This window comes from Candidatus Methylomirabilota bacterium (assembly GCA_003104975.1).
Taxonomy (GTDB): Bacteria; Methylomirabilota; Methylomirabilia; order Methylomirabilales; family Methylomirabilaceae; genus Methylomirabilis.
Genome location: PQAM01000010.1, coordinates 346,030 through 461,372, shown reverse-complemented (window position 1 = coordinate 461,372; position 115,343 = coordinate 346,030). Strand labels below are relative to the sequence as shown.

Annotated in this window: 101 protein-coding genes, 2 tRNA genes and 5 pseudogenes (2 of these 108 only partly in view); 19 read left to right on the top strand and 89 right to left on the bottom strand. The window is 57.6% G+C overall.

Annotated features, from left to right (window positions below):
• The 4 genes from C3F12_09065 to C3F12_09050 form a co-directional block, all read right to left on the bottom strand.
• Positions 1 to 3,075, bottom strand: partial view of a CusA/CzcA family heavy metal efflux RND transporter gene (locus C3F12_09065; protein ID PWB46187.1) — the 5' portion only. Its footprint begins 72 nt before the window's first position; 3,075 of the gene's 3,147 nt are visible here — the first part of the coding sequence; it begins with the start codon at positions 3,073 to 3,075; the stop codon falls past the left edge of the window.
• Between the two features lie 303 nt (positions 3,076 to 3,378).
• Positions 3,379 to 4,662, bottom strand: coding sequence for an efflux RND transporter periplasmic adaptor subunit (locus C3F12_09060; protein PWB46416.1), 1,284 nt, complete (start codon positions 4,660 to 4,662; stop codon positions 3,379 to 3,381).
• A gap of 353 nt (positions 4,663 to 5,015) precedes the next feature.
• Positions 5,016 to 6,323, bottom strand: coding sequence for a TolC family protein (locus C3F12_09055; GenBank protein ID PWB46186.1), 1,308 nt, complete (start codon positions 6,321 to 6,323; stop codon positions 5,016 to 5,018).
• Positions 6,324 to 6,656: 333 nt separating this feature from the next.
• Positions 6,657 to 6,923, bottom strand: coding sequence for a hypothetical protein (locus C3F12_09050; protein PWB46185.1), 267 nt, complete (start codon positions 6,921 to 6,923; stop codon positions 6,657 to 6,659).
• Between the two features lie 308 nt (positions 6,924 to 7,231).
• Here C3F12_09050 and C3F12_09045 point away from each other — a divergent pair, with 308 nt between their 5' ends.
• Positions 7,232 to 7,849 (top strand): hypothetical protein, encoded by a 618-nt coding sequence (locus C3F12_09045; GenBank protein ID PWB46184.1) that lies wholly within the window; start codon positions 7,232 to 7,234, stop codon positions 7,847 to 7,849.
• Between the two features lie 58 nt (positions 7,850 to 7,907).
• Here C3F12_09045 and C3F12_09040 read toward each other — a convergent pair whose 3' ends face one another.
• Positions 7,908 to 8,375: a CBS domain-containing protein gene (locus tag C3F12_09040; GenBank protein PWB46183.1), complete on the bottom strand. Its 468-nt coding sequence runs from the start codon at positions 8,373 to 8,375 to the stop codon at positions 7,908 to 7,910.
• 544 nt (positions 8,376 to 8,919) lie between these two features.
• Here C3F12_09040 and C3F12_09035 point away from each other — a divergent pair.
• Positions 8,920 to 10,173, top strand: a complete 1,254-nt coding sequence (locus C3F12_09035; GenBank protein ID PWB46182.1) for a hypothetical protein — start codon at positions 8,920 to 8,922, stop codon at positions 10,171 to 10,173.
• Positions 10,174 to 10,258: 85 nt separating this feature from the next.
• Here C3F12_09035 and C3F12_09030 read toward each other — a convergent pair whose 3' ends face one another.
• Positions 10,259 to 10,987 carry a 2-phosphosulfolactate phosphatase gene (locus C3F12_09030; protein PWB46181.1) on the bottom strand — a complete coding sequence of 243 codons (729 nt, stop codon included), beginning with the start codon at positions 10,985 to 10,987 and terminating at the stop codon, positions 10,259 to 10,261.
• A 113-nt stretch (positions 10,988 to 11,100) separates the two neighbouring features.
• Between C3F12_09030 and C3F12_09025 the strand changes: the two genes are divergently transcribed.
• Positions 11,101 to 12,285, top strand: a complete 1,185-nt coding sequence (locus C3F12_09025) for an MFS transporter (GenBank protein PWB46180.1) — start codon at positions 11,101 to 11,103, stop codon at positions 12,283 to 12,285.
• Between the two features lie 99 nt (positions 12,286 to 12,384).
• A pseudogene (locus C3F12_09020) lies at positions 12,385 to 12,612 on the top strand (DNA-binding protein).
• 92 nt (positions 12,613 to 12,704) lie between these two features.
• On the opposite strand, the gene gmd (C3F12_09015) reads toward C3F12_09020, so the two are convergent.
• The 20 genes and pseudogenes from gmd (C3F12_09015) to C3F12_08920 all read right to left on the bottom strand — a co-directional run bounded on the left by gmd (C3F12_09015) (position 12,705) and on the right by C3F12_08920 (position 30,575).
• Complete coding sequence (gmd, locus tag C3F12_09015) at positions 12,705 to 13,745, bottom strand: GDP-mannose 4,6-dehydratase (GenBank protein ID PWB46179.1); 1,041 nt, start codon at positions 13,743 to 13,745, stop codon at positions 12,705 to 12,707.
• 66 nt (positions 13,746 to 13,811) lie between these two features.
• Positions 13,812 to 14,264, bottom strand: coding sequence for a PIN domain nuclease (locus tag C3F12_09010; protein PWB46178.1), 453 nt, complete (start codon positions 14,262 to 14,264; stop codon positions 13,812 to 13,814).
• Entirely contained in the window at positions 14,254 to 14,517 is a 264-nt protein-coding gene (locus C3F12_09005; protein PWB46177.1) for an AbrB family transcriptional regulator, read from the bottom strand. Before C3F12_09005 ends, C3F12_09010 begins: the two co-directional genes overlap by 11 nt.
• A 138-nt stretch (positions 14,518 to 14,655) precedes the next feature.
• Positions 14,656 to 14,934 carry a hypothetical protein gene (locus C3F12_09000; protein ID PWB46176.1) on the bottom strand — a complete coding sequence of 93 codons (279 nt, stop codon included), beginning with the start codon at positions 14,932 to 14,934 and terminating at the stop codon, positions 14,656 to 14,658.
• Positions 14,935 to 14,943: 9 nt separating this feature from the next.
• The gene (locus tag C3F12_08995) at positions 14,944 to 15,147 is read right to left on the bottom strand and encodes a hypothetical protein (GenBank protein PWB46175.1); all 204 of its coding nucleotides are present in this window, start codon (positions 15,145 to 15,147) and stop codon (positions 14,944 to 14,946) included.
• Between the two features lie 336 nt (positions 15,148 to 15,483).
• Positions 15,484 to 15,633, bottom strand: a pseudogene (locus C3F12_08990) (GDP-mannose 4,6-dehydratase).
• A gap of 45 nt (positions 15,634 to 15,678) precedes the next feature.
• Positions 15,679 to 16,422 (bottom strand): NAD(P)-dependent oxidoreductase, encoded by a 744-nt coding sequence (locus C3F12_08985; protein ID PWB46174.1) that lies wholly within the window; start codon positions 16,420 to 16,422, stop codon positions 15,679 to 15,681.
• Positions 16,419 to 17,357 carry a dihydrofolate reductase gene (locus C3F12_08980; protein PWB46173.1) on the bottom strand — a complete coding sequence of 313 codons (939 nt, stop codon included), beginning with the start codon at positions 17,355 to 17,357 and terminating at the stop codon, positions 16,419 to 16,421. Before C3F12_08980 ends, C3F12_08985 begins: the two co-directional genes overlap by 4 nt.
• Entirely contained in the window at positions 17,354 to 18,037 is a 684-nt protein-coding gene (locus C3F12_08975; GenBank protein ID PWB46415.1) for an acylneuraminate cytidylyltransferase, read from the bottom strand. Before C3F12_08975 ends, C3F12_08980 begins: the two co-directional genes overlap by 4 nt.
• Positions 18,034 to 18,675: a cyclase gene (locus tag C3F12_08970; GenBank protein ID PWB46172.1), complete on the bottom strand. Its 642-nt coding sequence runs from the start codon at positions 18,673 to 18,675 to the stop codon at positions 18,034 to 18,036. Before C3F12_08970 ends, C3F12_08975 begins: the two co-directional genes overlap by 4 nt.
• Positions 18,656 to 19,633, bottom strand: a complete 978-nt coding sequence (locus C3F12_08965; GenBank protein ID PWB46171.1) for a family 2 glycosyl transferase — start codon at positions 19,631 to 19,633, stop codon at positions 18,656 to 18,658. The genes C3F12_08970 and C3F12_08965 overlap by 20 nt, the downstream gene beginning before the upstream one ends.
• A gap of 14 nt (positions 19,634 to 19,647) precedes the next feature.
• Positions 19,648 to 24,696 carry a hypothetical protein gene (locus C3F12_08960; GenBank protein ID PWB46170.1) on the bottom strand — a complete coding sequence of 1,683 codons (5,049 nt, stop codon included), beginning with the start codon at positions 24,694 to 24,696 and terminating at the stop codon, positions 19,648 to 19,650.
• Positions 24,690 to 25,478, bottom strand: a complete 789-nt coding sequence (locus C3F12_08955) for a hypothetical protein (protein PWB46169.1) — start codon at positions 25,476 to 25,478, stop codon at positions 24,690 to 24,692. The genes C3F12_08960 and C3F12_08955 overlap by 7 nt, the downstream gene beginning before the upstream one ends.
• A 4-nt stretch (positions 25,479 to 25,482) precedes the next feature.
• Positions 25,483 to 26,349, bottom strand: coding sequence for a glycosyltransferase (locus C3F12_08950; protein ID PWB46168.1), 867 nt, complete (start codon positions 26,347 to 26,349; stop codon positions 25,483 to 25,485).
• Entirely contained in the window at positions 26,349 to 27,296 is a 948-nt protein-coding gene (locus tag C3F12_08945; GenBank protein PWB46167.1) for a GDP-fucose synthetase, read from the bottom strand. The genes C3F12_08950 and C3F12_08945 overlap by 1 nt, the downstream gene beginning before the upstream one ends.
• Positions 27,297 to 27,731: 435 nt before the next feature.
• Positions 27,732 to 27,866 (bottom strand): annotated as a pseudogene (locus C3F12_08940) (GDP-mannose 4,6-dehydratase).
• 25 nt (positions 27,867 to 27,891) lie between these two features.
• Entirely contained in the window at positions 27,892 to 28,290 is a 399-nt protein-coding gene (locus C3F12_08935; protein ID PWB46166.1) for a hypothetical protein, read from the bottom strand.
• Positions 28,291 to 28,329: 39 nt separating this feature from the next.
• On the bottom strand, positions 28,330 to 29,790 hold the full coding sequence (locus C3F12_08930) for a hypothetical protein (protein ID PWB46165.1): 1,461 nt from the start codon (positions 29,788 to 29,790) through the stop codon (positions 28,330 to 28,332).
• Positions 29,790 to 30,092 carry a hypothetical protein gene (locus tag C3F12_08925; protein PWB46164.1) on the bottom strand — a complete coding sequence of 101 codons (303 nt, stop codon included), beginning with the start codon at positions 30,090 to 30,092 and terminating at the stop codon, positions 29,790 to 29,792. The genes C3F12_08930 and C3F12_08925 overlap by 1 nt, the downstream gene beginning before the upstream one ends.
• Positions 30,093 to 30,449: 357 nt before the next feature.
• A pseudogene (locus C3F12_08920) lies at positions 30,450 to 30,575 on the bottom strand (GDP-mannose 4,6-dehydratase).
• Positions 30,576 to 31,099: 524 nt separating this feature from the next.
• Here C3F12_08920 and C3F12_08915 point away from each other — a divergent pair.
• Positions 31,100 to 31,645: a hypothetical protein gene (locus C3F12_08915; GenBank protein PWB46163.1), complete on the top strand. Its 546-nt coding sequence runs from the start codon at positions 31,100 to 31,102 to the stop codon at positions 31,643 to 31,645.
• Positions 31,646 to 31,671: 26 nt separating this feature from the next.
• Positions 31,672 to 34,542 carry a hypothetical protein gene (locus C3F12_08910; protein PWB46162.1) on the top strand — a complete coding sequence of 957 codons (2,871 nt, stop codon included), beginning with the start codon at positions 31,672 to 31,674 and terminating at the stop codon, positions 34,540 to 34,542.
• Between the two features lie 717 nt (positions 34,543 to 35,259).
• Here C3F12_08910 and C3F12_08905 read toward each other — a convergent pair.
• The 7 genes from C3F12_08905 to gmd (C3F12_08875) all read right to left on the bottom strand — a co-directional run bounded on the left by C3F12_08905 (position 35,260) and on the right by gmd (C3F12_08875) (position 44,085).
• Complete coding sequence (locus C3F12_08905; GenBank protein ID PWB46161.1) at positions 35,260 to 37,440, bottom strand: hypothetical protein; 2,181 nt, start codon at positions 37,438 to 37,440, stop codon at positions 35,260 to 35,262.
• A gap of 33 nt (positions 37,441 to 37,473) precedes the next feature.
• Positions 37,474 to 38,469 carry a GDP-fucose synthetase gene (locus C3F12_08900; GenBank protein ID PWB46414.1) on the bottom strand — a complete coding sequence of 332 codons (996 nt, stop codon included), beginning with the start codon at positions 38,467 to 38,469 and terminating at the stop codon, positions 37,474 to 37,476.
• A 175-nt stretch (positions 38,470 to 38,644) separates the two neighbouring features.
• Positions 38,645 to 40,429 carry a kinase gene (locus tag C3F12_08895; GenBank protein ID PWB46160.1) on the bottom strand — a complete coding sequence of 595 codons (1,785 nt, stop codon included), beginning with the start codon at positions 40,427 to 40,429 and terminating at the stop codon, positions 38,645 to 38,647.
• Positions 40,407 to 41,711, bottom strand: coding sequence for an ABC transporter ATP-binding protein (locus tag C3F12_08890; GenBank protein ID PWB46159.1), 1,305 nt, complete (start codon positions 41,709 to 41,711; stop codon positions 40,407 to 40,409). The genes C3F12_08895 and C3F12_08890 overlap by 23 nt, the downstream gene beginning before the upstream one ends.
• The gene (locus C3F12_08885; protein PWB46158.1) at positions 41,708 to 42,505 is read right to left on the bottom strand and encodes an ABC transporter; all 798 of its coding nucleotides are present in this window, start codon (positions 42,503 to 42,505) and stop codon (positions 41,708 to 41,710) included. Before C3F12_08885 ends, C3F12_08890 begins: the two co-directional genes overlap by 4 nt.
• On the bottom strand, positions 42,502 to 43,059 hold the full coding sequence (gene cysC / locus C3F12_08880; GenBank protein ID PWB46413.1) for an adenylyl-sulfate kinase: 558 nt from the start codon (positions 43,057 to 43,059) through the stop codon (positions 42,502 to 42,504). The genes C3F12_08885 and cysC overlap by 4 nt, the downstream gene beginning before the upstream one ends.
• 45 nt (positions 43,060 to 43,104) lie before the next feature.
• The gene (gmd, locus tag C3F12_08875) at positions 43,105 to 44,085 is read right to left on the bottom strand and encodes a GDP-mannose 4,6-dehydratase (GenBank protein PWB46157.1); all 981 of its coding nucleotides are present in this window, start codon (positions 44,083 to 44,085) and stop codon (positions 43,105 to 43,107) included.
• Positions 44,086 to 44,252: 167 nt separating this feature from the next.
• On the opposite strand from gmd (C3F12_08875), the gene C3F12_08870 reads away from it, so the two are divergent.
• A complete protein-coding gene (locus C3F12_08870) occupies positions 44,253 to 44,498 on the top strand; it encodes a CopG family transcriptional regulator (protein ID PWB46156.1) in 246 nt (81 codons plus the stop codon).
• Between the two features lie 2 nt (positions 44,499 to 44,500).
• Entirely contained in the window at positions 44,501 to 44,902 is a 402-nt protein-coding gene (locus C3F12_08865; GenBank protein PWB46155.1) for a putative toxin-antitoxin system toxin component, PIN family, read from the top strand.
• Positions 44,903 to 44,916: 14 nt separating this feature from the next.
• On the opposite strand, the gene C3F12_08860 is transcribed toward C3F12_08865, so the two are convergent.
• From C3F12_08860 to C3F12_08825, 8 genes are all read right to left on the bottom strand, one after another.
• Complete coding sequence (locus C3F12_08860; GenBank protein ID PWB46154.1) at positions 44,917 to 45,162, bottom strand: hypothetical protein; 246 nt, start codon at positions 45,160 to 45,162, stop codon at positions 44,917 to 44,919.
• 135 nt (positions 45,163 to 45,297) lie between these two features.
• A complete protein-coding gene (locus C3F12_08855) occupies positions 45,298 to 45,660 on the bottom strand; it encodes a hypothetical protein (protein ID PWB46153.1) in 363 nt (120 codons plus the stop codon).
• Between the two features lie 146 nt (positions 45,661 to 45,806).
• Entirely contained in the window at positions 45,807 to 46,289 is a 483-nt protein-coding gene (locus C3F12_08850; protein ID PWB46152.1) for a DUF3368 domain-containing protein, read from the bottom strand.
• Positions 46,286 to 46,567 carry a hypothetical protein gene (locus C3F12_08845; protein PWB46151.1) on the bottom strand — a complete coding sequence of 94 codons (282 nt, stop codon included), beginning with the start codon at positions 46,565 to 46,567 and terminating at the stop codon, positions 46,286 to 46,288. The genes C3F12_08850 and C3F12_08845 overlap by 4 nt, the downstream gene beginning before the upstream one ends.
• A 58-nt stretch (positions 46,568 to 46,625) precedes the next feature.
• Positions 46,626 to 46,823: a hypothetical protein gene (locus C3F12_08840; protein PWB46412.1), complete on the bottom strand. Its 198-nt coding sequence runs from the start codon at positions 46,821 to 46,823 to the stop codon at positions 46,626 to 46,628.
• Complete coding sequence (locus C3F12_08835; GenBank protein ID PWB46150.1) at positions 46,816 to 47,247, bottom strand: DNA-binding protein; 432 nt, start codon at positions 47,245 to 47,247, stop codon at positions 46,816 to 46,818. The genes C3F12_08840 and C3F12_08835 overlap by 8 nt, the downstream gene beginning before the upstream one ends.
• Entirely contained in the window at positions 47,244 to 47,753 is a 510-nt protein-coding gene (locus tag C3F12_08830; GenBank protein ID PWB46149.1) for a hypothetical protein, read from the bottom strand. Before C3F12_08830 ends, C3F12_08835 begins: the two co-directional genes overlap by 4 nt.
• Before the next feature lie 16 nt (positions 47,754 to 47,769).
• The gene (locus C3F12_08825) at positions 47,770 to 48,360 is read right to left on the bottom strand and encodes a hypothetical protein (protein PWB46148.1); all 591 of its coding nucleotides are present in this window, start codon (positions 48,358 to 48,360) and stop codon (positions 47,770 to 47,772) included.
• A gap of 238 nt (positions 48,361 to 48,598) precedes the next feature.
• Between C3F12_08825 and C3F12_08820 the strand changes: the two genes are divergently transcribed.
• Positions 48,599 to 49,426 (top strand): O-antigen export system permease, encoded by an 828-nt coding sequence (locus C3F12_08820; GenBank protein PWB46147.1) that lies wholly within the window; start codon positions 48,599 to 48,601, stop codon positions 49,424 to 49,426.
• 19 nt (positions 49,427 to 49,445) lie between these two features.
• Positions 49,446 to 50,273: a teichoic acid ABC transporter ATP-binding protein gene (locus C3F12_08815; protein PWB46146.1), complete on the top strand. Its 828-nt coding sequence runs from the start codon at positions 49,446 to 49,448 to the stop codon at positions 50,271 to 50,273.
• Here the strand turns inward: C3F12_08815 and C3F12_08810 are convergent.
• Both C3F12_08810 and C3F12_08805 read right to left on the bottom strand, forming a co-directional pair.
• Complete coding sequence (locus tag C3F12_08810) at positions 50,237 to 51,172, bottom strand: glycosyltransferase (protein PWB46145.1); 936 nt, start codon at positions 51,170 to 51,172, stop codon at positions 50,237 to 50,239. The genes C3F12_08815 and C3F12_08810 overlap by 37 nt on opposite strands.
• Positions 51,173 to 51,228: 56 nt before the next feature.
• Complete coding sequence (locus C3F12_08805; protein ID PWB46144.1) at positions 51,229 to 51,426, bottom strand: hypothetical protein; 198 nt, start codon at positions 51,424 to 51,426, stop codon at positions 51,229 to 51,231.
• Positions 51,427 to 51,503: 77 nt separating this feature from the next.
• Between C3F12_08805 and C3F12_08800 the strand changes: the two genes are divergently transcribed.
• A tRNA-Ala gene (locus C3F12_08800) sits at positions 51,504 to 51,579 on the top strand.
• A 291-nt stretch (positions 51,580 to 51,870) separates the two neighbouring features.
• Here C3F12_08800 and C3F12_08795 read toward each other — a convergent pair.
• The 38 genes and pseudogenes from C3F12_08795 to C3F12_08610 all read right to left on the bottom strand — a co-directional run bounded on the left by C3F12_08795 (position 51,871) and on the right by C3F12_08610 (position 97,829).
• Entirely contained in the window at positions 51,871 to 52,743 is an 873-nt protein-coding gene (locus tag C3F12_08795; GenBank protein ID PWB46143.1) for a 4-hydroxybenzoate octaprenyltransferase, read from the bottom strand.
• Positions 52,740 to 53,462 carry a bifunctional demethylmenaquinone methyltransferase/2-methoxy-6-polyprenyl-1,4-benzoquinol methylase UbiE gene (locus C3F12_08790; protein ID PWB46411.1) on the bottom strand — a complete coding sequence of 241 codons (723 nt, stop codon included), beginning with the start codon at positions 53,460 to 53,462 and terminating at the stop codon, positions 52,740 to 52,742. The genes C3F12_08795 and C3F12_08790 overlap by 4 nt, the downstream gene beginning before the upstream one ends.
• Positions 53,463 to 53,609: 147 nt before the next feature.
• Positions 53,610 to 54,668 (bottom strand): hypothetical protein, encoded by a 1,059-nt coding sequence (locus C3F12_08785; protein ID PWB46142.1) that lies wholly within the window; start codon positions 54,666 to 54,668, stop codon positions 53,610 to 53,612.
• 25 nt (positions 54,669 to 54,693) lie between these two features.
• Positions 54,694 to 55,155 carry a hypothetical protein gene (locus C3F12_08780; GenBank protein ID PWB46141.1) on the bottom strand — a complete coding sequence of 154 codons (462 nt, stop codon included), beginning with the start codon at positions 55,153 to 55,155 and terminating at the stop codon, positions 54,694 to 54,696.
• Between the two features lie 106 nt (positions 55,156 to 55,261).
• Positions 55,262 to 57,043: a hypothetical protein gene (locus C3F12_08775; GenBank protein ID PWB46140.1), complete on the bottom strand. Its 1,782-nt coding sequence runs from the start codon at positions 57,041 to 57,043 to the stop codon at positions 55,262 to 55,264.
• A 90-nt stretch (positions 57,044 to 57,133) separates the two neighbouring features.
• Positions 57,134 to 61,303 (bottom strand): hypothetical protein, encoded by a 4,170-nt coding sequence (locus C3F12_08770; protein ID PWB46139.1) that lies wholly within the window; start codon positions 61,301 to 61,303, stop codon positions 57,134 to 57,136.
• A gap of 40 nt (positions 61,304 to 61,343) precedes the next feature.
• Positions 61,344 to 62,228: a hypothetical protein gene (locus C3F12_08765; protein PWB46138.1), complete on the bottom strand. Its 885-nt coding sequence runs from the start codon at positions 62,226 to 62,228 to the stop codon at positions 61,344 to 61,346.
• A 30-nt stretch (positions 62,229 to 62,258) separates the two neighbouring features.
• Positions 62,259 to 66,611, bottom strand: a complete 4,353-nt coding sequence (locus tag C3F12_08760; protein ID PWB46137.1) for a hypothetical protein — start codon at positions 66,609 to 66,611, stop codon at positions 62,259 to 62,261.
• A 6-nt stretch (positions 66,612 to 66,617) separates the two neighbouring features.
• The gene (locus tag C3F12_08755) at positions 66,618 to 68,189 is read right to left on the bottom strand and encodes a hypothetical protein (GenBank protein ID PWB46136.1); all 1,572 of its coding nucleotides are present in this window, start codon (positions 68,187 to 68,189) and stop codon (positions 66,618 to 66,620) included.
• A complete protein-coding gene (locus C3F12_08750) occupies positions 68,186 to 68,659 on the bottom strand; it encodes a hypothetical protein (protein ID PWB46135.1) in 474 nt (157 codons plus the stop codon). Before C3F12_08750 ends, C3F12_08755 begins: the two co-directional genes overlap by 4 nt.
• Positions 68,660 to 68,675: 16 nt before the next feature.
• The gene (locus C3F12_08745) at positions 68,676 to 69,008 is read right to left on the bottom strand and encodes a hypothetical protein (GenBank protein PWB46134.1); all 333 of its coding nucleotides are present in this window, start codon (positions 69,006 to 69,008) and stop codon (positions 68,676 to 68,678) included.
• 11 nt (positions 69,009 to 69,019) lie between these two features.
• Positions 69,020 to 69,823, bottom strand: coding sequence for a hypothetical protein (locus C3F12_08740; protein ID PWB46133.1), 804 nt, complete (start codon positions 69,821 to 69,823; stop codon positions 69,020 to 69,022).
• 12 nt (positions 69,824 to 69,835) lie between these two features.
• On the bottom strand, positions 69,836 to 70,834 hold the full coding sequence (locus C3F12_08735) for a hypothetical protein (protein ID PWB46132.1): 999 nt from the start codon (positions 70,832 to 70,834) through the stop codon (positions 69,836 to 69,838).
• Positions 70,835 to 70,838: 4 nt separating this feature from the next.
• Positions 70,839 to 71,321: a hypothetical protein gene (locus C3F12_08730; protein ID PWB46131.1), complete on the bottom strand. Its 483-nt coding sequence runs from the start codon at positions 71,319 to 71,321 to the stop codon at positions 70,839 to 70,841.
• 5 nt (positions 71,322 to 71,326) lie between these two features.
• Entirely contained in the window at positions 71,327 to 75,673 is a 4,347-nt protein-coding gene (locus C3F12_08725; GenBank protein ID PWB46130.1) for a hypothetical protein, read from the bottom strand.
• A 33-nt stretch (positions 75,674 to 75,706) separates the two neighbouring features.
• Positions 75,707 to 76,120 carry a hypothetical protein gene (locus C3F12_08720; GenBank protein PWB46129.1) on the bottom strand — a complete coding sequence of 138 codons (414 nt, stop codon included), beginning with the start codon at positions 76,118 to 76,120 and terminating at the stop codon, positions 75,707 to 75,709.
• A gap of 29 nt (positions 76,121 to 76,149) precedes the next feature.
• Positions 76,150 to 76,689, bottom strand: a complete 540-nt coding sequence (locus C3F12_08715) for a hypothetical protein (protein ID PWB46128.1) — start codon at positions 76,687 to 76,689, stop codon at positions 76,150 to 76,152.
• Between the two features lie 15 nt (positions 76,690 to 76,704).
• Positions 76,705 to 78,009, bottom strand: coding sequence for a hypothetical protein (locus tag C3F12_08710; protein PWB46127.1), 1,305 nt, complete (start codon positions 78,007 to 78,009; stop codon positions 76,705 to 76,707).
• Positions 78,006 to 78,473 (bottom strand): hypothetical protein, encoded by a 468-nt coding sequence (locus tag C3F12_08705; GenBank protein ID PWB46126.1) that lies wholly within the window; start codon positions 78,471 to 78,473, stop codon positions 78,006 to 78,008. Before C3F12_08705 ends, C3F12_08710 begins: the two co-directional genes overlap by 4 nt.
• Positions 78,474 to 78,478: 5 nt before the next feature.
• Positions 78,479 to 78,988, bottom strand: a complete 510-nt coding sequence (locus tag C3F12_08700) for a hypothetical protein (GenBank protein ID PWB46125.1) — start codon at positions 78,986 to 78,988, stop codon at positions 78,479 to 78,481.
• A gap of 11 nt (positions 78,989 to 78,999) precedes the next feature.
• The gene (locus C3F12_08695) at positions 79,000 to 80,667 is read right to left on the bottom strand and encodes a phage tail sheath protein (GenBank protein ID PWB46124.1); all 1,668 of its coding nucleotides are present in this window, start codon (positions 80,665 to 80,667) and stop codon (positions 79,000 to 79,002) included.
• A gap of 79 nt (positions 80,668 to 80,746) precedes the next feature.
• A complete protein-coding gene (locus C3F12_08690) occupies positions 80,747 to 81,733 on the bottom strand; it encodes a hypothetical protein (GenBank protein ID PWB46123.1) in 987 nt (328 codons plus the stop codon).
• Entirely contained in the window at positions 81,730 to 82,014 is a 285-nt protein-coding gene (locus tag C3F12_08685) for a DUF3467 domain-containing protein (GenBank protein PWB46122.1), read from the bottom strand. Before C3F12_08685 ends, C3F12_08690 begins: the two co-directional genes overlap by 4 nt.
• Positions 82,015 to 82,035: 21 nt before the next feature.
• Positions 82,036 to 82,401, bottom strand: a complete 366-nt coding sequence (locus C3F12_08680) for a hypothetical protein (GenBank protein ID PWB46121.1) — start codon at positions 82,399 to 82,401, stop codon at positions 82,036 to 82,038.
• Positions 82,402 to 82,416: 15 nt separating this feature from the next.
• Entirely contained in the window at positions 82,417 to 83,544 is a 1,128-nt protein-coding gene (locus C3F12_08675) for a peptidase M4 family protein (protein ID PWB46410.1), read from the bottom strand.
• A gap of 207 nt (positions 83,545 to 83,751) precedes the next feature.
• Positions 83,752 to 84,747, bottom strand: a complete 996-nt coding sequence (locus C3F12_08670; protein PWB46120.1) for a hypothetical protein — start codon at positions 84,745 to 84,747, stop codon at positions 83,752 to 83,754.
• A gap of 13 nt (positions 84,748 to 84,760) precedes the next feature.
• Positions 84,761 to 85,648, bottom strand: a complete 888-nt coding sequence (locus C3F12_08665; GenBank protein PWB46119.1) for a hypothetical protein — start codon at positions 85,646 to 85,648, stop codon at positions 84,761 to 84,763.
• Between the two features lie 473 nt (positions 85,649 to 86,121).
• Positions 86,122 to 86,394: pseudogene (locus C3F12_08660) on the bottom strand (hypothetical protein).
• A gap of 16 nt (positions 86,395 to 86,410) precedes the next feature.
• Complete coding sequence (locus C3F12_08655; GenBank protein PWB46118.1) at positions 86,411 to 88,783, bottom strand: hypothetical protein; 2,373 nt, start codon at positions 88,781 to 88,783, stop codon at positions 86,411 to 86,413.
• 480 nt (positions 88,784 to 89,263) lie between these two features.
• The gene (locus C3F12_08650; protein PWB46117.1) at positions 89,264 to 90,646 is read right to left on the bottom strand and encodes a hypothetical protein; all 1,383 of its coding nucleotides are present in this window, start codon (positions 90,644 to 90,646) and stop codon (positions 89,264 to 89,266) included.
• Positions 90,647 to 91,423: 777 nt separating this feature from the next.
• Positions 91,424 to 91,499: transfer RNA gene (locus tag C3F12_08645), tRNA-Thr, on the bottom strand.
• A 39-nt stretch (positions 91,500 to 91,538) separates the two neighbouring features.
• On the bottom strand, positions 91,539 to 92,129 hold the full coding sequence (locus tag C3F12_08640) for a cysteine methyltransferase (GenBank protein PWB46116.1): 591 nt from the start codon (positions 92,127 to 92,129) through the stop codon (positions 91,539 to 91,541).
• 4 nt (positions 92,130 to 92,133) lie between these two features.
• Entirely contained in the window at positions 92,134 to 93,288 is a 1,155-nt protein-coding gene (locus C3F12_08635; GenBank protein ID PWB46115.1) for a hypothetical protein, read from the bottom strand.
• The gene (locus C3F12_08630; protein PWB46114.1) at positions 93,281 to 93,958 is read right to left on the bottom strand and encodes an MBL fold metallo-hydrolase; all 678 of its coding nucleotides are present in this window, start codon (positions 93,956 to 93,958) and stop codon (positions 93,281 to 93,283) included. The genes C3F12_08635 and C3F12_08630 overlap by 8 nt, the downstream gene beginning before the upstream one ends.
• A gap of 18 nt (positions 93,959 to 93,976) precedes the next feature.
• The gene (locus tag C3F12_08625) at positions 93,977 to 94,711 is read right to left on the bottom strand and encodes a hypothetical protein (GenBank protein ID PWB46113.1); all 735 of its coding nucleotides are present in this window, start codon (positions 94,709 to 94,711) and stop codon (positions 93,977 to 93,979) included.
• 736 nt (positions 94,712 to 95,447) lie between these two features.
• A complete protein-coding gene (locus tag C3F12_08620) occupies positions 95,448 to 95,876 on the bottom strand; it encodes a hypothetical protein (protein ID PWB46112.1) in 429 nt (142 codons plus the stop codon).
• A 79-nt stretch (positions 95,877 to 95,955) separates the two neighbouring features.
• The gene (gene cyoE / locus C3F12_08615) at positions 95,956 to 96,861 is read right to left on the bottom strand and encodes a protoheme IX farnesyltransferase (protein ID PWB46111.1); all 906 of its coding nucleotides are present in this window, start codon (positions 96,859 to 96,861) and stop codon (positions 95,956 to 95,958) included.
• Positions 96,858 to 97,829 (bottom strand): hypothetical protein, encoded by a 972-nt coding sequence (locus C3F12_08610; protein PWB46110.1) that lies wholly within the window; start codon positions 97,827 to 97,829, stop codon positions 96,858 to 96,860. Before C3F12_08610 ends, cyoE begins: the two co-directional genes overlap by 4 nt.
• A gap of 245 nt (positions 97,830 to 98,074) precedes the next feature.
• Here C3F12_08610 and C3F12_08605 point away from each other — a divergent pair, with 245 nt between their 5' ends.
• The 6 genes from C3F12_08605 (at position 98,075) to C3F12_08580 (ending at position 103,833) form a co-directional block, all read left to right on the top strand.
• Complete coding sequence (locus tag C3F12_08605) at positions 98,075 to 99,109, top strand: cytochrome-c peroxidase (GenBank protein PWB46409.1); 1,035 nt, start codon at positions 98,075 to 98,077, stop codon at positions 99,107 to 99,109.
• Between the two features lie 212 nt (positions 99,110 to 99,321).
• Entirely contained in the window at positions 99,322 to 100,047 is a 726-nt protein-coding gene (locus C3F12_08600) for a hypothetical protein (GenBank protein ID PWB46109.1), read from the top strand.
• A gap of 159 nt (positions 100,048 to 100,206) precedes the next feature.
• Entirely contained in the window at positions 100,207 to 101,325 is a 1,119-nt protein-coding gene (locus C3F12_08595; GenBank protein ID PWB46408.1) for a metallophosphoesterase, read from the top strand.
• Between the two features lie 36 nt (positions 101,326 to 101,361).
• Complete coding sequence (locus C3F12_08590) at positions 101,362 to 101,823, top strand: hypothetical protein (GenBank protein PWB46108.1); 462 nt, start codon at positions 101,362 to 101,364, stop codon at positions 101,821 to 101,823.
• Between the two features lie 14 nt (positions 101,824 to 101,837).
• Complete coding sequence (locus C3F12_08585; protein PWB46107.1) at positions 101,838 to 102,731, top strand: hypothetical protein; 894 nt, start codon at positions 101,838 to 101,840, stop codon at positions 102,729 to 102,731.
• 25 nt (positions 102,732 to 102,756) lie between these two features.
• Positions 102,757 to 103,833, top strand: coding sequence for a cytochrome-c peroxidase (locus C3F12_08580; GenBank protein ID PWB46106.1), 1,077 nt, complete (start codon positions 102,757 to 102,759; stop codon positions 103,831 to 103,833).
• 112 nt (positions 103,834 to 103,945) lie between these two features.
• On the opposite strand, the gene C3F12_08575 is transcribed toward C3F12_08580, so the two are convergent.
• The 6 genes from C3F12_08575 to C3F12_08550 all read right to left on the bottom strand — a co-directional run bounded on the left by C3F12_08575 (position 103,946) and on the right by C3F12_08550 (position 112,595).
• A complete protein-coding gene (locus C3F12_08575; GenBank protein PWB46407.1) occupies positions 103,946 to 106,603 on the bottom strand; it encodes a pyruvate, phosphate dikinase in 2,658 nt (885 codons plus the stop codon).
• Between the two features lie 146 nt (positions 106,604 to 106,749).
• Complete coding sequence (locus C3F12_08570) at positions 106,750 to 107,472, bottom strand: hypothetical protein (GenBank protein PWB46105.1); 723 nt, start codon at positions 107,470 to 107,472, stop codon at positions 106,750 to 106,752.
• A 73-nt stretch (positions 107,473 to 107,545) separates the two neighbouring features.
• The gene (locus C3F12_08565) at positions 107,546 to 110,251 is read right to left on the bottom strand and encodes a hypothetical protein (GenBank protein ID PWB46104.1); all 2,706 of its coding nucleotides are present in this window, start codon (positions 110,249 to 110,251) and stop codon (positions 107,546 to 107,548) included.
• Positions 110,252 to 110,272: 21 nt separating this feature from the next.
• Positions 110,273 to 111,094, bottom strand: coding sequence for a cytochrome C (locus C3F12_08560; GenBank protein PWB46103.1), 822 nt, complete (start codon positions 111,092 to 111,094; stop codon positions 110,273 to 110,275).
• Between the two features lie 83 nt (positions 111,095 to 111,177).
• Positions 111,178 to 111,948, bottom strand: coding sequence for a cytochrome B6 (locus C3F12_08555; protein PWB46102.1), 771 nt, complete (start codon positions 111,946 to 111,948; stop codon positions 111,178 to 111,180).
• Positions 111,949 to 112,034: 86 nt separating this feature from the next.
• Positions 112,035 to 112,595, bottom strand: a complete 561-nt coding sequence (locus tag C3F12_08550) for a Rieske (2Fe-2S) protein (protein PWB46101.1) — start codon at positions 112,593 to 112,595, stop codon at positions 112,035 to 112,037.
• Between the two features lie 208 nt (positions 112,596 to 112,803).
• Between C3F12_08550 and C3F12_08545 the strand changes: the two genes are divergently transcribed.
• The gene (locus C3F12_08545; protein ID PWB46100.1) at positions 112,804 to 113,211 is read left to right on the top strand and encodes a hypothetical protein; all 408 of its coding nucleotides are present in this window, start codon (positions 112,804 to 112,806) and stop codon (positions 113,209 to 113,211) included.
• 317 nt (positions 113,212 to 113,528) lie between these two features.
• Here C3F12_08545 and C3F12_08540 read toward each other — a convergent pair whose 3' ends face one another.
• Together C3F12_08540 and C3F12_08535 are read right to left on the bottom strand one after the other, a co-directional pair.
• Positions 113,529 to 113,963: a VapC toxin family PIN domain ribonuclease gene (locus C3F12_08540; protein ID PWB46099.1), complete on the bottom strand. Its 435-nt coding sequence runs from the start codon at positions 113,961 to 113,963 to the stop codon at positions 113,529 to 113,531.
• Complete coding sequence (locus tag C3F12_08535; protein ID PWB46098.1) at positions 113,960 to 114,205, bottom strand: DUF2191 domain-containing protein; 246 nt, start codon at positions 114,203 to 114,205, stop codon at positions 113,960 to 113,962. The genes C3F12_08540 and C3F12_08535 overlap by 4 nt, the downstream gene beginning before the upstream one ends.
• Positions 114,206 to 114,548: 343 nt before the next feature.
• Here C3F12_08535 and C3F12_08530 point away from each other — a divergent pair, with 343 nt between their 5' ends.
• Positions 114,549 to 115,343, top strand: partial view of an ammonia channel protein gene (locus C3F12_08530; protein ID PWB46097.1) — the 5' portion only. The gene runs 579 nt beyond the window's last position; only the first 795 of its 1,374 coding nucleotides appear in the window; it begins with the start codon at positions 114,549 to 114,551; its stop codon lies off the right edge, out of view.

Here is a 115,343-nt window from a genome sequence, read left to right as displayed (position 1 = left end):
GTAGATCACAGGGATGATGACCAGGGTCAGGATGGTCGAGGTGACCATGCCGCCGATCATCGGGGCGGCGATCCGTTTCATGACATCCGCCCCTGCCCCATGACTCCACATGATCGGCAGCAGGCCGGCCATGATGGCCATCACCGTCATCATCTTCGGGCGCACCCGCATGACCGCCCCCTCGATGATCGCCTCGTACAGATCCCGGGCGCCGGTCATCTTCCCTTCTCGCGCCCGCCGCTCATACACCTCGTCCAGATAGACGATCATCACGACGCCGGTCTCGGCCGCCACCCCGCCCAGCGCGATGATCCCCACCCAGACCGCCACGCTTAAATTATAGCCCAGCAGATACAGCAGCCAAATCCCGCCTACCAGCGCAAACGGGACCGACAACAGCACGATCAGACACTTGGCCAGCGAACCGAAATTGAAATAGAGCAGGACAAAAATGATGAGCAACGTCAACGGGATGACGTATTTGAGTCGCTCCTTCGCCCGCTCCATATACTCGAACTGGCCGCTCCAGATGAGGTGGTATCCTGAAGGAAGTTCTACCTTCTCCGCCACGACTCGCTGGGCCTCGGCAACATAGCCGCCGATATCCCGCCCGACGACATCGACATAGACGTAGCCGACCAGTTCGGCGTCCTCGCTCCGGATCAGGGTGGTGCCGCTCGAGAGCTTCAGATCGACAAGTTGCGTGATCGGGATTTGAGGACCCATCGGGGTCGACACCAGGACACGCCTCAGATCATCCAGGCTGTCGCGGAGCCCCCTGAAATACCGGACATTCACCGGGAACCGCTCACGCCCCTCGATTGTGGTCGTGACGGTGCTGCCGCCGATGGCGGTCTCGATGACGTCTTCTACATCCGTCACGGTGAGGCCGTATCGGGCGATCTCGTCCCGCTTGATCTTGAAGTCGAGATAGTAACCGCCCGCCGTACGCTCGGCAAAGACGCTTCGCGTCCCCCGGACAGGCTTGAGCGCCGTCTCGATCTCCTGTCCTATTCGCTGGATCATCTCCAGCTTTGTACCAAGTACCTTGATCCCGACGGGGGTCCGGATCCCCGTGCTGAGCATGTCGGTCCTCGCCTTGATCGGCATCGTCCAGGCGTTGGTCACGCCGGGGATCTGAAGGGCGTTGTCCAACTCGTCGATCAGCCTCTCCACGGTCAGCCCCTTCCGCCACTCCTCCTCCGGCTTCAGGTTGATGACGGTCTCGATCATTTCTAAGGGCGCCGGGTCCGTGGCGCTGGTCGCGCGACCCCCCTTGGCGAACACTGACTCGACCTCCGGGAAGTGCTTGATGATCCGATCCTGGATCTGGAGGAGTTGGGAAACCTGAGTGATCGACGCACCAGGGAGGGTAACCGGCATGTACAGGAGCGTCCCCTCGTAGAGCGGCGGCATGAACTCGCTGCCCAGCCTCATGAAGACAGGGATGGTGAGGAGCAGCGAGAGCACCGCAACGGCGATCGTGGTCTTCCGCCATTTGAGAACAGCATGGACGATCGGGTTATAGACCCAGATCAGGAACCGGCTGATCGGATTCTTGTGTTCCGGATGGATCTTGCCGCGGATCAGCAGGATCATCAGGAGCGGTACGAGTGTCACCGAGAGGAGGGAGGAGAAGAACATGGCGAAGGTCTTGGTGAAGGCCAACGGCCTGAAGAGCCGCCCCTCCTGGGCCTGCAGAGTGAACACCGGGATGAAGGAGACGGTAATGATCAGGAGCGAATAGAACAGCGGCTTACCCACCTCCTTGGCCGCCTCAATGATGATCCGGTTTCGGTCATCTCCTGGAGCGGCATGCTCCAGGCGCTTGTGGGCATTCTCGATCATCACGATGGCCGCATCGATCATAGCTCCGATGGCGATGGCGATCCCGCCTAACGACATGATATTCGAACCGAGTCCGATGTAGTTCATGGCGACGAACGACATGAGGATGGCGATCGGCAGGGTGAGAATCGCCACCAGGGCGCTGCGGAAGTGAAAGAGGAAGAGAATGCTGACGACGCTGACAATCAGACTCTCTTCCAACAGCTTTTCCTTAAGGGTGGCGATGGAGCGGTGAATCAAGTCGGATCGGTCGTAGGTAGTGACGATCCTGACGCCCTCCGGCAGCGAGGGCGTGATCTGCCGAATCTTGTCCTTGATCCGCTGAATCACGTCCAGCGCGTTCTCGCCGTACCGGATCACGACGATCCCGCCGGCCACGTCACCCTGGCCGTTCAGATCGGCGACGCCGCGGCGGATGTCGGGCCCAAGACCGACCCGCCCGATGTCCCGGACCAGGATCGGGATGCCCCGTTCGTCGGTCCCGACAACAATCGCCTCGACGTCTTTGATCGACTTGATATAGCCGAGACCCCGGACCATATACTCTCGTCCGGTAAACTCCACCACCCGGCCGCCGGTATCGTTGTTCCCCTTCCGGATCGCCTCGATCACCCGCTCCAGATGGAGCTTGAACCCGAGCAGGGTGGCGGGATCGATCGTGACCTGGTACTGCTTGACGAAGCCGCCAACCCGCGCTACTTCGGCCACGCCGGGGACCGACAGGAGCCAGTGGTGCACGTACCAGTCGTTCAGCGTCCGAAGTTGGGCCAAATCGTGCCGGCCTGTCTCGTCTACCAGGGCATATTCAAACCCCCAGCCCACGCCGGTCGCATCCGGTCCCAGAATCGGGGTCGCACCATCGGGCAATCGGTCCTGCACCCCCTGCATATACTCGAGCACCCGAGTCCGGGCCCAGTACAGATCCGTGCCATCCTGGAAGATGACATAGACAAACGAGATGCCAAAGAAGGAAAACCCGCGGACCACCTTCACCTTGGGGGCTGACAGGAGCGCCACCACAATCGGATAGGTGATCTGGTCTTCTACGAGGGTCGGGCTTCGCTCTGCCCACTCCGTTTGGACGATGACCTGGACGTCGGACAGGTCGGGGATGGCATCCAGGGGCGTATTCCCAATGGCCCAGAGGCCCCAGGCGATGGCAAAAAGGGTAAAGAGGCCGATGATGAATCGGTTAGTGGCGCTCCACTCGATCAACCGCGAGATCATCGAATAACCCCCGTACTGGGCGCAGCAAGCAGCGCCCCTACAATGCATTGCGCCTGAAACGCCTGGGGTGGGCGACAGGTGACGACGCGTCGTCGATGGCAGGCGAAGCACGGACAGCGCAGCCTGTCGGCGCCGATTCGAGCCGCACAAGGACGTGCGGCAAGATTAAGCGAAGTCACCTGTCGCCCGCCTTACGCATCGTATGCCTCGCATTGGGCGCGGTAAACCGCGCCCCTACAACTACCGCACCTGACACGCCTGGGCTGGGCACGACATCAACAGCCGCCTGTGTAGGGGCGCAATTCATTGCGCCCGCTTTCCCATCTCCATGCCGGGCATGCCACCCATCCCGCCGACTGCCGTCTTAAGCTGGCTCTCGGAGTCGATCAGGAAATTCGCTGAGGTCACCACCCGCTCGCCGGCCGATAGGCCGGCCAGAATCTCTGCGTAACCCTCCACCCTGGCGCCCACCTTTACATCCCGCGGCTCGAAGGTCCCCTGCCCCTTATCGATAAAGACGAGCTGTCTCGTCCCGCTGTCGAGCAGTGCCTCATCGGGAACGACGAGGCGCTTACCCAAAGGAATCTTCAGCTCGACGTTGGCGTACATCTGAGGCTTCAGCTTCCAATCCTTCGTATTGGGAAACTCGAACCGGACCTTGACGGTCCGCGTTTTCTCTGTCAGAACCGGGTAGATGTAGCTCACCTTGCCATGAAAGACCTCGGCGGGGTACGAGGCCAGTGTCACGCTGGCCGCCTGGCCACGCTTGACCAGAGGAACTTCGTATTCGTAGATCTCCCCGTGGACCCAGACGGTGGACAGATCGGCAACCTTATAGAGAGTTTCGCCGGGCATCACCTTTTTGCCGCGTAACGCCATCTTTTCGATGACGACCCCATCGATCGGCGAGTAAATCGTCAAGCTCTTGCGGGGCGTCCCGCTTCGTTCAAGAGCGGCAATCTCCTCGTCGCTGATATCCCAGAACTGCAGACGCCGCCTCGCCGCCTTGACCAATGTCTCCCCTCCGGACGCGATGTCTGTGAAGCGGCTCTTGGCCAGCGTCTCCCTCGCCCGCAGCGCCTGCAAGTACTCCTCCTGGGTCGAAACCAGATCCGGACTGTAAATGGTGAGGAGCGGCTGGCCCTTCCTGACAGGTTCCCCGGTGAAGTTGACCAGCAGATTCTCGATCCACCCCTCGATCTTGACATTGACGTCGGCCAGGCGTCGCTCATCGAACTCGACGACGCCGACCGTCCGGATCGTCCGCTCAATCGACCGGTGCTCGACTACACCCGTCTTCAGCCCGATCAACTGCTGGCGCTCCGGACTGACCATCACGGCCCCCGGCGCCATTCCCATCTCGCCGGCAGCCTTCTGCGGTTCCTGCGAGGCCAGCATCGACATACCCTCGTGTCCGGCGCGCTCGCCTTTTTCTTGGGACTGGGCGAGCGGCTCCCGAGGGGGCGGCGTCCTGTCGCTAAGCCGCTCCTGGAGACGCATCCCGCCATCGTACCAGACGACGAAGATGGCGCCGGCCGCGGCGATCAGGACAGTCGAAGCGATAACCCACTGTGTCCTCTGTTGCATCATTCCTCCCTCAATTTCTCTCCTCGTATCCTACACTGGGCGCGATAAATCGGCCCCCACAACTCCCGCACCTGACACGCCTGGGCTGGGCACGACATCAACAGCCGCCGGCGTAGGGGCGGCAATTCATTGCGCCCACATCGAGCCTCGTACTGTGTCTCCTCGTATCCTGCACTGGGCGCGATCAATCGCGCCCCCACAACTCCCGCACCTGACACGCCTGGGCTGGGCACGACATCAACAGCCGCCGGCGTAGGGGCGGCAATTCATTGCGCCCACATCGAGCCTCGTACTGTGTCTCCTCGTATCCTGCACTGGGCGCGATCAATCGCGCCCCTACGACATACTCCACTTTACTGAACGGGGGCGCCGACGACCCACTCTAACCGCGCCAGACTTGTCTGGTACTCTGCCAGCGTCCGATAGTACTCCTTCTCAAAATTAAACAGCGTCACCTGGTTATCCAGCATCGTAAGAAAATCGACCTTGCCCACCTGGTAGCCGGCAACCGCCGAATCCAGGGAGAGACGTGCCTGAGGGATCAGGCCGGTCTCCAGCAGGTCAATGAGCTTGCTCCCTTTTTCGATATCGGCCGCCAGTTCTTTAACCAGCGAGAACACCTCGTTCCTGGCAGCCTGATACTGCTCCTTGGCCGAGTTGATTAACGCTGAGGTCTCTGCGACCTGCCGGTCCTGCTTGGTCCTGAAGTAGATCGGGATGTTGATCGAAAATCCCGCTGAGAAGAAATCGGATCGCTTGGCTATAGCGGAGTCTTCGCGAAAGGCGTAGCCCAGGCTCATCGTGAGATCCGGGAAGTATCGCTTCCTGGCCAGCGCGTTGGCCGCCTTGCTCCGCTCGATCTCCTCAGCAAGTCCTTTGAGCAGAGGCCGGTTCTCCAGGGCCCTGGCCTGGAGCTCCTTTAGGTCGATCGACGCCTCGGCCTTCGACACCTCCTCCGTCCGACCGAGGGGCGTCTGCGGGGGGCGGTTCAAGATCGCATTCAACCGAGCGCCCGCAGCCTGGCGACTCTGTTCCAGCCGGATCTGCTCATCCAGCAATTTCGACAGCTCCACCTGGGCCTTCAGGACGTCCTGTTGAATGCCCTTGCCGACGCTGTATTTGGTCTCAGCAATTTTGACGAATTCTCGCAGCAGCTCACGATTTTTCCCCACGATCTCCAGCGAGCGGTCGATAGCGTACAGGTCATAGAAAATCTCCTTGATCCGCCGCACAATCTCGTTTCGCTTATCGCGATACCCTTGGCCGATCGCATTGGCCTCCCGTTGGGCGATCTCGCTTCGCAGACCCAGCTTCCCGAAGTAGGGGAACGTCTGAGAGATGCCGAGCTTCTTCATCGTCATATCTTCCTGGGTAAAGGCGAACGAATTGGTGGGTAGGTTTTCAAGCTCAAAGCTCAGCATCGGATCATCAAGCGACCCTTCATGAGGAGGCCGTTCCTTAGCCGCATCCCATTTTTTTCCCTCGGTCCTGATCTCCGGATTCGCGGCCAGGGCCTCCTGGATGAGCGGATCAAGTCGAAGCAACTCTTCCGCCGTAGCCGCCGCTGCTCCCACCCCAACGTCCGCAATACCGGCAACAAGGATGAGCACACCGATTTTCAAGGTCATCGTCATTTCGACCTCCCCATTTTCACGCGCCATGCCACCGGCCACCCGACATCCGAATGCATCCGGACTTGCTTAGAAAATAGCCCGCATTTTCATGGTGCGCGGGTGGCCGATAGGCCATGATGATTCTATACATGACGACATAAGTCTCAGACAGTTCGTCATTCCGGGCTTGACCCGGAATCCAGTGCCTTTCTGGATTCCCGCTTTCGCGGGAATGACGGCTATTGTTACGTCTAATGACGTTACACATAGTCACGCTTCGAGCATCCGGCTGCAGCCGGGAAGCATCTACAGCGGTCCCTCAAGAGCACGCCAAGTCAGGCGTCGCCCTGATAGATAGAACTAAAGTGTACGGGCCTTCAGTTAGAGTATTGCGAAGCGCGGACGAGGAGGTTTCAGGAGAGAAAAAGCAGGAGCTTGTGGAACGATAATCAACGTTAGGGCGGCGAAGAGAACCAGGTTCCACGCGATCACGAGTTGAAAGACCTGGGGAAGATCAACGATGCATAGAACAGAGGGGGCGCCCATTGATGCGTGGTGTTGCCCGGCTACCCCGCACGGCATCATACACAATGCCACGGCGAGGCAAGCGATCAGAACAAACTTCATGGCGGTCTTTTGATGACCCATCACTCTCACGGGCTCGCTTCCCTTCACTTCGCTATAATATAGAGCCTCACCGCCTGAAAGAGCAAGGGTTATGCCAACACACAATAAACACCATATACCGATATCCTCTCGTTGTCAATGAAATCTATCGACGATGCGTTGTATGCATCAGCGGTATCATTCCACGTTCCCTGGTGATATACTATCCCATTATTGCTTAATTGCATTAATACCCCTAACGTCATGCCCGCAGTCCTTAAGCGGGAATCCATTGATGTTACTGGATACCCGCTCCCCGCTTAAAGCATGCCGGGACAAGCTTCGCGGGTATGACGGCTTATGTGCGTGAATTTTCGCAATTGAGTGCCATGGATGCAAATACTGTCACGACGGTACTCGGCAAGCTGAATTTTGAAATCTTCGTCCTGACGGCGGCTCATCAGAACCGACGCAGCGGCCAGATTGTATGCTGGGTCGTACCGGCGACCATCATCCCGCAGCTCCCCCGCATTCTGGTTGGGATCGGCCGGATGAGCTTTACCCGCGAACTGATCGAGATGAGCCAAGGCTTTGCGCTGAACCTGCTCGGAAAGGATCAATGGCCGTGGGTCGCGCACTTCGGCTTTCGGTCCGGTCGGGAAATCGACAAGTTCGCCGCACTCCCCCATGAACGCGGGGTCACGGGCAGTCCGATCTTGTCGGGAACGGTCGGCTACCTGGAGTGCCGGGTCAGGAGCGTATTTGACGCTGGGGCTGGCGCGCACCTCTTTTACCTGGCAGATGTCATTGAAGGAAGGATCGTCTCTGACCAAAGCCCGCTCTGCCTTCACGATCTACCTGAACTGTTGCCCCCTCAGGATCTTGCCACCATGCAGCGGCTCTTGGAGTACGATGCCCAGTGCAATCTCGCGCTCTTTTCAAAACACAGCCGCCGGCAACCCGCCTAGCCGGCGGCCTGTTGCCGGCGGCTGCCTCTTCGATATCCTTGGAGCCCGATCTGATCTCCTAGTGTGAATGGGAGCAGGTACCCTCCCACCCTGAGTGCTGGCCCTTCGGCTCATGACGCCATTCGACAAGTTCATGGAAGATTCCGTCAAAGTACGTCTTGAAGTCCGGGGCCACGTCCGCAACGGACAGGATACCGAGCAGTTTCTGCCCATCCTCGACGACGGGGAAGCGCCTGACCTTGCGCTGACCGAAGAGCCGCGCGGCCTCAGCCATTTCGAAGTCGGGGGCGATCGTGTAGGGATTCCTGGCCATAATCTCCTCGATTCGCGTGGTCTGAGGGTTCCACCCTTCAGCGATACACTTGATGGCCATCTCTCGGTCGGTAATGAGGCCAACAAGCTTCCCCTCATTGGCGATGAGAATGCACCCCACCTTATAGTCGCGCATCTTGCGGGCAACCTCGGCGGCGGTCTCCCACGGCGAGGCCGTCACCAGATCGGTGACCATACCATCTCGCACTTTCATCTTCTATCCCTCCTTGATAAACGCTCAATAACACAAAAGGGGTAGCCTCTCACCTCCGACTACCCCGCCTCAAAAACAGTACAGCCCTTCAGAGATAAAACACCCCCTGGAGGGCTGTGCGCTCCACTTTCCCTCTTGCGGATTTAGACGTTCAGACGTTCTGATTCGACACTTTTCCCCCATGGGTTGCCTCTCCCGATGGGGTACGGAACCTACCTGCTACCTCATATGTTTAATGTAATGCCCTGCCAGGTTTCCGTCAAGGAAGCGAGTCGTCTAGCCGACACGTTCCGCAACATGCTACAGTACGAATGAACGCGCATCTCACCACTGTGAGAGATCAATAAAGGGCGGGTGACCAATACCGCATGCGCCTTCGGTGCATCCATGGGCACGAAAGTGTGTTGCGAGACCATGTCACTCACCGGCTCGTCATTGCGAGCGACCAGCGGGAGCGCGGCAATCTCACCGCAGTTGCCCCGAACGACTGTGAGATTGCTTCGGCTTCGCCTCGCAATGACCGATACGGGGGACTGTCGGAACAATGAACAATGATGTCGCTGAGCTTCGGAACCACGTTAGACCGCTCATGGAACAGCATGGCGTATCGTTCGAGACCGGGTTTCTCGCGGAACAACCGTTGCGATGGCTGCCGAAGGGTGCCGGTCAAGCTTCGCAGTCGAAAGAGTTCGAGCGCCTTGACGCGATGGCCTACGCGCTCGAACAGACGATTGGCGAACGGCGAGTCGCCGACGCGGTCGCGCGCCTGGATGTCCCCCGCTGGTCGTTCGAGGATCTGCCATGGCCGGTGGTTCACCGCCTGATGTTGATCTACGCCATGGTCACGCACGCCTACTTTCGGGAGGTCTGCCCCTACCGCACTGTCTCCGAGCTGATGCAGGATCAGAGCCCGAAGATCCTACCCGCGCAACTGGCGGTACCGCTCTGGCGTGCTGCGAGGCGGATCGGCATAGAACCCACCATGTCCTATAGCCTGTACGCCCTCTGGAACTACTACCGCAACAATCCCGGACAATCGGTAAGCGTGGAGAATATCGAGCTGATCCATTCCTTTACCGGCACGCTGGATGAGCGGTGGTTTGTGCGGATCCACCAGGCGGTTGAAGTGGCCTATGCGCCGGCGATATCGGAACTGCTTACGGCCTGCCTCCTTTCCAGCGTCTACAACCACGACAGTTCGATCCCCTCCGTACGACAACGTGAGGACAACGTGATCGTTCAAGAGATGATTCGATGTCTGGAGAACGCTACAAGGGCTGCGCGAGATGCCGTTGCGATCCTCAAGCGGATGCGGGAGCACTGCGACTATGGGACATACTTCAATCGGGTGCGCCTCTTCTTCACCTTCCCCAACAGCGTCGTGTTCGACGGCGTAGAGGAACTGGGGGGCGAGCCTCAACAGAAGTTGGGTGAAACGGGAGGACAAACCCCGTTCATGCATTTCCAGCTTGCGGCGGCCGGCATTGACCACGATGACGACCCGTATTTTCCGCGCATGCGAGGCTACATGGCGAAGCCGTTTCGGGATCTCATCGAACGCGTCAAGCGGACGTCGAAGATTCGTTCGTTCGTTTTGGAGCGCACGCACAACCGCCCACTCGTGCAGGCGTATAATGCCCTCATCCAGGCGATCCCACTTGATTGGCGCGTCGTACACCTGCGTCTCGTCGAGGACTTCATCGGCCGGTTCGGCGAGGGGCACGGCACTGGAAAACCGCCGCTTCAGTGGCTGAGCGCGCTGCACAACAAGGCCACATCGTACCTTGTTGAATTGTAGTACCCGACGCCGCGGCGGATCGATTCGCTCCGATCCCGACCCGGCAAACGCACGCTGGTCCGTATCGGCCGTTATCAACCGCCGCTCAGGTGCGCCCCGCGACGAGGCGGCCGTTTCGCATGACGGGGACGATATCGGTCAGATCGACCTGTGCACAGATCTCCAGGTCTGCGCCGAAGCCTTGTCGGATTATCTCCCGACCCCATGCGCAACTTCGGAGCATCCCAAGCAGATCGCCGCGATCGGTCGTAAACAGTCGGTGAGCGGCTCCAGCGGCATCGCTGCACTCCGCCGATCCACGAGAGATGCTGAGTACCCGATCGATCAACATCCCGCTGCCTACCGCGTCCTCCACACAAAAACGGCCGCGTCGACCCGCGCACACAATAAGGACGTCACGCCCGGTACCGATCAGCCAGCGTGCGGCCGCGGACACATTCAGGAATGAGCAGGCGATGATCGCCTGGGCGCCTGAGACCGCCTGAAATGTCCGAGTCCCGTTTGTTGTCGTAAGCACAACCGTCTTGCCTGTGATACGCTCGCGTCCGTATTCAGCCGGAGAATTTCCCAACTCAAAGCCTGCCACCTTTTCAGCTCCCCGTTCGCCCGCAAGCAGAGCGCTTCTGCCCAATTCGCGCGCGAGGGTTCGCGCCTCGCTGATGGTCCGGACGGGAATGACACCGGCGCAACCATGGTGTAGCGCCACCGTGATGGTCGTCGTGGCCCGTATCACGTCGATGACGGCTACAGCTCGATCGGGGGCGGATCGACAAACCGGATCCAGCCGACTGAATGCCACCTCTATGACCACGATGACCTCGCCCGCTCAGCAACCCCATGAGTGTTCCGGGCCGATTACATTGACACGACTCTGTGGACCTGCTATGTACAGATCATCAGATCCCGTCAACGGAAGGTCTCCACACCATGCGAGCGACATTTTCGCCGGACCAAAAGCGCGCTATTGCCACGCTGAGCGTGACCATCGCGATTCGGATGCTCGGCATCTTCCTCGTACTGCCCGTCTTTACACTCTACGGAGAGCAATTGACCGACTCAAAACCGCTGATCGGCCTGGCCTTCGGCAGCTACGGGCTGACCAACGCGCTGCTGCAGATCCCGTTCGGATGGCTGTCGGACCGATTCGGACGGAAACCCCTTTTGCTGATCGGCCTTGCGCTTCACAGTGTCGGCTCCATCCTGGCCGCCGTTCCCCCCAATATCTTCGCCCTCATCGCCGCTCGGCTGATCCAAGGCACCGGCGCCGTCAGTTCCGTCGCATTCGCGCTGGTCGCCGATTCGGTCGGCGAGAAGAATCGCGCAACCGCCATGGCCTTTCTTGGGGTATCCATCGGTTTGTCCTTTGTGGGCGGCATTTTGATCGGACCGATCATCGCCGGCCTCAGCGGCTATGCGTCGCTCTTCTGGCTCTCCGGCCTGTTGAGTCTGATCGCCGCCGGCTGCCTGGCGCTTGTCGTGAAGGAGCCGCCGCGCGAGCGACCGCCGACCGAGATCACCCGCAACCGGCCGTCGATCGTGTCGGTCCTCAAGATCCCCGATATTGTCAGACTGGATCTCTGCGGATTCCTGATGTCGTTTTTCATGAGCAGCTTCTTCTTCTACTTTCCCCTATTGGCTCGCCCCCATCTGCCCCCACACAGCTATCACCTTCTGCTCGGCCCGATGCTCCTCGTCGGCATTACGGTGATGTTTGGCGCCTCTCGAGCAGCCGACAGGGGCTGGGCGAAATCGACAGCCGTCACGGCCTTCATCGTCCTTGCCATCAGCGCGTGGCTGCTGTTTCCCGGCAAGGATCTCTGGCCGGCTCATCCACTTCTGCTCCTTAGCATTGCCGGCATCTGCTTCTTTGCCGGATTCTCCACACTTGAACCGATCCTGCCCAGCCTGATTACCAAGGTGTCGCCGAAGACGGTGTATGGAACCGCACTGGGAACGTACAACTCCATGCAATTCCTGGGCAGCTTCGCGGGTGGAGCGACGGCCGGCGTTCTCAGCACGCTGGAGACGGGGTATACGTTGGTCGCGCTGCTGGCGGTCGCAGTCTCAGGAATGGCTTTGACGGCTACCATAAAGACGGCGCACCCTGCGTGACAGACGCCTGCAAGATCATCGGCAGTCTACTGACCGCCTGCACAGAAGTCAAGCTCCCGCGTCCTTGTTCTTTCTTGACAGCGTTGTTCCAGTAATCCCATGCCGAACCGAGCACACGATTGGTTACAGCAAGCCGACAGAGATCTGGAGCAGGCAGAAGATTCCCGCCGGGCGAGTCGTCACGAATGGGCGTACTTCGCGGCTCAGCAGGCGGCCCAAAAGGCGGTCAAGGCCCTGCATTGGCACCTTAGGCAAGAGGCATGGGGCCATGTGATCGCGAAACCTCTGCGCGAACTCCCGAACACCGTACAGGTACCCGACAATCTGGGTGTGGGAAGGGAATTAGACAAGCATTGCCTTAGGTTGCCGCCACTGCGGACCGCACAGGCGTCCGCCTGGCCTGAATCACAGACGCTCCCTCACGGCCGTTGCAGCCACGCCAGCCGTCCATCGGTCCGGCACTGGCTCCCCTTTCCCGGTGCCGCGACACCTGCCGCCTCCAGGTCGGCGTCCATCATGATCCGGACCAGGTCCCGGAAGGTCACCGTGGGCGCCCATCCCAGTCGTCGCTTGGCCTCGGACGGATCGGCCAGCAGGAGGGGCACCTCGGTCGGGCGGCGGTAGCGCGGATCCTCAGTCACGTAGTCCCGCCAGTCAAGGTCGACATAGCCGAAGGCCTCCTGCACGAACTCCTGTACCGAATGGGTCTCACCGGTCCCGAAGACCAGGTCGCCCGGCGTCGGCTGTTGCAGCATCACCCACATCCCTTCGACATACTCCGGGGCATAGCCCCAGTCGCGCCGGGCGTCGAGGTTACCGAGGAAGAGCTTCTGTTGGCGCTTGGCCAGGATGGCGGCGACGCCACGCGTGATTTTCCGCGTGACGAAGGTCTCGCCCCGCCGGGGCGATTCATGGTTGAACATAATGCCGTTACAGGCAAAGAGGCCGTAGCCTTCCCGGTAATTGCGGACCATCCAGTAGGCATAGAGTTTCGCAGCCGCATAGGGGCTGCGCGGCTGGAAAGGGCTCTGCTCGTTCTGGGGGGCCGGCGCGTCGCCGAACATCTCGCTGCTGGAGGCCTGGTACAGGCGGCATCCCACCCCGCTCTTGCGGATCGCCTCCAATAGGCGGACGGTCCCCAGGCCGGTGATGTCGCCGGTGTAGTCCGGCATGTCGAAGCTCACCCGCACATGGCTCTGCGCGCCCAGGTGATAGACCTCGGTGGGTTGCACCTCATAGAAGAGATTGGTGAGTTGGCTGGAATCGGAGAGATCGCCGTGGTGCAGGATGAGGCGGCTCTCCGAGTCGTGCGGGTCCTGGTAGAGATGGTCGAGCCGCTGGGTATGGAAGGTACTGGCCCGGCGGATCAGGCCGTGGACGGTGTAGCCCTTCGCGAGCAGCAGCTCGGCCAGGTACGAGCCGTCTTGCCCGGTGATCCCGGTGATGAGCGCGGTCTTCATATAGGGTCTCCTTTTGAGTGCGGCTGAGGCCGGCCAGCCCGTTTATGGTGGAGCCTGGAGAGACTCTTACGCATTGGCGGATAATAGCCGTCGAAATTCCTCCAGGAACTCACCAGGCGTGACGATGCGAAAACGAACAACCCGCATGACCGACGGCGCATGGAAGTGTCTCGTATTCCATGTGATCAAATAATCCGCTTCTCCGCTGATCGCAGCAGCGAGAATCGGCGCATCTTTGCGATGAATGATCTGCGCAGCTCGCGCTACCTCTGCACGCGTAGGATCTTCCAGCAGTGTCGGTGACATCTGGCGCATCAGGTGACGGTAGCCTGAGACCAAAGCGGGCAGTTTTGCTGAAAGATTCCGGTCTGCCTCAGTCAGGACCTGTCTCGACACGAGAGGTTCCACTACCCCAGCCTCACACAGTCGTAGCGCCTCGCGCGCCGCGCCGGTTGCAGACACGATCCCCGCGATCAGCGCGCTGGTGTCGAGGAACACTTTCCATCGTTCATCCTCCATAGCGCTCCCGGTTGTAGCGCTCGCGCTGTTTCTGCAGATCTTCCAAGAGGTCTTCCAAGCTCAAGTCGGCTTTTTTCATTCCCTTCTGAGCCGTTGTGGCCAGCGCATCTCCGACTAGTCGTTTTTGCGTCAGCAGGAGCGCATCTCCTACCTTCACAATGTTCAGCACAGTCTCCTCGTCGAGGTGTAGTTCCTTTCGCACAGAGGCAGGTATCGTCAGTTGCCCACGCCCCCACATCTTGACGGCAGCCATAATAGGTCCCCCTTTCACTTACTGATTTTCAGTATAATGCAGTAAATCAATCATGTATCAGACAGTCAGACATGTCAAGAGATGGTCAAGCTGCTGCATATGGAAGGTGCTGGCCAGCCGGATCAGACCGTAGACCGATTATTTGAACAGATCAAAATCATAAATCGTATGGTGGTGCCCAATATAACGGAATTCCGCCTGATTGGGTCCGATAAATCTGAAGATGATCCGGTGTGCTTGGTCGATCCGGAAGCTCCAGACCTCATGATGCTTGGGGTGCAATTTCTCGGTATGAAGCGACGGGTGGAAGGGATTGCTTTTGAACAGGTCCGTTTTGGTAGCAGCTTTCCGCTGGATGGTGGACGGCAGTTTCTTAAAGAGCCGATCGAATGTGGCGGTAGTTGAGATTTCGATCAACGGAAACCGCTATTCGACCAAGTCGCGTAAAGACTGCCTTTTGGTCACCCTTCCTGCGCGGTGGTCCCGTTCAGACGCGTCTAAGGCATCCAGAAACTCCTTTCGATAAAGACCAATCGCATCGCAAAATGCCTCGAAGTTCGCTCGAGAGATCTCGATCTGAATACTTTTTTTTGTCTTTTTGGTAACTTTGGCTTCGAGGGTCGGGGACATATGCCATCTCCTGCTTGTTGTTGGGTGACCGCACCAATTACCCTGTATCATAAATTCATGGGGTATCACAAGGAGAAATCACCATGCGCTTGGATATCGTCATACCATGATAGGTGCCCTCCCCTTTTTTTCACGGCCATTGCAGCCACGCCAGCCGACCATCGGCGAGACACCGTGTCCCCTTTCCCGGTGCCGCCACACCCGCCGCCTCCAGGTCGGCGTCCATCATGATCCGGACCAGTCCCGGAAGGTCACCGTGGGCGCCCACCCGAGGCGTCGCTTAGCCTCGGACGGATCGGCCAGCAGGAGCGGGACCTCGGTCGGGCGGCGGTAGTGCGGGTCCTGATAGAGATGGTCGAGCGGCTGCGTATGGAAGGTGCTGGCCCGGCGGATCAAGCCGTGGACGGTGTAGCCCTTCGCGAGCAGCAGCTCGGCCAGGTAGGAGCCGTCTTGCCCGGTGATCCCGGTGATGAGGGCGGTTTTCATTGCGTGACCCCCAATTGGACCACCGGTACTGTCTGTACGTTGCCGTCATTCTGTGCTGAGCTTGGCCAACGCTCCTCCGTCGACGACAAGCCCCGTACCTGTTATGAAGGAAGCCCTCTCATTGTCGGCAAGGAATAACACCGCCTGGGCGATTTCTTCCGGCCGTCCGACACGGCCTATCGGTATCCGCGCACCAAGGGATTTGAGCCTTTCATCTAAAGAGTCCCCCGTGAGATGCCCCCTGTCGAGTCCATCCCTCAACATCTGAGTGTCGATAGCTCCGGGGAGTATGGCGTTCACCCTTATACCCTCCTTACCGAGTTCTACAGCCAGGGCCCTTGTGAAGGCGAGCACGCCCCCTTTGCTGGCAGCGTAGGCCGATATGTTGGACGAGCTGGCACATGCATGCACCGAGCTGATGTTGACGATGGAACTGCCCCTTCCCAGGACAGGTTTCAAGATTCGGATCGCCAGGTATATGGCGCGGAGGTTGACCGCCATCACTCTATCCCAGTCGCTGATCTCCACATCCGCGATGGGACCGCAGTCTTGGTGCGCCGCATTGTTCACCAAGGCATCGAGCCGTCCAACCTCAGAGACTACCGGCCTCAAGATGTTGTCGAGTTCTTCGGCCTGAGCCAGGTCCGCTTTCAGGAACCTCAGCCCCCTTACAGGCTCCGTCTGCTCGATTTTATCTACACCGAAAACCTTCCATCCCGCCTTCACAAAGGCTTGAGCCACGGCTCTCCCGGTCCCGCCTGAGACGCCTGTCACAAGCGCCGTGGTCACGGCTTTCTCAGCTCCTCCAAAAGGTTCTTAACCGTCGCTTCGTGAATCCGCTCCCAGACGCTGGGGCTCGCATTTGAATTATGCGGCGCCATCAACACGTTGTCCATCCGCCTCAACAGACTGTTATGCGGCAATGGTTCTACCTCAAAGACGTCGAGTCCGGCGCCGGCTATCTTCTTGTCCTCAAGGGCTTTGACCAGTTTCGGCTCGTCCACAACAGAGCCTCGTGCTGTATTGATGAGATACGCCTCACGCTTCATCAGCCCGAATTCCTGACCGCTCATGAGATGGTAGCTCGTAGGGTTCAAATCGCAATTGAGGCTTACGAAATCCGACTGCTTCAGCAGTTCCTCCTTCGATACCATTTCGACCGTTGTCCGTTCCAAGAAGTCTCGAGGGATTTCGATGATGTCATTGCCGAGGACACGCATACCGAACGCCGCTGCACGCCTTATCACCGCTTTACCGATATTACCTACACCGATGACGCCGAGGGTTTGTTCGTGAAGGGACGTGCCGGAAAGTCTCTTCCACGTACCGTTTTTCATATCTCGGTCCATCCATGGCAGTCGCCTGGCAAAGCAGAGTATGTAGCCGAGAACGGTGTCTGCAACCGGTTCCGTGAAGGCGTTCGGCGTGTTCCTGATGATGACCCCGTACTTGGAGGCTATCTCCTTTTTGAGTGAGTCGATACCGGTTCCCCATTTGGAGACTACTTTTAGCCTTTTCGCCGCTTGATAAACCTTTTCACTGAACCTATCGTCGCCTGAAATGACGCCGTCAATGTCCTCGATTAAACCAAGGAGTTCCTCCTCGGAAAGTCGCTCCTGAACCGGTGGAACGACGAGCTGACACCCGCTTTTCTCTAAGATTGTTCGATATTTTTCCGGGATTGGCTGCATGTATGGCGCCGAGACGAGTATTCTCCAATTCATCCCTCCAACTCCTTTCTGAACAAGCTATACAGGATCTCCGCCATGGCGAAATCCGTCTCATTGTCGATATCGATCGCCTCGATCCGATTCATCTCAAACATGAGAGGTCGTTGCCCGATCCTGGTCCTTCTGCTCTTGAGGGTGTCTCCTCTGAAGATATAGATATTGGAGTTTTCCTCAAACATGGGAGAAAGATCCTGCGTGCGAATGAGCGTGTTTGGATCATGGTTGATGGGATTGCCGTTTCCGTCCCAGAACCTGGTCTGTACCCTCGTGACGGAAAAAAGCGAATCATGCTCGGGCAGTCCATCCCGCAGCACCTGAATGGCCCTCGCTATCGTCTCCGTTTTCAATAACGGATTCGTGCTGTGGGTCTGCAGATACCACTCATGATTGAGCTGCGTGACGTCGTAGAGCAACACATCATTCATCGGCACCTCGCCGCCCCTCAGATGTTGCGGTCTTTCGACAAGCTGTACCTCGGGGAAATACTTCGCAGCATCCTCAAGTATAAACGGCGAATCCGTATCGATCAGTACGGTCGTAACGTAAGGACAGTCGAGGAGGGTTCGGAGAATATGATGATACAAGGGCTTGCCGTGAAACGGCCGATAATTTTTACTGGGCACCCTTTCGCTGGTGTGCCTCATGGGAACAAGGGCGGCGATGCCGTTGATCATCGAATCGGCCATCTCAAGACCGCCCTTGCGGGGGCTCCCTCGGCATCCTTGATCTTCAACGGCAGGCAAACCAGTTCATATTCACCCGGCTCAACATGTCCAAGCGTGATCCCCTCAAGGACACCGATCCCCGCCCCGAGCAATAGATGATGTACACCAGGCCCATCACCGTATCTTTGAACCGAAAGATAGTCGTTGCCGACCATCCTGATGCCGTGTTTGATCAGCCACTCCGCGCCGTCGCCCGTCAGACCCACAAAGCCGGCGTCAAATCCCTCTTTGCTCCAAAGCCGGTACGAGTTGGCTGTCTTGAATAGGACGCGCACGGTGCCTTCAGGCAACCCGAGACCCGCGAGCTCACATTCGCCTATTGCGCCTACGTGGGTCAGGTCCGCCACATATGCCGGTCCGCAGAACAGTGCCAAATCAAGTTGGTCGACGCTGGTCCCATCCCGAAGAAAATGCAACGGGGCGTCCACATGGGTTCCCATATGCATGTCGATATGCATCTGCGAACGGTTGCACAGATCTCCGTTCGATAAGGACCTGTCCTGCCGGCGGGTGTATTCGATACTTCCAGGCCATACCGGCATACCCTTTTCCAACGTCACTGAAATATCAATGATGCCTGCATTCATATTCGATGGCTCCTTCCGCTTCGCGAACGGACCCGTCTGCGCCGGCTTTTGCCAACCCGTTGGGGTAATAGAGGCGGTTTCGCACTTGTTGTGAGATCAACGCCCTTCGGCTGAAGCCGCGATGCGCCCCCCAGAACTGCATGAATCTGAACGAGACGATCTGGGACACGTTCTTGACCAGCATCCTATCGTGGGCGGCGTAATAACAATCGGAGAGGATATTGCCCGCAACCAGGCGTACGAAATCCAGGAAACGGAACCGCTCGTGCGGATAGATGTGCTTGAACGCGATAGCCTCACGCATATAGCGATGATAGACTCGTGTCAAAGTTTCGTTGTGCACATGGACGATCTCAGCCTCAGCACTGTAGGCAACCTTCTCTCCGCGCTCGATCGCCCTCTTCGCCCAATCCAAGTCCTCGAGGCCCGTCAGTGCCTCATTGAACGGGTGTGCCTCCAAAAGACTGCGCCGTATCGCCGCATTCGCGTTGTTGCAAAAGGGATGTCGTTGATCGGTCGTGGACTCGTCGGGGTACCATTTCTTATAGATCATATGCTCGGCGTACTTGGCGGCACCATCGGCCCGCTGTTTGCCGTACACGATGGCTACACCCGAGTCTGCGAACGGCTTGAGCAGGTGTTCAAGCCAGTCCGTATAGACCGGGTAGACGTGCGCGCTCGCGATAGCAATAAAATCGGAAGTGGCGGCGGCGCACCCGATGTTCAGCGATCTCCCGAAGGAGAATTGCTCCGGCGTAATGGTCAGGATCTTGACAGGATATTGTGAAGCGATCGACAGGGTGGCGTCGGTAGAGCCCGAATCGACAACGATGATCTCGACGTCTTTGAGGGTTTGCGCCATGATGCCGGTAAGTAGACGTCCTATATGCGCCTCCTCGTTAAAGCACCGTATGACGAGCGAACAGGCTGGCGTATTGTGGTTCCCTTTGCCGGTCATTGAACGCCTTCAGGTTAATCTACGCGGACGTATGCCTCATCATAACGGCGCCGCAGTATCGCCGTGTTCCATTCGGCGCCGATCCAGATCCATCGACCGTCGGTTTTCACATGCTCGTCGACGAACGGCTTGATACTTGGCCAACTCGCAGAGTCATAATCATCAAAGATGACGAGCCCACCCGGCTTTACCATCGACCCGTAGATCTCGTAATCGCGGGTGACTCCCGCAACGCTGTGATCGCCGTCGATCAAAATCAGATCGTACTGCCAATCGGCAGCCTCCTGCGCGGCGACGGGGTCAGTGCTCAGACGTTGAATCAGCCGCCAGTCCTTGCTGGGAATCTTCAGGACCTCAAAATTCGATTCGAGGGTTCGCCGATCGACGGGAACACCGGTGATGGGATCGAGTACATTGTTGCCGTAATAGCCTTCCAACGGATCGATCAACGTGAGACGAATTCCGGATTGGTCCGGTACCGCAAACTTATACAGAAACGCCGCTCCGAGCCCGAATAGCGTGCCGATTTCAAGGACCTCAATACGATCGCCTTTCAGGCTCCTCAATGCGTACTGTCGCAGTATAGCGGTCTCGATCGAACAGGCAATACGGCCCTCACATTGATCCTCGGCTGTACACATCCGATGCGCAAGATAACTTATAGCCGAGGGAGACATCGTGACTCCAAACACCTTCGACCAGTGTTGTTGGAGACGTCTGATGTGGTCCGTGCTCAGAAACCGATTGAAGGGTCTCGCCAGCGAAGCATTCGAAGCATTCAGCTTACGAAAGGCGGCATCTTGGCTCCGTACCGCGTCGACGGCCTCCGCCGCCAGTGTCTTGATCGCCGCAGCCTGCGCGCGGACGTCATCCAATACGCCGTCCGCCGAAGCCGTCAGGCTCCGCGTGATCTCCTCCACCTGGGCCGCCATCATGGTATCCAGTGTTGCTTGCGAGTTCCGTACCATTTCCAGCGCGTCCGCGGCCTGCGTGCGGACGTCATCCAACACACGGTCGGCGGATTCTGATGCCGCCTGCACCGACGCGAGACCGCGCTCAAGTTCGTCTACACGCGCAGCTATAGTGTTATCGAGCGCGTCTTGTCGGACCCGCACCGTTTCCAGCGCGTCCGCGGCTTGCGCGCGGACGTCATCCAACACACGGTCGGCGGATTCTGATGCCGCCTGCACCGACGCGAGACCGCGCTCAAGTTCGTCTACACGCGCAGCTATAGTGTTATCGAGCGCGTCTTGTCGGACCCGCACGGCATCGACATGTGCTGAGATTTGCGCCTCAAGGGTCTTGCACCGTTCCTGTAATTCCTTCAATTGTGGATCCTTGTCCACACTCGCGCAGACATTGCGGAGAGTGGATACGACCGACCCAATCTCGCTGCGCAACCGAGCGATATCCCCTTGAAGCCGCGCCACCCCCACGGTCTGTTGTCCGAGCTCGGCGGCCTGCTTTTCCGCATAGCGGGAGAAGAAATGCTGTCCGTAACCGACACACAGAAACAGCACCCCGCTTGAAATGAAAAGACCCAATACGATCAGCCAATACGGCCACAACGCAGGCGCAACCCAAAACGCCGCGCCGAGCAGGATGCCGGCCATGACCACCGCTCCCGACACACCGAGCCAGTGTCGCGCGATCGCCCCCACGCTCCAGTCACAAAACCTGAAGAACGGCCGCAACATCGTATGCTTATCAGTCAGCTTGTCTGCGGGGCGGCGGTACGAATCGAGGTTAGGCGTTATCTTTGCAGTCATCTCCTTGCTCGCCGGTTCCTGATGCTGCGGTGTCGCACCAACTTTCACGTGAGCCACCGGCGTCTCTTTGGGGGCGTTTCGGACATACACTGCACCTTCGTGTGTCTGAGCTGCTTGACTCGTCACACGGACTGCCTCACCATTCTTCGCCGGCACCCCAGACGGTTGCGGTGGCTGCGATGGTTCCATCTCAGAAGCTATCTGCGGCTGTTTGACCTTGACACACGCGCGCAGCGCGTCCGCGATGGCCTCCGTCCCCGGATCTTCACGAAAAGCCAACAGATTTCCCCAAGCCTGAGGATCCCGCAACGCCCCAGGATATCGAAACAATCGGCACCAGTCATGCTGGATACCATATCGGATGATCGGGTGCCATTCGCTCACGTAAACCACATAGCCCTTAGCGACCAGAAACTCGGCGATATCCTTCCAGGTGTGACCGAGCGGTACGGTCTTCGCATCCTCAAACTCACACTCAATCACGGCAGGCTTTATAAGATCCCACGGGACACCACGCAAGACGGCGAAATCATGGCCCTCCACATCGATCTTCAGAAAATCGATGCGGTCAAGCTTATGTTCCTTCACGATCTCTGCAACGGTGGTGACGTCGACCAGCCCGACCTGTTGATGCGTGTCGCGAAATGCGTGAAGAGCACTGATTCCTGTGCTCTCAGGTGAGGAGAACAATGGCTTGCCTCTTTCCGTCTGCGCCCCAACGGCGCGGGCATCAATCACGACATTCGGGACGCGTCCGAACTGAGCGATTAAGCGTTGACGATTGCCCGGATCAGGCTCAAAGCAGTAGACTCGCCACGTTTCCTCCACAAAATGCCGTGCGCTACTTCCGAAGTGCGCACCGACATCGATCATAACAAGCTCGATGTCGGTTGACGGGGAGAACAGGGTCGAGATCGCCTGCGTTTCGTCTATGTGTGCGTGTGTGGTACGTCCGTATTCCGGAAATTGTGCCTGACCATCCGACGTCCTCCTCCGAGCTGCCACTGTAAGAAACTCTGCATGCAGAGCGCGGCGAATGCGGTGGACATTGTGGACATCGAAAGCAACGGCGCGTGCCTTTTCAGACAGATTGTGTCGACGATCTGGGTCTTCCACCAGTCCCTTGATAGCAGTTGCAAGCGCCTCTTCGTCTGCCTCTGTAGCGACAACAGCGCAATCCAGCGACCTTATATAATCGATCGTAGCCACATCGGAAGGACCATGCGCAATCACTACCGCACCTGATGCCAAACACTCGGGTAGTTTGTTCGCCAGCGAGTATCGTACATAGTTTTTTGATGCCTCATCGAAGTTATAGGCGATCAACAAGGCGTCCGCTTGCGATAACCACTCGCGATACGCAGTATGTGGCCTGAGGGTGCTAATACTCGTCCTGTGGAATATTGTGAATTCTCGCTCTGCAGTTTTCTGCCAACAAGGGTGAGTGGTGATCTCGAAACGGATATCAACGCCGCGGCTGGACAGCCGCTCGATGGCTTGTGCGGTACGTCGCACGCTGTCAAGTACCATGTTTTTCGCAAGCGCGCCCGCATACCGCAGCACAAATGTATTCGCCTTCGTGTCACCACGCCGACGAGGAGGCCAATCCTGCGGATCAATTGCGTTGGCGAACGCCTTGAATGGCACATTGTATCGCTGGGCGAATGCGATTGACATCGCATCACATATGCTTAATCTCAAATCCGCGCGAGCCAACAACTCGCGCAAATCTGAATCGAGCCGGGCGAATAATTGTGGATCTTCTGCCGCAAGTTGGCTGGGCCAATCATCCATGATCCAGATAGCAAGCGGCACGTCAGCCGACCGGATAACACCCATCGCCGCCTCGTGAAGCGCCAAGTTATTTGGAACAGGCCTGTAAAGGATGACCTCCGGAGCAAACGAACGCACCAGACGCGAAATATCTTCGGCGGTCAGCGCGTCCCGCTTATCCATGAACTCAGGCACAGCACCGTCTACGCCTATCCGATCGCATCCAAGGCTGTAAAACTGCATGAAATGCGCTTCCGGCCACCCTTTGAAAAGTGTAGCCTTAACGTTACCCGTTGCGGTGCCGTCTCCGCATCGCGTAAGGTCGAAAACAATGAGCCGCGGAAGTTTCAATGATTGGTATTCGCCGTTATCTAATCTAAAGCTTGGCTTGGGTGCATATTCCGCCTTATACGAGTCGGCTCGTTGATTTGTCGTCGATATCGATAAGTGAGTGTACATTTCACCTGTAGTTGCGCGGCGGAGCGGAGGCGTGAAATTACCGTTTGTACCTGGCTTGACCGTCGCAAGCTTAATGCGGGCTAACGCTTGCGCAAACTCGTCGTAGTTCCACTCTAGCTGTTCGAATGGTACTGGCAACAAATGTTCCGTATGAAAGTTCTCTTTTGTAAAGGGTGGCCACCGCTTCTCATGCGAAAGAGCTTGATCATCCAGAATTGGTACCTTCTTTCGCCATACGTCAACCTGATCTTTCCATCCCACCCGATTGTCAATCATCAAAACAGGTGCGCCAAGCCAGTGCGCCGCGAATCCTATACCTGAATTTGGAGTTATAACAATCGCGGCGCGATTCTTGATCAGATACAATAGCCCGCCTAGGCTCAAGTTAGGCGCGTATCCGTCTACGACCGACGGTGGTAAATCTTTGGGATCCCACTTCGTCCCTGTTGCTATCACAGGTAGATTCCATTTCGCCACCTGCTCATAAATGAAACGCATGTCGAAATTGGATTGGTTATCATTCCCACACGATTGATCCGCGATATATGGGGAAAAGATAACAACCGGTCCGCCTCCGTACAGCTTCTCAAATGTCTCGCCATCGACGATCGATTGTTCCGTAGGGTACCATTCTGGTGGCATCCATGACTCGACTGCGTCGGCGTTAGAGCAAAAATGCGCGGCATTCTTAAAGAGTTGGAGATAAAATGGATCGCGATGAAGTCGAAACCTATTATCATCAATTCGATAAAGCATATAATTATAGTATGCATCGATATGAATACCATAATGATCTTCAATCCAACGCTTGGAATGGCAAACATACCATCGATGTTTACTCATATGTCCCGCGACGTCAGACAAGCTGCTACATGAATACGTAGGAATCGTTTCTATTTTATCGATGTACGGATAATTCCCAATAGAATCGCGATATAAATCAAGAACTACCCAAATAATTTTTGACGTCGGATAATACGTCTTCAGTAATTTTGCCATGGGAAGGCCAAGAAACACTTCACCAGCTTTTCCTGGATGATGAATATAAAAGTCCATCAGCATAACTCATTAAAATCGATACGAGGGAACACCTCCAATTTGCCGCCAACCGTCGCGTTGTATATGTGCCTGCCTGCAATGGACAACGCTTCGTGTGCCATTTGATAATGCCAAATCATATTGGCGACCTGTGGATTATGCCATTTTCGTCCTTTTCCAAAATAGTCTGGCGAAAAATGATTAGAATCATCGTCTGCGGTCGATGTAAAAAACATCTTACCGTGCTCAGTTTCTTCTCCTTCTTTGAAAACAGTGTTGGGAACAACATAATTCGTGTCACAACCAATGAGATAAATCGGTTCAAAACCAAGAAAATAGGCAAGCTGCAATGCAGTAACCGTCACCGTATAAGGCTGGATGACATAGTTATGCGCTTCGAGAGAGAACGCTGAAAACGGGAGATTGTCTCGCAACGGAACCTGTTGGTTGAAATAGAGACGGTTGAGCGCCGGCGGAATAATCTCCTCCGTCGGCGTCACCCTTTTTGTCGCGTGGTCAATGACCTGTTTCGGGAAAAAACAGACCATTTCAGGATGGGCTTTGTGCATTGCAATGATGTCTTGTGCCCGATCCGGGAGTACGCGGGTATCGACGCAGGTGTAGTATTGAGGACGCCATCTGATCCGGGGAAACATCAGGAAAAACGCGTTGGTACAGAAAACAAAATCATCCTTTAGCTTATCCAAATCCATTCTATTGAGAGACGGACCGTTACCCACCACGAAACACCTTTGGAATTTGTGAGAATCTTTCATTCTGGATAAGTTCCGGTCTAATGTCGCCATCAGATCATCCGTATCTTTTGCTTTTTCTTCCAACCGATTTGACCGCTGCAAAGCCAAAATACGCGGCTCTATGGTTCTTCGCAGGGTACCGGCGTGTCCGCAACAATTTCACCGCGCATCGGCGTAAGATCAGGCGCGTCTGACATAGGCCCGACTTCACGGCAAAGGCAAAAGGGTTTTCGCCTCTAGCGGAGCGAGTCCGATCCTGAATCGCCTGCATTTCCATGCGATACAGCTCCATATGCGTGGTCTTCTGTGAGGGATGTCGACGAAATGCTGCGAGGTAGCGAGAAACGTGGAGGGGGTGGCTAATCTCAGCCATTCTTACCCATAGATCATAGTCCATCGCGTACGATAAATTTCGGTTCAGACCTCCCGCCCTGTCATAGAGTCCCCTTGTCCAAAAGGTCGCCTCCTGATTGATGATGTGGCCACCATAGTAGAGTTCATGAAATCCCACCTGAAACTGCCGAGCTTCTTTTACCACATGACCATACTCGTCGATAATCAGGATATTCCCATACATCATCTGCGTCGTTGGAAGTCCGATAAAGGTGCGGGCCACCGCGGTGAGACAATCAGATAACAACAGGTCGTCGGAGTTGAGCCAACCCATGATCTCGCCGGAAGAGTGTTGAAAGCCCTTGATGATGGCCTCGGCCTGCCCCCCGTCGGGCTCGCTCACCCAGTACGCAAGGCGGTCGGCATACCGTTTGATAATGTCAACACTGCCATCCGTGGATCCGCCGTCGATTACAATATATTCGAGATTTTCATATTCTTGGGAGAGCACACTCTTGATGGTAGTCTCTAAAAAGTGGCCCTGGTTGAAGCAGGGTGTGACAATCGAGATCCGAGGCAATCTTCCCATCAGATATCCACCGCGCGGTGGGTACGATACCACTCAATCGTCTTACGAAGCCCTACCTCGAACGGAGTTTTGGCTTTGAACCCAAACCCTTGCTCAGCCTTGGAAGTGTCCAAGCAGCGGCGCGGCTGGCCGTCGGGCTTGTCGGTATCCCACGTAATCACCCCGGTAAAGCCGGTCAATTTGGCGATCAGGTAGACCAGGTCATAGATCGAAATCTCAAAGCCGGCCCCCAGATTGATCGGATCAGGTTTATCGTACCGCTCGGTAGCCAGGACGATCCCCTCGGCCGCATCCTCGACGTACAGGAACTCGCGCGTCGCCTTGCCGGTTCCCCAGACCACAATCTCAGCATCGCCATTGTTTATGGCATCGCAGCACTTCTTGATGAGCGCCGGGATGACGTGCGATGAGGCCGGATCAAAGTTGTCCCCTGGACCGTACAGATTGACCGGCAGCAGGTAGATGGCATTGAAGCCGTACTGCTCACGGTAGGCCTGCGCCTGAACCAGCAGCATCTTTTTGGCCAGGCCGTAGGGTGCGTTGGTTTCTTCGGGATAGCCGTCCCAAAGATCTTCTTCCCGAAAAGGGATTGCCGTAAACTTCGGGTAGGCACAGATCGTTCCGAGTGCCACAAATTTTTCCACACCCTGAAGGCGGGCCTGCTCCATAAGCTGGACCCCCATCATCAGGTTTTTGTAAAAGAACTCTCCGGGCCGCTCTCGGTTCGCCCCGATCCCCCCCACTATGGCCGCCAGATGGATGATGATGTCAGGTTCGAAACTTCTCAATACCTCGATAATCTTTTGCTCGTTCGTCAGATCATATTGGGCGCTTCTGGGGATGCACAGCTCCCCACATCCGCGCGCCTTCAGTTTCTGCACAACCTGAGAGCCGAGGAATCCGGCGCCGCCGGTCACCAGGATGCGTTTCCCCTGTAGATTATCCATATAGAGATATCCCCGCCACTTTCTGCCGATGGAATATAGGTTAGCCGGGCTGCTAGTCGGTCACTGCCGGGTTTGACGCGATGGCATTCCAATAACCTTGGATTTTCCTAGAAACAGGGGGGTAAGTCAAGCCTGATGTCGTTCTTACCGGCTTTCATTGAGGAGCTTCGGCTTCCGTCATTCACACATCGTCTTACGAGAGCATTGCTATCTGTATCATTTTCACACTGTGGATATGTACATAATATAGATTTGGCCACCATAACGCACTATCTTGAAGCTGCTTTGTCCCCTCCGATCGTCGGGACAAAGCAGCACGCCGCCCGGTCTGATCGTCATCGGTTTGCCGGAGGAGTAGACGAATATTGCCGTTGTTGACTATTCATGTGGTGATACTGAAACGAGGCGCTGCAACGTCGGCACAGGAAGTCGGAACTCATGGTTGAACAGGATGCCCGAGCAGGCGAACAGTCCGTAGCTCTCTCGGCAATTGACCGTGATCCAGTGGCCGTAGAGTTTGACCACGCCGTACGGGCTTCTCGGATAGAACGGCGTCCGCTCATGCTGCGGAGCATCGGGTATCCATCGCCCTCGCCTAGGGCAGGCGTTTGAACTCCGCTATCGCCTTGGCGTTGTCGGCCTGGAGCTTCGCCTGGTGCTGCTGCTCGAGTTGCAAGCGGCGCTGGTCGAACGCCGCGTTGGCTTGGCTCAGGGCGGCCTGGGCTTTCGCTTGGTGCTGCTGGCCTTTTTGAGCTGCCAGCGCCCGGATCTCGGCCATGGTCATCCGCTGACCCTTTGACTCGATCACCGCATTGTCAGGAAGCCTCTTCAACTGCTGACTGAGCTGCCGTTTAGTCAGTTGGTCCGCCTTTAGGACCTGCGCCGCCGCCACACCTCCTTCGGCCACAGCCCAAGGAGGATTCGCGGCATTGGCCCCTAGGCCGAGAACGAAGGCAACAGTTGTCAAACCCGCAATCTTGATCTTGGCAATCATGAGAGTCAATCCCAAAGTTAGTTGACGCGCACAAGCAGCTTAACTCTTTCCGTATATTCGACGACGCAAAACGGCAGGCGAAGATTCTAGGGGGGCAGTATTCTCGGTAGGTCGCGCATCTGCAAAAAAGTGATCATTGAGAACATTCATATTGACAGCAATAGATTTCGCCAGCACGACGAGATCCGAGTCGGTCGGCCTGGAATTGGTGTTGATTGCGGCGAGAGCGCTGATCAATCTCGTATAACTGCTCTGTTTATCGTCTACCGTGTCAACCTTCTCGGTAGTTGATTGTGCGCCCAGGGCTGTCAGCGCATGCAGCGCTTTTTGCGCCGTCGCGCTCCAGGAGAATTTCGCGGCTTGAATTGAACCGTTCGCGATAAGGCGAGCGCGAAACTGGTCATCAGTGAGGCCCCTGTTCAAGAGGGTTGCCAGTGCGGCAACATCATCGGGGTCAAAAAGCGCCTCCGTAGACCCCACGACTTCAATAAGGCTGGTTCTTGCCGCGGCGATCACGGCTGCGCCATAATGCATAGCTTCCAACGGAGGCAGTCCAAACCCTTCATGACTTGATGGAAAAACGAATAAGCGACACGATCTGTAGAGAGCGACCAATGATTCATCGGACACAAAGCCTGTACAGTGTAGGTCGTCAGCGGCCAGACCGGATTTTTTCGCTACCCGCATGAGACGGTGTCTATTCACGTCTCCGATCTTCCCGACAAGGACGAGCGGGTAGGACCTTCTCATGGCGAGAGGGAGGCGAGAATATGCGGCAACCAGCTTATCGACATTCTTTCGTACATCAAAGCCCCCGACGTACAGGACAGAATTTTTTGGAATCACTCCTGGAGATCGGTGATTATCAAGAGAACTTGATGTGAGTCTTTCAGGAGTGAACAGATCAGCCGCCGCCGAGATATTGACGCACCGATCCGGGTCCAGCCCCAACCTTGCAACGGCATCTCGCTTGGAATAGTCTGAAATCGTCAACACCAGATCTGCGTGACGGAGCGATTCGAGTTTCCTGCCATACCATTGCCGCACGACCGGATTCGGCAGATACACCTTGGGTTCTGCCAGCGGGATCAGGTCATAAAGAATCACGACGGATTTATAATGACGGTTGGACGGTGGTTCGACGGAGACAACAGATTCGGGTTCGAAAAGGCTTGCGGTCAGCACAATGTCCGGTGACATTTCGGCGAGGAAGTGAGACCGTAGCAATTCGGCCGCTCTGGCTCGCCATTCATTGTCGCTGAAGGCTTCGTTAACGGCGTGCGGCGCTGCGAAGGACACGACTTTCTCCGGAGGGATCAGTCCCGCAAATAACTCCCTTATCCGAACGAGGTCACGATCATCCTGATCGTTCAGTACAATCCAGTAATCGAAATCCCTGGCTTGCTGCAACAGCACCTTGACCAAAGAGGCCGCATAACGCCCGATGCCCCGAAAGCGGCTCCATGTTTGCATCGACTGGAGGTCAATGACGAGGCGCATCAGTTCTTTTTCGTATCAATGGCTTTTTTGAGGTCGGCATAAATACGAGCAGCAAGGGGTGACAGAGCCTGAATCTCTTCTGCTGATATATTCGGCGCAGATGCCGCCGCAATGGTATTTTCCGATAATCCCGACCTTGCAGCGAACTCACGCAGGTATTGGTACAGTCGAGGGTATTCGGCCAGTATGTTCAGCGCGCGCGCCCTCAGGTCAGGATTGGCGAGAGTCCGGCGCAGCACCCATACCGCCATCGGCTTGGGTAGGCCAAGTATCCAGCGCACCACGCGTTTGAGGGATGTCACGATCCACCTCGCGGAGGTCAATCCCCAAGTGAGTTGAATGAGGCGAAGCCGCTCCCGGTCATGAGATCACGCAACCGACTGGTCGGTCAGTCGCGCCTGCGCGCCGCATTCGAGCTGCAGGGCAAGGCGGCGGGCCGTCTTTGCCTCCACCGCGTCACGCGCGGGTGCGGCGTTCAGGCGTGCGGGATGTACGTCTTGCACCGTGCCCCGTTGCGGCATGCGGACGCCGCTCTTCATGACGCGGCTCCTTGCTGTGTGGGGTGCTCGGTTCGGCCCTCACCGTCCTATCATACGGGAGTCGCTTCGCCGGTTCAACTCAGAATGGCCTGCCTTCGTTAGCGGCCATCATGGAGTGGATCTGAACGTGTGGAAAGCGCCGGCGCGGCGGATCAGGCCGTGGACGGTGTAGCCCTTCGCGAGCAGCAGCTCGGCCAGGTAGGAGCCGTCTTGCCCGGTAATCCCGGTGATGAGGGCGGTGTTCATATGGGTGCTCCCTCCTCGATCTCCTTTTTCTCAATTTGAGATTGTCAGGCTCAGCCATCCCGCTAAACACCTTCCTGGCCATCCGGATTTCCCGAATGAGTTCGCGTTCCTGGTACCGATCGCAGCTTGTGGATTCACGACAGGCTTACCGGCTCACGGATTTTACTCGACTTCCTCCAGAGTGACGAGAAGACATTCTTTCGCGGTATTGAATTATTTCGCTCGTCTGACTTGCTATCGGATTGATAACACTATTATCTATTTGACGCAGTCAAACATAACAAATTACAATTACATTACGGCATATATCGGCAGGAACGATAGTCAGCTCTTATGTTGCGTCACCACGCGCTGTACAGCACAGGTCACGACGACCGGGAACGCGCCGTTAAGAAGGTCTCGAGGCAGCCAAGGATTGCGAGACGAAACCCGGAGGTTTTAGCGCTAGAAGCGTCTCGTTTGACAGCCGATCACAGACGCACCATTCACTGACCTTGGAACGCGGCACGGGACCGGAAGGACCCATGAAGAGCAACGCAACCTTTTTTCAAAGGCGCGTAACGCCGTCCCGACTCGGCCGGATTTTCGCCGCAGGACTTCTCGCCCTTATAGGCTTTACCGGCCATCTTCTGTACACTTCAGTCTCTGTATGGGCCCAAGATGAAAAGTCGGACGGCCGCGCGACGCGGGCGTCCGGTGCCGACTCTCTTGTCCCCTTCGTCTCTATCGGCCGAGGGACTGCGAGTAGAATCGTCGATCCGCTGGAGATCGTGATTCAATCGGAACAAGAATTACGGGATTTCTGGACGCAACATGTCCAGTCCGATTCTCTTCCCCCTCTTGTTGATTTCGCAACGGACCTGGTCGCAGGGATCTTCGCCGGCCAACGCCCTACGGCAGGGTACCAAGTGGAGATCGTGAGGATTGACCGTAATAGAGCTGGGATACACGTCATCTATCAGATAAAGAACCCGCCGAAGGATGCCGTGGTCGCTCAGGTATTTACGCAGCCATTCCACCTCATACGATTGCCCCGGCTGAATCTTCCGATTCAGTTTAAGAGGCTCTGATCGCGTAAAGGGGAAAAAGGAGAGAGATGCGTAAGCCAGGTCGGCCAAGTCTCATATTCGTCGTTATCTTTTTCCTGCTGAGTCTCAGCGCCGTCGCCCAAGCAGAACACCCCTCGAACCGTATCACCGGAAAAGAGAGGGGCCCTGGATCACGAGTGGTCCACACCCCTCCTCATGCGCCTGATGAACTCCTCGTGAGATTTAAGGAGGGGGTCTCGCTACGCGATATGGCATCGGGTCACGCGCTGGTGGGAGCACAGGAGGTGAAGAGATTTGATATCGTGAAGAACCTCGTGCACGTCAGATTGCCCCACGGGAGGAATGTGAAGGAGGCTATTGAATTGTACAAGCAGCACCCTAATGTCCTCTACGCAGAACCCAACTACCTTCTGGAGGCGCTTACCGTCCCCAACGACCCCCGCCTTGGCGAGCTTTGGGGGCTCCACAATACGGGGCAATCGGGGGGAACCTCTGATGCAGACATCGATGCCCCAGAGGCATGGGATCTTGCCACCGGAAGCGGCAGTGTGGTCGCAGCAGTCATTGACTCGGGGATCGATTACAATCATCAGGACTTATCAGCCAACATGTTTCGGAATACCGCCGATTGTAACACCAACGGCGTCGATGACGACAGCAACGGATTTATCGACGACTGCTACGGTATCGACACCGCGAACAACGACACCGACCCGATGGATGATAATAGCCATGGCACCCATGTGGCCGGCACGATTGGCGCGGTTGGAAATAATAGCATCGGAGTCGTCGGTGTCAACTGGACGACCCGCCTGATGGCGTGTAAATTCCTCGATGCGGCCGGTTCTGGTTACACCTCCGGTGCGATCACCTGCTTGGACTATGTGAAAACCATGAAAGATCGGGGTGTCAACATCGTGGCCACCAGCAATAGTTGGGGCGGAGGAGAGTTTTCCCAATCTTTACTCGACGCCATCGAGGCCCATCGGCAACGAGGGATCCTCTTTATCGCCGCGGCGGGGAATGACGCGCATGACAACGACACAGCCCTGTCTTACCCCGCCAGTTATTACCTGCCGAACATCATCTCCGTCGCGTCCACCACTCGAACAGACGCCTTGTCTTCTTTCTCGAATTCTGGGAGGCGGACCGTCCATCTCGGCGCCCCCGGCAGCGCAATCCTCAGTACGACCCCGGGGAACACGTACAGCACCTTCAGCGGTACATCGATGGCTACCCCTCATGTAACGGGGCTGGCAACACTGCTAAAAGCGCAGGACTCCGGACGTGACTGGCGAACGATCAAGAACCTGATCCTGGCCGGCGGCGATACCATTTCTTCATTGACCGGTACCACCATTACACAGAAGAGACTCAATGCCCGCGGGGCGCTCGCGTGCTCAAATCCTACCGTCCTTTCCCGCCTCAGGCCCATCGCCACCGCAACCAGCGGTCTCATCGGCACACCCATCGATCTTGCCGTCCTCCATATCAACTGCGGCAGCCCCAACGGCAATGTCACCGTTACGGTCGATCCCGGTAACCAGACCATCACTCTTCTGGATGACGGGCTCGGGGCGGACCAGGCGGCGGGGGACGGAACCTATTCCGGGCAGTGGACCCCCTCGGCCGGAGGAACCTTCACGCTTACCTTCCCGAAAGGGGATGTCGTGACCGTGTATGTTCTCGCTGATTACACAGTGTCATCGACGTCTTTTGTCTATAGGACGATTGGTGGAACGAGCCTCAATCTGGGCGACGACTCCTCGGCACGGATCACCTCTCCGTTTCCGATTCGATTTGGTGGCGGAGGCTTTGCCGATCTCTTCGTCGGCAGTAACGGGACCCTGAACTTCACCGGATCGTTTACGGCCTACTCCAATACCCCCGTTCCCACTTCACAGATCGCCACGTTAGTGGCGCCGTTCTGGGACGATCTCTTTGCAGTAGTCGGTACAAGTCAAAATGTCTTTTGGGAGGTGACAGGCACCGCACCGAACCGGGAGCTGGTGATTGAGTGGCGGGATGTGCGGCAGTACACCTGCCAGACCGACAGTGCCGCTACCGTGAAGTTCCAGGTAGTCTTCTTTGAGGAAAGCAGCAACATGCTCTTCAACTACGCGGATGCCGCCTTCGGGGCAGGGTGCGCCTTCGCAGACCGAGGGGGATCCGCCACAGTTGGGGTCCAGGTCGGTTCAACATCGGGAACCCAGTTCAGCCTGAACACCCAGAGCCTGAACAACAATACGGCCCTGCTCTGGACCATTCTGCAGCCGGAGATCACCGTGACCCCCACCTCCCAGGATTTCGGTAGCGTCACAGTAGGAAGTTCAGCCGACCGGACCTTCACGGTGCAGAATACCGGGGTGGGCACCCTGACCGGAAGCGCCTCCGCGACGACCCCTTTTAGCATCCTCTCCGGAAGCCCCTTCAGTCTCGGGGCCGGGCTAAGTCGGGGTGTGGTGGTGCGCTTCAGCCCGCCGTCGGCTGCGACCTTTGCAAGCAATGTCAACTTCACGTCCAACGGAGGCAACGTCTCACGAGCCGTGACAGGTAGCGGCGCGCCCTCCTACGGCGCGACCTACAGCCCCGGGACGATTGCATCCCTGACGGCCGGCCAAACCATCACGGTGCCGGTGACCGTCACCAACACCGGGAGCCTGACGTGGGGCGCCAACAGCGCCTTCCGCCTCGCCTACCACTGGTACCAAGGCAGCACGCTCGTCGTATGGGACGGCCAACGGACCCTCTTGCCCCAGAGCGTGGGCCCCGGTCAGCGTCTTCCCCTCACCGCCACCCTCCGGGCCCCAGCGGCCGCGGGCACCTACACCCTGAAGTGGGACATGGTCCAGGAGGGCGTGACCTGGTTCTCCGGGCAGGGGGTCGCGACGGGGAGCCAGAGCGTTGTGGTGCAGTGATGGCAGTATATCTGAAGAGCAGGTTGCCGGGTCTTGTGCAACGAAGCGGATTCTTGGAAATACGCTGGCCCTGATGACCACGGCACATGACGTGATAGACCTGAGTCTGCTGTTCACAGTAGAGCGCACCAAGAAACTCGATCCACAAGGGACGCGACATGGGAGCCTCGTCTCACATCAAATGTGTGATTGCAAGACCTGACCCCAACTTCACAACTTCATGTACTTAGCGGAGAACCTCCGGGCACCTCGATGAGGAGGTGTAGATCAAGGGCTTCCGTGCGCTGCCCGTGCTGCGCTAGGCGCTGCGGGTAGATCTCAGTGGCACGATGCCCATGACTGAAATGCACATGGCGTAACCTCATGACTGGGAGCCGGCTTCGCGATGTTCAACTAACTTTTGGATTGACTCATATGTACCCGTAGTACCTGCTTAACGATTCGCATCGTATCTCGAAGTGGCTTGGTAACTTTCCAACTCGGCGAATTCTTGATTCTTTCAAGTTCGGCAACAGCGTCGCGATATTTTTGGTATATATTATTATTATCAGTAGATTCAGTTATAAATTCGCAGAGAGTCAGACAATGTTTCTTCAAATATTCTAACTTCCGCTCGTAATAGTCGTTTCCGTGTTGGCGTGAGTTCATATTCTTCGCTGCTCCTGGCTATATCTTGTTCACAAGCGCCTTTAAATGACTCAATAAATGCTGTGCGGATCATTCGCAATAAATCATTTTCATGGTCGGATTCATATATGCTGCAGCAGTGGCTATATTGCTAGTTACGTGTACTAAGACGTTTGAGTGCGCAAGCAGCATTGTGTCGATGATAATTTCCTCCCCCATATGCGTATTCCATTTGTGAGGATCTGCTGCAGTGAGATGTTGGATTTGAAAACCCTCCCGATTCTTATACTGTCTATCCAGACGATCATAATGCGTGTCCTGTGCCGTTGAGGTGCGTGTGACGTCATTACGATAGATGAGCATATCGCCGTATCGTTCAAGAAAAAGCTGCACTACACTTTCCTGGTCGGTAGCTAAAAAGACAAATGGTTGCTCTCTCGCGTTCCTAGCGCATTTGATTTCATTATCAATGATTTCAAAATACAGTTTCACGGTAGGGATCCGACCGCCTGGCTGTTCTATCGAATGGCTTGGATGACGAACGTGAGCGCCGATTACGAAGCGGCCACTCATGTTTTTTTTATTAAATTTCTCGACATAGTTACTGATATGGGGATTCGGGATAATATACTTGCTATAATATTTGTGATACCAAGTTCGCCACTTCTGGAAATCTGGCCGCTTATATAGTTTATAAGCATGTATGTAAGTGAGAAGTGGCTCATCCTTTTCATTAAAGTCATCTTTTAGAATAGCGCCCATATAAAGCTTTCTTTCATCATCATATGTTGATTCATCGACATTATCATATGGCAGTGGCTGGAAGAATTTCAGGAAAATATTTCCATCATTCTCACGACCATAACAGAAACTGGTAAAAGTGTCGGTCTTCCAATGCTCTTTCATTTTTGTCAGACGCCAATCCGGCAGCACAATCGCTCCAGGATTGCGAGTTAGGGTCCAGGTCAGATAGGAAATCAATCGATTGAAAACAGAGTAAAATCCACCATCATTAGCAATTACCACAATCTTTTCTTCCTTATGATTTTGTACATGAATTGTGCTAGATGCTTCATTGGACTTTACTAAGCCAAGTTCATAATACTTTTTTATTAACCTCTCGTCGGATAAGTACAAGCCGTCTTCTGTCACCATATCGCTGCTATGCAGATAGACAACTGGTGGGTTCACGATATTCCTGTACACCGTTTTAATCTGATCATAATCGAATTGAGATACCCACTTTCGCCTCGCCTCGGCAGTACTCTGAAACTCCACTCGCCGATCATGAAAGTCCCGCCAGACAAGCTCGGCATCCTCAGGGTAAGGAGAAAATTGTACGCCAAAATAACGTCCATCAAGCTGCGGATAGAAGGCGGGCTCGGGAATATCCGCATGAATCCTCACCACTCCAGGAGCCTCGCATATCGTGTTATGTGCGAGGGCATCATTGAGTATCACGGGTTTGCCCATCGCCATGAATTCCCGCGGAACAATGGAGTACCCTTCGCCTCGAGAAAAAGAAACAAAGCAGTCGATCTCATCCAAAATAGCTCGATAATCCCCGACGCTTACATGACCATACGTTATCGCAACGTTTGTTCCCACAAAGCGATTTATCAGCGACATCAGCTTATAATTGTCCTCAAAGCTATAGGATAAGTGAATCCGTAGTCGGACCGCCGAATTACGTAAGCCGAAAACATTCGTGAACGTGTTTAAGAGTAAATCAACGTTCTTGCGAGGCTCATAAGAACCGATGAAACCATACGTATACGGTTTGCCTTCCAATGGTTCTTGGATCTTTGATGTCAGAAAAGGCCCGAGGTCCAATCCGATCGGCAAATAAATAACAGGCTTCTGTATTTTTGACTTACGGCATACATCCACCAATTCAGGAGTCGTAGCAAACACGCCGTCAAAATGATTATTTACGATGTCACTCCATTCCATTGGCAATCTATCAGAATCGAACACCACGGAGGCGTACTTGATTGGCGTATCGGGTACCTTTGTCCAGTTCATATCTCCTTGGCCATTCCATAAGACATCGGTATAGATTGAAAGGGCCGCCTCTTTTTCCTTTGCCCCGAACGGTGTAGTTTTCTGCAAGTCAGATGGTAGATGACTAGTATTACCCCAGCCTTCTCGAGTGTTAATTAAGGTAAGATCAAAAACAGAATGATATGCCGCGACGAACGCATTCGTTTGCTGACCAATACCAGAAAACATATCAACTCTGCCAACAACATTGACTCTAATTGTCTGCATTATTAGTACTCCACACCGGCGCTAGAATTGACGTCAGAGTCTCCCACCAGATTCTGGTACATTGAATCGCGTCAGAAAGTCGTTGTAGGTCTTTTGTAGTCCGGTCCTTTCATCAATCTTTGGACACCAGCCGAGTGCCCGGATACGCGAATTGTCGAGCAGCTTTTTCATCGTTCCATTCGGTTTTGACTTATCGTAGACGATGCGTCCTTCAAAACCAATCACGTCGACAACAAGGTTGGCTAATTCAGTAATGGATAGATCACGACCGCATCCCACGTTGAACAGATCGTCCACCACAGGGGTAGCCATCAGGCACTTCATGGCATCGGCTAAGTCGTCCACATACAGTACCTCGCGTCGCGGCGTTCCGTCGCCCCACACAACAAATTCCTGATCCCCCGAGAGCTTCGCTTCGTGTGCGCGACGAATGATACCGGCAACCACATGGCTATGTAGAGGATGATAGTTATCACCCGGTCCGTACAAATTCGGGGGTATAACAGAAATAAAGTTGCAGCCGTACTGTCGGCGGTACGCCCGGCACATCTCTATTCCCGCAATCTTCGCGATTGCATACGCACGGATATTGTCTTCTAGTGGGCCCGTCATTAGCGCGTCCTCAGAGATCGGCTGAGCTGCTCTTGCCGGATACACACAGTTCGATGCTACGAATATTAGCTTCTCCACGCCGAAATGATGAGCAGCGTCAATCACATTCGCTTGGATCATCGAATTGCCATGTAAAAAATTGGCAGGGAAGGTCGCGTTTGCATAAATACCACCGACCTTCGCTCCGATATGAAAAACGAACTCGGGCCGATTCTTGTCTACCCAATTATGAACGGCGCGCTGATCGCTCAAGTCAAGTTGCTGACGAGGAGCAAGTAGTAAATTAGCCCCCTCTCCGCTGAAGCTACGGACCAAAGCAGATCCAAGCATTCCCTGATGACCAGTTATCCATATTCTCTTGCCTATAAACTTAGCTAAATTACCCACTGAAGAGATAGATTTAGATTTTCTAGACATCAAATCGTCCACAGACTTCTTCCTTTTAAAATTAAAAGAATTTAATGGATTGACTCCCTAGTGAGTTAGGGGGTTAGTCGTCGTGTACCTCTTTTATAGCCGCTTCCTACGCGACCAGCAATTGCCTGATATTATCGCTCCCAGCATCCAGCATACAAGCTCGTTAGAACGGTACTTATAAAGGGCTTCCAATTATTAGATCGTGCATTTTACGGATCATGCGTCGAAATTGTTTGATGAGCCGGTCAACAACTCGCCGTGGCAGTGTCGTACGCCATGATCGACTGCTATACACTTCCACAGATTCTGCCTCACGCATACTTAGGCTTTTTTTCAATTGTGCCAATATGGTGTTTAATTGAGTAAATTCACTTTTTAACGCCTGAAGTCGTTCATCAATCCGAGCAAGCGCTTTATCAGCGTGTGCTTGCATATGAAATAATTTTGACAGCTTTTCTTCACTGCATTTTTCGATTTGTTGTTGTTGTCTCTGAACATGTCCGACTAGTGACATCTGCATTTCCATGGCATCTTCTATCGCTTGCATCCAATGTTGGAGCGGGGTGTTTTCCACGAACTCGTCGTCTTCTTCAAGACTATCCATCTGCTCAAACAACTGGTGCATGGTCTTGAAACTCCATCGTGACGTTGGGTACGACCAGAACGCCGTCATCCATTTGCGATAAGGCTGATCAAGACGATAGGGGCTGATCGCTACCGTACGGAGAGGACGAGAATCTCCCACGCGTCCTGTCGACACTTCGTATACGAAGATCAAAAACGCCAAGAAGATATTGTACGGCCAGACACAGTCTTTTGCGGCGATAGCTATAGAACCGTAGTCAATCAGTTGTGCGTGGCCCTCGGAGTTAACGAGCACATTCCAGGCTCTCAGGTCGCTATGATAAAGGCCGACCGATTCTAGCGCTACAAGCTGAGTTAGGACGTCTTGCAGAGCTAATCTTACATCGTACGACTTGCCATCACGTATTATGTCGACCAGCAATTCTCCTGGCAGCAGCTCACGCACCAGCCAGACCTCATGCTCGTGCCGACCTTCCATCAGCAATTGCGGGACCTTGATACCGGGCGGTGGAGCGCGCAAGAAGGTAACCTCGCTTCGATGCTCGTCCAGATTTGCCATAGAAACCTCGGCATGATCAAGGCGGAAGAACTTTGCGATGAGCCCTTCACCGAAGTAGTATCGACGCGTACCCTGGTGAACGTCTTGCGCTAACACGTGCGGATAGGCTTGCCACGAATCAAACGCAACAACTTGATCGTTCAGGTACCAGTACCGGTTGCTTGCGAAGTACAAAGGCCGGGGAATACCTGAGAGATGCGTTTTGTGTTGTGCCAATTCATGTACAAATGCAAAACCACTCAGCAGTTGTCTGGGTTCTTGTGGTTGTGCCGCTGCCCAGTACGGAGGTTCGGAAGCCAAGGCCAGTTCGAAGATACCGCCCACGACTTTGTGAGCCAAGTCATCCAGCATTTGACGCACAGCATGCGCGCCTTTTTCGTATACGATGTGGTGGAATACGCTCAAGCCTAGCACCAGATCATATTGATCTGGGCCGACTTGGTCCAGCATTACTTCTTCAATCCTCGCTACCTGAAAGCTAATCTCCAGTTCGCGATACTCTTCAGCCAGCGCGTTGCATACAGCAACGTTACCATCAAAATAATCCACACCATGCACGGTGGCGCCTAACTCCGCTAAACTCAGGCTAAAGAACCCTTGCGCGCAACCTAGATCGAGTACGCGTAATGGGCGCTGCAACTTGGCCTCCAGCACTTTGTACACTCTTATAATCGGTTCAAGTCGATCATGGCACTCGCGCGCTACAGCAGCGGAATGCTCAGGGTGACCAAAGATGGGCTGGTAGTGCTCTGGGAGCGCCGCAACGAGGCCATCAAGTGCACTGCTGGCCCTTTCATCCGACATACATAACTCCATCACTCATATCGAACTGGGCTCTAAGGTCCACAAGACCCCAAAACTCCATGGGCCGCCCAACGGTCACTAGCACCGAGTCATAGCGCCGGTCCAGCGGCTCGAGCATGGCCTGGGGGCCGGTGGCGATGCCAAATGACACCATGTAATGGCCGGCGTTCAGAGCCATTGGCAATGCAAACCTGAACACGATGACTTGCCCCTTCTTTGCCGAAATAGTTTGCTTACCCTCAGCAGCGAGGAATGAGTTGGTACCGTACAGAAATACGCCGTCGTGGGTTTTGATGAGAAAGCCGGCAGTGAGATCGTCGTAGTCGGCGTCAAGCAGCACTTTAAAGCAAAACTCTACGTGGGCGTTGCTCTCGATCACCGGCGGAAAATCCTGGTCGTTAGATCGCACAAAGTAGTCAAGTATGCGGGCACCACCGTTGCCCCAGCGATGCTCCTCTTTTCGGTAGCCGGGGCGGATGTGGAATTTCTCTTCCGTGCCACACATAAATTCACTGGCCGCGGTTCCAGTTGTTGTGGCGCTGCTGGCAACCTTCTTGCTCCCTTTGCCAAACAGTTCTTCAAGATAAAGGTTGCTTACGTCTCGTGGGCTGCCGTCCATGACAAGGCGACCGGCGCGGATAAACAATGCATGGTTGCAATGCTTGACGATATCGCCCACTGCATGGGTGACTAGAAGTAGCGCGGTACCTTGCTCTTTGTAGAAGGCAATGCGCTCGTAGCACTTAGCCTGGAAGTACGCGTCACCCACCGCTAATGCTTCATCCACAATCAGAATCTCCGGCCTGAAAGCCGTAGCGACAGAAAATGCGACGCGCATCTGCATGCCGCTGGAATATGTCCGCATGGGTTGGTCAAAGTATTCACCGATTTCGGCAAAGGCTTCTATTGCTGGCATGGCGCGGTCAATCGCTTCTCGGCTGAATCCCATGAGCCCGGCGGAATGATACGCATTCTGTCGGCCGGTGAATTCCGGATTGAACCCCATGCCAAGTTCCAGGATCGCGGCGATCCGTCCATTGATCTCAATGGAGCCTTCAGTGGGACGTTGTGTTCCGGTTATTAACTTGAGTAGCGTGCTTTTGCCTGCGCCGTTTTGGCCCATAATACCGACAGCCTCACCGGGTGCTACGGAAAATGACACATTACGCAATACCCAGTGCTCGGCCGACGGGCTTACCGAGGCACTACACCATGAGGCTATTCTTTGCCATTCAGACCGGTACGTGCGAAATGCCTTGCCAAGTCCGGAGACTTTCAGAGCATATGCGCTCATAACACATCCACCATCTCCGCGCTGGCACGCCGAAACATGATGAATGCCCCACTCAATAATGCAAGGGTCACTATCGCGAGGCGACCAAGACCCATCAAATCAGGAGGCGTATTAAAGAGCATCGCATTCTGAAAGCTCTGGACGACGGTAGCCATGGGATTCAGATGCAGGAACCGGCGAAAGCCTTCCGGTATGACGTTCGGCGTGTAGACAATCGGGGTAAACCAGAAGCCAAGTTGCAAGACGACTGGAACGACCTGTCCCACATCCCGGATAAACACATTCAACACCCCGAGGATGAGGCCGATGCCAAGCGCCAGGGCAAGAGTCATCACCATCAGCAATGGCACCCAGACCGTCTGAATACCTGGGACATGGCCAAGTAATCCGAATAGCACGATGATGGCCAGAAACAGCAGTACGTTGTTGAACAGGGCGGAGCCGGTCACAATCAGCGGAAGGCTGATGTGAGGGAAGGCTATTTTCTTTAGGAGATTCCCGTTGTCGATGAATAAGGTCAGGCAACGGCTGATGACTTCAGAGAACAACGACCATGCGAGCATACCGGATAAGAGATAGAGTGGGTACGCGAATCTGCTCTCGGTCATACCTTGGAGCTTGGCATGCATGATTCCCGCTAGCACTAATGCAAAGATCGCCGCCTGGGCAAGCGGGTGAATGATCATCCACAAACCGCCGAGGCGACTGCGAGTAAAGCGCGCGCGAAACTCCGACCGGATTGAGGAGAGGATAAAAAATCGATACTGCACCACACTGCGCAACATGCCCTTCATCCTTTCGCATTCAACCTGATTTTCTGGCGGATGTAGCCTCTTTCTTCCAGCCAGGTCAGAATCTTTGTCACGCTTTCCTCCTCCGTCTCCCGGCTGGTGTGGAGGACGATTTCCGGGCTCTCGGGCGGTTCATAAGGATCGGAAACCCCGGTAAAGTTCTCAACCTCTCCGGTGAGGGCTTTCTGATACAGTGCCTTCACGTCTCGCCTGATGCATACCTCTACTGGGCAGTCCAGGAACACCTCAACAAAACGACCGGTGTCCTGCAAAGCACGAACCTCGTCACGAACCGAGCGATATGGAGAGATAGCCGCAGCGATAGCGATCACGCCATTGCGACTCAGCAGGTTGCACACGAAGCCGATCCGTCGGATATTGGTATCCCGGTCTTCTTTACTGAATCCCAGCCCCTTCGAGAGATTCTGACGAACCACATCGCCGTCCAGCACTTCAACCGTGAGCGTCCGGGTGCGCAGCTCGCGCTCCACCCGCCTGGCCAAGGTTGTTTTGCCTGACCCTGAGAGCCCGGTAAACCACAGCGTAAAGCCATGCATGGTGCCGGTCACGATAGGACCTCGGGAAGCACTGAGGCCACTCCGCTACCTTCGCCGTTCTGATGACACATATCGTTCCAAGTCCGCATCGACCATCATCTCGATCAGTTCGCGAAAGCCAACCGTGGGCTGCCAGCCTAATACCTGCTTCGCCTTCGACGCATCCCCTTGTAACAGGTGAGCCTCTGCAGGTCGTACCAGCGCCGGGTCTTCCACCACATAGGCCTGCCAATCGAGTCCCGCTCGTGCAAATGCGATCTGAACCAGTTCGCGGACCGAGTGGGTCTCACCCGTGGCGATCACGTAGTCATCCGGCGTCTCCTGCTGCAGCATCAACCACATTGCCTTCACATAGTCGCCGGCGTAGCCCCAGTCGCGACGGGCATCGAGGTTACCGAGGCGCAGTTCGGTCGCTAACCCATACCAAATCTGCGCAACGCCATCGGTCACCTTTCGAGTGACAAACTCCTTACCCCGACGGGGCGACTCGTGGTTGAACAGGATGCCCGAACAGGCAAACAACCCAAAGCGTTCGCGGTAGTTGACCGTCATCCAGTGGCCGTACAGCTTGGCGACACCGTATGGGCTGCGCGGCGAGAACGGCGTCTGCTCATGCTGCGGCACGTCTTGAGCCCTGCCGAACATTTCGCTACTACTCGCCTGGTAGAACCGGATCCCAGGATCTGCCAGATGGATCGCCTCCAGCAGGCGAGTCACACCCAAGGCGGTATACTCAGCCGTGAGGACCGGTTGCTCCCACGAGGTCTGGACGAACGACTGAGAGGCAAGGTTGTAGATCTCGTGCGGTCGGACATCCCGGATGAGACGGATCAGAGAGTCTTGGTTCAGCAGGTCAGCCGACTGCAGGGTGATCCGATCGCGTATGTGCGCAATCCGTTCGAACGGTCCAGTGCTTGACGGCCGCACAATCCCGACTACAGTGTATCCTTTCTCCAAAAGGAACTCAGCCAGGTAGGAGCCGTCCTGACCGGCAATACCGCTAATTAATGCGCGTCTACTTGTCATAGCTCGATCACGTCGCCCCACCGGTAGTCCGGTTTCAGGTCCCAATACCACGTACCGTCGATCGCGATACGTCGTGCGCCAAGCCGCCTCGCTTCCCACGATGCAATGTGTTGACATTCGCTCTTGTGCAGTGTATAATTTTGTCATACACAATGGAGGATGCTCATATGCATCGAAGACGCGTGCCCCTTACCGTATCTCTTCCGGCGGAGCTGGCCCGGAAATTTGAAGGCCTTGCGAAAGTCGAGGCGAAAAACAAGAGCCAGCTCTTTCGAGACATGTTCAGAGTCTATCAGCAGCAGCGGTTGGAGCAGGAGTACTTTGAGCTTCAACGCTACGGTACTCGACAAGCTCGAAAGAAAGGCATTCTGACTGAGGCCGATGTCGAAGCCCTGGTGTTTCAGGACCGCTGAGCGTGCGGGTCGTTTTCGATACGAATGTGTTCATTTCGGCCTTTGTCATCCCCGGCGGTCGTGCAGAAGATGCCTACCTCCATGCCGTACGTGAAACATTTGAGTTATACACCTCGGTTGCGATCCTCACCGAAACCGCCAATACACTCCGAACGAAATTCGAATGGTCCGCGGAAAACGTGCGGAGACTACTCCAGTCTATCAGCCAAACGGCTACAGTTCTGAAAACTCAACCCCACCTCCATATCCTCAAAGATGAGCCGGACAATCGGATCCTCGAATGTGCGTTGCTGGCTGAAGCCGAGATCATCGTCTCAGGCGACCGCCACCTCCTCTCGCTTGTACGCCACCGGGGCATCACTATTGTGAAGCTTGCTGATTTTCTGAAGCTCCTGAACCATTGATTGATCGGTGGAACTCAAACCGGTTGTGCGATCTGACTCAGATCAATGCCTGCTACAACAGGAATCGGGAGACCCAGTCGCAGGCGCAGCGCAATCCAGTCACTCACCGCCTCACGGAGTTCACGTCGGCAACCCTCCAAGGTGGCATGACGTGCCCATACACCCTGAAGAGCAGGGACCTCTCCCCAATAGGTCCGCTCATCCTCGATGATCTCGTACACGGCTTGTTCCATGGCCTTGTCAATATACTCAGCAAGTATTACCGTCCCTCCTTTACCCCTCTATGCTCTGTCCCGGCGAGACGCCCGGTGATATACGTCACCACTTCATCTGCCAGGCGCACTGCGGTCCACCGAAGATCCTCGGCAGCCTGTTCCAGCCATTTGGCACCCTCTTCATGGGGTGTGCGTCTCGTAGAGAACCACCTCCTTCCCGCGCAGATGCTTCATGAACGGTCGGTCGTGCATCCGCTCAAACTCGTCAGGAGTATAGCACAACAGGTCCAGGTCCACGGGCAGGGCCAGGAGCGGGTACAGCATCCGAAGGCGATCGATGAAGCTCAGGTCTGTCTCCATGACCACCAGGATGTCGAGTTCGGTGAAGAGATCAGCCCGACCGCGAGCAAAGGACCCGACCAGACTGATCCGCCCGACCCCTTCTACGCGGGATAGGACCGTTACAGCTTGCTTGAGCGAGGACTCGAGCAGTGTCGCGTAGGTCGTCCTGGCGCTGCGTGCTCCCTGATCCACACTGTCCATTGCTAAAAAGTCCCCCCACTCGTCCCCTCCCCCTCCGAGGGGGGAGGGTGAGGGAGGGGGTGCAAGGTACGGATTTTCATGCCCATGGGCGCGCCGCCGACGCATAGGGTGTAGGGCACCAACTTTCATCCCAATGGGCGCGCCGATTACTCACCAAGCTGCTGTAATATTCTGTGATAAAACACCTCGTCCATCCACATCCCCGCCTCGATCAGACGATCCAGTTCGCGACGCACTGAAGGAATCAAGCCTCGCCCACGCGCCTCGATAAGGACTCCAACCGTGCCGGTGATCGATAGGCCCCGTTCTCGGGCAACGCACCGCCCCTGCTGGTCATCGAGGACCACAAGGGCCGTCTTCGCTTCTAAAGCAAGGGTAACCACTTCCCGCTCACCTGCACCTAAATCTGATGGGGTCCCAGCCATAGCTCGTTTTGCAGCCTTCCGGATGAGGCACTTTCGGTTTTGTAGCAATGCCTGAACCTGTCCAGCTTCTTTGCCGGGTTTCGCTTTGACCTCATCCAGGACCGATGCTGGAATGACTACCTCCTCGTAAAGCTGGACGAGAAGGTCAAGTCGATGGATTTTGGCCAGCAAGATCAGCGGGCTGGTATTGCAAATAGCTCTCAAGAGGCCTTCCGCGCTCTTTCACGGGCCTGCTTGATCTCACGGTCCAGCTCTTCCAGGGGGTAATTCAACACAGGGATACGGTATCGGCCGAGACGGCTCAGGAATTCGACGCGACCCATTCCAGCCAGTTCCGCCGCTCGACCTGAGGAGATGCGGCCCATCTCATAGAGCTTAGCGGCAACGAGGAATTGAAGTTCTCGCTCAAACTCCTCAGGTGTTTCGCCCATCGCTTCCGGTAAATCCTCTGGGTACCGTATTTTTAAGGTCTTAGTGCTCATGGACAGTCCCCCTCAATCTCCGGTTTCCTGCTCAACACGAAGAGTCTCTCCGTCATTGTTAACTTATATTAGCATTCCTTTTATACCACTCGATCGTCTTGCGCAGACCGTCTTCGAACGACGTCGTGGCCCTGAAGCCGAATTCCCGCAGGGCTCTGGAGGTATCCAGACAGCGGCGCGGCTGGTCGTCGGGCTTGTCGGTATCCCACGTAATCACCCCGGTAAAGCCGGTCAATTTGGCGATCAGGTCAATCAGCACGTTCATCGAAAGTCATGTGCCCGCGACATAGATTGAAGATCTCTTCGGCCCAACGACGCGCCTGCTCGGCGTCTGGACGTCCGTAGAGGTCGTCGGGACCTTGTCCCAGCAGTTCATCGCCGTACATGCTTCTTTCGCGATTCTCGCGGAGCCTTGCGGAGATGCGCGCCAGTTCATCCGCACGCAGAGCGATATCTGCCGGGAGGCGACGACTGTATTTGACCATAAGCGTCCCGACATCGTGCCATTTCGGTGGCTCGACACCGACGAAATTGAGGATCGCCTTCAACGAGAGCTCGACTATTTCCTGTGAAAGCCGGACGACGTACGCCCAGTTCTCTTCTCCCATGGCAACCTGGAGGGTCGCTTTTCGACTTTCCGCCTGACGCATCAGGCTGCCGGCAAGGTCGCGACTTGTCATAGCTCGATCACGTCGCCCCACCGGTAGTCCGGTTTCAGGTCCCAGTACCACGCACCGTCGATCGCGATACGTCGTGCGCCAAGCCGCGTCAGCTTTTCCCGCAGCTCGTTCAATTGCCGCTGGAAGAACCCTGCCCTGTCGTAGAGCAGTTTGGCGTCCTCGACCATGTCCAGAAATAGCCGCGACCCGCGCTCAGCTTCCTGCGGCGTCTTCAGGATGACCGAGATATACGGATACCAGCCCAGCCGTTCGAACAGGGTCTCGCACAGCGGGCCGATCGCTTCGCGAGCCTGGTGGATCGGTTCAGCACGAAGGAAGGCGCCTTTGGGCAACTGCTCGGCGATGACCAGGAGATCGATGTCGGAGGTCAATCTGAGTTCCCCTCTAGCCGCCGAGCCATAGAGAACAACGGAGATGAGACAGTGGCCCAGGTGCTGATGAAGCTGCGCCAGGAATGCTTGGACCACCTGTTCGGCTGCGTCATTAAGCTGTTGAACGTCGCTCATGGAAGCCCTAAGAACATCACCCACTTCCCATCTCGAGGCGGCCTAATGCGATCAGGCTCTCCAGGTCGTCCAGTGCGTCGGGCAGAGAGCGACCGAAAAGTTCGCGGGTCTCCTGACAGCGGTCCTCCGATGCTGCCCCGAGCATGCGCGCCGCATCCGCCAGGTCCTGCGCGCGTCCCGCCTCAACCTTCATCAGGACGAGGTATGGCAGGTCAAACACCGGAAGTCCCTGCCGGTCCTGTTTCAGCGACTGAAGCGCCTCGGGTACCCACGCCGCCCGGGACTCAATAACATCCACCAAAGCGCCCGAAGGGGACCGCCACGTCATGCCCCCGATAGCAAGCGCTTGCACCTGGAGAAAGCCGGCTCGCTGTAGACGTACTCTTACCTCCTCTTGATCCGACGCGTGTACGAGAATGTCCAGGTCCTGAGTCGTACGCTCAGGCATGTAGGCTCGAGTGGCGACCGCCCCCACGACGGCCCATGGGATGCCCGTAAGTATCGGCGTCAGATCAGGCCAGCGTGTCATCGCGGTTCGAGCCTCCAAAAAGATCCGGGCGCTACCGGTCCCCGGTTGTGCGCGCCTGCCGGCCATCTCTAAGAACATCCGGCGTCTGGCCGCCACAGAAGTTGTCTTCATTGATTTTCATATCTCCCGACTAAGAGACGATGCCCGAAGCGACACACGTCATCGTCAGCGCAAAAACGGTACCACATTGAATCGGGGGCGGGCAAATATTTTCGGGGCGTCGATGCGCTTGACAGTGTTGCCATGGCTAGTCTACCATTTGTCACATCTATCAGACAGCCGCCTGTCGGTGTCGGAGGACACAATCGAAGGTTCAATGAATCCTGAAACGGGCGTCCTTCAGCCTGGACTCTATATTGCGGATCACCGGTCCTCGGGTCCCCTTGTGACCCTCTTCCGGTATCGGGCGCTGTTGCGGCAGCTCGTCATCCGGGAGGTCAAGCTCCGCTATAAGCGGTCAGTGCTTGGATTCGCCTGGACGGTGTTGAATCCTCTGCTGGCTATGATCATCTTTACGATGGTCTTCTCCAGGATTTTCAGCACCCGCCCCAACTACCCGCTGTATGTGTTTACAGCCCTACTGGGGTGGAATCTGTTCTCGGCAGGCACCTCAAGAGGCCTGGACAGCGTTGTAGTCAACGGCCCTATCATCCGAAAGGTCTTCGTGCCCAAGGCGATCTTCCCACTCGCCACTGTCGTGTCGCAAGTCGTGAACTTCGTCTTCACATTGATCCCGCTTTTTCTCTTGATGGCCGCGGTCGGTGCGGGTTTCAGCCTGCATCTGCTCTGGCTCCCGATCCCGCTCATCAGCCTGACCTGTTTCGCGCTGGGCATCGCCTTACTCATGGGAACCTTCAATGTCTTCTTCCGGGACGTCAAGTATTTCTATGAAGCGGGGCTGTTGGCCTGGTTCTACGCGACCCCGATCTTCTTCCCACCAGAGATCATCCCGGACAAATTCAAGCTTCTGCTGTATATGAATCCTATGTTCGCACTTCTGGAATCGCTTCGAGCCCCTGTCTACCTGGGTACGGCGCCTCCCATCGGGGCCTTGATCTCCGGACTCGCCCTCTCCATGGCTACTCTCGCTATCGGGTGGGTCGTCTTTCACCGATTCGAGTCCCGGTTCATCCATTATGTCTGATGGCGTGGTAGCAGGCCGAATGTCGCAACCGGTCGGGGCGCTGAACAGCGTCAACCGGACTGAGAGTTTACCCCTATCAACTCGATCGGGACATGCGCCGGTTCTTGCAGTAGAGAAGCTCTCGATTCGCCTGCTCCTCCACCGGGAACGCACGAGATCCTTACGGGACTCGGCCATTCGGCTGGTAAAGGGTCGGACAAAAGAACGGGACCAGTTCTGGCCGCTGCGTGATGTCTCGTTCTCGGTGGATCAGGGTGAGATCCTTGGGATTATCGGGGCCAACGGAGCGGGCAAGAGTACGCTCTTAAAGGTGATCGCCGGTATTATTCCGCCATCGGTCGGACGGGTCGTTGTGCGAGGACGAATCGCGCCTCTCATTGAGCTTGGCGCCGGGTTTGACACGTTCCTGACCGGACGAGAAAACATCTTTCTCTATGGATCCCTTTTGGGATTCTCACAGAAACAGCTCGAACAACGACTTGATCGTATTGTGAGGTTCGCCGAGCTGGAGGAGTTCATTGACGTACCGTTGATGAACTATTCAGTCGGGATGTCCGCCCGCCTCGGATTCGCCATCGCGACGGACGTCGAGCCGGACCTGCTCCTGATTGACGAACTCTTTTCTGTCGGAGATGCCGCCTTCCAGAAGAAGTGCGAGGAGCGGATGGAATCGTTCAAGGCAAAGGGGGTCACGATCGTCCTGGTATCGCATGATCTCAAGCTGATCCAGACAACCTGCCGGACAGCCATCTGGCTCCACCACGGGCGGGTCGCCGGCGGCGGCGCGGCCGACCAGGTGGTCGCGGAGTATCAGAGGTTCAGTGCGTCGTCATCCGTCGGAGGATGATGCGGAGTCACTTCAGGTTCATTTTTCCAGGTACGCATATCCCAGAAGATCACTCGATTGATCCAAAGCGGCAGCCGCTTCCTCATTTCAAAAAAAACACGTTCCGGAAGCAGTGTCCTGGCCGGATACAACACCGTCCGAGCAAGCGGCCACGAGAACCCTTTCAGGCGAGCATAGGCGTGCCAGATCCGCCAGTGGCGCGATGTATAACCGAACGAGCGTTGCGTCACTCCGGACAGCTCCTCGAACAGCCGATCCCGTTGAGCCCACGTCTTGGTTTGAGGGTACTGGCGAGTGTTGGCCAGGGTATGCGGAATCCGATCGATCCGAAACTGACGCCCCAACCGAATCCACAGCTCGTAGTCCATGCAGTACTGTAGGCCAGGATCGAGCCCACCTACGGTCTCAACGGCCGACCGCCGGAAAAAAGCGGCAGGCTGGCATATGAAGCAGGCCTTGGCCAGTCGATGCCGGTCGAAATCCTCGGTGGGATAGACTCCGATCACGCGGTTCCGTTCATCGATGTAGTGGGCATCCCCATATACCATCGCCGTATCCGGATAGGCCGTCAGGTAGCTCACGGCCGCCCTCACCGCGCCGGGCAGGTAGGTGTCGTCAGAATTCAGCCATCCGAGAATCTGACCCTGAGCCAGGCGGATCCCCGTATTGACGGCCTCCGCCTGTCCCCCGTCCGGCCCCGATCTCCAGGTCAACCGCGCATCATAGCTGCGCAGAATCTCAAGGGTCTCGTCCGTAGAACCCCCATCCATGACGAGGTATTCCAGCTTCGGGTAATCCTGGGATAGGACGCTCTCGATGGTCTCTCGAATGAACCGTCCCTGGTTAAACGACGGTGTGATAATCGAGACCAGCGGTAGGTCGCCGGCTATCGTCGTCATGGTTTGAGCGTATGTACAAGTTGGAGCGGCGTCGACATCTTTCGTCCGGGTTTCGGCTAACGGATGAATCCTTCGTCGCGTTCTTGCGCGACCGCTTGACGAATCTCGAGACTTTTTCGAAGGTAGCAGTGGCGGCAGACACTCCGAACGATATCCGAGGTCGGCTTTTCCGCCAGAAGATATGTATCCCGAACTGTCATGGTCCGCCCGCAGAAAAAACAGATATGGGCCCCGACGTACGACTCTGATCGCACAGGGCCTGAGGAAGATTTCCCTTGACAGGCTTTCTCCTGTTCGCTTAAATCATCCCTGTTCATACGCCGACCGATGTGGGGCTGTGGCGCAGTTGGGAGCGCGCGTGACTGGCAGTCACGAGGCCACGGGTTCGAATCCCGTCAGCTCCACCATTTATTCCGCTGATGACCAGTACTGCGTTTCCGCTGAGATTGCCCGTAAATCTCATGTCCTTCGCCTTACCGTCCAACCGATAGTCCGTGCATCGGTTGCACGCCTACGAGCATGAAAAGTTGCAGCAACGCCGGGTTTCTTGCAGGCTTGTCATTGCGAGCGACCAACGGGAGTGCGGCAATCTCACCGTAGTTGCCCCGAACGACTGTGAAAATGCTTCGGCTTCACCTCGCAATGGCACGGGAGACTTTCGGAGCAATGAAGCATACCCCGTTTGCACTCCGATCTTACTACAACAGCAGCACATCGAGAAGGGTGAAACCAAATAGACAGATGCTCAGCAGACCGTTGGCCGTAAAAAAGGCGGCATCAAGCCGCTTCAGACCGTAACGAAAAAGCAATAGGTGCTCATACAGCAGCAGGCCGGCGGCCGATAGAACACCGATCAAATAGAGCGCGCGCAGATCCCAGAGGAACATCAGTATAATGAGGAGCAGCAGGGTCACCAGGTGGAAGACACGGGAAATGCCCATCCCGACCGGTATGCCGAACCTGGCCGGAATCGAATGGAGGCCGGCGCCTCGATCGAAGTCGATATCCGCCATGGCGTACAGGATGTCGAATCCGGCAACCCAGAACAGGACGGCAATACCGAGGACGATCGGCACGACCGCCATCTCCCCGGTGATGGCGATCCATGCGCCGAGGGGCGCCAAGGCCAGCGCCAGTCCCAACACGAGGTGGGACAGAAAGGTAACGCGCTTGGTGTAGGAGTACAGAACCAGCACCACCATCGCAAAGGGGGCCAGCTTCAGGCAGAGCGGGTTCAGTCGGGAGGCGGCGAACAGGAACAGCGCGAAGGATCCGAGCATAAAAAGGATCACCTCGCCGCGCCGCACGAGACCTTGCGGCAGGGCCCGTTCCCGCGTGCGGGGATTGCTCGCGTCAAACTGCTGATCGGCCAGGCGATTCATCGCCATGGCTCCACTCCTCGCCCCGACCATCGCCAGCATAATCCAGAACAGGGTCGACGACGCAGGAACCCCTCGAGCCGCCAGGATCGCACCCATCAAGGCAAACGGCAGCGCGAAGACGGTGTGCGAAAACTTCACCATTTCAAGATAGACGCCGGTTCGACGAAGGGCCGGTTGCAGCAGGTTCACGTCGATTTCTTCCCCACATGAAGGGTGACAATCCCGCCGGTGAGGGTCCGGAACTGTACCTCGAGGAAGCCGACCTCTTCCATCATCCTGGAGAATTCCTGCGGGGTGGGAAACGCGGCAACGGAGGCCGGCAGATACTGATACGCCTGTGCGTCCCCTGAAATCAGGCCGCCTACCCATGGGAGACCGGATTGGAAATAGAGACGATACAGCCACCCGAAGAGCGGTCCCTGCGGTGTGGTAAACTCTAGCACGACAGCGACGCCTCCCGGACGCAGCACCCTCCAGAGCTCCGCCAGCCCGCATTGGCGGTCCTCCACGTTCCGAATGCCGAAGGCGATGGTAACGGCATCGAATGTATCGGCGCGGAACGGCAGCGCCTCAGCGGAGGCGCCCTGAAGCCGAATACGACCGGCCAGACCTTTGCGCGCAACCTTTTCGGTCCCGATACGAATCATCGGCAGGCAGAAATCGACCCCGAGGATCGCCTTGGCGGATGGATACTGCCTTGCCAATTCGAGGGCCATATCGGCGGTCCCGGTGCAGACATCAAGCGCCATCCCGCCCGGGGAAAGACTGGCTTGCGCGACAGCCTCTCGACGCCACACGCGATCGCGCGCGAGACTGAGCAGGCGATTGAGCAGATCATACCGAGGGGCGATCCCGCCGAACATCCGGCGAATAGCGTCGCCCTCTCTTGCCCCCCCACCTGTTCGCATATGATCAATCGTTCCGTTCGGCATTATCGTTGCACGGCCTCTTTCGACCCACTCGGGGAGTTGTATCGAGTTGGTCGACGCCTCTACAAAATAAAAATCCCCCGGCTCGTGATGAGAGGGGGCGGAGGGATGTTCCAACCCGGGTACTCAGTTTGGCGACAGCTTCAAATGCCGTCCCCCGATCGATCCCTCGGACACCGGCGACAGCAGTTTCACCTGATCCCCCTCATGGAAGGTCACGGCCTCCTTGACCCCGTTCAGGTTCGCCACCTCCCACGCAAGTTGCTGATCGCCCAGGATCTCCCTGGCAACAGTCGCAGGCGTATCGCCCTCTTTGGCGACATAGATCCGCACGCGCCGATAGTCCCGCTTTGCGCCGTACACGAGACCGTCAAGGTGCGCCTTGTACTCGTTCACCTTCACTTCGAGACCGCCGCTACCCTGCCCAATGAGAATCGACGCCATCGTTTCGGCCTTGACGACGCGGTCGATCGTCTCCGGATGGGTCCCCTTAAAGCCGTGATAACCCAACGCCTCCAGTCGTTCTTTCATCTTCATGGCATTCAGGAACGCTACCATCTCACCCGGATTATACCCGGCGCGGTAGGCCGTACGGAGTCCAAGCTCATCGGCCTCCAGCTCCGCCTCTCGACCGTACCCCAAGAGGACATGGTCGGAGAGGGCGGCCGACACCTTCGCCCACTCCCCCGTATTCTCGCGACCGCCCGGACTGACGACCATGAGACCCAGCGACAGGATCTGGGCGCCGAACGCCTTGGTGAGCTGTTTCGCCGCATGGCGGGAGGTGACGTGACCAATCTCGTGACCGAGGACCCCTGCGAGTTGGGCCTCGCTGTTCAACATCGCCAGCATCCCTCGGGTGATATAGATATAGCCGCCAGGCAGGGCCATGGCGTTAACCTCCGGGACATCGACGATCTTGAAGCTGTACCGGAAACTGGTGGGTCCGATCCCGACGAGCAGTCGCTGGCCGATCGATTCGACATACGCCTGCAGTTGCTGATCGCGGTACCGTCCGAACCGGCCGAGAATCTCCTGATCTGCCCGCTTGCCGATCTCGTTCTCATCAGCCTCAGAGATGATGCTGATGAAACTATAGGCGTCGCGAGGCCACATATATCCAAGCAAGGACCCCGCAACCAGCAACAAGAAATCGCGTCTGCCCACCCCGTTACAGCACTGCATCACCGATTACCCTCGCCTTGAACGCCTATCGAAGCCTCTGTTCTATTGCCTTTATATTCTGCCTGGCCTTTTGGGCCAACGGACCCTTCGGCTGGTATTTCAGGTAGGACTTATACGCCGTGATGGCCTTACGATACAGGGTCTTGTCGTCAACGCCCAACTTGGCCTTGGTATGGTATGAGAGCCCCAGATGGTAATGCGCCTCGGCGAAGTTGCTCTGGAGCTTGATCGCCTGTTCGTACTCGGCAATCGCCTGATCGAGATCGGCAAACATGCGCTCGTGATACGACACCCCGAGCTCATAATGCGCCTCCGCGGTCGCCGCCGAATTCGCCGCCGGCTTCCGCTCGGCTTCCGACGACCTGCCCTCCACCGCAAGACTTGATCCCTGGAGGACAGAGACGACCAGCAGCAGGCCGGTCGCAAGGCTGTATACGTACCGCTGTTTTCCGCGGCGTTTCGAACTACGCAGGATCAGTAGGGTCATTATACCGCGTGGCGTCGGACCAATGGGGCAAGACGATCAACAGGCAGCGTTTTAGAACACAGACAATTACGCATACAAAATACCATAGCGCACCATCGGAAACTGTTCAAGTCTTTTCCACCCCAGCCATCCTCTCTTCCTCATTCCGGGTCGACGGCTTGCTGCTCAGGATGGCCATCGCATGCGGACCCAGTGGGACCTGTACGGCGGCTCTATTGTTGCGCTGTTCCACCGTTACCCGTTCCTCAGGATCAAGCAGATTGACCAACTGGTGCCCGATAGGACTCAAATGGGCATCGACCGTCACAACGTCGCGCCTCGCCTCGCTGTCGAGGTTCATCGCAATGACAATCTCAGTCTCATCGAGAATGCGCGAGTAAGCGAGCGTACAGCGACCGTCGATCGGGTGTCCGAAATCCGTACCATTGCCGGAGATCTCCCGAAAATACTGCCGGCCGTACCGGAGCGCCGGCTCCCGACCCCTGATCTCTGCGATGCGGGCAATGGCCCGATAGATCGGATGTTCAACGTTAAAGCAGTGATGGCCGACCGTCTCGAAGGCCCCCCACTGGCCGCCGAACATACACTCTCGAACATACCGGTCATGGTCTCCGCCGCCGTCAAACCCCTGTTCCGTTCCGTAGTAGATACACGGAACCCCTTGGCTGGTCAGCAGATAGCCAATGGCCAGAATCGCCTGATTGGGGTAAGGGTTCTGATACATGAAGCGTCGGTAGGGCCTTACCATCTGGTCGTGGTTATCTACGAAGGTCACAAAGTGTTCGCCCGCCGCTCCGTGATCGGCATAGAGTGTTCTGAACCGCTCGTAACGCTCGCGCAGCAGGGCAGGACCACTGAACCCTTTAATCGCCTCCTCCAGCACGAAATAGAGCGGGAAGTCGAGCGCCGCATCAAGGGATGGAAACCGCTCCGTCGTCCCTTCGATGCGACTGTTCCGACCGAGATACCGCTGGATGGTGAGATCGTCTCCCACGATCTCCCCGAAGATGAAGAAGTGATGCTTGCCGATCCGCTTGGCATATTCACGGATCGCATTGCAGAAGATCGCGGCGGCGCTGCTCTCCATATGCTTGACCGTGTCGACCCGGAACCCATCCACATCAGTGACAGCAATCCAGTATTTATACGCATTGATCAGGCTGTTCAATACCGCGGTTTGGTTGATGTCCAGCTCTTTAAGACTCAGGAAGTCGCCGTCAATCGCTTCATCAGCATCATTCCAATTCCTGATCTGTCCCCTTCGCTTGTAACAATCCAGATCCTGAAATTCCCGCGGCCAGACGGCATCGTCTTTCTGCAACCCTGCCGTCGGATCGACCTGCCGCCAAAAACCGAACTCGAACGGTCCCCGCGCCTCCCTCCAGAAGTAATAAGGCTGGTCGCCCGGATACGCCCAGTTGTCTCCGGTATGATTGAGGATGATATCCAAGATGACGTACATCCCCCGTGCGTGGGCCTGCCTGACCAGTTCTTGCAGGTCCTCCGTAGTGCCGAACCGTGGGTCCACCTCCAGGAAATCCTGAATGCCATATCCGTGATAGGTGTCGTTTTTCTCCTGGCGGTTCTTCAACACAGGACTCAGCCAGATCGCGTTCGCGCCGAGCCCCTGAAGGTAATCCAGACGGCGGACGATGCCTTTGAGATTGCCTCCCTGAAACACCCCTCCCTGCTCCGGATCCCGACCCCTGGGAGTGGAAGCAGGATCATAAGCTGGGAGGTTGTGCTGATTGTTGTCGAACCGATCCACCAGGAGAAAATAGATGAACACATCCCGCCAGTCCCGAGGTGATGGAAAGACTTCACCCTGGGGTGTGAAATCCAGCTCATTAACGGATTTCAATCTGTTTACCATGTCTTGATTCTCCATTCCGGGGGCCTATCTTCACGAGCCAGCCAGACGGGTCCAACATGTAGATAGGATCTCCCCACCGCAGAGTGACGATGCATCGGTTGGCGCTTATGGTTTTTCCCCTGACACCAAGAGCCGCTTCGCCTCGTCGATGAGTCGGGCGGCATTTTGCGCTGACACTCCGACCCGCCTCAGTGCCCGCGCCACGTCCTCTGGCGCCGCAGTTGCCAGCTTTTCGACCGAGTCAATGCCAATCTCCGCCAGTTGCCGGGCGCGTCCCTCGCCGATGCCGACAATAGCCGTCAAAGGTGTTGGGGCAGGTGCCTCGATTTTCGATCTTTCTTTTACTTTTATAGGCGTGACGACTCTTGATAAAATCGGGTGAAAGACAATAGCCCGAGACACTCCACGCCCTCCCGGATGGAAAAGCTGTGCTCCGGGGACACGCTTCCCACCGAAACGCACCAAATCAGTTCCACAGGTTGAGCAGCGTCCTACCGAGACTGGTCGTTCAGCTCCGGTCTCCATTGACGTAATCTCTGCCATGGTCCGCTCGCTCTCACAGCACGGACAGAAGCAGCAGTCGTGAGGAGTTTCGCTTGGTTGTCGTCCCGGTGGCGTGGGAGCACACAACCCTTTTTCAGGTATTCGAGGCGGTGCGGCTTCAATTTGTTCAAAACGCACTCGCCAGTTCGACACGGTTAATTCGCCAGGCGCCTGGGCTATGAAGGTCACGGGTACGGGCGTGGCGGTCGAGAATCTCAAGGAGACTTGCTTGATCTCTAGTGTTGTTCCAGACGGTACAGCCAGACGTATTTCGGCTTCAGCCGCCCCAGCAGGCGAAGTGCCGCTCGCAAGCATGGAATCCACGCCGGTCCGCAGGACTTGCAAAACGGTGGGCGAACCGACGAGCGACTGGTCCGCCTTCAACCAACGGAGTTCAATGCTGGGCTTGTCCTTGACCGATGGCCGGATGAGAGCGCGACCTCGGAATTCAAGGCGAAATGGCTGGTCGCCTTTTGCCGGAATGGTCTGCACCAATTCGGCGGTTTCGGCGCCGGCGTTTCTCAATTGAATCCCACCCTCCACAGCAACCACCGTAACGCCGGAAACCGCAGTGGACAGCAGATTCCATCCGGCGAGTTGTCCCTCCTGCCGAAGAGTCAGATCGGCATTGGCCATACTCTCGGTCGTGGCGCTCAGAGAGACCCGGTCAATTCCCGCCACCACCCCTTCGGGCACATTGAAGCGGATCTCGGCTTGCTGAGCGCCTGCCTGGGCCATTAATCGCACGCGATGGAGAACCAGTTGTGGGCGGTGGGCAGCGACACCAACAGCACGAGTGAACGCCTCTGGCTTGATCTTCGCCGCTTGTCGCTCCAATACTTGTATCGGCACTCGATCAGTCTGGATAAGTCCGCAGTCTTTGCTTATCCACATCACCTCCGCCACTGCATCAGACTCCGTCGCGATACCCCAGAAGCTGAAGTCGTAGGGGCACGATTCCGCCACTGGTACGGTTTGGGACAGCACCGACGGCGATGGATTCGCGCCCTTCTGGCGGAGATCAGACAGCTCCCCAAGAACTGCGATGAGATGAAACGGATCGGGCAGACAAAATGGCGTCACCCGGCCGGCGGTCAGATTCCATTCGGCGGGCAAGCGCGCTCCGATCTGGATGAACGCCAAAGAATTGTTATCACCGTCAGTCGTGATGACGTAGATTCGATCGCCTTGCAGCGTTAGGGCTATCGCGGTCTGCGACGCGTTAACGTCGATCGTCCCGGCGGAGCGCTTAGAAACAAGATCAATGATACTAATGTTATCGCTTATGCTATCGCTGCCGCTATTCGCTACATACGCCTTAGCTCCATCTGGGGAGACCACTACCGCGACCGGCTCGGTACCAACCGGAATGGCCGAGCCAACGGCAGTCCCGCGCACCGTATCAATTATGCTGACATTGTTGCTCCCTTTGTTGGCAACCACCGCCCACTTACCATCGGGAGTGAGAGCAATTGCCCTCGGTTCTTGACCCGCTGGGATGGCTGCACCCAGTTGCTGAAGGGTGGCAGTCTCAAAGATACGAACCTCCCCGCTCTCGCCTGCACCATGCTTGACGATCGTCACGTATAAACGGTCCCCATCGGGCGCAACGGCTAGGGCTGTTGGTTCCTGCTGCTGTCCAAGAGGAATCGGGTTACCTATAGCCACTGTGGTCACGTCTTCCAATTTTGGAGCACCTTTGATAACAGCCTGTTCCAATTTTAAGGTATCTATTGCCCGAATGAACCCTTCATTGTATCCAGTGATGTAGTAATACTCCGTCACATATAACCGACCACCGTCAGGGCTTACCGCCAAGGAATTGGCACCGCTTTTCAGGCTGAGAGTGCCGCCTAAAGTTGTGTGCGTGTCCGTGTCGATTACTTGCAGCCGATTAAAGCCGAGTAAATAAGCGCGACCGCCCGCCGGATGAAACACAAGGGCGTTCGGAACACCAGAAATACCGAACGGTTCATCCAACACGGTATTACAGGCACCGTCGACAAGCTGCATGAGGTCGTCAGAGCCAACATAGGCCAATCGACCATCCACACTGATCGCGACTACCGTCGGGCTCACTCCCTGGAGCAACGGAATTACGGTCGGCATCCTGAGCTTCTCACCAACGCGCAGCCATTGTTCAAAGTCTCCGTTGGCCAGGTGTTCGGTCTCTGGACAGGTGGCCGGAGCCACCTTGGTCAGGTATTGATTGAAGGCCTTCGCTATCTCGTCGAAATCCAGCGCGAAATCCACCCGCCCCAAGGGTTGGAAGCGGTCCAGGTTGACACGGATCGCCTGTTCGCCCGCGCCTACCTGGAGTTCGATGGGTATCTCAAACCGCTCCGGCTTCTGGCGCAGGCGGAAGATGGCGCTGGCGGCGCCAGAGATTCCGGTGACTATCGTGTCCCGCCAGGAAAGGCCGCCATCCTTCTTGTGTTGCATCTCCACGATCCCGGCCAAGGCTGGTGTTGCGTTCCAGGCGGTTTGACCTTCGAGAGATTGCAGCACCAGCCAATAGCGCTGGCCTTTTCGAAACTGAAATTCGGTGGGCAAGGCGACACTGACCCAATGTGGTTGACTAGCGGTTTTACCGTCCTGCGCTGTTCCAACAGGGGCGAGCAACTCAAACTTCACCACCCCCGGCAAGAGCGAGACATCGCCCGGTTTGCCGTCCAGGTCTTCGCGCAGGTCCAATTGCAGCTTTACGGTTTGGGTAACCATCATGAAGAGATCGAAGGCCATAGCCTTGAGCGTTTCGGGAGGCAATATGATCTGTGCCTGGGAGATGGCAGGCGAGATTTCGGCGGTACCGGCTGGCGTGACCGCCCCGGTCGGTCCATACACGACGCGGCTGTCCTCGAAGGCCCCTCGAACCTGTGCCGTGACGCCGTTTGGCGCAACGCGCATGTTGGCCGGCACGGCAAGCTGCAACACGTTCTCCTGCGCCTTGGGGAGACTGCTGAAGTCGTAAGGCAAGAGCACTTCGTTCAGTCCTTGTGGCATGACGCTCGCCTCGATTTCATATTCGATCTCCAGGGTGATTTGCAGGCGGGTGATGGTGTCGGAATGAACGGTCACGGGTATCTGATAAAAGCCATTTTCAACCTTCGCCTCGGCGAGGGACGCTTGCAGGACGGCGGCAAAATCGGGAGAGCTCTCCTCCCCGGTCAATTCCCCCAAGTGGGTCCAGAACGGCGGCAGGTCGCCGAGGCGCAAGCTGACGTTGGTGGGGACGGAGCGGATTGTCACGCTGCTGACGTCCAGGCTTCCCGTCGCCCGAGTCAATTTGAACTTGGTCACAAGGAGTCCCGGTAACTTACCGTCGGCAGGCACAGCAAATAGCTTATCGTTGGGAGCCTTGATCGCACCCTTATCGTTGATCTCTACATATACGCCGCCACCCAAGTCCACCTGGAGATTGGCGCCGTCTGGCGGTGTTGGGGGTGTCGTCGCAGTTTTGATATTGGTTCCGCTCACCAAGGCCAGCGTGCGGCGCTTATGGAAATCTACCTCCGCGAAGCCGGCGCCCGTGGTCTTAGTTGCCCCCCAACTGCCCTGCCCATTAGGAAAGGAAATGATCTCCTCGAACAACTGTCCCGCAGCGCTCTTGGTAGGCCTCAGCTTAACGATAGCTTTCGTCACCCGCGCGTCGGCCGGGAGACTTCGCCAAAAGATCGTGCGGTCGCCCTCGAACGGGCTGTCGCTGCCGTCGTAGCGATCGGTCAGTGTCATCGGCCACACCCAGGAATCACTCTGTCGCCCTCCGCTTCTGTCAGACCTTTAACAGCATCATCAGCTTCGCATCTGCGGCGTTAGCCGCGGGGGACCGCAGATCCTTGATCCCAAGGGTATTGAGGTCAAAGTGGACCACCTGGATGTTAGCAGGTGCCACCGGCGGGGGTGCGCCGGAGTAGTTATTTGTCTTCCCGGGTGTCATCTTCAACCAGATATCATTCCAATCCCCCTTCTGATTCAGGTCCTTAACGGTCCTTTTTTCCCCGCAGCACCGGTCAAACCAGGGGGAGTGACAATATTGATCGTCGTCAAACGGATCGTTGGGCGCAGCAAAGAAAGCCTTCCAGAACTCGGTCTCCAGGTCGCCGAGGCTGCTGGTGTCGGTGTACTCAACCTTGTAGAGCGCAAGCAGATCCTTAAACGCGATCCGATACTTGGGGCCGTCTGTCGGCTCGATCTCAACGGATTCTGCGGTGCCGACTGGAGGCGTGAACCGGATCCTATGCTCGCTCGTGTGGTAGAGGAAGAGGTTTACTTCCGCCAAATGCTTTTCATCGTCTTCGGAGCAAACGACCTTGAAAAGCCCCAATTGATAGACATCCACCAATGGGCAGGCCTCAAGATCATGCTTGATCACTTTTTCCTCACCCGCCTTTAACCGCTTAAAGAGCTTGCGATAGCCAGTCCGTGTCGGAAGCTCTTGGCGCGCCTTTTCAAGAATCTCATCCGACAGATCGTCGGCCGTTTTGTTTTCCAACCTGTCTGCATTCCCCGCATTTGGCACCTTGCCGATCTTTTCGATCGCGTCTTTGACCTGTTTTGCGATGTCTTCCTTAATCTTCTTCTGAACCTCATTCCAGTCCTCGGCAGTGACTAGGTCACCGGGATTGCGGTTGATGTAAGGGGTTATTTCGGTAGGCATGTGGGACCTCCTTTCTTGGATTGTTATCGTTTAGTCATCGACTTCGGCTCGGTCTCGTGTCACCGTAGCTTTAACGCCTCTGGCTTTGGCTTGCAGAACGCCCACCGGGCCGGGTTTTAGTAAATCTTCCGTCAGGGCGGGAAGCGTATCGCCGCCCAGCGCGATCCGCCGCGCGTTCTCGAAGCGCGCACCCTGGTAACTCACCGTCACATCAAAGCGGGCCGGGCCGGATTTCCGCGCCGAGACGGCGATGGCGTTGCCCCAGGCTCCGGGCTGGCTGGCGCTCAGCTCGATAAAGCCGGTGACGTCCTTCTCGGCGAGATACAACCGAGCGGATGTCGTATCGCTGCCACCGGCGAGACGGCGCGGTTTACGGAAAGGCATGGTGACTGCCACGAAGCCGATCGGTACGCGATCAACCTGTTTTGCAGTGACCAGCGCTGAACTTGCAATGCGTTTTACCAGAAAATCGGGATCGGTGTCCGGCTCAGTGACTACATCCTTGAATTCCTCGGGCTTATCCCCAGCTTTGGCGAAGCGGGCCTGGTTAAAGCGGCCGCCGAACTGTTCTGGTAGGTCTGCCGGAAGGTTGACCGTAAATGCGCCCGCCCTGTGTTGTAACCAATGGAAGCGGATATTGACCGACGGATCAGGTGGGGCCTCGGCGGAAGCAAAAACGGTAGACTCGGTGCTCGGCGGTGGGCAGGTGAAGCGGCTGACATTGAACACGCCCCACTCGGCGCATGTCTTACCCGCAAAGGACGTCTTAATGATCGGGTCGTGTTGATCCTTGGCGAAACGATCCCGATTGAAGCGCGCACCGCGACAATCCAGGTAAGCCCACTCCGACCGTCCCTGCGGCAACACAAGGGCGGCAGCTTTGTCCGGTCCTTCACCCTCGACTTCACAGCTTTTGTGTTCATCCAACGCCTCAGCCAGGACCTGTGCGTCTGGCACCGGAGTCTTGGAGCCGTCAGCGGCGATGACTTCGGCGCGCAGATTCCCTGCCGGTTCTCGCCACAGTTCGGCACTCTCGCCGGGATGCAGGACGATCATCAGCCGGATGCGCAAACCCTGTGTGTGGTTCACGAACCCCGGCCCCAAAACACCGTGGGGCGCGTTCAACACAATCCTCAAATCGGCCTCCGCCGCGCCGTCGTTCTCGACCGACCAGCGGTCGCCGTGACGCACGGCACGGGACGGTTGCTCGGGTATAGGGTCTTGCGTCGGTTCCGGCGGATATTCGATCAGTTCAAGCGCCCGCAACGGCAATACTTCCAGCCGGCTCTCCTCATCCGTTGTTGGCGAAGTAAGACGCAGGCGATCGTTGTCGGTGCTTGAGGCAAGCCCCGGAACCACTGCGTTGATCCGGCCGACGATCTCATCCAGAAAGGTCGTCGCAGGCGCGGCCCCGGCGATATCGACATCCACTGGTCGCCCACCGTCTACCGACAACCGCAAGAACCTTGCCTCTGCTAGATTGGCTGAGGCGAGAAGATCGATTTCGCCGGTGATAATAGCCGGGGCTGGATCGTTGCCGGTGGTCACATCCGGGATTTCGCCCAAAAGAACCGAGCGCGCATCGCCCTCGGTATAGGGCAAGAGGGCGATGCGGCTGGTAGCGCCGGTAGTGGTCGTTGCCAGAATCAGGCGATTAGCTTCCGCCTTGGCAGTGCCCGGAATCCGTGCGGTCGTCAGTGCAGCTTTGACGTTCTCTACGATCTCTGCCAGCGTACTCTGTTTGGGATCACTTATGCCTTTCGCGCCATCAATGGAAAAGGATTCGCCACCGTTGATGGCAAGGCGTAAGAAGCGGGCAACGCTTAGGTCGGTTGTGCCTAACAAATCCTTGCCCACGACTTCGGCGGATTTGGCGTCTTCACCATGATAAGTGCGCGGCGATGTTATGCCAAAGATTACCTTGGTGCTGTCCGTACCGCTTGGGACCAAGAACTCGATACGGCTTGCACTCCCCGTGGAAGGCGACGCCAAAATCAGGTGTTTGCTGTCATGGTGGGCGACAATCTTGTCGAACTTAAGGTTGATTGCAATTACGATCTCGTTCAACGTCTTGTGGATCGGCGCGGCTTCCGTCAGCGGAATCTCAAGCTCGTCGCCATCGACACGGAGTTTCACCGCGGCGTTGGCGGGAAGATCGATGCCGGCGCTCAGATCGATGACGCCGGTGAACGTGACGCGGCTGGCATCGCGGCCCCGGAAGGTCGCCGGCTGCGCTCCAAGCAAGATATCGACCGCGTCGCCAGGGTTCGGCTCAAATTGAATGCGGCTGCCACCACCCGCACTGGGTGAGGTCAGAATCAGATGCCCGCCATCACGGCTGGCTACAGAAGAGTGGAGTTCGCTATTGATCTTGCTCACGACCTCATCGACCAATGTTGCCCTGGGTCGCGCCCCGGAACAGTCGACATCCACAGCAGTGTCCCCGTCGATGGACAATCTGAGAAAACGCGCCTCGCGCAGATCGACGCCGCGGCTCAAGTCGGTCATGCCGACCACGCGGGCGGCCGTTGCGGGCGTTCCTTGCGCTTCTTTGGAAAAGAATCCAAACACCGCCTGGGCTGCATCGTCGGTGGTAAAGGCGCGGGTGACGAATCGCCGGTGACGGATTACCGTTAATGGCTTGATGATGATCTGGCTTGCCTCACCCGTAATCTGCGAGGTAAGGATGATGTGGTGACCATCGTGGGAGGCAACGTCCTTCTTCAGCGTCGTGTTGATCGCCTTGGCGATTTCGTTGGGCTTGACCGTGCGCGCGTCGACCGCTTCTCCGTGCGCGTTCACTTCGACAGGCTCGCCGCCATCGACGGCGATCTGAATGGCATGCAGGGCCGCCAGGTCGACGCCAACGCTCAAATCTGGCGTTCCGACTAAACCGGCGTTCGTCGCGTCGGAGCCTGTGAATATCCTCGATGAGACGCCGAAGAGGATCTCCGCAGCGTCCTCATCCGGCGGCAAGGACTCAAACACGATTGAGCTGGCAGGACCGGCTGTCGGCGAAGCCAGATGGAGAAAACGGCCGTCATGGAAGGCGGTTCCAAGACCCAGTTGAGCTGTCAGCGCGGCTGTGATCTCACTGAGAAGGGTATTGGCCGGATCGTTGCCCGCGCAGAAAACGGTGACCGGCGGGCGGCTGTCCACCCGAATACGGAGCCTCGTACGGGTGCTCAGATCCACACCGCGGCTCAGGTCGTGGATACCGACGGCTTCTGCCGGTCGCGCATCCCGTCCTGCACGAAAGGTTTCAATCGGACCGAAGAGCCGTGCCTTCGCATCCTGAGCCGCCGCCGGCTGGAACGCGATGCTGCTGTTGAAACCGGAGGTTGGCGAGGTCAGGATGAGGTATTTGCCGTCATGCGACGCGACATCCGGTCCCAAGGCTTCGTTGATCGCCTGCTTGATCTGCTCAAGCTGGACGGCGGTGGGATGGCTTGGGTCGGCTGCCTTTGCGGCGCAGTCCACCTCGGCGAGATGCTGACCGTCGATAAGCAGACGGAGATAGCGCGCCTCACTCAAATCGACTTCGCCGCTCAAATGCGGCTTACTCGTGATCGCAGCCTTGGTCGCAACAGTGCCGCGATAGCTGTGGGGTAGAAGACCTAAGAGCCGTGGCGCGGCATCGTCCGGAATCTCCTGTACCTCCAGCCGGCTGGCAGCGCCCTTGGTCGGCGAATGGAGCACAAGACGCCCACCGTCTTTGCTTGCCGCGCCGCTCACCTGGGCGTTGATCGCCTGCTCAATCTGCTCTAGCGTCGTCAGCCCCGCGAGGTCGATATCCACAGGCGCCGCAGCGTCCAGCTTGAGACGGAGCTTAGCCCCGCCGCTCAGATCGACACCGCTGCCTAAATCGACCTTGCCGACGATTCGAGCGGGTAGGATCGCTTGACCTTTCGCGCTGGCTGCATCGACCCCGAACAAGAGTAGGGCGGCGTCATCACCTCGAGGCTCGACAGTGATCAGCGTCTCGTTACCGCGCGTCCACCAGGCATCCATTTGATCGTAGGCGTCGGCGATGTGGAGTCCCAGCGCTTCCGCCGTTACCCGCAGGATCCCCTGCGCCGTCACCGTGCCATCAAGGAATGTGCGCACATAACGTTTGAGGTGTTCGCGGAATTCCTCCACGCTCTCTTCGGGCCGCGGGGCCAGACCATACAATGCGGCGATGCGGGCCAGGTCGTCGATCAGCTCAGCGCCCCGGTCGGCGTGATCTACCCAGTGGGCGAGCATGAGCGCCGCCAGGCTGTTTTCCGCCTGCAATAATTCGTTGCCGAAGGCATCCGCCACCGAATACAGCGCCGTGGGCTTCGGCAAAGCCCGGAAGGTGGACGGCAGGTAACTGAGGATGCGATCGGTCTTAGTGGGCATGCCCTGTTACTCCCTCACGTCGATGTCGGCTGGCTCTATGTCGAGCACGACCCACCAGTCTTCACTGTTTACTTTGGCCACCACCTGGAACTTGCCCGCCTCGATTTCGGTGTCCGTGGCGCGCTGACCGCCCGCCCCTTGAACCAGGCTCCGGTCGGGAATGCGTCTTGCGCTAGCTGTCGTAGGCGCGGCCTCGGTCAACACGCGGGTGAGGGCTTCGCGGCGGGCGGCCTCATCTCCCGCCACAGCCACAGCGTCCAGCAAAGCACCGATCAACGTTTCCGCGCCCGGCTGTCCGATATCGGAGCGCCAGGCCATCACGTCTACGATCTTCACCTCGCTCACATCCTTGACCCCTTTTATGGCTTTCAGCAAGTCCTCGCTCTTGGCTGGGGCGCCGGCGCTCAAAGTATCCACATACTGCTGCAGCGCATCAATGATCTGGGTCTTGATCTTCTCCTTGCCGGGGCCGGGGGGAATCTTGACGTTGATGCGGGGCTTGAAAAACACATAGCGGGCGACCACCGTGGCCTGTACCCCCGCGGCGCGGGTTTCGTGCACAGCTCCCGTGAGACTCGGGAACCGCTCAGGCTCGGCTTCCACCAGTAGCGTCACGACGCCGGGCTTCGATTGCTTGGCCGGGGGGCTGTTCGGGTCCCATACCTCGGCCAGCTTGGCGCGGCCTTCGAAAATGGCGTTGGCCAGCGCCGCCAACGTCGCTTTACCGAGTCCCCGCAGTCTCGCTTTGGCGCGAAGGCGCAATTGCTCGTCGGTTTCGCCTTCCGCGCCGAGGACGGTGGCCTCGAAATTGGTCACGCGAGCGATGCCGGTGATCGGCTGCGACAGCTTGGTGATTTCGCCGGCTTTAACTTTCCCCGCCTCGCCTTTCGAGCCATCGCCGGCGCGCACCGGCACGTCGATGCGCGCCTGACCCCGCTGCAGAGTTCGAAGGTCTGTGGTCACAAACGTCGCGTCGCCCTTGGCCGTGCTCAAGGCAATGCCTTCAGGAAGACTGACGTTGCCATCGCCGGCAGCAGGATCGCGGAAGAAGGTCACCAGCCCGGTGGCGAACTCTTTCGTCTTGCGCTTGACCCCCAAGATCGACACCACCAGATCCAGCGCCTGTCCCTCTGCCGTGTCGATGAAGCCCGACAAATAGGCTCGATTGACCTGCTGGTAGACGGTGGCGATCTCACGGCCTATGGCTTCGCTTAAAGTGCGGGTGACGCTGCCCACATTAATATCAGACAGGGGAGAGCGGCTTTGGCTTTCGGGGCGGAAATAGTCTACATAGAAGATCGTCTCGTCGTCCGGCTGGGTTGCGCCCGGCTGCCAGACCACGGCGTTGTCGCCTTCGCTGAAGATGAAGTCCACCTCTTTTTGGAAGGTGTAGTGGCGTTTGTCCCACGTTCCGGTGATGCTGCGCACATCGGCAGCCCGCTGAGACAGCGGGTAGAAGGTTTCTTTAAGGTCAAAGAAGATGGGCTCGTTGACCACGCCACCGACGATGGCGGTGAGGATGTCATCCACAATCTCCTGGTAGGGGCGCTCAAAGCGATTGATAGTATCTGGGTTCATGCAGAAATACCTCCTTCGAGAAAGAAGGGGAAGACCAGATTCAAGGGCGTGTCGCTGTCTACGGCCAGTAGCTTTATTTCGATATCCATACGGGTTCGGTCTCTTTGGTTCTGGGTCACTTTAACCGAGAGGATTTTTTTCACTCTTGGTTCATCGGCCAGCGCCTGTAGGACGTAGAGTTTCGCGCGATTACGATTGGTTTCATTGTTAAGTTCACCGATCAGCTCGGCCAGCCGTGAGCCGTAGTTGGGATGGCCCAGAATGGCCAGCTCGCCTGCCGGGGTCAGGAAGCGGAGGAAGAGCGCCTGCACCAAATTATCCACGCTGCTCCAGGTGTCCAAATCCACTTGTTCCGTCTCCGGACGTCGCCTGATCGTCAAGTCATGGCCTGGATCGCGGCTACTCTTGACGTGCTCCAGATCGAGCAGAAGACGAAGATCGGTTCCAAGACGTGCATGTGTCGCAGGCATAGTGCTTATCCTTCCATTATGGCGGCCACTGATCGTTGACGAAGGGCGCGGCCGGCGGCCCCAGGATGGTCAGGATGCCAGGCGGGGTAGGAATATTGTCGAACGTCCGCACCAGCGCTCGGCCACCCACACTCACGCCGCTGGACGCCAGGGGGCCAATGACCAATGGGTAGGGAAAACCCCACACCGAGTTGATCATCAGGCACAGCGAGCCGGAGGTCGCCAAGGGCATTCCGCCTGCCGTGATGATCGGCGGGAAGATCCCAAGGATCGTCCCCATGTCCGGCGGACCCGAAGCTCCGGGAGTGATCATGACTTGACAGCCGATGGTGACCGGCGGTCCGGGCATCGCGCGCCTCCTTATGGCGAGAACGAGGTGATCCCCTTGATGCTGACCGTGGCGCCTTGGACAGTAGACGAAAGACCGCCGTTGACCGTCGCCCCCAGGCCGGCCTTCAGCGTGGCCTGGGTGCCGGCCTCGATCTCAGTCTTCAACTGGCCTTTGATGGAGACGTTCATTCCCTCCAGACTCAGATCGCGGGTCGCCTTGAGCGCCATCGCCCCGGCCGCCTCTACCGTCACATCGCCATCCTGGTTCATGGTGATCTTGGTCCTTCCGGTGACCACTGTTACTGTGCCGCCGCTGCCGTTCGGCTGGTCGAGCTTCATCTCGGTCTTGCCGGCGGTGGCCCGCACGGTGCCGTCGGTGATGCGCACGGTGATCTTGGGCGGCATCTCGATGATGACCTCGCGCGGCGGCGATTGGTCCTGATGATTGCGGATCGCCGCCTTGATGGTCTTGTCGTCGGTCTCGGCCAGTGGCAGCCGGAAGATCACCTCGTCGGGGTTGTTGAGCGGTGGACGATCTTCATCGTTATAAAGCCGCCCGATGATCAAGGGCTGATTGACGTCGCCCTTGTCGAAGGCCAACAGCACCAGATCGCCGACATTGGGAATGACCACCGTGCCGATGTGGCCGGTGGCGACAGGCACGCGCTTGAGCAAGAGACCGCTGTTCTTCAGGCGCACGTCGCAGCCGTAGTTGTCCTTGTCGCTACTGGCACTATGAGGATAAACGGCCTCCACCACGCCCAGTTCTGCCACGCGTACCGAGCGCAGTTCCTGGCGGACGATCTCTTGAATGGTGCTGACGATGGTGCTCATGCGTAGCTCCTCTTATACCTGTATCGCTCTAAAACCGACGGTCGTCGTGAAGCCACCCGGCTTGGTGATCCGGTGGGTGACGCTGCGCACCTGGAAATTCACGTTCAGAATGTTATCCGCCATGCCGCTCAACCGGATCGCATCGCCCAGCTTGACCTCGGGCCTGCCGAGCGACGACAACCGCCCGCGCAACGTCAGGCGCTGAATCGCCGTCATCGTCGCCTGGGCGGCAGTGCGGGCCCCATCGCGGGTACGTAGCGCCGGTTTCTCCAAAAGCAGGAGCGGATCGCCCACCCCCGCTTGTCCTTTAGCGCCACTGAAATCTTTGGTCAGCCAGGCCCAGGACTCGTCGCCGTTCTGCCCGGCGCGGCTCTCGCCGAAGGTCTCCATCCGCCCGGCGTGCGGGTTTGATTTATCCGCTTCCAGCTCGATGATGTGTTTGGCGAACTCGAACACATGCACGGTCTTGCCGCCGATGAATTTCTCGAACACCAGCTTGCCGTCGGCATTGATATAAACATCGAAGCCGCACAGCTCGGCCAGATCCCGCATGTGGCGGTGGACGCTCCGCCGTCCGTCGACCACATAAGCGGGGAAGTTGATTCCGTCCTCGGCAGCCGCCACATCGACACCGCCTTTGTCAGCCAAGTCGCGGACAATGGCGCCGGCGGTCTTGTCCTCGTAGGTCTGCTCGACGAAGGTGCGCAGCAGTTTTTCAGCGGCGCTGTGCCCAGCAACGCGGATCGTCTTAAGATTCGGCTCGACCCGGACCACCGTCCCCGTCATGACTTGGGTAAAGCCTCCATTGTCCGCGTAGCCCAGCTCGATCTTCGCCTCATCCTCCCGCCCCGGCCTGAAACGGCCGACGTTGCCCAGCACTAACCTGAATTCGTCAGCCGGCGTGTCCATGTCGAGCATGACGGTCAAGTGGACCACGATGCTAGCCTGGGGCTCGTCGGTGGTGTCGATGAGCTTGCGGCCGAGGGTGAGTTTATAAGCGGGAGTGAGCATGGCGCTAATCCTTATGCAGGTGTTCTTCAATCTCAGCCGCTATCCCTTCTGCGTAGCGGCGAAGCGATGGGTCCGGATCCGACTGGGCGCATTTCTTTACCTTGTCCAGTACCACTGGCCGCCGGGTATGGCGCAGTCCAACGATCGCATTTTTGCGTACTCGCTTCTCTCCAGTTTCCAGCAATGGCAGCACCAACGCCAGCGCCGCCTCATGATCGGTACGAGCTAAGGCGCTCAAGACTGCAATCTGCAAGGTCTCGTCTTGACCCGCGAGTTGGTGATAAAGTACTTTCAAGAACTCGACGGCCTGATCGCCATCCAACAAGCCCAGCATATGGACGATGGCCTGCCGCTGCGTACCCATTTCGTTGCTCACTATCTCGTCGAAAAGCGCGATCAAGGCCGGCACGGCTTCCGGACCGAGACCCAATACTTCCTCGTCAGTGAAAAAACGCTGGTTTATCAGGTTCAGAATCTGCTGCTGCATGGCACTCACCCCGTGAAAGTTGTGGCGCGGTTGCGCGCCGTATTGATTTCATCGCCAGCAGTACCGCTGCTGGTCAAGATTTCGCCCCTTGGTGTTGCGCTACGCATCTGGCGCTTAGCCAGATCGGTGATTCCAGCGACCGTATCCAGGTCGGGTAAGCCCAGGCAATGTCCCAACTCGTGGGCCAGCAGAGATCCGTTCATCGTCTTGACGATGATCAGAAAGTTACCCCCGGCAAAACCGCCGAGCGTTGGCGCGCCGTCGAATCGGTCGATCAGATACAAGTTGATGAAGCTTGGATTGGCCGCGTTCCGGTTAACTCCACCGTGTGTGAACAGCGCGTCATTCTCGTTATCCGGGAAGATCACGCCCCCAGTGCCATCGAACGTGGCGGAGATGTCCAGCAGATCAGTCTCATCGATGAAGTCAATGTTGAGTACCCCTGCGGCCGTGCGACGGGGCACGAGGCTGATACAGGCCCGTCCCCAGAGCGTGTTGGCTTCTGTTAGGGCCGCATTGAAAGTGTTGACCACATTAGCCAGCGTCGTGCCGGGCAGATTGCCGGCATCGTTTCGGACGACGTGCAAAAACAGATGTGCCTCGATCTGCTCGAACTGCCGGATGCGCACGCGTGCTGGCTGGCCGTTGTGGGGTGCTTCAGGGCCGGCGGCGTTGACGATCCGCACCGATAACCGCGTGTCCCGGCCGTTGACGCGGTTGGTTCCGGCAGGTAGCGGGCGCGGCCGAATAATCACCTCGCCGTCGCCGACACGATCAGTCGGGTTGAGGTCTACGATGTTATTGGGATTCGTGGTATAGAAGACGCGTGCCGTGTCTGGCGTGATGTCTATCCGCAGGCTGGCGGCATCGGTCCCGCACACCGTCAAGACCGGTTCGTTCGGGTCACTGATCTCGTCAAATGCGGGGCGGACAGGAGCAGTCTTGGTCACGTCGGCGACCGCTACCACTTGAATCGTCACTTGGCGCGTCACCCCACAGAGAGTGGCACGCACTGGCAGTTCGGCCGCAGGTGTCCGAACGATCCTACGGCTCACGGGGTCTGCGGTTGGGACGCCGCCTACCCACGTCACTATGTTTGGCGGGATAGGCGTTGGGGGCGGATTGATCTCAGCGATGATCGTCACAACGGCAGCAGGATCGCGCACGACGACGAAAGTATTGTCAGCCGGAGCGCCGACCTGCGTCGCGCCTTCGACGCGCAAGTTAAAGGTCGATACCAGGATTGTCACCGACCGGGCCGTTACCCCCACCGTAGCCCGGATCGTGGTCTGGCCGTGTATTGCCAGCGAGAGGGTACGGCGGAGCGGATCGGGTGCTTGGTCGCCGCCTTCCCAGTTGACCAGTGTGTCCGGTACGCAGAATGGCGTCGGATTGAGACGCGCGATAACCGTGACGCGCGCATTTGGGGTGGTATCTTCGACAGCGATAAAAGTAGTGCTGCCCGGGCCGTCGACGCGGCAGGCGCCCTCGACCTCCAGTTCGAACGTCACCACCCGGATGTTTACCTGCCGGCTGACTGGCTGGCCGCTGCCCGTAGGGGTGTAAATTGCTACAGCCTTCGTACTGCCCGCGGTAGCTGTACTCACTATGCACTGCCGGTTGCTCGCGCATGGATTGCCATTGGTGGTCATCGTAAGTGTGCCTCTGTCGGGCGCTAGAAGCCGGTCAGGGATCTCCGCGTCTACGGTCACGATGCCCGTGGGGTTCTGGATCACGATGAACTCATGACTCAGGCTGCCTCCAATCTGGGTCGCGCCACTAACGCGCAGCTTTAAAGGAACGCAGTCGTCGGTGGCACCACCGGAGGTGCGTGCGCGGTTCACCTCGTCCTGTATCAGTGTCCTGTTGGTGGCAGAGAATGTGCCTGGCAGCATTAGCCGGTTGGCATTCACCGGGGTGTCCTCAGCATGATCTAGATTCAGAAAATGCCCCAGTTCATGAGCCAGCACCTGCGCCCGCTGCTGGGCATCCAGAGTTACACTGAGAGGAGGCCCCAGAATAGTGGTTTGGAACCTGTCGCCCACTGCGCAGCCAGCCACGCCCAGCGCGGCTCCACCTTCCGGGGACACCCCAAACCCCGCCTCCCCTTGTCCGGCCAGATCTCCGACAAAGAATACGTTAACGGCATCAGGATAGGCGCATCGCTCCAGGAGGATGGTGAACTCGGACTCGTCCACCTCGCAATCGGTGCGGAAGGCGTAGGTTTCACGCACAATGTTGGCATCCTCAAGCTCGAAGCGGATACGCGCCTGGCGCCAGATTCGGTTGGCTTCATCAAGGGCAGCGCGCACATCCGCGTTAGTGATACCTGTAGCTTGCCGTTCAGGACGACCCCCAGACGCACAGAGACGAACCTCGTGGGTCAGGGGATTCAACGCGGTCATCAAGTGTGCCACCACTGGCAGACGAATCTCGCGTAGCACCGGCGCGTTGACGATCACCACCTCCAGGCGATCGCTAGGAGCTCGCAGTGCTTTGCAGACGGTGTTCCCTTTGATGTCTGCATCAGTGCCGTCGCGCAGCCTCACGAGTACCGGTGCTGAAGCTGGAGTTCTTACTTCGAGGCTAAAAACACCAATGGGCAAATTGGGAAAACTGAAGGTGCCACGGTCGGCGCCGGTGCCTCCCCGGGTACGGTCTGGTGTAGGCTCTCCATTGGATTGTTCACCAGCTTTGAATTGCCCATTAGGAGCGATAAGAACGAATGCTTGGTTGGCTACAGGCTCAAGGGTACCGTCCGGTTGCTCCCGCTGAATCGAGCCTTCAACTGCAATCGTGCCCGGCTCGGCTGGCTGTCGGCACCATGGTCCTTGTGGATTATTCGGGCAAGGCTGTGGAGTATTTGACGCGCGTTGCAAGTGGGGAGAAACGATGCAGCAATGGTTAGAAGTTGAACCAGGGCCAAGACACCAATTGCTATTCACTGCACCTGAGGCCGGTAGATCAAACGTGTCGGGCTGTGGTACTTGGCAAGGCAAACGGTCTGCGCGTACAAACAGCAATTCGGTGCGCCGATTTGGGCGATGAGCAGCGGACGTGTTCTTGACCGGGTCTTCTTCACCGCAGCCCAACCATTTGAGGATCTCCCCATTACAATTCGGGAAGAACTGACTTTCGGGTATTGCCAAGGAATCCTGCCCGAGATAATCCTGAATCAGCTCATTCCAGACCTCGTCGTCAACCGTTGTCCCAGCCGGAAGTCCTTTGTGGCAGCGATAAGCCCTTACCGCATCTTGAGTTAATGGTCCATCCTGTCCATCAACGGCACCCGAATAAAAACCCAGATCCTGAAGTATATGCTGATATTCCCGTACGTCCCAATTATCCGTTACCGTGGGCAGCTGATTAGGTGGTTGCCGCCGCCGCCGTAATGCATTCCACTCGTTAATCGCTGCTGTTCGATCGCGACCAAAGGTCAGATAGGCGTAAACGCTGCGCGCACGCCGCTCCGACAGCGATTGATTGTATTGATTCGAGCCGGTCTTATCTGTGTGACCGACGATTACCAACCTTTCGTCGGTGTTATTGGCCGCGTGTTCCGTTACTTGTCGCATTACCTCACGCATGCAGGGCTCAAGGAATGCGTTGTCGAAGCGGAAATGAACAAGAAACGTTGTAGCGACAACGGCTCCTGCGTGCAGTGTGATCTGAGCTTGAGCAGTCTGACCGGCGCGCACCGCCGCCTGCGTAGAACCGGACATGGGCTGCAGTTCGGTCACCACGGCTTCGGCTGTGTATTGTCCGGGTGGGAAATCTTCTTCGGTCCAGACATTGTTCTGCCGATTGGTTAAGGTGCGCGATAACGCTGTGCCGTCGTCCTGGGTGCCTTCGACGGTCACCGTCACTTTGCTGAAGTCGAAGTTCGGGTCTCCCTCCACGATTACTTCGACGATGAGCGTTCCGGTGTCCACGGGCGGCGGAGGGGGTGGCGGAGGTGGGGGGGGTGGTTCTTCCCGCTTGGTCGGGGGCGGTGGGATGAACTCGCGCAGGGTCAGCGCATATTCGAAGCGTTCGGGCTTGCCGGCCAGGTCCCTGATACCCATTTCCTCGATCAGCACCTTGTCTACTTTGGTGGCCGTGGCAATGTCGGCGACGAAGGAGACGGGCTCTGCGGCGCGGAATTTGTCCCGCAGTTTTTTCAGGGCATCGGCCACTTCCTCACCGATCATCACGCCCGTGAGGCTGACGCGGCTTGAGCGGCGTCCCAAATCCTGGAGAAAGTCCCCCTCCAGGGCCGGCACGCCGTGCTGAGCCAGGGCTTCCTCGTCCTCGGCCTCGATGTCCTGCACCAACTGCAGCTCGATGTCATCGAGCATGGGTTTGGCGGGCATCTTTCCCTCTCCGTCTCGGTGGCTCGTAGGCCCTTATTTCAACTGGTTCAAATCGGCGATGATGGCATCGAGGAGAGCGATGATTTCGGCTTTTACCGCGTCCAGCGACGGCAGAGAGCTGACCACATCGGTAACCGATAGCACTTCGTCGATCGCTCCCGCCTCATTCGGCAACAGGTTTTTTGCCGTCGTCAATAGCGTGGTAATGCCAGTCGTGAATTCGGAGACTTTGTCTAATCCCGGCACGACATTGGGATTCAGATTGTTGATCTCGGTCTTGAGCTTGCCCATCAGGTCGATCAGCTTGCCGATCAATTCACCAACCTGCGGAACGATAGATTTCAGCGCCTGAACCGCCGGTTTGATGACACCCACGTTGGTGTGGAGAAAATCCTTGAAGGTCGTCAAGGCTTGCTTGAGTTCCTCGAAAAGATTTTGTGCGGCCATGGTTCCTCCTTAAGACTCTGTTGATTTGATTACGTCCCGCCGCGATTGAACGCCTGCAGGCGAGTAAGAAGATCGGACAACTGCGGGACGAACTGTTCCAGTCCGGTCGCAAAGTCCATCCCGACATTGAGCCCATCCACCAGATCGTCCATGAGGTTTTGAGCCTCATCCAGGATCGATCCGTCCAGCAGCGAGGGCTCTTCGGGTTCGACCGGCTCGATGAATTCGCGGAGCGTGAGCACGTAGGCAAAGCGCTCCGGCTTGCCGGACAAATCCTGTAGTTTCAAGTCCTCGATCAGCATCTGCTCGATCTCGGCATCCTTGACGATGTCGGCGATGAAAGGCACCGGCGTTGCTGCGCGGAATTTGTCGTCAAGCTTCTGGATAAACTCCAGCGCTTCGGGGCCGGTCGCAACCCCCCACAGCGTCAGCCGCGCCGGACGCCGTCCCAGGTTCTGCAGCAGGCTACCCGCCATGCCAGGCGGTTTGTGCTCCGCCAGGACGCGCCGCTCGATAGTGGCGATTTCCTGGGCATGGGGTAGCTCGATGTCGTCCAGCATGGGTCGCATGATCCTTACCCTGGGCTACACATCGATACCGTGGCGGCGTGCCTGCTCGTCCAGGATCTGCTTGATCTTCGCCGCCAACATGTCCAAGTCGTCTGTTGCCTTCAGTCCTTCTTCGCGCGCACCTCGCCGAGCAGCAACCGCAGCCACCGGCAGCGGCGGCGCCCCGACTCGCTGTGGAGGCAGCAGGTCCGGTAGTGAGGGCGTCACATTCGCCGGAATAATCGGCGCTGAGGATTTCGTTTCACCCACACCATACCCCGCTGCCCCGTTTACGCCAGGCTCCAGCGCCAAGAGCGGGGAGCCTGCCTGCGCGGTAACCGGCGGAGTTGCCTTGGGTTCTAACTCATTGCCGCCACTGGCCGATTCGCTACGCCATCCGTCCCACTGATCCAACCCTTGAGAAGATTCGTCTGCTTTCACAATGGGACGAATGGGATGAGGTTGCTCTGAGGAAGGCGATGGGTTGCTGCGTGAAGGGCGGCGCTGTGTCGTTCCGCCATTACCCTCATCGCCTGGGAAGTCCTCTTGGACAAGCCGGTCCAGCATATCCAGGGAAGCGCATGTGCCATCCAATGGCATCGTCCATTGTTCCTCCAACGATGGCGATTGACTGGGCATTTGCGCATTGCCCTGAGCGGGTGTCGCCGTTCCCGTTGTATCCGACTGTTCTTGGGTGATCATTTTTCCGGCCCTCTGCGCCAGACGGTTCAGCCAGTCCTGCCGGGCCGCCGGATCCCCACAGACCGACGGCACGCTTGCTTCCTTGGGATGTTTTTCCTTCACCTGGGAAAATCTAATGTTTGCCTGCTCTGTCCGTTCGAATGCAATCACGCTACCGACAAGCCGACTCAACAGCAAACGATCGGCTTGGGCTTGGAGCTGGGACAGGGCCTGTACAGAACTGCCCACCGGCACCGTTTCAAGCGCCTTGCGTTTGGCCACTGATTGACGATGTGAAGTCTTGGGCCGAAACGGCGAATCGGTTGGCACATTCGAGGTAGTCCTATTCCGCTTGGGTTCTGGAGGGTGCTCCCGGGCGGCAAACCTCGCCTTGCCGGGCCGGGTAGTTTTCGACTCAGCCTCCTGCGCTTGGCTGGCCTGTCCGGTCAGCACCGATAATGTGGTGCCCAGCAAGGGGCCTTCACACAGTTTGGGGTGAATCTCCCCAAATTCCTCGATCCACGCGCCACCTCGCCGCACTGCGATCAATCCCTCAATCTTCCGAACAAAGTCGCGCTGCCAACACGCTGGCGCCCTGCCGCCGCTGAGAACCGCGGATAAACGAAAAGCCGACGAGAACCAACCAGGGCCTCGATTCATTTCGATTCGCTCCCGTGCGCCATCTCCAAATAGAGCAATATCTGGCCAATAGTCATCCCGCTCACCTGTTCAGGCGTCCAGCCAAACTCCTTCGCCAGGACAAAGCAGGCTTTGGCCAGTGGGGCTTGGACCAATTCTTCCAAGGCGTTCTGCGGCGTGCTGATGCCGCTGAGAATGTTGATCTGGTCGACTAAAAAGCGCGCCAATCCCGCCGGCAGTTGCGAAACCTGGTCTGGCTTCAGCGCCGGCTCCACCAAAGCCTGCTGGATCATCAGTGCCGCCGACAGCCCGTCATCTTCGCGGGCAGCCTTGTTGATTCGCTGCAGATCGCGCACGGTCAGGGGGCGTAGGACAACCAATCGGTGGGCAGGTCCACTGCCGTTGGCCTTCAGCAAATCTGTCGGTATCTCCAGCTTGTGGGTGATGGCACTGCCGGCCAGGATATCTTCAGCCTTTAGTGTCATGGTGACTAACCGCCGTCCTTCTCTTCTCGGGCTATCCTCAGCGCCTTGAAGGTGGCGTTCTCCATGATGAAGTCGTCTTCCGGTACAACTAGCTTCCAGTCATCGAATCTCACGAATGAGATGATGACCTTTGTACCGCCCTGACCGTTCGGAGAGCCGATCTCGGTGAGATCAATGATCATATTAAAAATGGGTTGTAATTCTTCTCCCTGTTGGGCGTTAGCGAGATCTCCCATCAGGAGGCGCAACAGAGCACCGTTAATGTAGGCGCGCTCCACTCGCCCACTGATGTTAATGTTACCGGAATGCAGGGTGGCAGGCTGGCGGGTGCCGATCTCGTGAAACACCTCCAGATCCGTCTGTACGGTGACTTCCACCCCCGTAACCCGGCCAACGGTGCCGATGTTGTATTCGGTATTGAAGATCTGTTCGGCCAGCGTCCCCGCCCGACTGTCAACGGACGACAACGTTAGTATGGCCTCGCTGCCGCGGAAAGGCCGTGTATTTATTGCCATAATGCACCTCCTCAGAATAAGAACATGGTGACTTTGATAAAGTCGATGCTGAACGTCGGCCGCAGCACGAGGGTCACTCGAGCGATGCCCTTGATTTCTTCGTCGCGAGTAGCGCTGACCTCCAAGTCGTAGCTCACCAGCATCTCGTCATCCACCATCTCCTGTAGAAAACTGTTGATGGTGGCCTTCAGAGCCGCCCGTACCCGCTCGTTGTTCAAGCGTCCGATATACGGATTGGCGGCGGAGCGTACGCCGTATTTGGCGAAGTCCACGATGCGGCGCGTTGTGATTTGGTGCCACGCGGTGTTGGAGGACGTGGTGATACCCTTGACGATGCGGAAGCCTTGCCGCTCTTCCAGCGCCAGCACCCGGCTCTGCACGAGTTGGGTCAACTCAGCAGCCGTGTAACGCCGTTGGAGCCCGCCCACGTGGATAGTCTTGTTGGTCGGGCTGATATGAGCGGAAAGACCGGCCAGCAAGCCCGCTACGGCCGCGGCCGCGTAGGCTCCAGGTAACGTAACCTCGACCGGTGGTGTTGCCGCCGCATCGGTGACCTTGATCCCGGGGGCAACGAAGATAACCCGGTCGCTGTCCAGGTTATGGCCACGGATTGAGTCGACGGTGGCCCCGAGCGCTGTGCCGACCACGGCAATCCGGTCGCGTTTAACCAAGTCGGTCGAAGCCTGCTGGCAGTGAGCGTCCAGTTCATCTCCAAAGCTGTTGTCCTGGCCCGCAGCGATGATGATGTGGGCTGGTTCATTCAGCAGTTTCTCCAACCCGTCGTTGTAATTCGCTCCGACTGCACCGTCGTCGCCACGCGTGTTGGCGCCCGTACCGAAGAGTTGAAAGTCATCGTCACTGCTAAATTTAGTTGGTGGCTCATCTTGGTTGGCCAGTCCGGTCCCATCGACCAAGACCGAGGTCTTTGCGATATCGGCTGCCAGATCCCGTCCGCTGGCTACGGTGTACACCTCTTGTGCACCGCGATAGCGCAGCGTAATCTTTCTGCTGTCGCTCTTGCCCACGACATACGATGCCGTCACCTTGTCCGCCGCCGCGGGGACCTCTGCGGCATTGAATGTGAGAGCCCGTGTAGTCGTATTGATATCTACCCCACCCAGGGCAGGGGGTCCTCCGGTGTTGTAAACAATATTGAGTAACGTGGTCCGTTTGGTGGCGTCTACAAATACCGAGATACGGTTGCGGGCGCTCTGAATGGGTGTGTTGGTTAAAGTGATGGCACCTCCCCCGCTATGCGCCTCGTCGCTGACAAAACTGTCCTCCTCAGCGTCCCAGACATTGATCTCGATCTCGTTGCCCCACCCCCCCTCTGATTTGGCAGTTAGGCGGCAGCAATCGCCTGATGACGAGCTCAACTTGAAATCAGCTTTAGCGGCTGTGCCAGACGCTACTCTCACGGCAATGACCGTCGTTGCCCCGTGGTTGTAGGCCAACTCCAGCGCGCGCACCAGCGTCAGCTCATTGGGCGTCCCAAAGGAGTCGTAGTTGCCAAACTGCTCCCGCGCCTCGGTGTAACTGCCTAAGATCACGGATACCCCGACGGGGCCTTTGTTGGCCGTGCCAACCACGCCCAGGTTGCCCACTGTCACCCGACCTGGCACGATCAGCCCTTCGGGTCGCACCTCGATGTAAACGCCTGGTAATACCATCTCAGCCATGTTTCCCCCTCCTTTTGTTCGGCTTGTGCATCGCCTCCGCCTGAGCACCTAACATCGGCGAGGCATCGTTCGACACTCCTCAGTTCTTTGGTCTGCGCGTCGCACGCAAGTACACGACGGCAACTTGGTCAAAAGCGGCGCCTTGGTAAGTGATCTCCAGACGGTCGGCTGCCCCAGGCAACCGAATGGCCGGCTCAAGGGTCAGTGTCCGCGGCTGGTAGCTGTCCGGCGCGCCGTCGAGGTCCCAATCGCCCAGCGTCACGGGGTCGCCGGCGGCGCTGAAAGCAGCCAGAAAATCGCTCACTGAGGCAAAGGTCACTTGCGCGTGGCGCTCCGGCGCGTTCAGGGCGGCGACAGCAGCCAGGAAGGCCGCCAGCGTGGCATGGGTTGTTGGCGCGCCGGCCGCACCATCGAAGGTCCGCGTGAGGGTGACTGTCCCGCTCGGGGCCAAGCCGGAAACGAAGGCCAGGGCCGACAGGCGGCCCACGCTCAAGCGACCTCGCACGACCAGCGCCGCCGCATCCTGGTTATCCCACCGGACCATCTCGTCAGTTACCGTAGTGGCCTCGCCGAACTCGTTGTCAATGCCGACCGGGATCCGGGCGATGAGGCTCTCTGCCCCACCATCGGTGTCCGTATAGGGATACTCATACAGTACCCGGTAGTCAGCATGTTTGCGCCAGGCGCTGATAGGCGGGGGCACGAGGTCGGCCAGCGACGTCGCTTCGAGCGCAATACGCAGAAAACCTTGCACCTGGAGGTTGTCGCGGTCAGCCATCAGCCGCGTATTCAGGTCGGTTATGGCTGTGTCGGCCTCGGTCGGCCCGGACGCCCATAGTTGAAATCTGGCCAGCGCATCCAGGCGGATGCCCTTTAGCTCTACGACGGCGAAAGAACCCCGTGTCTCCATACCTCGATGGTTACCCAGCCCAACGGCGCGCTCTCTCACGCTGGCCACCGACACACTCGGAACAGGCAATGGGAGCGATGGTAATGGGAGATAATCGTCCAGGCGGCCGAGCATGGCCGTGACAACTTGATCCAGAGGAGGACTGCCGTTGCTCATAACTTGGGCCCTTCTTCGCTCCCTTCGGCGATGTGTCCGAAGGTCTGTTCATATCGATCGATGGACTCCCGCAAGAGCTCTAGCAAGGTCTTTGCGTAGATCGGGTTGGTAATGATCCGGGTATGCAGTCTGGCCTCCTTGCCCTCTGGATAGAATTGACCGAAGTCAAGCAGAAATTCGAACGCGTTATAGCCAACCGTAAAATAGTTGGCGTAGCGCCCCTCGAGTAGCCCGCCTTCCGGGGGATCCTCACATCCACGATTCATTAAGGACCTCAACATAGTAAGGTTGTACCATCCCCGCTAATCATCAGGCTTATCGGTGCGCTCAGGTGAGGGACGGGTTCGCGCCGCGGCCCGCAGCGCCTTCGCCTTTGCCCTCAGATAGCGAAGCAGCACCTGGAGGCCGGCATCCTCAACAAGATCGGTCACACGAACGGTATGCCGCCGACCATTAATCTCGACGGTTACCGTATACTGGTAGTAGTCGGCAGCGCCGCGTTCCGGCGAACCCATGATGGCGGGCTGGTCGAAGAAACGGGCAGCCTCGACCAATTGCTCCAGCTCGCCGGCCTCCTGCTCGGGCAGTTGGCTGCTGTCGATCACAACCGGGTGACTCAACCCAGGAAGGTAGGCAATACCACCCTCCATGGTAAACGTGATCCGCACTACACGCCTCCCAGATTAGTTGATCACGATCCCCACCTGGCTCCAACCATAGCGTACGGCTGTCTGCTCAGAACTTCCCTCGCCGTACAATCGCCCGGCATTGGCGATCGTCAGCCTGGCGAATCGCCGAAAACCCCAATTGCGCTTGAGTTTCGGGTCACGCAGCGCCTCGTACCAGATGTGGCCCGCTTTCTCCCAGGCGTATCCTCCAAGCTGTGTGGCGACCAGGTAAAAGGCATGGTTGGGGATACCTGAATTGATGTGCACGCCGCCATTATCGCTGAATGTGTAGACAAAGTCCGTCATATGCGCCGGCTGAGGGTCCTTGCCGATTACCGGGTCGTCATACGCGGTGCCGGGGGCCTTCATGGAACGCAGCGCAACCCCATTGACGTTCGCCGTAAAGAGTCCGGCGCCGATGAGCCAGTCGGCCTCGTCGGCGGTCTGCTTCAGCACGTACTGCTTTACCAACGAACCGAAGACATCCGACATCGATTCGTTCAGCGCGCCAGGCTGAAAGAAATAGACGAGCTGGGCTTCATCCTCAGTGACGCCGTGGGTCAGCTCATGGCCCATGACGTCGATGGAAATGGTAAAACGGTTAAAGAGTTCGCCGTCGCCGTCGCCGAACACCATCCGCTCGCCATTCCAGAAGGCGTTGTTGTAGTCTTCACCAAAATGGACGGTCGCGTCCATGGGCATGCCCTCGTCGTCAATCGAGTTGCGCTCATAGACATCCCAGAACAGGTCGTACGTCGCGCCAAGTCCATCGTAGGCCTCATCGACTGCGGGATCACCTGTGGGCGGTACGCCCTCGGCTCGCACCACGCTTCCCGGCAGGTTCTGGGTGTGGTGGGCATCGGAGATCGTGCGCTGTTTCTGGCCCTCTGCGAGCGCCAGCATGCCAGGCCGCCCTCGAGCGGCCCGAGCCGCTTGGGGTGGCGCCGCGCGAAGCGCGCGCAACGTATGGTCGACGGCCAGCGTCTGGAGCGCGCGAGCGCGCTGCTGCACCGTTCCGTTCTGGGCAATCGATTCGAGCATGTGCGGCGGCAGGATACAGTACAGACCGGACCGGAGACGGGAGACCGGTCGCGTCCGTACATTGGCAGTGCCGCCAAATGCTGATTCTATGCTGCCGCTCATCGCTTTTTCTTCCCTCATGGCTTTTTCCTCCTTTTCCGCGCGGGCTACGCGACTCATCTGTCCGACGCCACCTCGCTACTGATGTAGCCGGTATCGCAACGCATCACGTCAGTCGCCGCTCCATCCGAGGATTTGCGCCTTGAACGCCCCGACGCTTATCTGTTGTCCGTCACACAGTACGGCCATACCCATAGCCGAGCCGGCATGTTATTTACTGAAACGCTTGTTCAGTACCGCCGGTACATAGGCCTTCACTTCGCCTGACACCTTGCCCTCGACGGAGACGCATTTACCTTCCAGGCGATAGACTGGTAGACTGACCCGTTGTTCCACCTGAGGACTGTCCATCCAATAGACAAGCTCCATCCGTGTAATATCTGCGCGGACACAAGCCGGATCGGCATCCATAACCCCCGCCCCTTGTTGCAGTAACCGCAGGGCATCCTTGGGCCTGATAGAGGGCAGAGTCAGATCCGACTTCTTGACCTCCCGCCATACCCGAGTCACGCCGAGAATACGTTCACCCTCGCCAAAGGCTACGTACAGTTTCGAGCCGGGCCCAACTACCCGGTAGCCATCAAGCGCTCGCGGGAAACGCACTTCAATTCCGGTTACGATCTCTCGAAGATTCTTCTTCTCCTTGGCGCTTCGTTCCGTCAAGGTAGGTTTGGAAAGTCGGATCTGCTGGATCTCCGTAAGTGCGTCATGGGGGAGCAGACCCTTCCCCTTGAGAAAGTGCACGGCAAGTTGGTGGGCTTGGGCATCAGAAGGCAACGTGGGTTGCCGACCCACGGGGGCAAAGATGAGATTGTCGAACATATACGAGAGTCCCCCGGAGGCCTCGTAGATCTGCAAGCTGCGCCGTTGATCGGAACTCTCACCGGCTTCAACAACCTCCCATTTTCTGTCCTGAAGGCGCTGCGGTTTCTCCTGCAGTCCAAAGGCCGCAGCCAGCCGCTGCACATAGGCCTCATCCACCCTGATCGGCTGCACCTGGTACGTGTACAGTTTGGCCGGTACCTCGGGCGGCGATACCTTGAGGAGGACCTTTGGCGGGATTGGAGGACCCTCTGTTCTGTAGGCCGGTATCCTAGGAAAGAGATAGTCTATCTTCTCGTTATCTTGGGCGCTTGTCGGCGGACAGAAGAGAGCTACACAACCAATTAGGACGCTGATTATAAGGAGAGTCTTGGAATGTCTCATATGCCGATCTCCTCTAACAATCGTGAGACCAGATCCAGTAATTCCCATCGGGAGCAGCATCGGCAGCAACAGAGCCCTGCCCGTGAACATAGTCATCATAATGGACCAGATTCTCGGCCATGACGACTTGAGTCGTGCCATCATCCTGATCTGTGCAGCCGCCTGAACTCGAAAACCAGGCAGTCGTAATTTTTTTGCCGCCGCCATCCCAAAACCCCCAGTCGATCATCTCATCGGCAAACTCACCTCCTGTGTCACCATCTAAAGGAGAATCGTGCCAACCGATCAGCAGATGCAGCCCCTGAAACGCGTTCAGATACCAGGTGTCCAGTTCCGCGGCGCCCGGTTGCACCTGCAACGTATTGGAGGTATCAAAGGTCACCCACTCCAGGTCTACGTCCGCAAAACCGGTATCGGTGTTCCATAGACGTTGATCGGTGTTGTTCGTCGTGAAACGGACGCGTCCCACGTTGCCGTGTCCGCAGAAGTATCCGAAGTCCCGTGCGTCTGCCCAGGTTGCGTCCTCACCTCCCGAGAGAGACGTCTTTTTCCAATCGCTTTCCCACGCGTCAAAATCGGCGTACCAGGTGCGCGACCACCCGCCGGCATCACCAAACTCCTCGTAAAGCCCTTGGGTGGTGTCTGCGCATCCCGGCAGATCGGTATTACCCGTAGCCGTATATTCCTCGATATGCTCGATAAAGACCTCCTTCGTGCCTTCTTCACAACAGCCGGCATAGACCGGACTGACGTTCATGCTCAGGGACCACAAGCAGAACGTAGATGCGAGAAGCAGGCCGCCAAACCGGACCTTTGATATAGCCGGCCTCACACTGTGTCCGTTGGATTGTTCCTCCTTTGGCTTAGATGTTGCGCCAATAATCGTCCTTCGAACACTCATAGGGGGCGCTCCTTTCTCTCTGCCGGAAGCGACCGATGATATGCGCGTCTGCGAACTGTCATGGCGCCGGCGACGAAGGGATGCTCTCTTATACATACCGCGTTTAGACGTTCCGCCGAAAGAAGCGGGTTCGCACCAGCACCTCCGCATCACGGGGGTCGATCGGCTGGACAGACTGATCTTTTGAGAACCGATAGGACCGCCCCGTTACCGGGCCACGAACAAGAATGGGTGAACTTTCCAAATAGCGGACCATGACCGCATAAGGCACAGGCTCCGTCCGTACCGGCGTCTGTTGGTCGTACCCTGCGAGCGGCTCTTTACGCGCGGGTTGCGTGACGGCCGGTGCTGTTGTCGGTACGGACGCGCCCTTGAGGTCCGCCCGTTTCTGACCACAACATCCCATCGTTAACCTCGACGTTCCCTTTCGTTTCTGGGGGAATCGGCTCCATTACTACAGGCGGCTGACCGATCCGCTCCAGAACGCACGCAGCCCCCGAGAGAGCCAGCCACATGAGTAGCCATTCCACCAGATTCTGGGAGACAAACAGCGCCATCGGCGCCGCGACCCACAGACTGAGGCATTGGAAGCAGTCTATCAACTTGCCGAGCAGTCCACTACCCAGCCGTGCTCTGAGGTGTACCAGCAGATCGGCCGGGCCGTCCTCGTTCGCCAGCAGATGCGTGACCCGCCAGGTCGCGAGGACGGCCAGCACAACCCTCAGCCATACACCCGGTTCGTTCATCTCGTCACTGCATGACCTACGTCTTCGGCAGATCGTTGCAGACACAGATGGGAAAGTGATGCCAGATTTGATGGCGGTCGTTGCCTAGGCTGGGGCACACTGAAGTATCCCAGACCAGCAGCGTGACGACGTAGCCACAACACTCGCCTCGGTTTAGAGTCAACGCAGGTTCGACAGGATTGCACACTGCGTCCAGTCTCCGCATATCGAAGCTAGCCAGCACCCCGGACACGCCGGGCGGCGGCGGAATCGGCCCCGGAGGCGGAACCGCGGTGGAACATCGCGTATCTGGATTCCCCACTCGCGAGGTGCCCACAAACGGAGGACCCCATGGTGGCGCTCCTGGCCCCGGAATCGGTAAAGGAACGCCTGGATCCGGCGCACCATCTTTTTTAATCCACAAGCCGTAGCCCCCGAAGTTGTCGCTTGGGATGACAAAGTTCAATTCTTCGATGTACTCGTCATAAGCGATCCCCAGTAGTTCGGCCGGCCAAGGCACAGCGCAGTTGGCCCCCGGCGCGGCGAAATCGCTTAGATTAATCGTGGCGCATGGCGGCACGCCGGCCACCTGGGTGATCTGCCCATGGATTTCCTTATTGTCAAACCAGACTTGCTGGATATCGTAGTAGTGGTCGCCCATGGTATCTTCGACGTCAAGCCGTATGGTGTATCTGCCAGACTGACAGTTGACCACCAGTGGCAACTGCTGCGAAGCCCATACCACCGCCGGCACCTGCGGATCCACGGGAAAAGATTGTGGCGCAACCGGGATGTTTGGAAAGTTCCGGCCAGACTGCCAACGCGTCGGCAACAGCCAATCTTTAGGGAAGCAGATCGCATCAAACGGCGGCGGTAAGCAGATGGGCTGAAAAAGCCAGGAACTGGTCAAGGGGAACTCGAGCGTCTGGATCTCTTTTCTCTGGAGCGGTGTCAGATAGTCCACCTGCCAAAACTGGGTCCACGGGCCCAAGATCGGATCGACCACGAAATCCGGCTGATATGACAGCGTATATCGCTTGATCTCCCTACCCGCGCACTTACCGACCCACGCACGGCCATGGATCTGGAGCGCCGTACCAAAGGAGCGCACTACGCCGCCCGTTTTGAGCTGCGAAACCGGATTCAGCACGCCCGGCGGTGATTCCACAAGCACGCCTTCGATCCCGGTAATCCAAACGCGTTGCCGGAAGATTTGGAAATCCACCGTATCACAGCAAGGCGGTACACCCGTGCCCGCAACAGCAAAAACGCAGAGCCGTACGGTGATACTGTCAGGAATTGCAGCAGCTGCCGTATTCACATAGCCCAACGTCCCGTTCACGACGCCGCAGGCACCCGTTGCCGCTCCGCCCGGATAGACAATTGTTGCCGGAACAGAGGTGTAGTCGCTATCAGGTGCCCCGGCGGCCTTCCATTCCAGCGTGTAGTAATCGCAGAACCCACCAGTCGCTGTCCCTACGATCTCGATGCCTAGGACACTGGGACCGGGGAAGAACTGCTCTGCGGCACATGCATTCATCGCTGGCTTGATGATGTCACACGTCAACGGTCGGAAGCAGTCCCGGAGGCAACGGCGATAGAAGACCAGACAGCGGAATACGTCGATGAAGCCACGCGCCCTGGCCAGACAGCAACCGAAGCGGATGGCACACAGACACCAGCACCGACAGAACCAGAACCATGACTCCTTGCTGTGGGCGGCAAACGCCTCTTTGCCCAAGAGCGCCTGTGCAGTCTCGACCGTCAACAGTCGTTCGAAGATCGCCGCCGCCGCCTCTTCGCCTTCGAAGCAGTCGATCTTACCGGTGAGGACCTCATCGGGTATCCCGGCCGGAAACTCAACCGTGGCCAACTGGTCCGTCAGGTACGGCTTATACGCACCGGCCAGCGCCTGGACAAGGGTCTGGAAATCCTGTCGCTGTTCCGGGGTGGGCGGGCTGCTGACGGGCGTGCCCAGCGCCTGACGAACACAGATCCAATACCGGTACAGGTAATAGACAAAGGCTCGGAAGGTTCGCGGGCCTCGACACACCAACCAGCCAAAAATGATACAGCAACGGATGTGCAGCAAGCACCATCGCCAGCGGTCAATAGGCCCGAGAAGCTGCCGACCCTCTTCCGGCAATAGTCGCACCGCGACTTCCTCAGTGAAGAACCTTTCGAAGATCCGGTTGGCCAACGCCAGCTCATCTTCACAACTCGGGGGTTTCTTTTCCGCCTCCTCCTTCAAACGTTCCGGTGCGCTAGCGCGGCTGAGTTCTTCTTCCAGAATTGGTCGGTAGGCATTGAGCAATTCCCGGAGGACAAACTGGAAGTCTTCGTCATGAATCTCCTCATGTTCGATAGGGTCGGCTCCCGCTTGATGACTTTCCTTCTCTTCCTTTTCCATCACCTGTCCCTCCTTTACCGGCGATTGGTTTACAAAAGGAATTAAGGGCAAAGCCCGTACGTATGTACGAATGATGGCCTTTGGCTTTTCGATCCAAAGGCAAGTGTCTCATCGGCTGTAAGTCCGTGAGCAATCAGCGCTTGCTAATGCTATAAGGGGCTGATCTTCGCCATGGCAAGATCTGGGCCGGTCCATACCGGTCGGGAGTGATCCCACCTAAGTAGCGATTGCTTCGGCGGTTTTCTCGATTTCACCGAGGCAGGCTAGTGTACGGCTCGGCAGGGGATATTACAGGAGGCGTTACGTCTTCTTGAACTGATGCAGGGATCGGGTCACGGAGAAACAGGAGCGGTAACGGTTAAGAAAACACGCACAATCAGTGCCTTAGCTGGTGTCGAGGGCGGCAGTGCTGGGGGAGGGACCGCGATCGTGGACTGTCACAATCTCCTGTCACACTGGTGTCACATCAAAAGAAGAATGTTACACCTTGTTATCCGACAATACCGGTGTGCCCGTTACGATTTTGCTGTGACTCGTGAGAATATGGTATTTCGCGAGTTTTCGATAGAGCGTCATCCGAGACCAGTGCAGCTTTTGGGCAGCTCGACTCTTATTCCATTGTGTCGAAAAGAGGGCGCTCATGATCGCCTCCTTTTCGTCCGTCCTGTTATCAAGCAATCTGTCTCGATACCGGTGCGGGAGGTGGATAAGATTGATGATACCCGCATCCAGGCCCATCAGACAGGCCTCGGCGATATTCCTGAGTTCCCGGACGTTTCCGGGCCAGTCGTACTGCAGCAGCCGCTCGATCAGTACAGGGGAAATCCCACGTACTCGCTTATGGAACCGGGTATTCAGCTCACCGATGAAGTGTTGCAATAGAAGCGGGATATCGGTTCTCCGATCTCTCAGAGGCGGTAAGCTGATCTGTGTAACGTTCAGACGATAATAGAGATCCCGTCGAAATCTACCGGCGGCCATCAGCGTCTCCAGGTCCTGATTGGTCGCAGCGATCACGCGGAGATCGATCGTGACATCTCTTCGTCCGCCCACCCGTTGAGCGGTTTTTTTGTCCAATAACCGCAGCAGCTTGGCTTGAGCAGACAACGATATATCGCCGATCTCGTCCAGAAGGACAGTTCCTCCGTCGCCCTGTTTGAGTTTCCCTTCGTAGGTTGTATAAGCGCCGGTAAACGCCCCCCGTTCGTAACCGAAGAGCTCGCTTTCCATGAGCGACTCGGGAATGGCGGCGCAGTTGAGACAGACGAACGGCTTCGATGCTCGTGCGCTGTTCTTGTAGATCAATTCAGCGACCACTTCCTTCCCGGTACCGGTCTCACCGGTAATGAGGACGTTACTGTCGGTCTTGGCAACCTTACGAATATCCGCCCTTATCGCTTGCATCGGCGCAGCCTGACCGACCAGCCGATACTCATCAATCAGTCCAAGGGAACAGTTTCCTGTCCCGGTTACCGTCGGAAATGTCTGTGACCCGGTCGAGGCCAAGAGCCGTCGAATGCTTGTCAAGAGATCATCAATGACAAATGGCGTTGGGAAGTAGTCGCTAATTCCCGCCTCCAAGGCGTCGATGGCCAGCCCTTCGGTGCTATGGGCGGTAATGAGAACGACAGGGACCCCGGCGTCTTGTCGTTTTATAAGCTTGGCCAGGTCCAAGCCCGATGTCGGTCCAGGCAGTCGGTGGTCGAGGATTGTCAGATCGACAGGAGTGAGGGCCAGGATACGTAAGGCGTTTTCAGCGTCCGAAGCGAGCACAGGAATGTAGCCGTTCTGTTCCAGGACGACATTCAGGAAGCCGAGTACGTGTGGATTATCCTCGACGATCAGGATCCGGGGGATCTTCATTGGACACCTCCATGTCTCCAATTCAGAGATTCGGAAAGATCGTACTCATGACTTTCACGACGTATTACTCGGATGCTCACAATCAACCACAAGAGATCATATATTCTCTAATTTAGTATGCTGTGCATATCGCGGCAACCGAACGTTAGGAATCGTAGCAAATGGCAGGCCATTAATAAGGCACAAGTTGAACAAACCTCTGAACGCGGCGTAGTCAGCTAGTTACACGATTCATGTGACTTACATTGCACTTAACAAAGTCCCGATCAGTATGTTGTTCTTACGCAATGTTGAACAAAAAGATATCTGCAATAGATCCGCGTCTTCTTTCCATATTCGGCGACTGGTACGGTATCTGTGCTTACGGAAGCACGCCGACGCCAATGTAGGCGGGACGTGCACGCAGTTGATGAGACTTAACCGCACAAACAGAATATGGTCAATACGCGTTTTGGCGTATGTCGACCCATTCTGACCGTTGGTTTTTGGAATGCATGGGTGACTTGGACGGACGGAACTGTAGTGGAATCTCTCAAGAAGGGCGGGCAGGAGCAATCAACACCTGTGCGGGAGGGACCCCTACAATCCTTCACCAGACCGGATAAACGGCTCCACAGAGGGCTTGATTGGCCGTGGTCTCGACGGCGGAGGGAACGCCTGAATGTCGTACCATTCACCCCGGGGTCATGTGTGGGTACCCCCAAAGACCTGTGTCGTCTTCAAACAAAGGGCGGCCGCCACGCCAAATAGCGGGTTCGTCTCACGAGGCGATTCTCGTGGAGCCGGCGGGGGGACTTGAACCCTCGACCTGCTGATTACGAATCAGCTGCTCTGCCAACTGAGCTACGCCGGCACAAGGGTGAGGCTACTATAGCCAAGGGCCTTGGAGCTGTCAAGCCGCAGAACCCGGCCGATCCGCACCGCCCTTGCGTCGGACGACGGTGAACGATCGGCGATTCTGCCGCTGCATGAGGCGATCCAGATCGACACCCTCCCGGGCCAGCAACTTTGCTTTGACGGACGAGCCGCCACCGGAATACTCACCGAGGCGACCATCGCTCCTGACCACACGATGGCAGGGAATCAACAGCGGAACCGGATTGTTTGCCAATGCCGTCCCGACCGCACGTACCGCCCGCTCCGCGCCAATCGCCTGTGCGACCCATCGGTACGAGCGCACCTCGCCGGCGGGGATGGTTCGAACCTTTTGCAAGACCCTCTGTTGGAAGGGCGTGAGGCTGGACAGGTCGATCCGGCCGGTGAAACGCCGCCTCCCCGCCAAGGCATTCCGTATCTGTATAGCCATCTTCTCCGGGATGGAGGAAACCCGTATGGGGCAAACGCCGAACTCTCTCGCACATAACCGCTCAAAGCCCCGGCCGTTCGACTCGAGGGCGGCACAGCAGACAGTCATGCCGCGATAGGCTACATAGAGCCGGCCAAGCGGGGTTGACACCGGTGCGTACCGAAGAAGTGGCGACATACGATCACAACGCAAGGTACCGTTGCAGCTTGTCTACAAAGGGAGCGCTCAACCGCGCCAGTTCCACCTGCCTCAGGAGCAACGGTAAGCTTTCGGCCGACAGCCGGACCCACCCGTCCATGGCACCGTCCCGGTTGGTCCGTGACTGCACCCGGCCCACACTGATCCAGAGTTGATCGTGTTCGGCGAAGCGGACCTCAGTCGCTTCATGTTCGGCCGCCGTGACAATCGCCTCCCGAAGCGCATCGCGAGTAACGGTTTGTAAGTCCAGCCCCCCTCGCTCGCCTGTGCTCTGCGCTTCCATGAATTGTCCGTTGCCGGCAGCGGCGGTAGATGATATGCGAATGGCGTCGGAGCGGTCTGTCCAGATCGGGCAGATGCTTTGGAAGGCGCACCAGTGGCACAGGTTGCTCTTGATCGGCGCAAACTCGGTATCGGCCTCAATCCGGTCGATCACCCCAATCGTCGAACGTCTCAGGCGATCAAGCGCCTGCGGTGTTCGTCTTGAACGGAGTTCCCTGCCAAAGGCGAGGTAGTGCCAGACCAGAGTGATCTCTTTCGCGTCCGGCCATGTCTGCTCTACCGCGAGCTGATAGAGGGCCAGTTGCCGATCGACGTCGACGTCCTGCTGGCTCGGCAGACGACCGGACGTCTTATAGTCGTGAATCTCATAACGCCCCGCCCCGACACCGACGAACCGGTCGATGTAGCCCTGAATCTTATAGCAACCATGGGGATCAAGAGAGGTCGCCACCTGATGTTCCAATCCCAGCGTCTGACCGTGGTTGAACGGCTGATGCGCCCGGTAATAGTTGACCAGACACCGCTCGCCGAACTCTTTATAATACTCAACGGAGCGGTCCCGCTTGACGATCTTGACCTGATCGTGCCAGCGCTGGTCCCACAGCCGGTGATAGTCTGCCAGCAGATCTGCCAGGCCTGGTTGGCCGCCATGCTGCAGCGTCACGTACAGTGCGCTCAACACCTCATGGACTCGTGAGCCGAGGTATGCCTCAATCGACTCTTCTGCCCTTGGAATCCGATCGATGTAACGGTACCGGTATTGAAGGGGGCAGGATTCGTAGGTGGAGAGTCGGGACGCAGAATAGACCGCGCCCGCTCGTTGTCGAATACCTGGCACAGTGAAGGGCTCAGGCATGGCCCGTAACGCGGAGAAACGCCGCGAGGGAGCGGCACTGTAGATAAGGGTTTGTGTTGCGCTCTTCGCCGATACTGCTGGAGGTTCGACCTGCGGCGTAGTTGTGGCCCGGCAAGACCACTGTCTTGTCGTCCAGTTTCATGACCCGATTGGTCAGCGAATCGTACATCTGCTCGGGGCTGCTGCTCGGCAGGTCGACGCGGCCGCACGATCCGATGAACAGTGTGTCGCCGGCAATCAGATGATCCTGCACCAGGAAACATTGCGATCCCGGCGTATGGCCGGGCGTATGGATCATCGTGACGACGATGTCGCCCAGGCTCAGCGTATCGCCGTGCTCGACCCGCATGATGTTCGATCCGGCAAAGGGGGTCAGATGGCTCGCCTCAGCCTGATGAACGATCACCTTGGCATCGATCCGGTCGAGCAGTTCCGCTACCCCCTGGATCTGCAGATTGAACAGTTTGCCGCCCACGTGATCGGGATGGGTATGGGTGACCAGGATATGGGTGAGCCGCATTCCATCGGCTTGGGCAAGCTTCACGATTCTGTCGATCTCCCAGGCGGGATCGATAACAGCCGCCTTCTTCGTCCTGGTCGAGCCGATCAGATAGACGTAGTTGGCCATCTCCCCCACTTCGATCTGCCGCAGATACAGTGTAGGACTCATCTGATTCCTCGTCACGTGTTACAGGATCGATCGGCCCCCATCCACCACCACAACCTGGCCGGTGATGAAATCAGAGCCCTCCACAAGAAAGAGGACGGTCTGAGCGATATCGGCCGGGTCGCCGATCCGTTTGAGCGGGGTACGCCTGATGATCGACGCCCGCTCCTGCTCATCATACCCCTCTGCCGGCAACACCGTACCGGGCGCGACGGCGTTCACCTGGACCTCCGGCGCCAGCGCCTTCGCGAGTCCCTGGGTCATGGCGATCACCATCCCCTTCGAAATCGAATAGGGGAGGAAGTCGGCCCACGGCCGGATCCCCGCCACATCGGCAATGTTGATAATCTTTCCCGATCCCTGCTGCCGCATCAGCAGGCCCAGTCGTCTGGTCAGGAAAAAAGGTCCCGTCACGTTCACCCGCAGGAACTGCTCCCACTCCCCGACGGTGAGCCGATCGAGCGGCGTCCTCCGAAAGATCGCGGCGCTGTTGACCAGGACATCGATCTTCCCAAACGCCTTCACGGCACAATCGGCCAGCATCTCGACCTGATCCGATTCCGCCAGGTCCGCCTGAATCGTAGACGCACGTCGGCCGAGGCGCTCAACCGCTTGCACCACCTCGTTGGCCTCGTCGGCGCTGCTCTTATAGTGGATCACCACGTCGGCGCCCCGGCCGGCCAACGCCAGGGCGATGGCTCGGCCGACACGCCTGGCCGCCCCCGTCACCAATGCCACTCGCCCGTAAAGCTCCATCTTTCTTCCCGTTCCGTTTACGTCGGCCTTGCGTCGTAACGTTCCTGCGCACAGCGTGTTACGAGTGATCAGGATTAGCTGTCGGACTCGAGGCCATGATACTGTTCGAACCGGTCACTGCCAAGCATTATCTCCCGGGTGACTGAGACGGTCCGATCCCCCGCGACGCTCGAGCGACGACGTGCCGACACCCCATGTGACATTTGCCATACAATGGAAAGGGCTCCCCGATACGATACCGGGGAGCCCTCTCGCTCTCACGAACAGGCCGCGTACGACCCTATGCCTACCCCACCTTGGGCAGGGCGACGCCGCACTTCTCGCATACCTTCATCATCCGACCGCGCGGATTAAACACCATGCTCCAGATCAAATCACCGCCGCACTGGCACTGCCCGGCCGTTTTTTTGACCTGGTTCTTGGTGCGGCTGGCCAGTTTGGCGCCTTGTGGCTTCTCCGCCATCTCGACTTCCCCCTCCTTTCACACGCATCCAATATTACTGTGTTGTTCCGACCCCACGCCGGCATACCGTTCGCACATGACGCACCACGAGCGGGCGGGCACCACACTCTACACCGTCTCTAGTGCCGGTCCCGAAGAGTACGAGCGGCGGGCTGGTGGCTTCGGCGGGCCGTGGTAATCCGAAGCCGGATTCTACGCATTGTGAGGCGCTTGTCAAGAAAAATTTCCTCATTCCGCAAGGCTTCGACGTAGCCGGACACGCCGTCCGGCCACTCACTCGGGAGCCTTATGAATGTCCCACGTGTACCCCTCACCATCATCGCGGTCGTCCGGAACCAATCGATACCCGAAGTTGTGCGTGTACAGTATCGTATTCAGTTCCTCCACGAATTCTGTTCCTCCGTGACCGTCAGCGAAGTCATGAAGAAAATCCATAAACTTATGTAACTTTCGCTTCCTGATCACTCGTTCAAGCATCACATCCAGATCGTTGATAAGCCAGTCCCAGCCGATGTTCTGCGTCGGTTCGCAAGGGACGCGAGAGGCGATATCGTTGCAGATCGTTTTGAGATGCTCGGCGGACCGGATACCCTTGAGGATGAGCACCTTGAGGGGGGCAACCAGAGTAGGTGGTATCCTTGTATAGAAGAGGGGACCATCCTGATAGCTCTCGTAGTCCGGGATATCGTCGCGAAAGGACATCGTTTCTACGCCCGCGCCACGGGTACAATATCTTGTGGGGTGTTCGGTCAACTGACGGCTACGCACTCAATCCCTGGCACTACAGCGGTACCTGGTCCACCATCATCAGCAGGAGCAGGACCGGGAGGTAGACGAGCGACGCGAGCACCAGCCGCCTGGCGTCCGTCGTCGACCGCCGCCGGATGAGCACAACTGCGCAACCCAGCATCCCGAGACCCAGTGTCACCGCGCCCAGCCCATAGAGAAGGCCGGCAAACCCGATCACGGTCGGCAGCAGGCTGACGGCGAGCAGAAGGAGGCAATGCGTCACAATCTGCACCCTCGCGATGGTGTCGTTCGGATCGATCGCGGGTAGGAGTCGAATCCCTGCCCTGGCAAAATCGTCCCGATACTGCATAGCGATGGCCAGCGTGTGCGGAAGCTGCCACACATACAGGATGGTGAACAGTACCCACGCCTCGATGCCGATCCCGCCCGTCGCCGCCGTCCAGCCGATCAGCGGCGGCAACGCCCCCGGTAGCGCTCCGATAACGAGACACCACGCGCTCTTACGCTTCATCGGCGTGTACAGCAACAGATAGCCTCCCATTGTGGCCGCCGCCGCGATACTGCTCACGACATTGACCGAGAGCGCCAGGTAGAGCAGGCCGACGATGACGAGCAGTACGCCAAAAAGTAACGCCTCCGTCGGCTGGAGCCGACCGGACGGCAGCGGCCGAAGCTGCGTCCGCACCATCCTGGTATCCAGGTCCCGCTCGAGAAACTGGTTCAGCGCAAGCGTTCCGCCCCCAGCAAGCGCCGTACCGATCAGAACCTGCAGGAGCGCCGCGTAGTCGGTCCCACCGGGAACCCCCAGGTAGAAACCCGCACAGGTCGTAAACAGGACCATCAGCAGGATACGCGGCTTCATCAGCGACACGAAATCCGCCGCTCGCCTGGATGCGCGCGTAAATTCGACTCCCAATGTATGCGCGATGGACATCATACATGCACCCGGTCCGCAATCAATTCCCGATCGCCGCCGATTCGCCGTGTTGCCGGTATTCGACAGGCCCGCAGCGTCAGCACGACACAGGCAGCCAGCATCAGCGCGCCCGTGATCCTGTGGACAGTCGGAAGCGCCAATCGTACCACGATCGCAAAGGGGATTTCGAGGGAGGTAAAGCGGTTCACATACGACCCGAGCCCCAATAGAAGCTGCAGCCCTAACAGACCGAGGAGTAACGTCACGGGACGAGCGAACTGCGCCTGATTCGAATGACCCCTCAGAATATGTCGTGCCAGATAGCAGACCGCGACAGCGACAAGAGCAGCACACACCAGGTGCGCCCAGATCCAGTCGCCGATATGGGTCAACATCCCCCCAAACAAGATCTGGAGGCAGATCACACCGGTGGTCAAAAGACAGAGACGCGGAACTGCTTTATCATCGGCCATCATTGGTATCCTCGGCCTCTGTTTCCACTCGGCAGAGGTCAAGACCGTCACGCTGACGATGAGGGCAAAGAAGGCGTGCGCCAGCAGGCCATGGATGAGCGCAAGTTCGCTCCCGGTCGGCGTCAGGATCACTCGCAGACCGCCCAGTACCCCTTGAACGATGACGGCGCCGACGGCGATCATTGCCAGTCGTCGAGCCGATCCCTTCGGTTCTTTCCACCAGAGCACAAGAGCCATTACGACGGTGAGCAGGCCCACCAGCGATCCGATCAGTCGATGACTGTGCTCGTAGAAGATCCCGCCTACCATCTGCGACCACGGGTAGAGGAACATGTTGTGCCCGAATGTCGTCGGCCAGTCCGGCACCGCCAGGCCCGCACCGGTGTTTGTGACCAGGCCGCCGACAAAAATCAGCACCAAGGTAGCCGCCGCGGTCGATAGCGCAACGCGGTTAGGCCAGGGGCTGGCGCGGTGCGTCCGTATGTGGCCGAGTGATCTTTCGTCATGATCTGTCATCACCTCTGTTTTCTATCCGAGCCGCACAGTGAAGTCAATGAAAAACCGGAATCTCTGTTTGTGCAGTATCCGATCGCACGCGCCTTAACGCCCACCACAAATTTCCGGGGCGCAATTGTGTTGCCTTGTTGGATGTGCTATATAGGAACGCCGAAATGATCGATGCAGTTGTTGAACGGATGCAGGTAATCCGATCCGAACCTGGTAGCATACATGGCGGTCTCACACAGACCGGGAGGGACAGGATGCAACGACGGGCAAGACAGGTACTCATGGTTGGCACACTCTTCTCCATCGCAGTGAGTCTTTCTGCCACAGAAAGCGGTGCGGAAGGGACATACAAGCTCAAGTTGCCGTTGGGCCTGCAAGAGGACGCGGCGTATATCCCGCCGGACAATCCGTTAACAGCCGACAAGATCAACCTCGGCAAGCAGCTCTATTTTGATCCGCGGCTCTCAGCCGATGGGACCGTCGCCTGCGCCACCTGCCATGCGCCGGATAAAGGGTTCTCCGACGGCCGCCCTACCTCGACCGGGATCAAAGGACAGGTGGGAGGACGCAATGCCCCAGTGACGATCAATCGGCTCTTCAGCCAGGATCAGTTCTGGGACGGCCGGTCCCCCTCGTTGGAAGACCAGGCACTGGGTCCGGTTCAGAACCCGATCGAAATGGGCCACACCCTGCCCGCCATGGTGGCGACACTGGATAAGATGCAGGGGTATAAGGAGCAATTTAAAAAGGCCTTCGGGACGGGGGTCACAAAGGAGGGTGTCGCCAAGGCTATCGCATCCTTCGAGCGGACGCTCGTTTGCGGCAACTCTGCCTTCGATAGGTTTGAGGCCGGCGATAAGAAGGCCCTCTCGCCAAGCGCCCAGCGGGGGCTCACCCTCTTTCAAGGGAAAAAGGCTAATTGTGTTGCGTGTCATACCGGCTTCAACTTCACCGATGAAAGTTATCACAACCTCGGCGTAGGGATGGGCAAAAAGGACCCGGATCTCGGCCGCTTCAAGGTTACCAAGAAGGAGTCCGACACGGGCGCCTTCAAGACTCCGACCCTGCGCAATATCGCCGCCAGCGCCCCCTATATGCATGATGGCAGCGAGAAGACATTGGAGGCGGTGATTGATTTCTACGATAAAGGCGGCATCACCAATCCGAATCTTTCAAAAGAGATCAAGCCGCTCAAGCTAACGGCCCGGGAAAAGGGAGATCTGACGGCGTTTATGAAGTCGCTGAGCTGTCCCGATCTCAAGGTAGCCGCGCCTGCGCTTCCAAAGTAGGTAGAAGTGGAGGGGGGGTCTTCCGCCCTCCTCCACTTTCACGGCCTTCCCTCCTCCGCTCATGATAGGCCATCACCAGGCGGCCGACGGCGACAGAACCTTACCATCCACCATGCGCTCATTCTCCGACAATCCCCAAAAAAACATCGAGAAAATTCTTGACAAACACCGTTGTAGACCGTAGCTTGTGATTTAACCGAGGAGGCTGAGCCATGAGACCTTCGAGAATGTTGTTCAGCGTCGTTGCTCTTACGGTTGCTCTGACTACCCGTACTCCTATCGCCTATTCCTGTCAAGAAACCCCCGTTACCGACGGCGGAACCATCACCGGAAAAGTGATCTTTCATGGTTCGCCGCCTCCGCTGAAGATGATCATCCCCACAAAAGACCAAGAGGTCTGCGGTGGAATCCGCGAGGAACCCCAGGTGATCCTCAGTGAGGACCGGGGTGTTCAGGATGCCGTCGTATTCCTGAAAGCGGTTGGAAGCGGCAAACCCTGGGATCGGCATGCGAAGACACCCACGCTCACCAATAAGAACTGTGATTTTGTACCCCACGTCCAGGTCGTCCCGGTCGAGTCCGACCTTGAAATCAACACCGTCGATCCGGTGCTGCATGCCACGCACGGGTTTCTGGGAAAACGAACCGTCTTCAGCGTGACATTGCCGAATAAGGGCGACCGCGTCGTCCGACCGCTCAAGAAGACCGGGATGGTCCGGGTTGAGTGCGACGCACACGGTTGGATGCTGGGGTGGATCTATGTCGCCGACAATCCCTACTTCGCTGTAACCGTCAACGACGGCAGCTTCACGATCACCGGCGTTCCGGCCGGCGCCTATACCCTTGTGACCTGGCAAGAGTACGTCGGGACTGTAGAGGTCCCGGTTGTTGTGAAGGCGAATGAAGCGGTATCGGTTCAGGTCGACTTGAATAAGTGAGCGACGTGGGAACCCGCGCGGATCGGCGTAAAGGAGGTTCGTACGATGGATGACTATGGCCGCGATCGTGACCGACTACGGCTCCTGAGAGCACAGGCAAGACGTGTGTGGTGGCGAAAGGTCGGCGCGTCCGCAGAGGTTGCGAACCAACGCCGTGAGATGGACCACACATTGAAGCAACCCGGCGAGCGACCGGATACGAGCATGGAAATCACCCGGCGGGTGTTCATCCACAAGTCGCTGCTGGCCGGCGCGGCCGCCGGGGCGGCGTCCGCCGGATGGCTGCCATGGATGAATACGCTCGATCTGGCGTTTGGCGCTGAAGCCTTCAAGTTCGCCTGGATCTCCGACTCCCACCTCTACCCAAAGACCGTCAACACCCGCTTCGTCGACAAGGTCACCCGGGCGGTGAAAGATCTCCAGACCATGTCCCCACCCGCCGATTTCCTGATCTATGGCGGCGATCTGGCGCAACTCGGCGATCCGGTCGAGCTGGAGCTTGGGGCTGATATTCTGAAAGAGATCACCATCAAGAAAGTGTTTATCCCAGGCGAACATGACTGGTACCTCGATATGGGAGCGAGGTGGCAACAGCTCTTCGGTAAGCCCACCTGGACCTTCGATCACAAGGGGGTCCGCTTTATCGGACTCGATACGGTCAGTCGCGGTCCCGACTACTGGACAGCGAAGAGGATGACCCCTAAGGAGCGGATGGGCCACATGGCCACCCTCGATGGGAGTGTGGCCGGCGCGTGGGCCGGTGTCGGCCGCGACCAGCTCGAATGGCTTGCCCGCACGCTGTCAGACTGGCCTAAGAACAAGCCGGTCGTCATCTTCAGCCACAACCCGCTATATGAATACTACCCGCCGTGGAATTTCTGGGTGCGGGACTGGCGCGAGGTTCATGAGGTGCTGAGGCCGTATACGAACGTCACCAATATCCACGGCCACACCCATCAGGTGTTATACAACGAGATCGGAAAGGTGCGCTCGATCGGGATGCTGGCCACGTCCTGGACCTGGCCGTATGCGCCTGAGGGGGTGCCGGCGTTGACCAGGTGCAAGGTTCGCGTCGATCCCGGCGATCCCTTTGACGGGGTCGGGTGGTCGAAATTGACGATGAGCGCCGCCGAGAAGATCGAAAATGAATACGTCATGTGGCGAAAGGATATTCTCGGAGAGGCACCGTGGGACTCAGGATGCGCGGATAACAACAATCAGATCCTAAGCCCGCGAATAGCCGACCGCGAGTGGCCCTACTACGGCGCGTACAAGTAACCACCGACCGGTCGCATATCCAAGAGGAGGACCGCGATGAAACGCCAATATCATTATGGAAGAACCGTACTGGGCGCCTCTCTCCTGGGTCTGCTCGTCGGCGTCGTCTACGGCAACCCGGCTCTCGCACACAAGGCCAAGCATACGCCTGAGCAACTCAAGGCGTTCGAACAGGTCTTTATGGAGCAGGTGAAGGTGGGTGACCTGCTCTTCCACGGTGACGAGGCTACACAGAAACGGCTGGGCGTGACCCTGTCCAATACCGGGATGGCATGCGCGATGTGTCACCCCTTTGCGTCGGACACCCACCCGTATACATTTCCCAAATTCCAGGAACAGGTCAACAAGTTTTCAACGCTGCGGGATATGATCAACTGGTGCATCGAAAAACCGGCCGAAGGTGAAAGGATCGAAGACGACTCAGACGCAATGAAGGCGCTGGAGGCGTACATCTACTGGTCCACCCGGGGTTCAAGGCTCGAACCCGGACGGCACTAAGTCACAACGGCTGAATGCAGGAGCCATGGATGACAGAGGTCGATACGAACGGATGTGGGCGGTCCGCGTGGTCGGCGGCACCGACGGTGTCGAGGCGAACCTTTCTCCGTCTCGCGTCAACGCTGCTCACCGTGTGGGTCGCCAAACTGGAGGGCGGCGGGTCGGCCATCGCCGCGACTCCCGAGTTGCAAGGCCCAGCAGATTCGGGCGGTCTGACCCCCCTTCAACAGGCGTACCCGCTCGTCCTCACGGCGCCACCCTTCACACGCAATGGGGCGAATGTTCCACTCGTTGTCGAGATGCATCACCCGATGGAGACGGACCACTATATTAAGAGTCTCCAGATCCTGAACGAAACCGATCCGATCCCGTCAAAAGGGATCTTTCACTTAAGCCCCGCCAACGGCCTGGCCTATCTCTCTGTGCAAGCTCGCATGAACAGCGGCACCTCTACGGTTCTGGCCATTGCCGAATGCACCCGCCACGGGCGTTGGACGACAAGCCGATCGATTACGATTCCTGAGGGAGCAGGCGGATGTGCAAGCGCCGACGAATCGGACGACACGATCGGCCCGCCGGTCATCCGCATCCCCGAGCTGGTCGAGCGCGGACAGATCAGACGAGGCGACATCGTCCGGGTGCAGATCAACGTCAAACATCCGAGCCGGACCGGCTTAGTCCATCACGGCACACGATTTGTTCAAGAGGCCGATCCCTTTTACCTGAAAGAGATGACGGTCTTGTATGGAAATCGCCCGGTGAGCCGTTACGAGATGACCCCAGCTATCAGCGACAATCCGTTCATTACCTTTACCGTGAGGGCATCGAAAGAATCGACCATTCGGATTGTCGCGACCAACAGTCGCGGGCAACAGTTTGAGGCCACACAAGCGATCGGGTTCGCGTGATCCAGTGTTCTGAGTTGAGAGTTCGATGAAGAGGTCAGCGTTCTCTCTATCGTCATTCCGGCGAAAGCCGGAATCCAGCGTTCCGGATATTTCCTGGCGTTCGGTTATTGTCGCGATACTTGTCGTAGGCAGCCTTCTCAATCGGAGCGAGGCAGAGGCTCCGTATAAACTGACACTCCCCCTGGGTCTCCAGGAAGAGGCCGCGTACATTCCGCCTGATAATCCGTTGACACCGGAGAAGATCGAACTGGGACGGCAGCTTTACTTTGACGGCCGTCTCTCGGCAGACGGAACCGTGTCCTGTGCCACCTGCCACGCATCCGACCAGGGGTTCTCCGATGGCCGTCCTACCTCTATAGGGATCAAAGGACAGGTGGGCGAACGGAATGCGCCCGTGACGTTCAATCGGCTCTTCAGTCAAGAGCAGTTCTGGGATGGTCGTTCCGCCTCACTCGAAGACCAAGCCCTTAAGCCGATCGAAAACCCGATCGAGATGGGCAATACCCTGGACCACATGGTCTCGACCCTGTCGGCGATTAAAGGCTACCGTAAACAGTTCAAACAGGTATTCGGGACCACGGTCAACGCTACAGGTGTGGCGAAGGCCATCGCCGCATTCGAGCGTAGCCTCGTATGCGGCAATTCGGCGTTCGACCGATATGAGGATGGCGACGACAACGCGCTTTCAGAGAGTGAGCAGCGGGGGCTTGAACTGTTCCGCGAGAAGGGGAATTGCGTACGATGCCATACCGGGTTCGCCTTTACCGATGAACGCTACCACAACATCGGCGTAGGATTCGACAAGCCGAACCCCGATTTGGGACGGTATAACGTGACCAAGAAAGAATCGGATAAGGGAGCCTTCAAGACGCCGACCCTGCGTAACATTGCCGCCAGCGCCCCCTACTTCCACGACGGCAGCGCCAAGACCCTCGAGGACGTCGTCGAGTTCTACGATAAGGGCGGCATCAAGAACCCGAACCTGTCGAACGAAATCAAGCGACTATTGCTGACGGTCCCGGAACAGGGCGATCTCGTCGCATTCCTGAAGTCGCTGAGCTGTCCCGAACTGCAGGTAGCCGTTCCGGCGTTGCCCAAATAAGGTCCTCAGAGAAAGCACTCAGATGTCGGCGGTTAGCAGTTTAGACTGAAGGCTGTCAGGTGTAACCCCTGGTCCCTTCAGTCTTCAGTCTATCCGCCTGCTTTTCTTTGATCTATTTCTCCCCCATCTCCTTGACCTTGACCTTCGTCTTCAGAACGGCGTGGGCCGCGGCCAGCTTGGCGATAGGAACCCGGTACGGCGAGCAGCTCACATAGTCCAGGCCCAAGCGGTGGCAGAGCTCGACGGAGTTCGGTTCGCCGCCATGCTCACCGCAGATACCGACCTCCAACTGCGGCTTGGTCCGACGCCCCTTTTCGATCCCGATCCGCATCAGCGCACCCACCCCCTGCTCGTCGAGGGTGGCGAAGGGATCGGATGGCAGGATCCCCTTTTCCAGATAGAGGGGGAGGAACCGACCGGCGTCGTCGCGTGAAAAGCCGAAGGTAGTCTGAGTCAGATCGTTGGTCCCGAACGAGAAGAAATCGGCCGCTTCGGCGATCTGATCGGCCACCAACGCCGCCCTGGGGAGCTCGATCATCGTCCCTACCAGATAACGGACCTTCACACCGTACTCCTTCATCACCTCACGCGCCACCCGATCGACGATCTCCCGCTGAAGCTGTAACTCCTTGACGTGGCCGACAAGCGGGATCATGATCTCCGGGAACGGGCGCTTCCCTTCCCGCTTCAGCTCGCAGGCCGCCTCAAAGATCGCCCGCGCCTGCATCTCGGTGATCTCCGGGTGGCTGATCCCCAAGCGGCAGCCGCGATGGCCCAGCATCGGATTGAACTCCTGGAGGTAGCGGACCTTGTCCTTCAGCGCCTCCTCCGATACACCCATGCTCTCCGTCACCTTTCGGATCTCCTCGTCCTTTCTCGGCAGGAACTCATGCAGCGGGGGGTCGAGCGTCCTGATGATAACCGGCAGGCCGTCCATCAGCTCGAAGATCGCCTTAAAGTCCTGTTTCTGCATCGGTAGCAGCTTGGCCAGCGCCTTCCGTCGCTCGTCGGCGTCCTTCGCCAGGATCATCTCGCGTACGGCGACGATTCGATCACCCTCAAAGAACATATGTTCGGTCCGACACAGCCCGATCCCCTCGGCCCCGAACTGTCGCGTAACCCGCGCGTCGGTCGGCGTATCGGCGTTGGTTCGGATGCCGATCGTCCGGAAGCTGTCCGCCCACGCAATCAAGGCGCCGAATTCCCCGGTCAGCTCCTCGGGCTGAACCAACTCCACCTCGCCGATGATGACATCACCCGTGGTGCCGTCGATGGTGATCGAGTCCCCTCGCCGGACGGTCAGATCGGCGATCTGGAAGTAGCCGCCCTCCTCGTTGACGACGATGTCGGTGCAGCCGGCCACGCAGGCCTTCCCCATCCCACGCGCCACCACCGCCGCATGGCTGGTGAGTCCGCCTCGAGCCGTCAGGATCCCCTGCGCCGCCACCATCCCCGCGATATCCTCGGGAGAGGTCTCAGGCCTGACCAGGATAACCTTCTGCTTCTGCTCTGCCGCCTCTACCGCCTCCTCCGCACTGAAAACCGCCTTGCCGACGGCGGCCCCGGGTGAGGCCGGCAGGCCCTTGGTGAGCTTACGGACCTTCAGCTTTGGATCGATCCGCGGATGCAGCAGTTGTTCGAGCTGCCACGGCTCGACCCGCAGGACGGCTACCTTGCGATCGATCAGGCGCTCCTTCGCCATATCCACGGCGATCTTGATGGCGGCGGGGGCCGTCCGTTTGCCGACGCGACACTGCAACATATAGAGCTTCCCATTCTCGATGGTAAACTCGATGTCCATCATGTCGCGGTAATGGCGCTCCAGCGTTCGACAGATCCGCTCAAACTCCCGATAGATACGGGGCCACGACTCCTTCAACTCGGAGATGGGGCGAGGCGTCCGGATGCCGGCCACCACGTCTTCGCCCTGGGCGTTCTGGAGAAATTCTCCATAGATCCGCCTCTCCCCCATCGATGGATCGCGGGTGAACGCGACCCCCGTGCCGGAGTCCTCGCCCAGATTGCCGAAGACCATCGCCTGCACGTTGACGGCGGTCCCCCAGTCGTCGGGCACCTTGTAGATCCGACGATACTCGATCGCCCGTTTGTTGTGCCAGGACTCGAATACGGCGCTGATCGCCATGCGAAGCTGTTCCTTGGGATCCTGGGGAAACTCTCGTCCCGCCTCACGGCGGACGACTTCCTTAAATTTTTCTACCAACTCCATGAGGTCCTCGGCCGTCAACTCCGTATCGGCCGTCACCCGCTTCTGTCGCTTCATGTCGCTGAGAAGCCCCTCGAACGCAATCTTTTTGATGCCCAGCACCACATCTCCGAACATCTGGAGCAGTCGCCGGTAGCTGTCGTAGGCGAAGCGCGGGTTCTGAGAGCGTCGGATGAGACCCTGGACCGTCTGATCGTTCAGCCCCAGGTTCAACACGGTATCCATCATCCCCGGCATTGAGATCCGGGCGCCGGAGCGGACAGAGACCAAAAGGGGATCCTTTGAATCGCCGAATCGCTTCCCCATGGCGCGCTCCAGCTTGGCGACCTGCGCCTCGACCTCCGACCAGAGCCCGCGCGGGAAGCGTCTGCCTTGCTTGAAGTACTCGATACAGGTATCGGTTGAGATGGTAAAGCCGGGCGGTACCGGAATCTTCAGGGCGGTCATCTCATGAAGGTTTGCCCCCTTGCCTCCCAAAAGATTCTTCTGCTCCGCCCTGCCTTCCGCCCGACCCTTTCCGAAGAAGTAGGTGTATTTCCTGGCGATCCCCATTTTCTCCCCCATGAGTTGAACTATAACCCCAGATGGAACACACGAAAGCAACACCCCCTCCCCGAACCTCCCCCCTCGAGGGGGAGGGGACGGGTGGGGGGGATTTACGAAACGGTGAATGCTTAAGTTGGTAGCGACTGCTACTTTGCGAGCTCGACGTTGACCTTGGTCTCCTGCTTGGCCTTGACGACAACATCCTGGACCTTCTTACCCAGCGTCTCCTGCCACACCTCCAGTTTATAGGTGCCGGGCGGCACATTATTGAGGGTGAATTCGCCCTTGTCGTTGGTCACCGCGACATACGGATGGTCCGAGACAACGATCCAGCCAAGCATCCAACTATGGGCGTCACAGGTGACCTTAATGATCTCCGGTTTCGCAAACTTCTCGGTCAGTACCTTCTTAAATTTCGGCTGCGCTTTATTGATTGATGGGTTTGCCTTACTGTAGGTGTGAATGTTGTGGAGGATCCCATCACTGTTCAGGACGTCCAATGCTCCGCCCGCGGGAAGTTTGACCACATGAGGCTCGTAGACACAGACATTCTGATCCAGCGTGGCCTTCGTGATCGTCCACTTTTCCCCCTTTTTCACGTCGACCAAGCGGACTACGGCATTCTCAATCCCTTTATTGGGACCGACAATGAGATCATAGCTGAGGTGCTGTTTCTTCCCGCAGACCTCTTTATCCTTCGTAACCTGGAGTTCCTTTCGCGTCGGTGCGGTCCCGGCGAACTTGATGGCGCCGGTGATGGTCCCGCCGTCTTTGACCTCGCCGCCCTCATAGGCCGACGCTTGACCAGCGCTCCCAAGGCAGATACCTGCCGCTACGGTCATCGCAACTATCTCCCGGATCGTGCTCATGAAATATCGCCTCCTTCTGTCGGTGTGTCATTGCGGTTTCGTCGGACGCCTCGCGTCGTACCGACACTATACATCAGTCTTCACCAAGGTGCATCAGATATTCGGTGATCGCCTGGATCTGTCGATCCTCGTTGCCTTTAAGGATGTCGTCCGGACCGCCAGGAAAATAACTGGGCATCTTTGTCCCCGGCTGGATCTTCTGCGGATCCTTCAGCCACTTGCCGATCCAGACCGGCCGCAACCGGCGTTTGGCCAGACTCAAATCGGGCGCCCAGTTCTCCGGCGGCCCCTCGGGCTTCTTCTCGCCCTGCTGGTGACAGGTGAAGCAGTCGAAATAGTCCTTCGACATGAGCACTCGACCGGCCTTCAATAGCTCGGGGGACGGTTCCGTTGCCGAGACATACTCATAGGGAACCTGCTGCTTCCCCATTACCGCGAAATACTTCGTCAGGTCGGTTGCCTCCTCGATGCTGAGGCCGAAGGTCGGCATCCGAACATCAAGCCACGGTCTGATGGGGGTTGGCCTCCCGAGGAATTGATACAGCCAGGTCGCCTGGACCTTCTCCCCCTCATGCATCATCCCCACCTCGAGAGGAGGCGGAATCCTGGTCTCGTTAGCGTAAAAGGCCGCAATGACGCCGCCCTGTCCCTCGATCACATGACAACCGTTACAGTTGTAGCGTTTGACAAGGGTCCGCCCGTTCTGAATCGTCAGCTCTTCATCGGAGAGGCCGCGCTGAAACTGAGGCTGAACCCGCTCGGTACCGAGGCTCTTGAGATAGACCCGCAACGTCTTCGCCTCGTCGTCGGTAAAGTTGAAGCTTGGCATCAACTGCTCTACCCGTTTGGTCGCATAGATCTGAGGATTCTTCAGCTTCCAGAAGGTGTAGTCCTGCCAGGTCTGCTTCACCTGGACCGCTTCACCGAAGAACAGCTCCAGCAATCGTTTCTGGCCGAAATTGCTGAGATCCGGCGCGATCTTTTCGGATGTCTCAAAGCCCTTGATGTCGTGGCAGCCGAAACAGCCCCGCTTACGGATCAGACGCTCGCCCGCCGCAATCCGTTCGGCCCGTCTGACCTGCCGCTCTATCCCCGCATCGGTCTGCTTCCGGCCCAGCGTCATGAGAAAGGCGGTTACTGCCTGGGCCTCGTCGTCGGAAAGGCGCAGATTGGGCATCCGGGTCGTCGGCCGAAACTGCTTCGGATTCTTGACCCAGGCGAACAGCCAGTCCGCATTGACCTTCCCGGCAATCCGTGAAAGATCCGGCGCGAAATCCTGATCCTCCGACGCGGGCGGAGGTGCGATCAGCCGGGCCCTTGCCGGTTTCGGTCCCGGCGCGGTCTTGGCGGCGATCACCGGTGTGTCCTGTTCGTCGGCCGACGGTGGGACGGCGGATACCGTGTCGGCAGGCTGGCCCTTCGGCTCGATCCCAGGAATCCGGTGACAGCCGAGGCACCCGACCGTGCTCACAATCTCCCGTCCGCGTTCAACCGTTGCGGCAGCCTTGTACGCACCGTGCAATCCCGGCATCGGCTGGGACGCGCGGAGCAGATAGGCCGCAATATTCAAGGCATCGTCGTCGGAGAGCCCAAAATGCGGCATTCGCGTCTTCGGCAGATACGCTGTCGGCTTTTTGATCCACCGAACCAGCCAGCCTGGATCGACCTTGTCGGCGATCCGCGTCAGATCCGGCCCTACCTTCTGAGCCTTCTCAAACCCGGCAATCGTATGACAGCCGAAACAGCCGAGATCCTCCACCATCTGTCGACCGTGCGAGTAGACCGGCGCCAGCGCAAACTGCTTTTTGTCGGCGTGACACTTCCGGCAACTCGTCTGGACGAAGTCGCCACGCAGTAACGGACGATCCCAGTGGGAGACCTCGCCGTGCGCTGCCTCGACCTCAAGGGTCGGCCCCTGACCCTGATGGCACGCCGTACACCCGAAGCGGGCGATCTGATGATTGCCGAACAGGACCTCCCGGTACGGGTGCGTCCGAAAGGGCTGCTCAACCTGTTCAAAACCGGCCCGATCGATTCCAAGATGGCAGGTTGTACAGCGATCCACAGTCAGGATCGGCACCTTGAACTCGTTAGTCGCCAGCCCCTCCACCACGATCTGCTTGACCTCCGGCGATCGAGCCTGAATCGCCTCCAGGCGTCGTTGCAGTGTGATCACCGGGGCGTTGAACTCGTCAATCCTCCCCTGAATGGTATCAATATCAGTCTGAAACCGTTGAACCGCCCCTCGAGTCTCCTCTACGCGCGCGTTCAGACGATCACCCTGCGCAGTCAGCTCTCGCAACTGCGTTTCCAACTCCGCCACTTTGGCTCGTGGCTTTGTGGGATCCTTCTTTTCGTAAATAGCGTGCTCGACCCAGTAGAGCGCCTCATCCAGTTCGCTCTTGACGAACTGGGCCTTCATATTGAGCTCGGCATACTCGGCCTCGCGTTGCGCCAGCAACTGCTGCGCCTTTACCGCCTCAGGTCCGGCCAGTCTCGCCTGCGCCGTCTTGAGGTCATCCTGCAGCCTGGCGAGGGCGGCCCGCCCCTCCGGGGCATTCAGCTTCAATCGCTGCGCAGCCAGCTCTCGAGCAACCTGCTCGGACTCCAGCCCATTGAACTCTTGCTGATACGCCTTCCAGGGACGCCTGCTCTTCGTCTCATTCCACACGGCCCAGACGGCGACCAGCATGAAGAGCATGCTCGAGATAAAGAACAGGACTCGCAGGGATCGCTGCTCTGCCGGTTTATGCGTGCGCCACCCTCTCCACGATTGCACCAGGCATCCTCGACTGTGGTATCAAATATTGAACCAAGGCGTCACCCAGACATACTTGACATTGAATGCCAGGCGGAGGAACGCCTTAATGGGAAGGCTCATCATCGTTAAAAAGAGGAAGGCGACAATCCCGTACCGTACAGGGCCTAACTGGCGGATCGTGTCGCTCGCATCCCGTTTTGCGTAGTAGAAGAGGACCGCCGTACCGAAGTAGAGCGCGATCAGGACCAGTCCGATCAGTTCAACCCCGAAGATCTTGGGGTTACCCAGCCACTTGAACGGACCCCACGCGGGCAGATCGACATTGGTGAGCGCAATCACCATATGGGGATCCCAGGTCTCCCACGGCCAGAACAGGTTCCAGCCTGGGCCCCTGAAGAAGACGCCCGTGATAATCAGTGAGATCCAGAGAAAGAAAAAGCCGAACAGAAACGTCGTAATCGCAAAGGGGCGCTCTCTGAAGGTGTAATAGCCGTTCCCCTTGGGATTCACATCGATGTACGGGATGATCATCAACCCGACGATGATCAGGCTGGGCAGGACCACGCCGGCAAACCACGGGTCGAAATAGACCAGCATCTCCTGCAGTCCGAGAAAATACCATGGCGCCTTGCTCGGATTGGGGGTTCGTGTAGGGTTGGCCGGCTCTTCCAGGGGCGCATCGATCAGAATCGCCCAGACGGTCAGGATCACCATCACGATAATCGAACAAATAAACTCATTGCGGACGAGGTAAGGCCAGACGTGGACCCGATCGGCCACCACAGGTTCTTTTGCGCCGCTCGGCTGCGCAACCGGTTTCGGTATCGTCGGCTCTTTCGCTTGCTCTGTTATCTCAGCCATCCCCTCGCTCGCCGCTCGCACCGCTCGTTGTGGGTCATTTGCTCTTCACTAACCACTCATCACTCATCACCAGCCACTGGCCCCTATAACGGCCCCGAGATCCCCCCGTCCTTCCTGATCCTCCAGAAATGGACGATCATGAGAAGGCTGATCAGAATCGGCAGGAAGATGCAGTGCAGCACGTAGAATCTGAGGAGCGCGGGCGGTCCCACAAGGGTGCCGCCCAGCAAGAAGGCCCTGGCATCGTACCGCGGGGTCACGCCGACCACCTCACCGAATGGACCCTCGCTCCCCACGAAGGGGGTGGCCCTGGCCATGTTGGTCCCGACCGTCACCGCCCAGATCGACAGTTGATCCCACGGCAGCAGGTAGCCGGTGAAACTCAGAAGCAGTGTAATGGTCAGCAGAATGACCCCCACGACCCAGTTGAACTCCCTGGGGGGCTTGTATGAGCCGGTCATAAAGACACGGAACATGTGCAGCCAGACGGTGATGACCATGCCATGGGCCGCCCATCGGTGCATGTTGCGCATGATCATCCCGAACGGGACATCGTACTGCAGGTATTTCATATCGGCATAGGCATACTCGGCTACCGGGCGATAGTAGAACATCAGGATGACGCCGGTCACAACGGTTACCAGGAACATCAGAAAGGTGACACCGCCCATGCACCAGGTAAAGCGGACCTTGATGGCGTGACGACGGATCTTGGGCGGGTGCAGATGAAGAAACACGTTCGCCATGATCTGGAGCACCCGATTGCGCGGGGTATCCGCGTACTCATGACGAAAAATCGAGCGCCAGAGCTGCGACTCGACGATCCGTTTTTTCAGCTCCTCCAGATTGGGCATTCAGGATCGTACCCTCCCCAGCCAGACCGTGAACTTGTAGGGGCGCCGCTTGCTGCGCCCTTCCATGGGCAGGGCAAGCCCTGCCCCTACACCTTGAGCTTGAGAAATGCCCCGGGCTTGGTCCAGTCGCCTCGCTCGTACCGGAACTGGACGCTCTTGTCGATCACAAGCTGCCCATCTTCGGCCACGTCGATCTTGACCCGCTCCAGCGGCCTCGGGGCGGGACCCTCAAAGTTGATCCCGTCTCGGCGGAAGCCGCTGCCGTGGCAGGGACATTTGAACTTATTCTCGGTATTCAGCCAGTTCGGGGTGCAGCCGAGATGGGTGCAGACGGCCAAAAGCGCATAAAAGCCTTCGGGCTCGTGGACGATCCACACACCCTCCTCCTGTTTCCACCGTTCGCTGACGGTGCCGACCGGATATTCCTCCGGCTGGCCGGCCTTGAAGACCGCCTCCGGCTCGAAGAGGACACGCGGGAACATGAAGCGTCCGAACGCCACGCCGCCGATCCCGAGCCCCGCCCCGATTCCGCACCACCCTGCGAGACAAAAAAAATCGCGCCTCGACCAGAGGGTCGCATTGCTCTCCTCCGGTGTCGCGATCACAGGCTCTTCTCGATTTTCTCCGGTGGTACCCTGATCGGCCATGGCCCGCCTCTGATATCGTCTTCTTCACGTTCGCACGCAGCATACATAGTATAGCACCCCATACCTGTCAAGGTGAAAAAGGCACCTTATATAACCGTACACACGAATAGGGACAGCGATCGGCGGATTCCCCGAACAAGACATTGACCATGAAACACTTGCCGGATGCCTCTCGGTGTTCTACGGTGTTGTACAATGGAGCGTCATTATGAACGCAGCGTTGCCAGGTGAGGATCTGATCGAAACGGGTCTGCACGATCCGCGCGAGCGGCGGGAAACCGTCGCCGCCCTGGTGGTAGCCATCGGAGCGCCGCGACTTCGCCGCCTGGGGCTCGAGATAGACAGTCCCCCTTTTACTGACCTCTTAGTCATCACGGAGATTCCAGAGGGCTGTCCGGGATCGGATGATCAGGATCATCCGATTGTTTACCATAGTGAGCAGGACGGGAACCCCGAGGATTACCTGGAGCGGCCATTGGCGGCCCGTGCTGAAGGCAGCCTCATGCAGCCAATGGTGGGACCTTTTCCCGTTAGATCTTATCGCCTTACCGTTACCTTGGCTAAAGATTTATCGAACACAACGAGCTATTCTTGCATCGACGTTGTCCCCAGCTAGGGGGTCAAGACTCTCAAGTTCCCGAATTTCGGAATCCCGGGACGCCATGCTGATTCCGCCGGCAGCCTCGTCTTCACCTGCCTGCCGGCGTTGCGGCGAGAGCTTCACAGGGCGTCCAACCGCCCAGCAATACCATCCTCCCCAAGGAGCTCTACCCGTGCTTTTTTGGGGTGGCAGTAGCCTTGCTGCAGACGATCCCGGGCGTCGGACGCGCCACCGCTGAACGACCCTCGGGAGATTGCGGACGAACGGTGGCGACTGTACACAGTCAGCTGTACTGTTCGAGCTCAGGGTAGGTACCCGCAACGCGGGGCAGGTCAGCCTACGAGTGGATTGCGGACTGTGAGCGCGGGAAAGCGCCCGAAGTCGCGATCGACGGTCCACAGCTCCTGCACGCCGTGCAGTAGACAGATCGCCGCCACGCGGGCATCATGGACCTGCGGTCCATTGATGCGCCCCTGTGTGAGGACGACTTGTAGGTGTTGCCAGTAGCCCTCGGATTCCGCCAGGAGCACCAGGCTGGGCGACTCCAACCAAGCCTCCACTTGGTCTATGGCTGATGCGAGAGGCGTCGGTGGAGTGTAAATTCGCGGGTGGGTCACGATGGCGAGGAACTCGTGAATACACGGCCACGGAATAGCCCATGCCGCGCGGCCTTCGGCCAGTCCATTGATCGACCGGGACGCGCTCTCATACCACGGAGAATCTTCTCTGTGGGCATAGACGAGAAGATTCGCGTCGACCGCAATCACCCGCCCCGCCCCTCATACGCCATCTCTCTGATTCGTTCCCAGGACGCATGGGCAACACCCGGCTGGAGTCCTTTCCCCTTAAAAGATGCCTTGCGAAGCTTGAATGCGCCACGTTGTTGGCTTTCAGCGAGGATGCGTCTCAACCCTTGCTCGACCAAGGCTCGAACGGTCGTACGCTCCCTGGAAGCTAACTTGCGGACTTCCAATAAGAGCGAATTCGGAATCTCTACGGTTGTTTTCATACAGCTTTATGTATCATGACAGATATCGACCTGTCAAACTATATTGTGCGCCTCCTCCGCTGGAAGACGTCTGCCCACGTTATAACCATTACGGTGTCGCGCTGCCCATTTCATAGTCACGTACGCGCCAGCGCAAATCATCGGCCAAAGCCTTGGATCGGCCACCTTGATGCCGGCCAAGCAGGATTTCTCGCCACTTCCAAGCATTTCCCCTCACGCTCATCACTCATCGTCGTTGGCACGGAAACTGCTCAATCTCGCCTCCGGCGCGTCGCGGCAAAACCGTCGCGTTTGACGCAATTGGAAGTTTCCCACATTTCCTACATCCCAATAAGGAGCCGCCATGCCACAACGACGTCGCGTGACTGCTGTTGTCCTGCTGATCCTCATCAGCCTGATGCTGTATACCCCGGTCGTCTCCTTCGCCCAACAGGCCCCTCCCGACCAACCTGCGGTCCAGGCCCCCGCACCTACCCCACCGGCGCCTCCTAAGATAGACTCCGGGGATACGGCATGGATGCTCACCTCTTCAGCCTTGGTATTGCTGATGACCGCCCCCGGTCTCGCCCTGTTTTATGCCGGCCTGGTTCGGCGGAAGAATGCGCTGGGGACGATCATGCAGAGCTTCATCACCCTGGCGCTGATCAGCATCCAGTGGGCCCTGATCGGCTACTCCCTGGCCTTCGGCCCCGATACGGGCGGCGTGATCGGCAGCCTCGCCTGGGTGGGACTGCGCGGTGTGGGGCTGGAGCCGAACCCAGACTACGCGGCCACCATCCCACACCAAGCCTTTATGGTGTACCAGATGATGTTTGCAGCCATCACACCGGCCCTCATCACAGGGGCGATCGCCGAGCGGATGAAGTTCAGCGCGTTCCTGCTCTTTACGATCCTTTGGGCCACCTTGATTTACGATCCGCTCGCGCACTGGGTCTGGGGGGTAGGCGGATGGCTGCGTAAGATGGGGGCGCTCGACTTTGCCGGCGGTACTGCCGTCCACATCAGTTCCGGCATCTCAGCCCTCGCTGCAGCCCTGGTCGTAGGGCGACGTCGCGGCCATCCGGGAGAGCCGATGCCTCCCCACAACCTCACCATGACCGTGACGGGTGCGGCCCTGCTCTGGTTCGGTTGGTTCGGC

What these genes read in the sequence shown, in the direction of transcription:
- C3F12_08790 (PWB46411.1), bottom strand. Translation starts at nt 53,462, where the DNA reads ATGCGAACAGGTGGGGGGGCAAGAGAGGGCGACGCTATTCGCCGGATG.
- C3F12_08945 (PWB46167.1), bottom strand. Translation starts at nt 27,296, where the DNA reads ATGGATAATCTACAGGGGAAACGCATCCTGGTGACCGGCGGCGCCGGA.
- C3F12_08590 (PWB46108.1), top strand. Translation starts at nt 101,362, where the DNA reads ATGAAACGCCAATATCATTATGGAAGAACCGTACTGGGCGCCTCTCTC.
- C3F12_08755 (PWB46136.1), bottom strand. Translation starts at nt 68,189, where the DNA reads ATGAACCCAGATACTATCAATCGCTTTGAGCGCCCCTACCAGGAGATT.
- C3F12_08775 (PWB46140.1), bottom strand. Translation starts at nt 57,043, where the DNA reads ATGGAGAATCAAGACATGGTAAACAGATTGAAATCCGTTAATGAGCTG.
- C3F12_08895 (PWB46160.1), bottom strand. Translation starts at nt 40,429, where the DNA reads ATGGAGTTATGTATGTCGGATGAAAGGGCCAGCAGTGCACTTGATGGC.
- C3F12_08835 (PWB46150.1), bottom strand. Translation starts at nt 47,247, where the DNA reads ATGACAAGTCGCGACCTTGCCGGCAGCCTGATGCGTCAGGCGGAAAGT.
- C3F12_08600 (PWB46109.1), top strand. Translation starts at nt 99,322, where the DNA reads ATGAGACCTTCGAGAATGTTGTTCAGCGTCGTTGCTCTTACGGTTGCT.
- C3F12_08770 (PWB46139.1), bottom strand. Translation starts at nt 61,303, where the DNA reads ATGACACTGACCGATCGCTACGACGGCAGCGACAGCCCGTTCGAGGGC.
- C3F12_08630 (PWB46114.1), bottom strand. Translation starts at nt 93,958, where the DNA reads ATGAGTCCTACACTGTATCTGCGGCAGATCGAAGTGGGGGAGATGGCC.
- C3F12_09040 (PWB46183.1), bottom strand. Translation starts at nt 8,375, where the DNA reads ATGAAAGTGCGAGATGGTATGGTCACCGATCTGGTGACGGCCTCGCCG.
- C3F12_08650 (PWB46117.1), bottom strand. Translation starts at nt 90,646, where the DNA reads ATGAAGATCCCCCGGATCCTGATCGTCGAGGATAATCCACACGTACTC.
- C3F12_08725 (PWB46130.1), bottom strand. Translation starts at nt 75,673, where the DNA reads ATGCCCGCCAAACCCATGCTCGATGACATCGAGCTGCAGTTGGTGCAG.
- C3F12_08785 (PWB46142.1), bottom strand. Translation starts at nt 54,668, where the DNA reads ATGCAGTGCTGTAACGGGGTGGGCAGACGCGATTTCTTGTTGCTGGTT.
- C3F12_08885 (PWB46158.1), bottom strand. Translation starts at nt 42,505, where the DNA reads ATGAAGGGCATGTTGCGCAGTGTGGTGCAGTATCGATTTTTTATCCTC.
- C3F12_08855 (PWB46153.1), bottom strand. Translation starts at nt 45,660, where the DNA reads ATGGACAGTGTGGATCAGGGAGCACGCAGCGCCAGGACGACCTACGCG.
- C3F12_08625 (PWB46113.1), bottom strand. Translation starts at nt 94,711, where the DNA reads ATGGAGCTTTACGGGCGAGTGGCATTGGTGACGGGGGCGGCCAGGCGT.
- C3F12_08995 (PWB46175.1), bottom strand. Translation starts at nt 15,147, where the DNA reads ATGTCCCCGACCCTCGAAGCCAAAGTTACCAAAAAGACAAAAAAAAGT.
- C3F12_08905 (PWB46161.1), bottom strand. Translation starts at nt 37,440, where the DNA reads ATGCAGACAATTAGAGTCAATGTTGTTGGCAGAGTTGATATGTTTTCT.
- C3F12_08890 (PWB46159.1), bottom strand. Translation starts at nt 41,711, where the DNA reads ATGAGCGCATATGCTCTGAAAGTCTCCGGACTTGGCAAGGCATTTCGC.
- C3F12_08595 (PWB46408.1), top strand. Translation starts at nt 100,207, where the DNA reads ATGGACCACACATTGAAGCAACCCGGCGAGCGACCGGATACGAGCATG.
- C3F12_08580 (PWB46106.1), top strand. Translation starts at nt 102,757, where the DNA reads ATGAAGAGGTCAGCGTTCTCTCTATCGTCATTCCGGCGAAAGCCGGAA.
- C3F12_08825 (PWB46148.1), bottom strand. Translation starts at nt 48,360, where the DNA reads ATGTTCTTAGAGATGGCCGGCAGGCGCGCACAACCGGGGACCGGTAGC.
- C3F12_08620 (PWB46112.1), bottom strand. Translation starts at nt 95,876, where the DNA reads ATGTCCTTTCGCGACGATATCCCGGACTACGAGAGCTATCAGGATGGT.
- C3F12_08715 (PWB46128.1), bottom strand. Translation starts at nt 76,689, where the DNA reads ATGCGACCCATGCTGGACGACATCGAGCTACCCCATGCCCAGGAAATC.
- C3F12_08655 (PWB46118.1), bottom strand. Translation starts at nt 88,783, where the DNA reads ATGGAAAAGGAAGAGAAGGAAAGTCATCAAGCGGGAGCCGACCCTATC.
- C3F12_08760 (PWB46137.1), bottom strand. Translation starts at nt 66,611, where the DNA reads ATGCCCACTAAGACCGATCGCATCCTCAGTTACCTGCCGTCCACCTTC.
- C3F12_08670 (PWB46120.1), bottom strand. Translation starts at nt 84,747, where the DNA reads ATGAGACATTCCAAGACTCTCCTTATAATCAGCGTCCTAATTGGTTGT.
- C3F12_08685 (PWB46122.1), bottom strand. Translation starts at nt 82,014, where the DNA reads ATGTTGAGGTCCTTAATGAATCGTGGATGTGAGGATCCCCCGGAAGGC.
- C3F12_08720 (PWB46129.1), bottom strand. Translation starts at nt 76,120, where the DNA reads ATGGCCGCACAAAATCTTTTCGAGGAACTCAAGCAAGCCTTGACGACC.
- C3F12_08690 (PWB46123.1), bottom strand. Translation starts at nt 81,733, where the DNA reads ATGAGCAACGGCAGTCCTCCTCTGGATCAAGTTGTCACGGCCATGCTC.
- C3F12_09060 (PWB46416.1), bottom strand. Translation starts at nt 4,662, where the DNA reads ATGCAACAGAGGACACAGTGGGTTATCGCTTCGACTGTCCTGATCGCC.
- C3F12_08730 (PWB46131.1), bottom strand. Translation starts at nt 71,321, where the DNA reads ATGCAGCAGCAGATTCTGAACCTGATAAACCAGCGTTTTTTCACTGAC.
- C3F12_08820 (PWB46147.1), top strand. Translation starts at nt 48,599, where the DNA reads ATGAATCCTGAAACGGGCGTCCTTCAGCCTGGACTCTATATTGCGGAT.
- C3F12_08870 (PWB46156.1), top strand. Translation starts at nt 44,253, where the DNA reads ATGCATCGAAGACGCGTGCCCCTTACCGTATCTCTTCCGGCGGAGCTG.
- C3F12_08975 (PWB46415.1), bottom strand. Translation starts at nt 18,037, where the DNA reads ATGATCAACGGCATCGCCGCCCTTGTTCCCATGAGGCACACCAGCGAA.
- C3F12_08955 (PWB46169.1), bottom strand. Translation starts at nt 25,478, where the DNA reads ATGGCGACATTAGACCGGAACTTATCCAGAATGAAAGATTCTCACAAA.
- C3F12_08605 (PWB46409.1), top strand. Translation starts at nt 98,075, where the DNA reads ATGCAACGACGGGCAAGACAGGTACTCATGGTTGGCACACTCTTCTCC.
- C3F12_09045 (PWB46184.1), top strand. Translation starts at nt 7,232, where the DNA reads ATGACGGCTTATGTGCGTGAATTTTCGCAATTGAGTGCCATGGATGCA.
- gmd (PWB46157.1), bottom strand. Translation starts at nt 44,085, where the DNA reads ATGACAAGTAGACGCGCATTAATTAGCGGTATTGCCGGTCAGGACGGC.
- C3F12_08970 (PWB46172.1), bottom strand. Translation starts at nt 18,675, where the DNA reads ATGAATGCAGGCATCATTGATATTTCAGTGACGTTGGAAAAGGGTATG.
- C3F12_08735 (PWB46132.1), bottom strand. Translation starts at nt 70,834, where the DNA reads ATGCTCACTCCCGCTTATAAACTCACCCTCGGCCGCAAGCTCATCGAC.
- C3F12_09025 (PWB46180.1), top strand. Translation starts at nt 11,101, where the DNA reads ATGCGAGCGACATTTTCGCCGGACCAAAAGCGCGCTATTGCCACGCTG.
- C3F12_08780 (PWB46141.1), bottom strand. Translation starts at nt 55,155, where the DNA reads ATGACCCTACTGATCCTGCGTAGTTCGAAACGCCGCGGAAAACAGCGG.
- C3F12_08935 (PWB46166.1), bottom strand. Translation starts at nt 28,290, where the DNA reads ATGATTGCCAAGATCAAGATTGCGGGTTTGACAACTGTTGCCTTCGTT.
- C3F12_08980 (PWB46173.1), bottom strand. Translation starts at nt 17,357, where the DNA reads ATGAATTGGAGAATACTCGTCTCGGCGCCATACATGCAGCCAATCCCG.
- C3F12_08965 (PWB46171.1), bottom strand. Translation starts at nt 19,633, where the DNA reads ATGACCGGCAAAGGGAACCACAATACGCCAGCCTGTTCGCTCGTCATA.
- C3F12_08900 (PWB46414.1), bottom strand. Translation starts at nt 38,469, where the DNA reads ATGTCTAGAAAATCTAAATCTATCTCTTCAGTGGGTAATTTAGCTAAG.
- C3F12_08700 (PWB46125.1), bottom strand. Translation starts at nt 78,988, where the DNA reads ATGGCAATAAATACACGGCCTTTCCGCGGCAGCGAGGCCATACTAACG.
- C3F12_08810 (PWB46145.1), bottom strand. Translation starts at nt 51,172, where the DNA reads ATGACGACGATAGCCGGCGACCTACCGCTGGTCTCGATTATCACACCG.
- cyoE (PWB46111.1), bottom strand. Translation starts at nt 96,861, where the DNA reads ATGATGTCCATCGCGCATACATTGGGAGTCGAATTTACGCGCGCATCC.
- C3F12_08960 (PWB46170.1), bottom strand. Translation starts at nt 24,696, where the DNA reads ATGCTGATGGACTTTTATATTCATCATCCAGGAAAAGCTGGTGAAGTG.
- C3F12_09005 (PWB46177.1), bottom strand. Translation starts at nt 14,517, where the DNA reads ATGGCTGCCGTCAAGATGTGGGGGCGTGGGCAACTGACGATACCTGCC.
- C3F12_08845 (PWB46151.1), bottom strand. Translation starts at nt 46,567, where the DNA reads ATGAGCACTAAGACCTTAAAAATACGGTACCCAGAGGATTTACCGGAA.
- C3F12_08910 (PWB46162.1), top strand. Translation starts at nt 31,672, where the DNA reads ATGCGTAAGCCAGGTCGGCCAAGTCTCATATTCGTCGTTATCTTTTTC.
- C3F12_08560 (PWB46103.1), bottom strand. Translation starts at nt 111,094, where the DNA reads ATGGCTGAGATAACAGAGCAAGCGAAAGAGCCGACGATACCGAAACCG.
- C3F12_08545 (PWB46100.1), top strand. Translation starts at nt 112,804, where the DNA reads ATGAACGCAGCGTTGCCAGGTGAGGATCTGATCGAAACGGGTCTGCAC.
- C3F12_09055 (PWB46186.1), bottom strand. Translation starts at nt 6,323, where the DNA reads ATGGCGCGTGAAAATGGGGAGGTCGAAATGACGATGACCTTGAAAATC.
- C3F12_08830 (PWB46149.1), bottom strand. Translation starts at nt 47,753, where the DNA reads ATGAGCGACGTTCAACAGCTTAATGACGCAGCCGAACAGGTGGTCCAA.
- C3F12_08640 (PWB46116.1), bottom strand. Translation starts at nt 92,129, where the DNA reads ATGTCGCCACTTCTTCGGTACGCACCGGTGTCAACCCCGCTTGGCCGG.
- C3F12_08710 (PWB46127.1), bottom strand. Translation starts at nt 78,009, where the DNA reads ATGAATCGAGGCCCTGGTTGGTTCTCGTCGGCTTTTCGTTTATCCGCG.
- C3F12_08695 (PWB46124.1), bottom strand. Translation starts at nt 80,667, where the DNA reads ATGGCTGAGATGGTATTACCAGGCGTTTACATCGAGGTGCGACCCGAA.
- C3F12_08610 (PWB46110.1), bottom strand. Translation starts at nt 97,829, where the DNA reads ATGACAGATCATGACGAAAGATCACTCGGCCACATACGGACGCACCGC.
- C3F12_08665 (PWB46119.1), bottom strand. Translation starts at nt 85,648, where the DNA reads ATGAGTGTTCGAAGGACGATTATTGGCGCAACATCTAAGCCAAAGGAG.
- C3F12_08675 (PWB46410.1), bottom strand. Translation starts at nt 83,544, where the DNA reads ATGAGCGGCAGCATAGAATCAGCATTTGGCGGCACTGCCAATGTACGG.
- C3F12_08950 (PWB46168.1), bottom strand. Translation starts at nt 26,349, where the DNA reads ATGGGAAGATTGCCTCGGATCTCGATTGTCACACCCTGCTTCAACCAG.
- C3F12_08750 (PWB46135.1), bottom strand. Translation starts at nt 68,659, where the DNA reads ATGCCTGCGACACATGCACGTCTTGGAACCGATCTTCGTCTTCTGCTC.
- C3F12_09035 (PWB46182.1), top strand. Translation starts at nt 8,920, where the DNA reads ATGAACAATGATGTCGCTGAGCTTCGGAACCACGTTAGACCGCTCATG.
- C3F12_08930 (PWB46165.1), bottom strand. Translation starts at nt 29,790, where the DNA reads ATGCGCCTCGTCATTGACCTCCAGTCGATGCAAACATGGAGCCGCTTT.
- C3F12_08705 (PWB46126.1), bottom strand. Translation starts at nt 78,473, where the DNA reads ATGACACTAAAGGCTGAAGATATCCTGGCCGGCAGTGCCATCACCCAC.
- C3F12_08745 (PWB46134.1), bottom strand. Translation starts at nt 69,008, where the DNA reads ATGCCCGGACCGCCGGTCACCATCGGCTGTCAAGTCATGATCACTCCC.
- C3F12_08535 (PWB46098.1), bottom strand. Translation starts at nt 114,205, where the DNA reads ATGAAAACAACCGTAGAGATTCCGAATTCGCTCTTATTGGAAGTCCGC.
- gmd (PWB46179.1), bottom strand. Translation starts at nt 13,745, where the DNA reads ATGAAGACCGCGCTCATCACCGGGATCACCGGGCAAGACGGCTCGTAC.
- cysC (PWB46413.1), bottom strand. Translation starts at nt 43,059, where the DNA reads ATGCATGGCTTTACGCTGTGGTTTACCGGGCTCTCAGGGTCAGGCAAA.
- C3F12_08550 (PWB46101.1), bottom strand. Translation starts at nt 112,595, where the DNA reads ATGGCCGATCAGGGTACCACCGGAGAAAATCGAGAAGAGCCTGTGATC.
- C3F12_08570 (PWB46105.1), bottom strand. Translation starts at nt 107,472, where the DNA reads ATGAGCACGATCCGGGAGATAGTTGCGATGACCGTAGCGGCAGGTATC.
- C3F12_08555 (PWB46102.1), bottom strand. Translation starts at nt 111,948, where the DNA reads ATGCCCAATCTGGAGGAGCTGAAAAAACGGATCGTCGAGTCGCAGCTC.
- C3F12_09050 (PWB46185.1), bottom strand. Translation starts at nt 6,923, where the DNA reads ATGGGTCATCAAAAGACCGCCATGAAGTTTGTTCTGATCGCTTGCCTC.
- C3F12_08585 (PWB46107.1), top strand. Translation starts at nt 101,838, where the DNA reads ATGCAGGAGCCATGGATGACAGAGGTCGATACGAACGGATGTGGGCGG.
- C3F12_08740 (PWB46133.1), bottom strand. Translation starts at nt 69,823, where the DNA reads ATGAGCACCATCGTCAGCACCATTCAAGAGATCGTCCGCCAGGAACTG.
- C3F12_08815 (PWB46146.1), top strand. Translation starts at nt 49,446, where the DNA reads ATGTCGCAACCGGTCGGGGCGCTGAACAGCGTCAACCGGACTGAGAGT.
- C3F12_09010 (PWB46178.1), bottom strand. Translation starts at nt 14,264, where the DNA reads ATGGAGGATGAACGATGGAAAGTGTTCCTCGACACCAGCGCGCTGATC.
- C3F12_08915 (PWB46163.1), top strand. Translation starts at nt 31,100, where the DNA reads ATGAAGAGCAACGCAACCTTTTTTCAAAGGCGCGTAACGCCGTCCCGA.
- C3F12_08765 (PWB46138.1), bottom strand. Translation starts at nt 62,228, where the DNA reads ATGCCTACCGAAATAACCCCTTACATCAACCGCAATCCCGGTGACCTA.
- C3F12_08635 (PWB46115.1), bottom strand. Translation starts at nt 93,288, where the DNA reads ATGCCTGAGCCCTTCACTGTGCCAGGTATTCGACAACGAGCGGGCGCG.